This window comes from Proteus genomosp. 6 (assembly GCF_040139785.1).
Classification (GTDB): domain Bacteria; phylum Pseudomonadota; class Gammaproteobacteria; order Enterobacterales; family Enterobacteriaceae; genus Proteus.
Map to the genome: position 1 here is coordinate 165,684 of NZ_JBEEVJ010000004.1, position 115,343 is coordinate 281,026.

111 protein-coding genes, 1 tRNA gene and 1 other annotated feature (1 of these 113 only partly in view) are annotated in these 115,343 nt (G+C 35.9%); of the genes, 46 read left to right on the plus strand and 66 right to left on the minus strand.

From position 1 onward, the window contains the following. The first annotated feature begins 103 nt into the window (after positions 1–103). A tRNA-Val gene (locus ABN212_RS06760) sits at positions 104–180 on the plus strand. 469 nt (positions 181–649) lie between these two features. Then, positions 650–2,062, plus strand: coding sequence for a pyruvate kinase PykF (pykF, locus tag ABN212_RS06765; protein WP_109372420.1), 1,413 nt, complete (start codon positions 650–652; stop codon positions 2,060–2,062). 114 nt (positions 2,063–2,176) lie between these two features. Here the strand turns inward: pykF and gadC are convergent, their stop codons facing one another. Both gadC and ABN212_RS06775 read right to left on the minus strand, forming a co-directional pair. Beyond that, entirely contained in the window at positions 2,177–3,733 is a 1,557-nt protein-coding gene (gene gadC, locus ABN212_RS06770) for a glutamate:gamma-aminobutyrate antiporter (protein ID WP_198625575.1), read from the minus strand. 103 nt (positions 3,734–3,836) lie between these two features. Then, complete coding sequence (locus tag ABN212_RS06775; RefSeq protein ID WP_198619602.1) at positions 3,837–5,228, minus strand: glutamate decarboxylase; 1,392 nt, start codon at positions 5,226–5,228, stop codon at positions 3,837–3,839. A gap of 446 nt (positions 5,229–5,674) precedes the next feature. Here ABN212_RS06775 and ABN212_RS06780 point away from each other — a divergent pair, with 446 nt between their 5' ends. Together ABN212_RS06780 and ABN212_RS06785 are read left to right on the plus strand one after the other, a co-directional pair. Beyond that, complete coding sequence (locus ABN212_RS06780; RefSeq protein ID WP_198619603.1) at positions 5,675–6,733, plus strand: linear amide C-N hydrolase; 1,059 nt, start codon at positions 5,675–5,677, stop codon at positions 6,731–6,733. A gap of 265 nt (positions 6,734–6,998) precedes the next feature. After that, the gene (locus tag ABN212_RS06785) at positions 6,999–7,238 is read left to right on the plus strand and encodes an Lpp/OprI family alanine-zipper lipoprotein (protein ID WP_036913221.1); all 240 of its coding nucleotides are present in this window, start codon (positions 6,999–7,001) and stop codon (positions 7,236–7,238) included. Between the two features lie 103 nt (positions 7,239–7,341). On the opposite strand, the gene ABN212_RS06790 is transcribed toward ABN212_RS06785, so the two are convergent. The 11 genes from ABN212_RS06790 to ydiJ form a co-directional block, all read right to left on the minus strand. Next, entirely contained in the window at positions 7,342–8,037 is a 696-nt protein-coding gene (locus tag ABN212_RS06790; protein WP_349443023.1) for a hypothetical protein, read from the minus strand. A 166-nt stretch (positions 8,038–8,203) separates the two neighbouring features. Next, the gene (locus ABN212_RS06795) at positions 8,204–9,121 is read right to left on the minus strand and encodes a L,D-transpeptidase family protein (RefSeq protein ID WP_198629821.1); all 918 of its coding nucleotides are present in this window, start codon (positions 9,119–9,121) and stop codon (positions 8,204–8,206) included. 117 nt (positions 9,122–9,238) lie between these two features. After that, positions 9,239–9,667, minus strand: coding sequence for a cysteine desulfuration protein SufE (gene sufE, locus ABN212_RS06800; RefSeq protein WP_198619606.1), 429 nt, complete (start codon positions 9,665–9,667; stop codon positions 9,239–9,241). Positions 9,668–9,688: 21 nt separating this feature from the next. Next, entirely contained in the window at positions 9,689–10,927 is a 1,239-nt protein-coding gene (gene sufS, locus ABN212_RS06805) for a cysteine desulfurase SufS (protein ID WP_198625572.1), read from the minus strand. 11 nt (positions 10,928–10,938) lie between these two features. Next, on the minus strand, positions 10,939–12,246 hold the full coding sequence (gene sufD, locus ABN212_RS06810) for a Fe-S cluster assembly protein SufD (RefSeq protein ID WP_198619608.1): 1,308 nt from the start codon (positions 12,244–12,246) through the stop codon (positions 10,939–10,941). After that, complete coding sequence (gene sufC, locus ABN212_RS06815; protein WP_023582353.1) at positions 12,221–12,967, minus strand: Fe-S cluster assembly ATPase SufC; 747 nt, start codon at positions 12,965–12,967, stop codon at positions 12,221–12,223. The genes sufD and sufC overlap by 26 nt, the downstream gene beginning before the upstream one ends. 44 nt (positions 12,968–13,011) lie before the next feature. Then, complete coding sequence (gene sufB, locus ABN212_RS06820) at positions 13,012–14,514, minus strand: Fe-S cluster assembly protein SufB (RefSeq protein ID WP_349443024.1); 1,503 nt, start codon at positions 14,512–14,514, stop codon at positions 13,012–13,014. 17 nt (positions 14,515–14,531) lie between these two features. Continuing rightward, positions 14,532–14,900, minus strand: a complete 369-nt coding sequence (gene sufA, locus ABN212_RS06825) for a Fe-S cluster assembly scaffold SufA (protein WP_036913225.1) — start codon at positions 14,898–14,900, stop codon at positions 14,532–14,534. A 418-nt stretch (positions 14,901–15,318) separates the two neighbouring features. Beyond that, entirely contained in the window at positions 15,319–15,939 is a 621-nt protein-coding gene (locus tag ABN212_RS06830) for a hypothetical protein (protein ID WP_198619610.1), read from the minus strand. Positions 15,940–16,111: 172 nt separating this feature from the next. Next, on the minus strand, positions 16,112–16,525 hold the full coding sequence (menI, locus tag ABN212_RS06835) for a 1,4-dihydroxy-2-naphthoyl-CoA hydrolase (RefSeq protein WP_109372431.1): 414 nt from the start codon (positions 16,523–16,525) through the stop codon (positions 16,112–16,114). Beyond that, a complete protein-coding gene (ydiJ, locus tag ABN212_RS06840; RefSeq protein ID WP_349443025.1) occupies positions 16,522–19,578 on the minus strand; it encodes a D-2-hydroxyglutarate dehydrogenase YdiJ in 3,057 nt (1,018 codons plus the stop codon). The genes menI and ydiJ overlap by 4 nt, the downstream gene beginning before the upstream one ends. Before the next feature lie 216 nt (positions 19,579–19,794). Between ydiJ and ydiK the strand changes: the two genes are divergently transcribed. Continuing rightward, the gene (ydiK, locus tag ABN212_RS06845) at positions 19,795–20,907 is read left to right on the plus strand and encodes an AI-2E family transporter YdiK (RefSeq protein WP_198619612.1); all 1,113 of its coding nucleotides are present in this window, start codon (positions 19,795–19,797) and stop codon (positions 20,905–20,907) included. 454 nt (positions 20,908–21,361) lie between these two features. On the opposite strand, the gene ppsA is transcribed toward ydiK, so the two are convergent. Further along, complete coding sequence (gene ppsA, locus ABN212_RS06850) at positions 21,362–23,734, minus strand: phosphoenolpyruvate synthase (RefSeq protein WP_198619613.1); 2,373 nt, start codon at positions 23,732–23,734, stop codon at positions 21,362–21,364. A gap of 218 nt (positions 23,735–23,952) precedes the next feature. On the opposite strand from ppsA, the gene ppsR reads away from it, so the two are divergent. Then, positions 23,953–24,819 (plus strand): posphoenolpyruvate synthetase regulatory kinase/phosphorylase PpsR, encoded by an 867-nt coding sequence (gene ppsR, locus ABN212_RS06855; RefSeq protein WP_198619614.1) that lies wholly within the window; start codon positions 23,953–23,955, stop codon positions 24,817–24,819. 121 nt (positions 24,820–24,940) lie between these two features. Continuing rightward, positions 24,941–25,990: a 3-deoxy-7-phosphoheptulonate synthase gene (locus ABN212_RS06860; protein ID WP_198619615.1), complete on the plus strand. Its 1,050-nt coding sequence runs from the start codon at positions 24,941–24,943 to the stop codon at positions 25,988–25,990. Positions 25,991–26,067: 77 nt separating this feature from the next. On the opposite strand, the gene ABN212_RS06865 is transcribed toward ABN212_RS06860, so the two are convergent. From ABN212_RS06865 to licT, 3 genes are all read right to left on the minus strand, one after another. Beyond that, positions 26,068–27,459 (minus strand): glycoside hydrolase family 1 protein, encoded by a 1,392-nt coding sequence (locus ABN212_RS06865; RefSeq protein WP_198619616.1) that lies wholly within the window; start codon positions 27,457–27,459, stop codon positions 26,068–26,070. Positions 27,460–27,469: 10 nt separating this feature from the next. Continuing rightward, positions 27,470–29,374, minus strand: coding sequence for a PTS beta-glucoside transporter subunit IIABC (gene bglF / locus ABN212_RS06870; RefSeq protein WP_198629816.1), 1,905 nt, complete (start codon positions 29,372–29,374; stop codon positions 27,470–27,472). Between the two features lie 181 nt (positions 29,375–29,555). After that, the gene (gene licT / locus ABN212_RS06875) at positions 29,556–30,392 is read right to left on the minus strand and encodes a BglG family transcription antiterminator LicT (RefSeq protein WP_198619618.1); all 837 of its coding nucleotides are present in this window, start codon (positions 30,390–30,392) and stop codon (positions 29,556–29,558) included. 571 nt (positions 30,393–30,963) lie between these two features. On the opposite strand from licT, the gene ABN212_RS06880 reads away from it, so the two are divergent. The 10 genes from ABN212_RS06880 to ABN212_RS06925 all read left to right on the plus strand — a co-directional run bounded on the left by ABN212_RS06880 (position 30,964) and on the right by ABN212_RS06925 (position 42,620). Next, on the plus strand, positions 30,964–31,755 hold the full coding sequence (locus ABN212_RS06880; protein WP_198619619.1) for a histidine phosphatase family protein: 792 nt from the start codon (positions 30,964–30,966) through the stop codon (positions 31,753–31,755). A 108-nt stretch (positions 31,756–31,863) separates the two neighbouring features. Next, positions 31,864–33,207, plus strand: a complete 1,344-nt coding sequence (locus ABN212_RS06885) for an OprD family outer membrane porin (protein WP_198619620.1) — start codon at positions 31,864–31,866, stop codon at positions 33,205–33,207. A 269-nt stretch (positions 33,208–33,476) separates the two neighbouring features. Then, positions 33,477–33,659: a hemin uptake protein HemP gene (hemP, locus tag ABN212_RS06890; protein ID WP_198619621.1), complete on the plus strand. Its 183-nt coding sequence runs from the start codon at positions 33,477–33,479 to the stop codon at positions 33,657–33,659. 81 nt (positions 33,660–33,740) lie between these two features. Then, positions 33,741–35,915 (plus strand): TonB-dependent receptor domain-containing protein, encoded by a 2,175-nt coding sequence (locus ABN212_RS06895; protein WP_198619622.1) that lies wholly within the window; start codon positions 33,741–33,743, stop codon positions 35,913–35,915. Between the two features lie 70 nt (positions 35,916–35,985). Next, positions 35,986–38,013, plus strand: a complete 2,028-nt coding sequence (locus ABN212_RS06900) for a TonB-dependent hemoglobin/transferrin/lactoferrin family receptor (RefSeq protein ID WP_349443026.1) — start codon at positions 35,986–35,988, stop codon at positions 38,011–38,013. A 35-nt stretch (positions 38,014–38,048) separates the two neighbouring features. After that, positions 38,049–39,098: a hemin-degrading factor gene (locus ABN212_RS06905; protein ID WP_349443027.1), complete on the plus strand. Its 1,050-nt coding sequence runs from the start codon at positions 38,049–38,051 to the stop codon at positions 39,096–39,098. 15 nt (positions 39,099–39,113) lie between these two features. Beyond that, entirely contained in the window at positions 39,114–39,929 is an 816-nt protein-coding gene (locus ABN212_RS06910) for a heme/hemin ABC transporter substrate-binding protein (protein WP_198619625.1), read from the plus strand. Continuing rightward, a complete protein-coding gene (locus ABN212_RS06915) occupies positions 39,929–40,933 on the plus strand; it encodes a FecCD family ABC transporter permease (RefSeq protein ID WP_349443028.1) in 1,005 nt (334 codons plus the stop codon). Before ABN212_RS06910 ends, ABN212_RS06915 begins: the two co-directional genes overlap by 1 nt. Continuing rightward, a complete protein-coding gene (locus ABN212_RS06920; RefSeq protein ID WP_198619627.1) occupies positions 40,930–41,724 on the plus strand; it encodes a heme ABC transporter ATP-binding protein in 795 nt (264 codons plus the stop codon). The genes ABN212_RS06915 and ABN212_RS06920 overlap by 4 nt, the downstream gene beginning before the upstream one ends. Before the next feature lie 527 nt (positions 41,725–42,251). Further along, positions 42,252–42,620: a helix-turn-helix domain-containing protein gene (locus ABN212_RS06925; RefSeq protein WP_069369334.1), complete on the plus strand. Its 369-nt coding sequence runs from the start codon at positions 42,252–42,254 to the stop codon at positions 42,618–42,620. Positions 42,621–42,712: 92 nt separating this feature from the next. Here ABN212_RS06925 and ABN212_RS06930 read toward each other — a convergent pair whose 3' ends face one another. The 19 genes from ABN212_RS06930 to thrS all read right to left on the minus strand — a co-directional run bounded on the left by ABN212_RS06930 (position 42,713) and on the right by thrS (position 61,331). Then, positions 42,713–43,732: a lipoate--protein ligase A gene (locus tag ABN212_RS06930; RefSeq protein WP_349443029.1), complete on the minus strand. Its 1,020-nt coding sequence runs from the start codon at positions 43,730–43,732 to the stop codon at positions 42,713–42,715. 77 nt (positions 43,733–43,809) lie between these two features. Next, on the minus strand, positions 43,810–44,301 hold the full coding sequence (locus tag ABN212_RS06935; protein ID WP_036937364.1) for a C40 family peptidase: 492 nt from the start codon (positions 44,299–44,301) through the stop codon (positions 43,810–43,812). Between the two features lie 149 nt (positions 44,302–44,450). Further along, positions 44,451–44,849, minus strand: a complete 399-nt coding sequence (arnF, locus tag ABN212_RS06940) for a 4-amino-4-deoxy-L-arabinose-phosphoundecaprenol flippase subunit ArnF (RefSeq protein WP_198619629.1) — start codon at positions 44,847–44,849, stop codon at positions 44,451–44,453. After that, positions 44,846–45,187, minus strand: a complete 342-nt coding sequence (gene arnE, locus ABN212_RS06945; RefSeq protein ID WP_349443030.1) for a 4-amino-4-deoxy-L-arabinose-phosphoundecaprenol flippase subunit ArnE — start codon at positions 45,185–45,187, stop codon at positions 44,846–44,848. The genes arnF and arnE overlap by 4 nt, the downstream gene beginning before the upstream one ends. Beyond that, positions 45,187–46,851: a lipid IV(A) 4-amino-4-deoxy-L-arabinosyltransferase gene (gene arnT, locus ABN212_RS06950; RefSeq protein ID WP_160230314.1), complete on the minus strand. Its 1,665-nt coding sequence runs from the start codon at positions 46,849–46,851 to the stop codon at positions 45,187–45,189. The genes arnE and arnT overlap by 1 nt, the downstream gene beginning before the upstream one ends. A 7-nt stretch (positions 46,852–46,858) precedes the next feature. After that, positions 46,859–47,752, minus strand: coding sequence for a 4-deoxy-4-formamido-L-arabinose-phosphoundecaprenol deformylase (arnD, locus tag ABN212_RS06955; protein WP_109372449.1), 894 nt, complete (start codon positions 47,750–47,752; stop codon positions 46,859–46,861). Positions 47,753–47,761: 9 nt separating this feature from the next. After that, entirely contained in the window at positions 47,762–49,744 is a 1,983-nt protein-coding gene (gene arnA / locus ABN212_RS06960) for a bifunctional UDP-4-amino-4-deoxy-L-arabinose formyltransferase/UDP-glucuronic acid oxidase ArnA (RefSeq protein WP_198632653.1), read from the minus strand. Continuing rightward, entirely contained in the window at positions 49,744–50,724 is a 981-nt protein-coding gene (gene arnC, locus ABN212_RS06965) for an undecaprenyl-phosphate 4-deoxy-4-formamido-L-arabinose transferase (protein ID WP_196533292.1), read from the minus strand. Before arnC ends, arnA begins: the two co-directional genes overlap by 1 nt. Continuing rightward, positions 50,725–51,870, minus strand: a complete 1,146-nt coding sequence (gene arnB, locus ABN212_RS06970; RefSeq protein WP_109372452.1) for a UDP-4-amino-4-deoxy-L-arabinose aminotransferase — start codon at positions 51,868–51,870, stop codon at positions 50,725–50,727. A 133-nt stretch (positions 51,871–52,003) separates the two neighbouring features. After that, entirely contained in the window at positions 52,004–52,753 is a 750-nt protein-coding gene (locus tag ABN212_RS06975; RefSeq protein ID WP_198619634.1) for a vitamin B12 ABC transporter ATP-binding protein BtuD, read from the minus strand. A 1-nt stretch (position 52,754) separates the two neighbouring features. After that, positions 52,755–53,771, minus strand: a complete 1,017-nt coding sequence (btuC, locus tag ABN212_RS06980; RefSeq protein WP_349443031.1) for a vitamin B12 ABC transporter permease BtuC — start codon at positions 53,769–53,771, stop codon at positions 52,755–52,757. 380 nt (positions 53,772–54,151) lie between these two features. Continuing rightward, positions 54,152–54,448: an integration host factor subunit alpha gene (ihfA, locus tag ABN212_RS06985; RefSeq protein WP_349443032.1), complete on the minus strand. Its 297-nt coding sequence runs from the start codon at positions 54,446–54,448 to the stop codon at positions 54,152–54,154. 4 nt (positions 54,449–54,452) lie between these two features. After that, positions 54,453–56,840 carry a phenylalanine--tRNA ligase subunit beta gene (pheT, locus tag ABN212_RS06990; protein ID WP_109372455.1) on the minus strand — a complete coding sequence of 796 codons (2,388 nt, stop codon included), beginning with the start codon at positions 56,838–56,840 and terminating at the stop codon, positions 54,453–54,455. 14 nt (positions 56,841–56,854) lie between these two features. Next, positions 56,855–57,838: a phenylalanine--tRNA ligase subunit alpha gene (gene pheS / locus ABN212_RS06995; RefSeq protein ID WP_023582383.1), complete on the minus strand. Its 984-nt coding sequence runs from the start codon at positions 57,836–57,838 to the stop codon at positions 56,855–56,857. A 99-nt stretch (positions 57,839–57,937) separates the two neighbouring features. After that, positions 57,938–58,061 (minus strand) — a sequence feature (Phe leader region). Further along, positions 58,013–58,060 carry a pheST operon leader peptide PheM gene (gene pheM / locus ABN212_RS18870; RefSeq protein WP_120655563.1) on the minus strand — a complete coding sequence of 16 codons (48 nt, stop codon included), beginning with the start codon at positions 58,058–58,060 and terminating at the stop codon, positions 58,013–58,015. Its footprint overlaps the feature before it by 48 nt. A 107-nt stretch (positions 58,062–58,168) precedes the next feature. Next, positions 58,169–58,525, minus strand: a complete 357-nt coding sequence (gene rplT / locus ABN212_RS07005) for a 50S ribosomal protein L20 (protein ID WP_006537111.1) — start codon at positions 58,523–58,525, stop codon at positions 58,169–58,171. A gap of 42 nt (positions 58,526–58,567) precedes the next feature. Beyond that, positions 58,568–58,765 (minus strand): 50S ribosomal protein L35, encoded by a 198-nt coding sequence (gene rpmI / locus ABN212_RS07010; protein WP_004263702.1) that lies wholly within the window; start codon positions 58,763–58,765, stop codon positions 58,568–58,570. Positions 58,766–58,859: 94 nt separating this feature from the next. Next, entirely contained in the window at positions 58,860–59,399 is a 540-nt protein-coding gene (gene infC, locus ABN212_RS07015) for a translation initiation factor IF-3 (RefSeq protein WP_036937410.1), read from the minus strand. A gap of 3 nt (positions 59,400–59,402) precedes the next feature. After that, positions 59,403–61,331 carry a threonine--tRNA ligase gene (gene thrS, locus ABN212_RS07020; protein ID WP_023582384.1) on the minus strand — a complete coding sequence of 643 codons (1,929 nt, stop codon included), beginning with the start codon at positions 61,329–61,331 and terminating at the stop codon, positions 59,403–59,405. A 380-nt stretch (positions 61,332–61,711) separates the two neighbouring features. On the opposite strand from thrS, the gene ABN212_RS07025 reads away from it, so the two are divergent. Beyond that, on the plus strand, positions 61,712–62,152 hold the full coding sequence (locus tag ABN212_RS07025; RefSeq protein ID WP_349443034.1) for a PACE efflux transporter: 441 nt from the start codon (positions 61,712–61,714) through the stop codon (positions 62,150–62,152). A gap of 4 nt (positions 62,153–62,156) precedes the next feature. Here the strand turns inward: ABN212_RS07025 and ABN212_RS07030 are convergent, their stop codons facing one another. Continuing rightward, positions 62,157–62,846, minus strand: a complete 690-nt coding sequence (locus ABN212_RS07030) for an AraC family transcriptional regulator (protein WP_109372519.1) — start codon at positions 62,844–62,846, stop codon at positions 62,157–62,159. A 96-nt stretch (positions 62,847–62,942) separates the two neighbouring features. After that, complete coding sequence (locus tag ABN212_RS07035) at positions 62,943–63,281, minus strand: tRNA-binding protein (RefSeq protein WP_088495790.1); 339 nt, start codon at positions 63,279–63,281, stop codon at positions 62,943–62,945. A gap of 263 nt (positions 63,282–63,544) precedes the next feature. On the opposite strand from ABN212_RS07035, the gene ABN212_RS07040 reads away from it, so the two are divergent. Both ABN212_RS07040 and ABN212_RS07045 read left to right on the plus strand, forming a co-directional pair. Beyond that, complete coding sequence (locus tag ABN212_RS07040) at positions 63,545–64,138, plus strand: GNAT family N-acetyltransferase (protein WP_198619692.1); 594 nt, start codon at positions 63,545–63,547, stop codon at positions 64,136–64,138. A 99-nt stretch (positions 64,139–64,237) separates the two neighbouring features. Then, the gene (locus ABN212_RS07045) at positions 64,238–64,951 is read left to right on the plus strand and encodes a MarC family NAAT transporter (RefSeq protein WP_099075216.1); all 714 of its coding nucleotides are present in this window, start codon (positions 64,238–64,240) and stop codon (positions 64,949–64,951) included. On the opposite strand, the gene ABN212_RS07050 is transcribed toward ABN212_RS07045, so the two are convergent. From ABN212_RS07050 to ABN212_RS07060, 3 genes are all read right to left on the minus strand, one after another. Then, positions 64,948–65,619: a transglycosylase SLT domain-containing protein gene (locus ABN212_RS07050; protein ID WP_349443035.1), complete on the minus strand. Its 672-nt coding sequence runs from the start codon at positions 65,617–65,619 to the stop codon at positions 64,948–64,950. The genes ABN212_RS07045 and ABN212_RS07050 overlap by 4 nt on opposite strands. A gap of 691 nt (positions 65,620–66,310) precedes the next feature. Then, positions 66,311–66,565 carry a colicin E3-like toxin immunity protein gene (locus tag ABN212_RS07055; RefSeq protein WP_198625553.1) on the minus strand — a complete coding sequence of 85 codons (255 nt, stop codon included), beginning with the start codon at positions 66,563–66,565 and terminating at the stop codon, positions 66,311–66,313. 14 nt (positions 66,566–66,579) lie between these two features. Beyond that, the gene (locus ABN212_RS07060) at positions 66,580–68,160 is read right to left on the minus strand and encodes a colicin E3/pyocin S6 family cytotoxin (protein ID WP_349443036.1); all 1,581 of its coding nucleotides are present in this window, start codon (positions 68,158–68,160) and stop codon (positions 66,580–66,582) included. 375 nt (positions 68,161–68,535) lie between these two features. Between ABN212_RS07060 and ABN212_RS07065 the strand changes: the two genes are divergently transcribed. Further along, complete coding sequence (locus ABN212_RS07065; RefSeq protein WP_232805390.1) at positions 68,536–68,868, plus strand: colicin E1 immunity protein; 333 nt, start codon at positions 68,536–68,538, stop codon at positions 68,866–68,868. Positions 68,869–68,894: 26 nt separating this feature from the next. Here ABN212_RS07065 and ABN212_RS07070 read toward each other — a convergent pair whose 3' ends face one another. Then, positions 68,895–69,818 carry a colicin-like pore-forming protein gene (locus ABN212_RS07070; protein WP_311748540.1) on the minus strand — a complete coding sequence of 308 codons (924 nt, stop codon included), beginning with the start codon at positions 69,816–69,818 and terminating at the stop codon, positions 68,895–68,897. Here ABN212_RS07070 and ABN212_RS07075 point away from each other — a divergent pair. The 6 genes from ABN212_RS07075 to ABN212_RS07100 all read left to right on the plus strand — a co-directional run bounded on the left by ABN212_RS07075 (position 69,810) and on the right by ABN212_RS07100 (position 74,894). Next, positions 69,810–70,028, plus strand: a complete 219-nt coding sequence (locus ABN212_RS07075) for a tyrosine-type recombinase/integrase (protein ID WP_311747406.1) — start codon at positions 69,810–69,812, stop codon at positions 70,026–70,028. The genes ABN212_RS07070 and ABN212_RS07075 overlap by 9 nt on opposite strands. A gap of 329 nt (positions 70,029–70,357) precedes the next feature. Continuing rightward, positions 70,358–71,215 carry a metal ABC transporter substrate-binding protein gene (locus tag ABN212_RS07080; RefSeq protein WP_232806254.1) on the plus strand — a complete coding sequence of 286 codons (858 nt, stop codon included), beginning with the start codon at positions 70,358–70,360 and terminating at the stop codon, positions 71,213–71,215. Beyond that, the gene (locus ABN212_RS07085) at positions 71,212–72,099 is read left to right on the plus strand and encodes a manganese/iron ABC transporter ATP-binding protein (protein WP_006537128.1); all 888 of its coding nucleotides are present in this window, start codon (positions 71,212–71,214) and stop codon (positions 72,097–72,099) included. Before ABN212_RS07080 ends, ABN212_RS07085 begins: the two co-directional genes overlap by 4 nt. Positions 72,100–72,101: 2 nt before the next feature. Further along, positions 72,102–73,013: a metal ABC transporter permease gene (locus tag ABN212_RS07090; RefSeq protein WP_099073583.1), complete on the plus strand. Its 912-nt coding sequence runs from the start codon at positions 72,102–72,104 to the stop codon at positions 73,011–73,013. Beyond that, positions 73,010–73,867 carry a metal ABC transporter permease gene (locus ABN212_RS07095; RefSeq protein ID WP_198619644.1) on the plus strand — a complete coding sequence of 286 codons (858 nt, stop codon included), beginning with the start codon at positions 73,010–73,012 and terminating at the stop codon, positions 73,865–73,867. Before ABN212_RS07090 ends, ABN212_RS07095 begins: the two co-directional genes overlap by 4 nt. A 154-nt stretch (positions 73,868–74,021) precedes the next feature. After that, a complete protein-coding gene (locus ABN212_RS07100; RefSeq protein WP_109372525.1) occupies positions 74,022–74,894 on the plus strand; it encodes a fructosamine kinase family protein in 873 nt (290 codons plus the stop codon). A gap of 136 nt (positions 74,895–75,030) precedes the next feature. Here the strand turns inward: ABN212_RS07100 and ABN212_RS07105 are convergent, their stop codons facing one another. After that, positions 75,031–75,570: a YniB family protein gene (locus ABN212_RS07105; protein WP_109372526.1), complete on the minus strand. Its 540-nt coding sequence runs from the start codon at positions 75,568–75,570 to the stop codon at positions 75,031–75,033. 204 nt (positions 75,571–75,774) lie between these two features. Between ABN212_RS07105 and hxpB the strand changes: the two genes are divergently transcribed. The 4 genes from hxpB to ABN212_RS07125 all read left to right on the plus strand — a co-directional run bounded on the left by hxpB (position 75,775) and on the right by ABN212_RS07125 (position 79,953). Further along, positions 75,775–76,443: a hexitol phosphatase HxpB gene (gene hxpB, locus ABN212_RS07110; protein WP_198625548.1), complete on the plus strand. Its 669-nt coding sequence runs from the start codon at positions 75,775–75,777 to the stop codon at positions 76,441–76,443. A 309-nt stretch (positions 76,444–76,752) separates the two neighbouring features. Beyond that, positions 76,753–77,319, plus strand: coding sequence for a metal-dependent hydrolase (locus ABN212_RS07115; protein WP_198619647.1), 567 nt, complete (start codon positions 76,753–76,755; stop codon positions 77,317–77,319). A 243-nt stretch (positions 77,320–77,562) separates the two neighbouring features. Further along, on the plus strand, positions 77,563–78,954 hold the full coding sequence (locus ABN212_RS07120) for an L-cystine transporter (protein WP_349443037.1): 1,392 nt from the start codon (positions 77,563–77,565) through the stop codon (positions 78,952–78,954). A 135-nt stretch (positions 78,955–79,089) separates the two neighbouring features. Beyond that, complete coding sequence (locus ABN212_RS07125) at positions 79,090–79,953, plus strand: hypothetical protein (RefSeq protein WP_349443038.1); 864 nt, start codon at positions 79,090–79,092, stop codon at positions 79,951–79,953. 87 nt (positions 79,954–80,040) lie between these two features. Here the strand turns inward: ABN212_RS07125 and htpX are convergent, their stop codons facing one another. The 5 genes from htpX to ABN212_RS07150 all read right to left on the minus strand — a co-directional run bounded on the left by htpX (position 80,041) and on the right by ABN212_RS07150 (position 86,983). Next, the gene (htpX, locus tag ABN212_RS07130; protein ID WP_088495802.1) at positions 80,041–80,919 is read right to left on the minus strand and encodes a protease HtpX; all 879 of its coding nucleotides are present in this window, start codon (positions 80,917–80,919) and stop codon (positions 80,041–80,043) included. A 430-nt stretch (positions 80,920–81,349) separates the two neighbouring features. Then, positions 81,350–82,702, minus strand: a complete 1,353-nt coding sequence (locus tag ABN212_RS07135) for an OprD family outer membrane porin (RefSeq protein ID WP_198619649.1) — start codon at positions 82,700–82,702, stop codon at positions 81,350–81,352. 912 nt (positions 82,703–83,614) lie between these two features. Further along, a complete protein-coding gene (gene prc, locus ABN212_RS07140) occupies positions 83,615–85,675 on the minus strand; it encodes a carboxy terminal-processing peptidase (RefSeq protein ID WP_109372531.1) in 2,061 nt (686 codons plus the stop codon). A gap of 19 nt (positions 85,676–85,694) precedes the next feature. Then, positions 85,695–86,390 (minus strand): RNA chaperone ProQ, encoded by a 696-nt coding sequence (gene proQ / locus ABN212_RS07145; RefSeq protein ID WP_023582406.1) that lies wholly within the window; start codon positions 86,388–86,390, stop codon positions 85,695–85,697. A gap of 95 nt (positions 86,391–86,485) precedes the next feature. After that, on the minus strand, positions 86,486–86,983 hold the full coding sequence (locus ABN212_RS07150) for a GAF domain-containing protein (protein WP_088495806.1): 498 nt from the start codon (positions 86,981–86,983) through the stop codon (positions 86,486–86,488). Between the two features lie 278 nt (positions 86,984–87,261). On the opposite strand from ABN212_RS07150, the gene yebS reads away from it, so the two are divergent. The 3 genes from yebS (at position 87,262) to ABN212_RS07165 (ending at position 91,232) form a co-directional block, all read left to right on the plus strand. Further along, positions 87,262–88,512: a membrane integrity lipid transport subunit YebS gene (gene yebS, locus ABN212_RS07155; RefSeq protein ID WP_198619650.1), complete on the plus strand. Its 1,251-nt coding sequence runs from the start codon at positions 87,262–87,264 to the stop codon at positions 88,510–88,512. Next, entirely contained in the window at positions 88,460–90,778 is a 2,319-nt protein-coding gene (locus ABN212_RS07160) for a PqiB family protein (RefSeq protein WP_198619651.1), read from the plus strand. Before yebS ends, ABN212_RS07160 begins: the two co-directional genes overlap by 53 nt. Positions 90,779–90,989: 211 nt before the next feature. Further along, positions 90,990–91,232: a DUF1480 family protein gene (locus tag ABN212_RS07165; RefSeq protein WP_023582410.1), complete on the plus strand. Its 243-nt coding sequence runs from the start codon at positions 90,990–90,992 to the stop codon at positions 91,230–91,232. 307 nt (positions 91,233–91,539) lie between these two features. Here ABN212_RS07165 and ABN212_RS07170 read toward each other — a convergent pair whose 3' ends face one another. The 4 genes from ABN212_RS07170 to ftnA all read right to left on the minus strand — a co-directional run bounded on the left by ABN212_RS07170 (position 91,540) and on the right by ftnA (position 94,161). Then, positions 91,540–91,884 (minus strand): YebY family protein, encoded by a 345-nt coding sequence (locus ABN212_RS07170; protein ID WP_109372534.1) that lies wholly within the window; start codon positions 91,882–91,884, stop codon positions 91,540–91,542. 47 nt (positions 91,885–91,931) lie between these two features. Beyond that, entirely contained in the window at positions 91,932–92,828 is an 897-nt protein-coding gene (gene copD, locus ABN212_RS07175) for a copper homeostasis membrane protein CopD (RefSeq protein WP_349443039.1), read from the minus strand. Next, positions 92,828–93,220 carry a copper homeostasis periplasmic binding protein CopC gene (copC, locus tag ABN212_RS07180; RefSeq protein WP_023582413.1) on the minus strand — a complete coding sequence of 131 codons (393 nt, stop codon included), beginning with the start codon at positions 93,218–93,220 and terminating at the stop codon, positions 92,828–92,830. Before copC ends, copD begins: the two co-directional genes overlap by 1 nt. Positions 93,221–93,657: 437 nt before the next feature. Next, positions 93,658–94,161: a non-heme ferritin gene (gene ftnA / locus ABN212_RS07185; protein ID WP_075673382.1), complete on the minus strand. Its 504-nt coding sequence runs from the start codon at positions 94,159–94,161 to the stop codon at positions 93,658–93,660. Between the two features lie 701 nt (positions 94,162–94,862). Between ftnA and ABN212_RS07190 the strand changes: the two genes are divergently transcribed. From ABN212_RS07190 to ABN212_RS07210, 5 genes are all read left to right on the plus strand, one after another. Further along, a complete protein-coding gene (locus ABN212_RS07190; protein ID WP_072062602.1) occupies positions 94,863–95,297 on the plus strand; it encodes a universal stress protein in 435 nt (144 codons plus the stop codon). Positions 95,298–95,612: 315 nt separating this feature from the next. Next, positions 95,613–95,993, plus strand: coding sequence for a DUF2628 domain-containing protein (locus ABN212_RS07195; RefSeq protein ID WP_023582416.1), 381 nt, complete (start codon positions 95,613–95,615; stop codon positions 95,991–95,993). 227 nt (positions 95,994–96,220) lie between these two features. Continuing rightward, positions 96,221–96,772, plus strand: coding sequence for a class IV adenylate cyclase (gene cyaB / locus ABN212_RS07200; protein ID WP_349443040.1), 552 nt, complete (start codon positions 96,221–96,223; stop codon positions 96,770–96,772). A 334-nt stretch (positions 96,773–97,106) separates the two neighbouring features. Next, a complete protein-coding gene (gene nqrE / locus ABN212_RS07205; protein ID WP_109372536.1) occupies positions 97,107–97,706 on the plus strand; it encodes an NADH:ubiquinone reductase (Na(+)-transporting) subunit E in 600 nt (199 codons plus the stop codon). 701 nt (positions 97,707–98,407) lie between these two features. Further along, complete coding sequence (locus tag ABN212_RS07210) at positions 98,408–100,006, plus strand: methyl-accepting chemotaxis protein (protein ID WP_198619653.1); 1,599 nt, start codon at positions 98,408–98,410, stop codon at positions 100,004–100,006. 74 nt (positions 100,007–100,080) lie between these two features. Here the strand turns inward: ABN212_RS07210 and ABN212_RS07215 are convergent, their stop codons facing one another. Further along, on the minus strand, positions 100,081–100,818 hold the full coding sequence (locus ABN212_RS07215; protein ID WP_109372537.1) for a phosphatase: 738 nt from the start codon (positions 100,816–100,818) through the stop codon (positions 100,081–100,083). Between the two features lie 320 nt (positions 100,819–101,138). Between ABN212_RS07215 and ABN212_RS07220 the strand changes: the two genes are divergently transcribed. After that, positions 101,139–101,579, plus strand: a complete 441-nt coding sequence (locus ABN212_RS07220; RefSeq protein WP_109372538.1) for a hypothetical protein — start codon at positions 101,139–101,141, stop codon at positions 101,577–101,579. A gap of 76 nt (positions 101,580–101,655) precedes the next feature. Here the strand turns inward: ABN212_RS07220 and ABN212_RS07225 are convergent, their stop codons facing one another. The 4 genes from ABN212_RS07225 to ABN212_RS07240 form a co-directional block, all read right to left on the minus strand. Beyond that, positions 101,656–102,519 carry a lipase family alpha/beta hydrolase gene (locus tag ABN212_RS07225; protein ID WP_109372539.1) on the minus strand — a complete coding sequence of 288 codons (864 nt, stop codon included), beginning with the start codon at positions 102,517–102,519 and terminating at the stop codon, positions 101,656–101,658. Positions 102,520–102,738: 219 nt separating this feature from the next. Beyond that, positions 102,739–103,077, minus strand: a complete 339-nt coding sequence (locus tag ABN212_RS07230) for an antiterminator Q family protein (RefSeq protein WP_349443041.1) — start codon at positions 103,075–103,077, stop codon at positions 102,739–102,741. Positions 103,078–103,348: 271 nt separating this feature from the next. Beyond that, positions 103,349–104,125 (minus strand): type I methionyl aminopeptidase, encoded by a 777-nt coding sequence (map, locus tag ABN212_RS07235; RefSeq protein WP_100158067.1) that lies wholly within the window; start codon positions 104,123–104,125, stop codon positions 103,349–103,351. Positions 104,126–104,137: 12 nt separating this feature from the next. Continuing rightward, positions 104,138–104,335, minus strand: coding sequence for a ParD-like family protein (locus ABN212_RS07240; RefSeq protein WP_109372589.1), 198 nt, complete (start codon positions 104,333–104,335; stop codon positions 104,138–104,140). Between the two features lie 370 nt (positions 104,336–104,705). Here ABN212_RS07240 and ABN212_RS07245 point away from each other — a divergent pair, with 370 nt between their 5' ends. Next, the gene (locus ABN212_RS07245; RefSeq protein ID WP_198619655.1) at positions 104,706–105,461 is read left to right on the plus strand and encodes a hypothetical protein; all 756 of its coding nucleotides are present in this window, start codon (positions 104,706–104,708) and stop codon (positions 105,459–105,461) included. Positions 105,462–105,608: 147 nt separating this feature from the next. On the opposite strand, the gene ABN212_RS07250 is transcribed toward ABN212_RS07245, so the two are convergent. The 4 genes from ABN212_RS07250 to ABN212_RS07265 form a co-directional block, all read right to left on the minus strand. Then, complete coding sequence (locus tag ABN212_RS07250) at positions 105,609–105,851, minus strand: hypothetical protein (protein WP_198619656.1); 243 nt, start codon at positions 105,849–105,851, stop codon at positions 105,609–105,611. Between the two features lie 43 nt (positions 105,852–105,894). After that, entirely contained in the window at positions 105,895–106,398 is a 504-nt protein-coding gene (locus ABN212_RS07255; protein WP_198629802.1) for a hypothetical protein, read from the minus strand. 195 nt (positions 106,399–106,593) lie between these two features. Continuing rightward, on the minus strand, positions 106,594–107,127 hold the full coding sequence (locus tag ABN212_RS07260) for a dihydrofolate reductase family protein (RefSeq protein WP_349443042.1): 534 nt from the start codon (positions 107,125–107,127) through the stop codon (positions 106,594–106,596). A gap of 213 nt (positions 107,128–107,340) precedes the next feature. Then, positions 107,341–107,622 (minus strand): DUF5339 domain-containing protein, encoded by a 282-nt coding sequence (locus ABN212_RS07265; RefSeq protein WP_196533314.1) that lies wholly within the window; start codon positions 107,620–107,622, stop codon positions 107,341–107,343. Between the two features lie 201 nt (positions 107,623–107,823). Between ABN212_RS07265 and ABN212_RS07270 the strand changes: the two genes are divergently transcribed. The 3 genes from ABN212_RS07270 to ABN212_RS07280 all read left to right on the plus strand — a co-directional run bounded on the left by ABN212_RS07270 (position 107,824) and on the right by ABN212_RS07280 (position 109,643). Further along, positions 107,824–108,069 (plus strand): hypothetical protein, encoded by a 246-nt coding sequence (locus ABN212_RS07270; protein WP_232797436.1) that lies wholly within the window; start codon positions 107,824–107,826, stop codon positions 108,067–108,069. Positions 108,070–108,316: 247 nt separating this feature from the next. After that, positions 108,317–109,402, plus strand: coding sequence for a YedE family putative selenium transporter (gene yedE, locus ABN212_RS07275; RefSeq protein ID WP_349443043.1), 1,086 nt, complete (start codon positions 108,317–108,319; stop codon positions 109,400–109,402). Next, positions 109,377–109,643 (plus strand): putative Se/S carrier-like protein, encoded by a 267-nt coding sequence (locus tag ABN212_RS07280; RefSeq protein ID WP_198625540.1) that lies wholly within the window; start codon positions 109,377–109,379, stop codon positions 109,641–109,643. The genes yedE and ABN212_RS07280 overlap by 26 nt, the downstream gene beginning before the upstream one ends. Before the next feature lie 205 nt (positions 109,644–109,848). Here the strand turns inward: ABN212_RS07280 and ABN212_RS07285 are convergent, their stop codons facing one another. The 3 genes from ABN212_RS07285 to ABN212_RS07295 all read right to left on the minus strand — a co-directional run bounded on the left by ABN212_RS07285 (position 109,849) and on the right by ABN212_RS07295 (position 111,395). Further along, positions 109,849–110,070 (minus strand): DUF465 domain-containing protein, encoded by a 222-nt coding sequence (locus ABN212_RS07285; protein WP_109372547.1) that lies wholly within the window; start codon positions 110,068–110,070, stop codon positions 109,849–109,851. A gap of 244 nt (positions 110,071–110,314) precedes the next feature. Then, entirely contained in the window at positions 110,315–110,662 is a 348-nt protein-coding gene (locus tag ABN212_RS07290) for an immunity protein Imm33 domain-containing protein (RefSeq protein ID WP_198625539.1), read from the minus strand. 577 nt (positions 110,663–111,239) lie between these two features. Next, on the minus strand, positions 111,240–111,395 hold the full coding sequence (locus ABN212_RS07295; protein ID WP_194952313.1) for a hypothetical protein: 156 nt from the start codon (positions 111,393–111,395) through the stop codon (positions 111,240–111,242). A gap of 270 nt (positions 111,396–111,665) precedes the next feature. Between ABN212_RS07295 and ABN212_RS07300 the strand changes: the two genes are divergently transcribed. Both ABN212_RS07300 and ABN212_RS07305 read left to right on the plus strand, forming a co-directional pair. Next, the gene (locus ABN212_RS07300; protein WP_349443044.1) at positions 111,666–112,136 is read left to right on the plus strand and encodes a hypothetical protein; all 471 of its coding nucleotides are present in this window, start codon (positions 111,666–111,668) and stop codon (positions 112,134–112,136) included. A 265-nt stretch (positions 112,137–112,401) separates the two neighbouring features. Beyond that, complete coding sequence (locus ABN212_RS07305) at positions 112,402–114,405, plus strand: autotransporter outer membrane beta-barrel domain-containing protein (RefSeq protein ID WP_349443045.1); 2,004 nt, start codon at positions 112,402–112,404, stop codon at positions 114,403–114,405. A 77-nt stretch (positions 114,406–114,482) separates the two neighbouring features. Here the strand turns inward: ABN212_RS07305 and ABN212_RS07310 are convergent, their stop codons facing one another. Beyond that, a complete protein-coding gene (locus ABN212_RS07310; RefSeq protein ID WP_349443046.1) occupies positions 114,483–114,986 on the minus strand; it encodes a hypothetical protein in 504 nt (167 codons plus the stop codon). 320 nt (positions 114,987–115,306) lie between these two features. Then, positions 115,307–115,343, minus strand: the end of a protein-coding gene (locus tag ABN212_RS07315; protein WP_198625535.1) for a c-type lysozyme inhibitor. The gene runs 299 nt beyond the window's last position; only the last 37 of its 336 coding nucleotides appear in the window; the start codon falls outside the window, past its right edge — the gene reads right to left on this strand; it ends in the stop codon at positions 115,307–115,309.

Below are 115,343 nucleotides of genomic sequence, written 5' to 3' on the forward strand. Positions count from 1 at the left end.
TCCATAGCTCAGTTGGTTAGAGCACCACCTTGACATGGTGGGGGTCGGTGGTTCGAGTCCACTTGGACGCACCATTTATTTTTCGGCAACATCTCAATACAGTGCGTCCATAGCTCAGTTGGTTAGAGCACCACCTTGACATGGTGGGGGTCGGTGGTTCGAGTCCACTTGGACGCACCATTTCTCTTTCTCTATATTTTCTTATTGTTGTTCATCTTACCTACCCTACAAAATAATTAATCTAGCTTGCAATATTTTATTGCGCAACAAATTGTTTAAAAAACAAGCAGTCAGCGCTGTATTTTGATCACATCACTTAAATTTACCTTTTTTCGATTTTCTTCATAGAAATTAACCTCTATAATACGAAACATAATTTTGTTGAAAGGTTTCAGCGTATTGATTTACGGGCATCTTTAGAAAACAGAACAAATGAATCGTGATAGACTATAATGTAAGATGTCTACCAACCCTTGAAACAAAATAGTGACAAGATTTTTATGATGTTGCTGAACCATTAACATGTTGCGCAACTTATCCATTAGAGGTGAGTTTGTACATCCTGTTTTGCACCGTTGATACAGTTAATAGAAAACGGCGACATTAATCCTTATTCATCCATTACAATACAACCATTAAATAGACTGCCATGAAAAAGACAAAAATTGTTTGCACCATCGGGCCAAAAACCGAATCTGAAGAAAAACTGAATCAATTACTAGACGCAGGCATGAACGTTATGCGTCTAAACTTCTCTCACGGTGACTATGAAGAGCATGGCAACCGTATCAAAAACCTGCGTAACGTTTGCGCTAAAACAGGCAAAAAGGCCGCTATCTTATTAGATACTAAAGGCCCAGAAATCCGTACCATCAAATTAGAAGGTGGTAATGATGTTACTTTAGTTGCAGGTCAAACTTTCACTTTCACCACAGACAAAACTGTTGTGGGTAACAAAGACCGCGTTGCTGTGACTTACGAAGGTTTCGCTAAAGACTTAACTGTTGGTAACACCGTTTTAGTTGATGATGGTCTTATCGGCATGAAAGTAACGGCTGTAACTGATACAGAAGTTGTTTGTGAAGTTTTAAACAACGGTGACTTAGGTGAAAACAAAGGTGTTAACTTACCTGGCGTTTCTATCGGTTTACCTGCATTAGCTGAAAAAGATAAACAAGATCTTATCTTTGGTTGTGAGCAAGGCGTTGATTTCGTTGCTGCATCATTTATTCGTAAACGTTCTGACGTTGAAGAAATGCGTGCTCACTTAAATGCACACGGTGGCGAAAACATTATGATCATCTCAAAAATTGAAAACCAAGAAGGTTTAAACAATTTTGATGAGATCTTAGAAGCCTCTGACGGCATCATGGTTGCTCGTGGTGACTTAGGTGTTGAAATCCCAGTTGAAGAAGTTATCTTTGCACAAAAAATGATGATCGAAAAATGTAACGCTGCGCGTAAAGTGGTTATCACTGCAACGCAAATGTTAGATTCAATGATCAAAAACCCACGCCCTACTCGTGCTGAAGCGGGTGACGTTGCGAATGCTATCTTAGATGGTACTGATGCGGTTATGTTGTCAGGTGAAAGTGCTAAAGGTAAATACCCAGTAGAAGCTGTGACTATCATGGCAACTATCTGTGAGCGTACAGACCGTATCATGCAATCTCGCCTTGATTACAAACAAACAGCTGCGAAATTACGCGTAACTGAAGCAGTTTGTCGCGGTGCGGTAGAAATGGCTGAAAACTTAGATGCACCTCTGATTGTTGTTGCAACTTTCGGTGGTAAATCAGCTCGTTCTATCCGTAAATACTTCCCAACTGCACCAATCTTAGCATTAACAAACAACGAAGAAACAGCTCGTCAGTTACTGTTAGTTAAAGGTGTAACAACACAATTAGTTAACGAAATCTCTTCTACTGATGACTTCTACCGTATTGGTAAAGAAGCGGCATTAGCAAGTGGTTTAGCTCACTCAGGTGACCGTGTTGTTATGGTAACTGGCGCATTAGTTGATAGCGGTACAACAAATACTTCATCTGTTCACGTTCTGTAATTCTTTATTCATTTAGTCGCTTTACAATTTAAAACACCACTTCAATATTTGAAGTGGTGTTTTTTTAATGCTTTATTTATTAGTGACAATTTCCTTTACCTGTTCGTCTTTTTATTACACGTTATTCTTATTTGTCTCTTCTTTATTTTCTAATAACAGATAATGTGTTGCACGAGCACGAGGATGAATAAAAAAGTGCCCTGCTGGCGCATTATGGCTTTTAATGTGAATTAAGGAGACGTTGCTGAGTGTTTTACCTTGTTTAGAACGACACACGTAAACAATAAAGGGTAAAGCAAAGATAACAAAGAAGCCGACTATCAGTAAGGTCACATACGTTTTATCACTACTTGCGTTTGGCAAAGAGCTTGGTGGGAAAAAAGAAACCACAAACGCAATAATAGAGAGTAATAAACCAGCCATTGCAACAATAAGTTTAACATTTTTACCACCAGGAATACTAAATGCACGTTTTTTATCTACTTGCTTACAAGTAAGTTGCATATACCCTAAGAAAAGCATGAAATAACTACAAAGATAAATAACGACCGTTAAGGCTAAAGCAATCAAGAATGACATATTACCGCCACCACCAGTGTTAGTCAGAATAATGATCGCAATACTTGTTATCAATAATTGAGAAATCACTAAAGCAACAGGTACTCCGTTTTTATTCACCTTCGCCAACGCTTTCGGTAAAATTCCTTTTTCAGCGGCAACATACATGCCACGAGAAGGTCCTACAATCCAAGAAGCTATCTCGGCTAAAACTCCTAGCAATAATAACGTAGCAATAATCCTAACCGTCCAATCAAGTGTACTACTGAAATGGGAGACTAAAACACTGAACGTTTGTACCACGCCTGCTGATAAATTAATTTCATTATTAGGTATCACTGCTGCAACAGATAATCCCCCAATAGAGCTTAAACAAATTGCCACTATCATGAGTAAAAACATGGCGATGGGGTAATCTCGTCCAGGGTTTTTCATCTCATTAACATGAGTTGCTGAAGCTTCTACGCCCATATAACTTAAAATGAATGCAACAAAAACCACTAATGTCCCAATTTGGGTAAAGTCAGGGAAAAAGGTTTTTGCGCTTATTTCAATCGCTAATGGTGCACCACTCATTAAATAGCTAACAGCTAAAATAATTAAAATTAAAGCCGGTAATAAAATACCTGCAAAAAAACCAAGTTTGGCAATAGATGCCGTATATTTTGTACCGCCAAATTGCGTAAATGCTAATACCCAAAGAATAATTAAAGCTGCGACTGTTTTAATTACTGGATCGGTATTTAACTCAGGCCAATTGAGAATATAAGAAAGCGCGCCTAAGACGAAGTAAAGCATAGGAATAAAACCAATAGCAATTTGTAGATAACCAAAAGAGATGGCGGCAAACCCCCAGCGTTCTCCTAATGTATTCGATACCCAAGCAAATATTCCCCCTTCTTGCCAGCCTTCTACGGTAGCCATTTCAGCTGCACATAATGCAACAGGAATAAACCACAATAATCCACCTAAAAGTAAGAAGAAAACAAGGCTAAAACCAGATGTGGCAAACGTCGGATATTCATATACCGCCATCACCATCGAAGCGGTAATAGCAAAAAAACCGACTAATGTAAGTTGTTTTGGTGCTGAATTTGTTGATGATGTAGTCATACAATCCTCCTGAACTTTATTCAGAAAAATAATTACGGTCGAGTTATTATCTAGAAAGAGGTTGAGAATAGATAAAGATCCTCAACCTCAAAACGAACAGAATTTAGCTATGGTTAAAACCTCTACCATCTTCTGCTGATAGAGGATTGCAGACAGGGTGCTTATCAAAATATTCTAGCGTACGTTTGAAATCATCAACTAATAATGAAGCAAGATCTAGACTTACACCATGACGAACTAAAATACGCTGGATCACTAAATCCTCCCGATTAGCTGGCATAGAGTAAGCGGGAACCTGCCAACCACGACTACGTAATTTATCTGCAACATCGTATAAAGAGTAAGTGACTTTAGCCCCTTTTTTTAGTTTCCATGCTAATGCGGGGATACCTTCTTTACAGTCACCACTAAATATCATTTCAAAAGGGCCTAACTTTTCAATTTCCCTTGCTAAATATTGTGCTGTTGAGTAGCAAGCATTATGAATTTTTGCATATCCTTCTCGGCCTAAGCGTAAGAAGTTATAATATTGAGCGATAATTTGACCACCAGGGCGTGAGAAATTCAGCGCAAAAGTAGGCATATTGCCGCCTAAATAGTTCACATTAAAAATAAGCTCTTCAGGAAGATCTTTTGCTTCACGCCAAATAACCCAACCCGCACCTAATGGTGCTAAACCAAATTTATGCCCCGAGGCATTAATAGATTTTACTCGTGGTAAACGGAAATCCCATTCAATATCAGGTGCGCAAAATGGTGCTAAAAAGCCCCCACTTGCACCATCAACGTGAATTGGAATATCTAATCCCGTTTCTTTTTGAAGTTTATCTAATGCGTCATGAACCGCTTTAACAGGCTCATAAGTACAGGTAAAAGTGACGCCTAATGTTGGAACAACCCCAATGGTATTTTCATCCACACGTTTAATGACTTCTTCTGGGCTCATCATTAAACGATCACCTTCTAAAGGGATCTCTCTTAATTCCACATCAAAATAACGAGCGAATTTATGCCAACAGATTTGAACAGGACCACAAATCAAGTTTGGTTTATCAGTCGGTTTTCCCTGTGCAATACGTTTTTTACGCCATTGCCATTTTAATGCTAACCCGCCTAACATTGCGGCTTCGGATGAACCGATAGTAGAACAACCTAATGTATTTAATGCATCAGGCGAACCCCACAAATCAGCCAACATATGAACACAACGATTTTCAATTTCAGCTGTTTGCGGATATTCATCTTTATCTATCATGTTCTTATCGATAGAAAGATCCATTAAATCGCGTATTTCATCATCAACCCAAGTTTGACAAAATGTCGCTAAATTTTGTCTTGAGTTTCCATCTAACATTAATTCATCACGAACAGCATCAAAAACATTACGTGGATTATTTTCTTTCTGTGGAATTTTTGTTTTAGGTAAGGATTGAGAGAGATCGAGAGATGCATATACATCATCTAGGTCATTATAATTTGATGATTTGTTTTTCATATTATTACCCTACAATAATAAATATTATAAGACATGGAATAAGCTTAATGCTTATTTATTAAAGATAGTCAACAATATAAAAAGTGAGAAATTAAATTCAAATTTAATTTTTGAACTTTACAATTAACGCGAGATTTTGTTTTGAAAAAAAATCAAACTTCAATGTAATACATTGAAATAATAAAAATTATAAGTGTAAACACCTATCATAAAAACATTTCATTATCATAAAAACAACATTAACATTATAAAAAAACAAGCGCCATTTTACTGAGTAAAATGGCCTCATCTAGTACTTATTAATATTTTTTTACCCTATGAGATTTATGTTTGGTCTAATACAAAAGTAACGCTATATTAAACAAATATAAAAAATATCTTATGTAAATGGTTGTATCCAATACTATGTATTACAAATACTGAATTAATTCTATTAGGAATAAACTATGCCAGAAAATAACATTGATAGTAGAGTATTCGCTTGTACTACCCTCGCAATTAAAGATAAGAAAAATCGTATTTATCATGGTAGAACAATGGAATTTTCAGTAGACAAGCCTGCTTCAATATTTGCATATTATCCTAAAGAACATACTTTCCAGCAAAAAGCCCCTGATGGCACCCTAGGATTAAAATATACTGTCAAATATCCTTTTATGGCGATCGTTGCGCCAATCAATTTAGAAGGCACAAAAGACGTACTTGAAGGTGTTAATTCTCAGGGACTCTCTTTTAGCTTAAATATGCTACCCGATTCAAATCTCGATGATATTAGCCCACAAGATTACGCAACGTCAGTGCCTATCGCGGCAATTGGTGAATGGGCGTTAGCACAATATAAAACCGTTGAAGAATTAAAACTCGCGATCCCTAAAACGGTATTTTGGTCACAAAAACTACTCCTTTTACGTAACTTACCCAGCCCTTTCCATTATGCATTTTATGACAAAACAGGAGCTTGTATTGTTATTGAAGTTTCTGATGGAAAATTACATATTTATGATAATCCTACTTATTGCATGACCAATGGTCCGTTATTTCCATGGCATTTAACCAATTTAAATAATTACACCCATCTTTCGAATGTTAATATTTCCACCAGCACATTAGGAAATATAAAAATAAAACAACCTGACAGTGGAATTGCTTTAGCCTCGTTGCCCAATTCTGATACTTCTGTAGATAGATTTATTCGTGCTGTTTACTACACAACCTACTATCACAAAGTGTCTGATCCAGATACACAGTTAGTTGAATTAGCACATATTATGAATAGATTCGATCGACCTAAAAACGCCACTATTGATCCCCTATTAGGTCACGATACGTTAAAAGCACTTCATACTAGTGAATTTTCAGTATGGACAACACTAACGGATTTAGAACGCGGAATACTTTTCTTTAGGGGATACAACGATCTCAACTTCCAAAAATTTACACTTGAATCGTTTAGAAATGAAGTAGAACCCATTTTCATAAAAGTAAATTTAGGTGGTGCTTTATAGCTATAAATATAAGTAACAATAGAACAATGTAGATAAAATGTTTTTCTATCAGACTTTTATGAATAAAAATCTTTTGTGAAATAACACGCATTTTTTGTACTGAATATTTGCGTTTTAGGTGTTATTTTTTCTATTGTTCAACTAATGGTTCAGTAGAATGTGATAAATAAATCCAGCATTTTCCTATATATGTGCCATACTTATTAATGGTTTCATATAAATGCTACTTGTTCCTTTACACAAACTAATAATAGAGGTTGTAACTATGAAAGCGAAACTTGTACTAGGTGCAGTGATTCTGGCTTCAGGCTTATTAGCGGGTTGTTCTTCTAGTAATAATGCACAATTGGATCAAATCTCTTCTGATGTAAGCCGTCTGAATACTCAAGTTCAGCAACTAAGTGGTGATGTACAATCTGCTCGCGCTGAAGCTAAATCAGCTTACGACGAAGCAGCTCGCGCAAATCAGCGTTTAGATAACCAAGTCACTACTTATAAAAAGTAATTTGACTCACTGATAGGCTGAAAACAGCTTTAGAACAGTACTAATAGCAAATAGCAAAGCCCCAATCTACAATGATTGGGGCTTTATTTTTTCAAAAAATAAACTATAAATTAAGCTCCTCTAAATTCTGCTGTATTATCCTATTTTTCTCTAATTTATGATTAATTTTATCGGCCACATTTCTTTTTAATAGTTCAATCTCTCCTTGATATTTTTCATTTATATTTTTAAGTAATGCAATAATGTTATCGTTTTGAGTAGTTTCGCAATCACTTTTAATAGTAAAATTATTATTAATTAATTCAAATATCTGTGATTTTAATAAGTCGTTATGACCAGGATTAATATTCTTCTGAAAATGTTCATTCGCCTGTTGATAAACCTGATACAGTGTCGCCAGCATTATATTGACTGATTTATCGGAGTGACCTTCATTGGCTGATAAAGATTTTTTTGTTTGATTTAATAGTTCATTTTTGATGGAAGAGAATAATTTAGTCACATCATTAGTCAATGTTTTATGGGTTAGCTTAGTACTAATACATCCACTATCATTCAATTTTTTTGCGTCTAATTTTTCATATTCATCCTTTTTTGTTTTTGTTGAGATCCGCTGAATAAACTCACCGCATGTTTTATTAATATTCTGTTGTCTTTTCGCTTCACTTCCAACAAAAAGAGTTTCTGCACTATTTTTTATTGAAACGACTATATTTGCCAATTGACTAAATTTATTTTCAATACTGGAAGTAATACGTTCATAAATACCACGAGTAACATTTATTGAATTAATTTCCATATCTATAACTCACTTATTTTACAAAAAGAAGTTACTTATATTAAAGAATAAAACGTCAATTTAATGTTAAAAATATACCTTTATTAGATTAAACTGTTTTATATAAATTATTATTGTAAAAAAACAGATGCTTAAAGCATCTGTTTTTTTACAATATCATCCAATCTTAGTAGGCTGTAACCTCTACAGGAATACCTGAACGTCGAATAAGCTCTGCATCGACTTTATTTTTATCGACTTTGCCACTTTCATACCAAGTATTGAATTGTTTCGTGAATGTAAGAGGCATGGTTTGTGGATCATCATTTTCATTACGTGATAATGGCTGATGGACTTCAATAAACTGTCTGCCATCAGCAGTTTCAGTAAATTTAATCGGTTTATTGATAATTTGAACACGACTGCCTTTAGGAACCACATTAAACAAGGTTTCAATATCATTTGGTCTTAAACGAATACAACCTGAGCTCACTCTTAATCCAATACCAAAATCTGCATTTGTACCGTGAATTAAATATTCGCCACGACTATGAGCTAATCTTAATGCATAAGCTCCCATTGGATTTTCAGGGCCAGCAGGAACGACCGCAGGGAGCGAGATCCCTTTTGCTGCATAGTTTTTACGAATATTGGCCGTTGGAGTCCATGTAGGATCTTTAATCAACTGAGAAATAGACGTCACCATTTCAGGCGTTTCTCGTCCTAATTGACCAATGCCGATAGGATAAACATCAACGGTGCCACCCTCTTTCGGGTAATAATAAAGACGTAATTCGGCAAGATTGATGACAATACCTTTATGTACCGTATCAGGCAAAATCATCTGCAATGGAATATTTAATGTTTTACCTGCATCAGGTAAAAGCGGATCAATACCAGGATTTGCTTCCATCATATTAAGCAATCCCACTTGATATTCAGACGCAATAGCTTCTAGTGAACGCTTATCATCTGGCACGATATACGAAACATTCTCGCCGATAATACGCTGACCATCAGTGGGTAACAGGTATTCTGTCGCATAAGATAAGTGGCTGTTCATCCCTAACAGCGATACTCCCAATAGGGTTAACCATTTATTCATCGTTTATCCCGTGTGTTAGAAATAAAATAAACTGACTATTATGATGATAACATTATCATTGTTATGCTATTCATATAATAAGTCAGTTTAGAACATTAATGTGGGATTAGGTAACATTTATGCTACAGCGTATTCTGAAAAACGCTTAATCAGTGTCGTGACCATCGCATGTAAGCCTTGAGTTCGAGAAGGTGTTAAGTGGCTTTCTAGCGCTAGTGATGAAAAATACTGTTTTACATCTGTGGATAATGCTTGTTCGAGCGTCTTCCCCTGAAATAAGATAATTACCAAGGCAACAAGCCCTTTGACAATGCCTGCATCGCTATCACCCGCGAGAATCAGTTGCTTATTCTCATTAAGAGCAACAGCGATCCACACTTGACTTTGGCAACCCTCAATAAAATTAGCTGAAGTGCGTTGTTCATCTGTTAATGGTGGAAGGCGCTCGCCTAACTCCATCATATAGAGATAACGTTGTTCCCAATCCTGACAACGAGAGAAGTTGCGTAATAATTTTGCTTCATCTGGCAAATTGGCCACTGCCATGAATAACCTCTTTTTTAATCTTTAACCTAATAACATTTCAACACGTAATAACGCATTAACCAACGCATCGATATCATTTTTATCGGTATATAAACCAAGAGATGCACGACACATTGCAGGAACTTGGTAATAATCCATAATTGGCATTGCACAATGATGCCCTGTACGAATCGCAATACCATAATTATCAAGAAATGCCCCAACATCATAAGCATGGTGTTTACCTAAATTAAACGCTATCACACCTTGTCGAGAATCATTGCCATAAAGCGTTAAAGATTTTACTTTTTGCAACTGCTCTTGGGCATACTTCATTATACTATTTTCATACTCAGCAATATTATTCATACCTAACTGTGAAAGATAATCTAATGCAGCACCTAAGCCAATCATTCCCATTATATTAGGTGTTCCCGCTTCAAAGCGCCAAGGTGCATCTGCGTAGGTAATATCACCATTAATATGAACATGTTTTATCATTGCGCCACCGCCTTCCCAAGGCGGTAATTCATCCAGTATTGCTTTTTTACCATACAGCAAACCAATGCCAGTAGGCCCATAAAGTTTATGGCCGCTACAAACAAAAAAGTCACAATCAAGTTGTGAAACATTAATCGATTGATGCATAGCACTTTGCGCCCCATCAACCAATATATGTAGCTCCCCTCCTTGATCAATAGCATATTGGCGAGCATCACGAATAATTTGAGCGATAGGATTCACTGTGCCCAATACATTTGATTGGTGCGTAAGGCTGAATAATTTAGTTCGTTCGTCGATTAAGCGAGGTAATTGAGCTAAATCGAGCGTGCCGTCTTGTAATAGCGGTAACACACGAACATTAAAACCATACTGTTTTGCCAACATATACCAAGGAACAATATTTGCATGATGTTCCATTTCTGTGATGATGATATTGTCACCATCATTCAAAAATCGTTGGCTATAAACATTCGCAATTAAGTTGATGCCTTCGGTTGTTCCTTTAACAAAAATAATCTCGTCTTCGCTATTGGCACCTAAAAAATCACTGGCTTTTTTACGGACATTTTCAACTAAGGTTGTCGCATTTGCACTCAAGGTATGAATGCCGCGGTGAACCGCGGCATATTGTGTTAAGGCAAATTGTTTTTCATGTTCAATGACGCAAGCCGGTTTTTGAGCACTTGCGGCACTGTCGAGATAAACCAGTGGTTTTTCTTTCACTTGCTGTGAAAGAATTGGAAAATCATCTCGCGCTTTTTCAATGGAATGCGTCATAATGCCCTATTTTATACCTCTAATAAGCGCTGATTAATTCTGTCTAATACATGCGCCTTGATCACACTATTTTCTAGCGATTCAGTTAATTCAGCCGCAAATGCATGGATGATCATTTTACGGGCGTTACTTAAAGAAATACCGCGTGAACGCAAATAAAATAGTTGCTCATCATCAATTCGCCCCACAGTGGCTCCATGACTACATTTCACATCATCAGCATAGATTTCAAGCTGTGGTTTAGTATCGATTTGCGCTTTCTCACCCAGCAACAGATTATTATTAGTCATTTGACCATCTGTTTTTAAGGCTTGAGGTGTCACCGTGATCATACCGTTAAATACAGCTTTCCCTGCATCCATCGCAATACTTTTATGCAGTTGACGACTCTGGCAATTTTTCTCACTATGAACCAGCCATGTACGAGTATCTGCTATTTCGCCTGCTTTAGGTAATACAACGCTATTCATTGAAAGCTCTGTATTTTCACCTTTTAGTGCCGAACTCGTGTGATGACGACTAAGTTTAGCGCCTAATAAGAAAGCATAACTATTGACACGAGCATCACGCCCTATTGTCAGATCGTTATGAGCAAAATGCTGACTTACGCTATTCTCAAAACTTAATTTGATATGGTTAAAAGAGGCATTATCACCAATCGCTGCGGTTAATCTTGCCCCTGTAAAGTGACGGTTTTCGTTGTCACTGCTGATATAATGCTCTACCACTTGCATCTGAGTATTTGCACCAACATCGAGGTGAAAACGATAATTTGCACTATTTACCTCTGCGCTTTGATCACCTTGAGTAATATTGAGGATATAAAGTGGTTTATCCGCAATAACACCCGCTTTCAGGGTAATCAACAAAGGATGTGGCGCTAAGCTTTCAACTAAATGCAGGAAAATTTCACCATTTACCGCTGTAGGTAATTCACTTTGATTATCAAGTAACGTCACTTGATAAGGACCAAAATCTTTACTGCTTTCTGTCGGTGAGAATGTGCCATTCACCATTACAATACGATAGCAATCAAAAGATAAAGCTTGTTTAGCTATTAAGCTTTGCACATCAAAAGGTGGCAATTGTTGATAACTTTGGCTTAACGTTTCTTCTAATGGCGTATAGTGCCAATCTTCATGACGATAAGCGGGAAAGCCTATTTTTTCAACTTGCAACCAGTGATTACGTGCATTCAGATTTTCGTCACCTTTACGTTGATGATATAACGTTGAAAACGTTTTTAATGCTTGTTGATTACGCAGTTCAACTTGGCGCTGTTTTTCACGCTTTTCATTGAGGGTCAATAAGCCAGCCATAACCTTGTTCCTCCAATTTTTGCGCCAATGAAAAATCACCAGATTTAATGATTTTTCCCTGATAAAGCACATGTACAAAATCAGGTTTAATATAGTCAAGAATGCGTTGGTAATGTGTTACAACAATAAAAGCACGTTTACCATCACGTAAGCTATTAACACCATTAGAAACGATTTTTAATGCGTCGATATCAAGTCCTGAGTCTGTTTCATCTAAAATACATAATTCCGGCTCTAACGCAGCCATTTGCAAAATATCGTTACGTTTTTTTTCACCACCAGAAAATCCCACGTTAACTGAGCGTGTTAACAAATCTTGTGGCATATCTAGCAATTTAATTTTATCTTCAATAAAGTCTTCAAAATCAAAGCGATCTAATGGCTCTTGACCACGATATTCTCTCACTGCATTTACAGAAGATTGTAAGAAAAATTGATTGCTGACACCGGGTATTTCAACAGGATATTGAAATGCCATAAAGATGCCTTCACCTGCGCGATCTTCTGGTTCTAATTCCAATAAATCTTTATTTTTAAAGGTGATTGAACCTTCATCGACTTCATATTCATCACGACCAGCAAGTGTTGCTGATAAGGTACTTTTACCCGAGCCATTTGGCCCCATAATCGCGTGAACTTCACCTGCACGAACCTGCAAATCTAATCCTTTTAGGATCTCGTTGCCTTCAACACTGACATGTAAATTTTTAATCTCTAACATAATATATGCCTTCGGTATCTTTATACTCAGAATTTGGTTAATAGTTAACCGACGCTATGTTCTAAGCTGATAGCTAATAATTTTTGTGCTTCCACAGCAAATTCCAGCGGTAATTCTGAGAACACATCTTTACAAAATCCGTTTACAATCATTGAGATTGCATCATCTTCGCTTAATCCACGCTGACGACAATAGAACAACTGATCCTCACCAATACGTGACGTTGTCGCTTCGTGTTCAAGCTGTGCTGAGTTGTTCATTACTTCAACATAAGGGAAAGTATGCGCACCGCACTGCGTACCAATTAACATGGAATCACATTGGGTAAAGTTACGGGCATTTTGCGCACTAGGGAGTACTTTTACGAGTCCACGGTAACTGTTTTGGCTTTTACCTGCAGAAATACCTTTAGAGATAATGGTTGATTTGGTATTTTTGCCGATATGGATCATCTTAGTGCCCGTATCTGCTTGTTGATTGCCATTGGTTAAGGCAACAGAGAAAAATTCAGCGCTTGAATTATCCCCTTTTAAAATCACACTTGGATATTTCCATGTGATCGCAGAACCGGTTTCTGATTGCGTCCATGACATTTTGGCGTTTTCGCCTTCGCAAATAGCACGTTTAGTCACAAAATTAAGAATGCCGCCTTCACTATCGCCACCAGAGAACCAGTTTTGCACAGTAGAGTATTTTACTTCGGCATCTTTATGGATAATAACTTCAACCACAGCGGCATGAAGCTGATAGCTATCACGAACAGGTGCTGAACAACCTTCGATATAACTAACGTAACTACCTTCATCAGCAACCAAAATAGTTCGTTCAAATTGACCTGTTTGAGCCGCATTAATACGAAAATAAGTCGATAATTCCATTGGGCAACGAACCCCTTTTGGAATATAAACAAAAGTACCATCAGATGCGACCGCAGCGTTTAATGCAGCAAAGTAGTTATCATGGCTTGATACAACGGTGCCTAAATATTGGCGCACTAAATCAGGATATTCTTGAATAGCTTCGCTAAATGAACAGAAAATAATGCCATGTTCGGCAAGCTCTTCACGATATGTTGTTGAAACGGAAACAGAATCAAAAATAGCATCAACAGCAACGGCTTGCCCTTCTCTTACAGGCACACCGAGTTGGTTAAAAGCATCTTCAACTTCTTTGGTTAAATAATCTTGCGTGGCTTGTTTATCACTCGTAACCGCTTCATTCGAGCCACCAGCACAACTGCCATTAGCGCAACATGAACTACAAGATGGCGCTGAATAATAGCTATAATCTTGATAATTAAGCGATGGATAATCTGCTTTTAGCCAATGAGGCTCTTCCATTTCTAACCAATGGCGATAAGCATCTAAACGAAATTCCAGCATCCACTCTGGTTCGTTTCTTTTTGCCGATATTGCACGTACAACCGCTTCGTTTAATCCTTTTTCTAAGGTATCGGTTGAGATATCGGTATAAAAACCTTCTTTATAGTGGTGATCGCTTAGCCATCCCTGAACTTCATCACCAATTTCAACATTGCTCTGAGACATAATCTGACTTCACTATGTTATACCCCGAAGCTCTCACCACATCCGCAGACGTTTTGAGCTTTAGGATTATTAAATTTAAACATTTGATTAAGTCCTTCACGAACATAATCAACAACCAACCCATCGATAAATGGCATTGCTTTTAATGAGACAAAGAGTTTTGCTCCATTATGTTCATAAACAAGATCATCATCATTTGGGGCAGTAGCGAGTTCAATAACATAACCATACCCTGTACAACCAGAGGGTTTAATACTTAAGGAAAGCCCTTGTTTTTCTGGGTTTTTCTCAACTAAATGGCAGATATGCTTTGCTGCATTATCCGTTAATACAATGCCTTGCCAAGCTGTGTCATTAAGAGAAAAAGTTTCAACGTTGTTTGTCATTTCTGACCTCATTTCGAAAGGAGATTGATATCTTTCCTGACACTAATGGTAATGATAACCCTTATCACTTCAACCATGTCTTTTGAAAGGATATTCTATAAATGTGTATTTTTTGTTCTATTTTTGAGATTACCTTGTTAACAATTAATGTTAACACAATGTAATATAACACTTTTCTGCTCTTTCATTACAAAAAATAAAACTTTTAATTTTTCTTATATTTCGCACAATACGCATATAAGTTGCAATATAAATACACTTTATATGTTATCACTGAAATTTAGAGAAAAAAGCATAAAAATGTGTTTTTACATTACAGCCTATTAGCTCTGTTCACATTCACTTTTATGCTTATTATGAAGGATAAGATAGCACCACTTATGTGATGACCTCTTATTGGATTGTGTGCTCTTTGAACTTATTTACTGATAGTGATGGTTTGAATATATTTGTTTGTACATTCAAGGATTTGACTGTTTTTTTGTTTGTTCGATTGGCTATTGAAGTTGCTAATCAATTGTAGTTGCCATACTCGGTTCGTTTTAAGATCAGCCGCTAAAACACCTTCATAGCTCACATTCTCTTTTGCGTATTCCCCTTCAAAAAAGACATGTCGGCTTTCCACATTTGGGATAGTTAATGGTTTTATCGACGTGGATGTTTCATTCATACCATCTATTATCGCAATATTATCAACTATGCCTTGTGCTCCTGCATCCACATCGTAACTCATTGCATCAATCATTTTAAAATAAACCAGACGAACTTCTGTCAAATCACAAATAGGTTCTGATTTATAAACCATCATTTCTGTTGTGACGTCCTGAATATTATCTGGTAATGATTTAAAATAATTTTCAGTATCTTCTCTGCTCATTGTAAATGAAGTGGGATAAGCCATATTAAAGCCAGAAATAGTTTGTACTGGAATATTACTTATATCATTACTCGTTTCAGAGGTAGAATTATTATCGCATCCGCTGATTAATAAACCTGCAATTAATAATACTGTAGTGTTGAATTTAGAAATAGTTAACATTATTGATCGTCTTATCTTTTATTATGAAGATAATGATTATCATTAAAAATAAAATCTAAATAAAGAAATAATTCTATTTTCTCTCTATTTTTATTCTTTTTGACATTATCTATAAACATAAAAAAACGCACAAAGCGAGTATTTCACTTTGTGCATATGTCTTTTTTATTCGTTAAGAAATAACAGATGTTGTTAATCTAGAAATACACACTTGACGACCTTCATCATCAAATATTTCTATTGACCAGACTTGGTGTGAGCGCCCTAAATGAATAGGTTTGCATACACCTCTTACCTTGCCGTCTCTAGCAGAACGAATGTGGTTAGCGTTAATTTCTAAGCCCACAATTTTCTGTTCGCCTTCAGTACAAAGATAACCCGCAACAGAGCCCAATGTTTCAGCTAAAACAACAGAAGCACCACCATGCAAAAGCCCCAAAGGCTGCTTAGTACGATGATCAACCGGCATTGTTCCTTCAAGATAATCATCACCAAGGCAGGTCAATTCAATACCTAGATGACTCATCATATTATTTTGCCCAATATGATTAAGATGCTCGAGTGTCGTTTCACGTTTCCATATCATGGCATAATCTCCAAAAGTGCCTGTAGTGGGTGTTTTAGCTCAATATTATCAATACGTTTCACTTGACTACGACAAGAGTAACCGGTGCTTAAACAACGCATTGTTGGTAATGTTTTTAATACATTACCCCATGAGAGTTGATAAATGCCCAACGAGTTTTCATAATTATTTAGTTCATGTCCATAAGTACCTGCCATTCCACAACATCCCGTGCTCACAAATTCGAGTTGCTGCCCATAACGTTGGAAAATAGCCTGCCACTGTTTCATACTTTGTGGTAGCGCCGTCACTTCTGTACAGTGCCCGAAAAGATACCATTTTTCAGCATCATCGCGAACTGCTATTGGCTCAGATACCAATTTACTTAGCCATTCATGAACAAGTTGAACATTAAAACCCCCACGTTTATCACCCAGTATTTCACGATATTCATCACGATAACAAAGCACTAATGCAGGATCGACTCCCACCATAGGGATACCTAATTTTGCAACACGATTAAGCATGGTTGAGGTTTTTTGCGCCGTTTTACTAAATTGCTGTAAAAAACCTTTAATATGCTGTGCTTTACCGTTAGGTGAGAATGGCAATAAAACGGGCTTAAATCCAATTTTTTCAATCAGTTTGATAAAATCTGCGACGACTTTCGCATCGTAATAACTGGTGAAAGGATCTTGAACCACCAGCACATGATGACTACGTTGCTTTTCAGATAACCGCTCTAAGTCTTCTAACGTCATATCTAACGCTTTATGCCCAGCCAATTGCTGTTTTAATGTCGGTGATGACAATAAAGGTAAATCGACCATACCAATAGCGTGTTTACTTAACGATTGCACCAACGGTTGCTTCATAAAAAAGTTAAAGAATCCCGGTGCTTTTGCCATAATCGGCGTTGTTAATTCAACATTAGCAACAATATGGTCTTTTAACGGACGTAAATAACGCTGGTGATAAAGTTCAGTAAACTTAGAACGAAACGATGGTACATCAATTTTAATCGGACATTGCGTTGAACAAGCTTTACAAGCCAAACAACCGTTCATTGCAGCTTTAACTTCATGAGAAAAGTCATATTCGCCACGTTTGGCTTTCCAAGTATTACGTGTTTTCTCGATTAAACCTCTTAAGCTAGGTTTGTTATTTTCTAGGCTAGATTCAAGTTGTTTTGGGCTAACGCCTTGCTCTGTTAATAAGCGTAGCCACTCTCTTACAAGTGCCGCTCGTCCTTTCGGCGAATGAATGCGTTGCCCACTGATTTTCATTGAAGGACACATTGGGCTTTTGGCATCAAAGTTAAAGCAAAGTCCATTACCATTACAATCTAATGCACCTTTAAAATCTTGACGCACAGATAAAGGAATTGTGCGATCAAAAGTACCTCGTTTGATAGTATCAACCTGCTTCATAGGTTCATCGACCTCTAATGGAGGGCATATTTTCCCAGGATTCAGTCTATTTCGAGGATCGAACACCGTTTTGATTTGACGCAGTTCATGATAGAGCGTTTCACCGAAAAATTCGGGGCTGTATTGCGCTCTAAAGCCTTTTCCATGTTCCCCCCAGAGTAACCCACCATATTTGGCTGTTAACGTGACAATGTCATCTGAGATGGATTTCATCAATAATTCTTGTTGTGGATCACACATATCAAGCGCAGGTCTTACGTGCAATACGCCTGCGTCAACATGTCCAAACATGCCATAATTGAGCTGATGGCTGTCAAGTAATGCTCTAAATTCTGTAATATAATCAGCAAGATGCTCTGGTGGCACACAGGTATCTTCTACAAAAGGAATTGGCTTTGCTTGCCCTTTTGCATTACCTAATAAACCAACCGCTTTTTTACGCATGGCATAAATACGGTTTATATCTGCCAGATCTTCACAGACTTGATAACCGATAACACCACTCTGACCTTCTTTCATTAATAAATCTAAGCGTTGGCATAATGATGCGACTTGTGAAGCGATAAGATTTTCATCATCACCTGCAAATTCAACAATATTAAGGCCTTGCATATCTTTATCAGGTATATCAGTGATCAACTCTTTGACGGAGTGCCACACAATATCTTCACGAGCAAGATTTAAGACTTTGGAATCAACAGTTTCAACAGAAAGTGCATTCGCTTTAACTAAGAAAGGTGCATTACGTAATGCTGAGTCAAAAGAATCGTATTTTACATTGACTAGACTGCGCTGTTTAGGAATTGGCGTGATATCCAGCGTTGCCTCAGTAATAAACGCAAGTGTTCCTTCGGAGCCTGTTAAAATTCTTGTTAAATCAAATCGTTTCATGTCATCACTAAAGACATGACGTAAATCATACCCAGTTAAAAAGCGATTTAATTTAGGAAATTTTTCAAGAATAAGCTTTCGCTGCTCTTTGCAACGAGATAAAACGGTACGATAAACTTTACCGATTGCAGAGCTCTCTTGGGCAATATTTTCTGCTAACGCGGTATCCATAGCCCGCGTTTCAAGCAGTTCACCACCTAATAAAACTGCTCTAACACCGAGAACGTGATCAGAGGTTTTACCATAAACCATTGAACCTTGCCCTGATGCATCGGTATTGATCATTCCGCCTAATGTGGCGCGGTTACTGGTAGATAGCTCAGGTGCAAAAAAGAAGCCATACGGTTTTAAAAAGAGGTTTAATTCATCTTTAATGACACCAGCTTCCACTTTTACCCAACGTTCTTCTGGGTTTATCTCGATAATACGTTTCATATAGCGAGATAAATCGACGACAATGCCATCTGTTAAAGCCTGTCCATTAGTCCCTGTTCCTCCTCCTCTTGGAGTCAGAGAAAGAGAATGAAATCGAGGTTCATCAACTAAGCGAGCAATAATAGTTACATCGGCTGTTGAGCGAGGAAAAACAACCGCCTGTGGCAATAACTGGTAAATACTATTATCTGTTGCCATAGTGAGTCTGTCAGCGTAACTGCTGGAGATATCACCGGTAAAACCGTTTTTTCGAAGGGTATCAAGAAATTCTGTTGTGAGTTCACTGACTTGCGGTGCTTGCGATATACGTGGGATCATTTGTTATAGCTCTTTAATCTAATAGTCCACATTGCTTAATTTTAGATGTTGAAATGTATGCTAAGAGGTACTTTGCCTCATTTTGTACTTTCAGACCGATACCTGTTCACCTTATCATACAATTCTGGCAAATTGCGTAGTGATATAAACAACGTGATATTTGCAATGTTTATTCATCTGCTTCTAGCATTTTTATTCGTGTAGGGATTTAAAACCATGGAAAAACCGCAGATCCATACAGATATACCCAAAGTTTTATTCACTGTTCTTTTTATTTCTTTTTTTATTATCGCCAGTTTTTGGATCCTAAACCCCTTTATTGTGGGTTTCATTTGGGCTGGAATGATTGTTGTAGCAACGTGGCCTTTACTTCTTATTATTGAAAAACGGGTAAAATATCGTTGGCTATCAACCATGATAATGATGATTTTGATATTACTGATCTTCGTTATCCCTATTATCTTATTAATTAGTAGCGTCATTGATAATAGTGCCCCCTTAATTGAATTAGCGAAATCACCATCGAATATTCAACCACCGCAATTATTATGGCTTAACGATGTCCCTATGATAGGGAGTAAGCTTTATGATACATGGCACTCTATTCTTGTCTCAGGGGGTAATGCGCTAATCTCAAAAATCCAACCTTATGTTGGGCAAGCTGCAAACTGGTTTTTTGCTCAAGCCTTAAATATTGGTCGATTTGCCCTACATTTGGGGGTGATGTTGTTATTTTCTGGCTTACTGTTTTTACAAGGTGAAAATGTCGTTTCTTGGTTGCGTCATTTTGCTATTCGCTTAGCAGGCCAACGCGGGGATGCCGCAATCTTACTTGCTTCTATGTCTATTCGCGCCGTTGCATTAGGTGTGGTTTTAACTGCCTTAATTCAGGCTATTGTTGGTGGTATCGGCCTTGCTGTATCTGGCGTACCTTATGCTACGGTATTAACCGTCCTTATGTTTATTTGCTGCCTTGCTCAATTAGGTCCTTTATTAGTATTGATCCCTTCAATTTTATGGCTATTTTGGACGGGTGATACCACTTGGGGCATTGTCATGGTGATTTGGGGGGGGGTTGTTGCAACAATGGATGGCGTATTACGACCTTATTTAATCAAGATGGGTGCTGATTTGCCTATGGTATTAATTCTCACAGGCGTTATTGGTGGGATTTTAACATTAGGTATGATTGGTTTATTTATTGGCCCTGTTGTTCTCGCTGTTGCACATAGTTTATTAAATGCATGGATTAATGAAGTACCAAAACCTAATCCTGATTTAACTGAAACAGTAGAATTTATGAATAAAAACTTTATCGAAAAAGAATAAATAATAATGGAGCATGTAAGTGTAGCTACTTACATGCTCTAAAAATAACAGAGCAAAGTTTAATAAAGATTATCAATTTAGGAATAAATCATTATATTTCTATATTAAAACTTACATCTTGAAACAAATTACATTTTTTTAAACCTGTTTGTTACCAGCAAGTTATATTCAATTTTAAATAAACCAATATTCTTTTTATTGAGATAATTCTTAGAGCATAATTAACGCATTTCTCTTAATATAAATATCAACGAAACAAATGTTTCATCGAATTAATAATTTCGCCGTTCATATTAATAGATTAATTGGCGGGATTAAAGAATATAAAATATTGCTGTGTGTAGTCTTTGCCTGTCAGCCCATGATAGGCTTTTTTTTGCCTATTATTTAATAATTGTATAAAAAAAGCTCACATAATATTGTGAGCTTTTTATTTATAACGATGATATTAATTCTATTGTGCTAATTTTACCCAAGTTTTAATTACGGTATCTGGGTTTAACGATAAACTATCAATTCCCTCTTCCATTAGCCATTGTGCGAAATCTTCATGATCAGAAGGTCCTTGACCACAAATACCCACATATTTTCCATTACGTTTTGCGGCTTGGATTGCCATTGATAATAAGGCTTTCACTGCATCATTGCGTTCATCAAACAGTGCAGAAACCACACCTGAATCTCGGTCAAGACCTAATGTTAATTGGGTCATGTCGTTAGAGCCGATAGAAAAACCATCAAAGTGTTCTAAGAATTTATCCGCTAATAAGGCATTTGATGGAATTTCACACATCATAATGACTTTTAAGCCGTTCTCACCTCGTTTCAGACCGTTTGCCGCTAATTCGTCAATCACTTCTTCAGCTTGGCGTACAGTACGAACAAATGGGATCATGACTTCAACATTTTCTAAACCCATATCATTACGAACACGTTTGACTGCTTCACACTCAAGGGAGAAGCAGCGACGGAAATCGTCAGAAACATAACGACCCGCACCACGGAATCCTAGCATTGGGTTCTCTTCATCTGGCTCATAACGATCGCCCCCTACTAAGTTGGCATATTCGTTAGATTTAAAGTCAGATAAACGAACAATAACGCGTTTAGGCCAGAATGCCGCTGCTAATGTTGCAATCCCTTCCGTTAGTTTACTGATGTAATACTCAACTGGAGATTCATAGCCCGCCATCATTTCATTGATTTCGGCTTTCAGTGCTTCAGTTTGGTCGTCATACTCTAATAATGCACGAGGATGCACACCAATCATGCGGTTAATAATAAATTCTAAACGCGCAAGACCGACACCATCATTTGGTAGGCCAGCAAAATCGAATGCACGATCAGGATTGCCGACGTTCATCATAATTTTGAGCCCTAATTCAGGCATATTATCGATTGCGGAGCTTTGAATAGAAAAATCCAGTTTGCCATCGTAAACAAATCCTGTATCACCTTCAGCACAAGAAACGGTTACAACTTCTCCTTCAGCAATACATTCTGTTGCATCACCACAACCTACAACAGCTGGAATACCCAATTCACGGGCAATAATTGCAGCGTGACATGTTCTACCTCCACGGTTAGTTACAATCGCAGAGGCTTTTTTCATGATAGGTTCCCAATCTGGGTCTGTCATGTCAGTAACCAGCACATCACCCGCTTCAATTCTATCCATCTCACTTAAGTTATGAATAACTTTAACGGCACCTGTACCAATACGATGACCAATAGCACGACCTTCAATAATAACAGAGCCACTTTCATTTAACTGATAGCGCTCCATAACTTGTTGGTTAGAACGAACTGTTTCTGGACGTGCCTGAACAATGTATAAACGGCCATTATGTCCATCTTTAGCCCATTCGATATCCATTGGACGACCATAGTGACGTTCAATCAATACAGCTTGTTTAGCCAGCTCTTGAACTTCATGATCAGTCAAAGAGAAACGATTGCGCAGTGACTCTGGTGTATCTTCGATACGAACTTGTTTACCATGTTCAACGCTATCCGCGTAAACCATTTGGATCTTTTTAGAGCCAAGATTACGACGAACAATAGAAGGTAAACCTTTTGCTAAAGTTGGCTTGTGTACATAGAACTCATCTGGGTTAACAGCCCCCTGTACTACCATTTCACCTAAACCATAAGCTGATGTAATAAAGACAACTTGATCAAAGCCAGATTCAGTATCGATAGTAAACATCACACCTGAAGAAGCAAGATCAGAACGCACCATACGTTGAACACCCGCAGATAATGCAACACCACGATGATCATAACCTTGATGAACACGATAAGAGATTGCTCGATCGTTAAATAACGAGGCAAATACATGTTTGATTGCAACGAGTATGGCATCAATACCTTGAACGTTTAAAAACGTCTCTTGTTGACCTGCAAAAGAAGCATCAGGCATATCTTCTGCAGTCGCAGATGAACGAACGGCAAATGAAGCTTCAGATTCACCTTCACTTAATGTGAGATAAGCATCGCGAATATCTTTTTCAAACTGAGGCGTAAAAGGTGTATCAATTACCCACTGGCGAATTTGATTACCTGCTTGAGCCAGTTGATTAACATCATCAACATCAACGCTATCAAGCAATTCATAAATACGCTGATTGATACCGCTCTGTTCCAGAAAATCATTAAACGCTTGCGCTGTGGTAGCAAACCCATTAGGAACAGAAACACCCAGTTCCGCTAGGTTTGTGATCATTTCACCGAGGGAAGCATTTTTCCCACCAACACGATCAACGTCATTCATACCTAATTGGTTATACCAAAGCACATTGCACGGGGTGAGGCTATTGCTGGACATTGAGAACAATCCTTTTTTAAACAATTATGAGAGAGAGAAAAAAAGAAAAACCCGCTGTCAAAACGACAACTGAAATAAGCGTATCACAATGTGATGCTGAATATAGAAAGGTGAATCGATCAACCAGAAAACTTTATTTTTTTATCCTTTATAATCACTAAAAATGCTTTAGATAATATTGTTTGATTTGCTAATTCAGCTAAAAAAAGGTGAGCGTTATGATATTAAGCTTGAATTCTATTAATTGTGATAATAATGAACCCATTGATAGAACAGTCTTTTTTATCTCTGATGGTACAGCGATTACGGCAGAGGTATTAGGCCATGCGGTACTTTCTCAATTTCCATTAAAAATGAAAAGTTATACATTACCTTTTGTTTCTACTGTGGAAAGAGCTGAAGAAATAAAACAGAAAATCTCTGAAATTTATAAAAAGAGTGGCGTTAAGCCCCTTGTTTTTTATTCTATTATCAGTCCTGAAGTTAAACAGATAATAAATAGCAGTGAAGGTTTTTGTCAGGATATTGTGCAATCTCTCGTAATACCACTTGAAAAAGAAGTAGGGATCCAGGCATCGCCAAAATTAAATAAAACTCATGGACTGACTGAAAAAAATCTTAGTAAATACGATGCTCGTATTGCCGCCATCGAATACACTCTTTCCCATGATGATGGCATATCATTACGTAATCTCGATCAAGCACAAGTGATCTTAATTGGTGTTTCTCGTTGCGGGAAAACCCCCACCAGCCTCTATTTAGCAATGCAATTTGGTATTCAAGCAGCTAACTATCCATTTACTGCGGATGATATGGATTTCTTAAAACTCCCCGCAGAACTAAAAGAATATCAGCATAAATTATTTGGCTTAACCATTGCGCCAGAACGTCTTGCCGCTATTCGTGGTGAACGCCGCGAAAATAGCCGTTATGCCTCTATTCGTCAATGCAGAATTGAATTGTCCGAAGTAGAAGCACTTTTTAGAAAAAACAATATCCCTTATCTCAACACCACGAATTATTCTGTTGAAGAAATTTCAACCAAGGTAATTGATTCTATGGGATTAGCAAGAAGAATGTTTTAACCCTTTATGGCGACTTTTTTATTCGTTTTTCTCTGTGAACGCTGTTGAAATTAGCTGAATTTCGTTTATTGTGATCTTAATCACTGGGTAGACTTACCCTGTATATTTATTGAGATGAATTATGTTAAAGACAGACGAACTACGGACTAAGGCTTTAGACAGTCTGGTAACACCAGAAACCTTAGCAAAAGAGTTCCCCATTTCTGATGAGATAATCCAAAATATCACATCAGCACGTAAACGCATTGAAGCGATCCTTACCGGAGAAGACAAGCGACTATTAGTGATTGTAGGGCCTTGCTCTATTCATGATCCTAAAGCTGCCAAAGAGTACGCCACTAAGCTTAATCAGCTAAAAGAACGCTATCATGACCGCTTAGAAATCGTCATGAGAACCTACTTTGAAAAGCCACGTACGGTCATTGGCTGGAAAGGTTTAATCTCTGATCCTTACCTCGATAACTCTTGCAACGTCAACGAAGGTATTCGCCTTGCAAGAAAGCTATTAATTGAAATAAATGCGTTAGGTTTACCCACTGCAACTGAATTTCTCGATATGGTCACAGGCCAATATATTGCAGATTTAATTAGTTGGGGCGCCATTGGTGCTAGAACGACTGAAAGCCAAGTTCATCGCGAAATGGCTTCTGCGCTTTCTTGCCCTGTTGGCTTTAAAAATGGCACTGATGGTAATACCCGTATTGCGATTGATGCTATCCGTGCCTCTCGTGTTGGTCACACCTTCTTATCGCCAGATAAAAATGGCCGTATGACAATTTACCAAACCAGTGGTAATCCTTATGGTCATATTATTCTGCGTGGAGGTAAAAAACCGAATTATCACGCAAGCGATATCGCTGATGCGGTTGATGCACTAAAACAAGTGGATTTACCAGAGCATCTTATTATCGATTTTAGCCATGGTAACTGTGAAAAAATTCATCGTCGTCAATTAGAAGTAGCCAGAAATGTTGGTCAACAAATTAAAGATGGCTCACAAGCGATTGTTGGCGTGATGGCTGAAAGTTTTTTACAAGAAGGTTCACAAAAAGTGATACAAGATAAACCGCTTAATTACGGACAATCTATCACCGATCCTTGTTTAAGCTGGAATGACACAGAACAACTTCTTGAATTATTAGCACAAGCCGTTGAAAGTCGATTTCAATAAGCTAAATACTAATAAATAGCAAAAAGGAGAGCCTCTGCTCTCCTTTTTTATTGTGTCATTCACACAAAAAAATTGTGTTAACGCAATAATTCACCTTGAGATTGAATAATACTTTGATACCAATAAAAACTTTTTTTACGTTTTCTTTCTAATGAGCCTTTTCCTTGATCATCTCTATCCACATAAATAAAACCATAACGTTTAGACATCTCGGCTTTTGACGCACTCACTAAATCAATCGGTCCCCAACTGGTGTATCCCATTACATCAATACCATCTTCAATCGCTTCACCAATTTGCACCAGATGGTCATTGATGTATTGAATACGGTAATCATCATTGATTTCACCTTCTGGCGTAACTTTATCAATCGCACCAAGCCCATTTTCCACAACAAATAAAGGTCTTTGATAGCGATCCCACAATAGATTAAGCACGATGCGAATACCTTTAGGATCGATTTGCCATCCCCATTCAGAGCTTTCTAAATAAGGATTTGGCACCATACTGAGAATATTCCCTCGCTTCATCTCATATTCTTCTTTATCTGCTGTAATACAACCCGTCATGTAATAACTAAATGACACAAAGTCTACAGTTTGCTTGAGATCCTGACGGTCTTCATCCGTTATCACAACATCAATATGATTATCTTTAAAATAACGCAGCATATAAGAAGGATATTGACCACGACATTGCACATCACCAAAAAATAGCCATTTACGATTTTCGTTCATAGCTTCCCAAACATCATCTGGCTTGCACGTTAATGGATAAACTAAGCCTCCCAATAACATATTGCCGATTTTTGCATCTGGAATAATTTGATGACACGCTTTAACTACCCTGGCACTGGCAACTAACTGATGATGTATGGCTTGATAAATTTCTGATTGCGTTCTTTCACCCGCTAATCCAACTCCCGTCATTGGCGCATGTAATGACATGTTAATTTCATTAAAGGTGAGCCAAAGTTTGACTTTATTTTTATAACGCTGAAAAACACTACGGGCATAATGCTCAAAGAATTCGATAGTTTTACGATTTCCCCAACCACCATATTCTGTTACCAGATGATAAGGCATTTCATAATGAGATAAAGTTATAATTGGCTGAATATTGTATTTAGCCATTTCATCAAATACACGATCATAAAATGCCAGCCCCTCTTCATTAGGCTCAGATTCATTTCCCAATGGAAATATACGACTCCACGCAATAGAGGTTCTTAAACAGGTAAATCCCATTTCGGCAAAAAGTGAGATATCTTTTTCATATTGATGATAAAAATCGATGGCAATATCTTTGATACAAAAACCATTTCTTGTTCTTTCAACCACAGAACCAAAAATACCTTGTGGTTGAACATCTGAAGTACTTAATCCTTTACCCGCAGTTAAATAAGCGCCTTCAACTTGATTAGCGGCGACAGCACCACCCCATAAAAATGTATTAGGAAATTTTTTCATTGTTAACTCCTTATTTGTAATTAACGCTGATAAGCGCTGAACCTGAACTCATCGATTTATTTAATTCCAATCCAGTAATTGAACTGTAATCATCGGTATTACTCACAATAACGGGGGTTGTTAAATCGTAACCAGCCTCAAGAATTTTTTTACGATCAAAGGTGAGTAATAAGTCGCCAGTTTTAAATTTATCCCCTACTTTAACTTTCGGTGAAAAATACATTCCATCTAACTTAACGGTATCAATTCCAACATGAATAAATAACTCGATACCCTTCTCACTTAATAAGCCCAAGGCATGACCCGTTTTAAAAAATGACGCAACTTCACCATCAAAAGGCGCATAAACCTCACCAATACTTGGAATAATGGCTACGCCATCGCCTAATAAACCACTAGCAAAGGTTTCATCTGGTGTGTTTTTTAATAAGATCACCACACCTGATAACGGTGAAAAAATAGTTTCTTGCGTTGGATTTTTCCCAGCGCTATTAAATGGCGTTGCTGGTAATTGAATAGAAGATCTAGACTCTGCGTTATTTTCCTTTTTCAACCCAAATAAGCACGTTGCTATACACGCAAAAACAAATGAAATTAACGAGCCAATAATGGCACCCCAGACGGTGCTATCAATTCCCGTTGCAGGAATAATTTGTGTGAAAGTGAAAATATTTACCAGACCAAACGAAAACGTAAGTGTGTTGCTATAACCGACAATCGCCCCACCAATTCCGCCCCCAATACAAGCAAAAATAAAAGGTCGACGCAGAGGTAAAGTCACTCCATACACCGCGGGCTCAGTAATGCCAAAGATACCCGCTGTTACCGATGAACCAGCCATAATACGTAATTTAGTATCACGAGTTGCCCAGAAAACCCCAAGTGTTGCGCCCACTTGTCCTGCAATTGCGGGTAATAATAGAGGTACAAGCGCATCTTGACCCAATACACTCAGATTATTAATACTAATCGGTATAATGCCCCAATGTAGACCAAAAATAACGCACACTTGCCAAATTGCCCCCATAATCGCACCGGCCACAACAGGTGTTACGTTATAAACAGCTTGGAAACCGTCTGCAATCAGCAAACTTATCCATGTTGCTAAAGGCCCTATAACTAAAAAAGTCAGCGGAACAATAATTAATAGACACAATAACGGAGAAATAAAATTTTTCATGGATGAAGGCAAAATAGTGTTTAATTTTTTTTCTAATAAACAGCTCACCCACGCAGCAAAAATAATAGGAATAACCGACGCACTGTAATTAATAAATGTGACTGGAATACCTAAAAAGTATTCCGTGGTTTGTTGTTGAAATGCCGCAAGCATTAACGGATGCACTAATGCACCACCAATCGCCATAGTTAAAAATGGATTTCCTCCAAATTTATTTCCCGCGGTATAGCCTAAAACAAGCGGGAAAAAATAGAATAGTGAATCACTTGCAGCAAATAGGATCTGATAAGTTCCACTTGAGGCTGACAACCAATTTAAAGTGACGACTAATGATAATAGCCCTTTTAAAATCCCCGACGCGGCCATGATCCCTAATACTGGGGTGAAAATACTGGAAACAATATCTATAAAATGGCTAAAGATATTATCCTTACGTTTTTTCTTTTTGTTATTACTGCTATTTTCACTTTGAGTATTTCTATTTTGTACTTCACCGATAAGAGCAATAATCGCTTTATAAACCTCACTAACATGATTACCAATAACAACCTGAAATTGCCCTCCACTTTCAACGACTGTAATAATGCCTGTGTTCTGCTTTAACACTTCAGCATTGGCTTTAGTGTCATCTTCCAGTTTAAAACGCAAACGTGTTGCACAATGTATAACACTGGCGATATTGCCTTTTCCACCTACATTATCAATGATCTGTTCTGCTAATGTTCGGTATTCCATACTCAATTCCTTTATGACTTAAATAATGAAATGCTTAACCACCAATGAATATGTAAAAAAAAACCTGACTACCCCCATTAATAAATGAGAGTAAATCAGGTTTTGCCTACCGAATATCGGTAGTAACAATCCATCACATTTTAATTTAATATTTTTATATCAACACAATATACCTTAACAATTAATCGTGTCGTTTCTTTCTTATCCGTTCAATATGGATCACTAAAAACATACGCTCTTCATCCGTTAACTCGCGCTGATATTTATTCAGTAAAAACTGACTTATTTTTTCTGCACAGCACCAAGAAAGCGGATAATTTTCTTTGATAACAATATGCATAGAAATATCATCATTAGGCACTGTGTCTCGACTCATCATTCTGTGGGTAAAAAACTTCAAATGCGTAACAAATCTTTGGTAATCTAAAGTATCTTCTTGATATTCAATATTAAAATGATACTTAACAATATTCATGACTTCATGCATGATAGTCATGGTTTCCATCACAGCTGGCATATCACCCGTTAATTGCGCATTAACAAAGTGAAGAGCGATAAATCCCGCTTCATCAACCGGTAATGTTACTTGTAACTCTTGTTCAATCAGCTTTAATCCTTCTAATCCAAGTCGATACTCTTTAGGATATAAACGCTGAATTTCCCACATCATAGTATTTGAAATAGCCAAGCCTTTTTTCTGTCTTTCAATAGCATAATTGCAGTGATCTGTTAACGCGATATAAATATTTTCATTAAGCTCTCCTAATTGGCAGCGAGCAACAGAAATAATACTATCGCAGACTTTCATGACAGAAATTGGAATGTGGCTTAATAACTCACTTAACCGAGAAATAAGTTCGTTGCTACGTAACTCAAATATTTTCTCAATTTTATCTTGTTCAACGTCTTCATTTACTTTCTTTTGAAACGCCAATCCCCTTCCCATAACAACGAGCTCTTGGTTATTTTCACTTAAGGCAATGACCACATTGTTATTTAATATTTTTGCGATCTTCATTTTATTTCCCCAAAAATGAAAAAACCCGATAGTCCCATGACAATTCATGGTCTTATCAGGTTTTGCCTACCAATATCATTGGCAGTAACAATCCAGTAAACTCGCTTTTACTGTAAACAAATCCGAACCGTTATTCAAATCACAAATTTTAAAAGTGTGAGTTTCACATCATTTTTATGCCTCAAAAAGTTTTTTTCATTAGATTTATTTCTCAATTAAACCATTTTATTTATTATTGATTAATTTATTCATTTTTTAATTTTATTTCTTATCTATAAGAGTAAAAATTTTAATCTAACACCACATTCAATCTATTATTTATAAATAATAAAATATGTCCAATTTATTATTATCATATGAACTTGATCACACTTATTAATACTAATCATAAATAGTGTATTTTTTTATTATATTTGGTGCTAACGTTATCGATGTTGGATTGTTACTGTTAAAAACAGGCGAAACCTACGTAAGATAAATAGAACAAGCATAATGCCATTTATGTCTTGTCTCATTTCTCTAGCGTAGGTTTTTTTTTGCTTATTAAAAAGACCATTCTATGGGGATTATTATGAAAAAATGGCTTATAGCATTAATTTTAGCAATAAGTACAACAACCAGTTTTGCTGCAGAAACAGCTATGGATGTTAAAGAAGATGACGGTATCACTATCTATTTTGCTCGTCATGGCAAAACGTTGCTAAATACTTTTGATAGAGTTCAAGGTTGGGTAGATTCGCCATTAACAGAAGATGGTATTCGTGTTGCTCGTTATTTAGGTGAGGGTTTAAAAGGGATCCCTTTTGATAATTTTTATTCTAGCGACGCTGGACGTCAACGTGAAACAATGAGCGTAATATTAAAACAAGCGGGTATCGAGAATTATAAATTAAATGAACTTAATGGATTACGCGAAGCTTTCTTTGGTGGATTTGAAGGCGGATATAATAAAGATATGGCGGATGCAGGTGCAAAACAATTAGGCCTTAAAGATGGCGCGGCTTTATTTGCTCAAATGAAAGCTGGCACCATCACTGCAGAGAAAAACCAAAACGCGTTAGCCGCAGCTGATCCTAAAAAAATGACAGAGAATTATCAGCAAGTAAAGGAACGGACTCAAGCTGCACTTCAGACCATTGTTAAAAATGCCCAAGAACGTGGTGATAAAAATATTCTGGCAATTTCATCGGGCATTGCAATGCAAATTATGATCTCTGATTTAACTAATGATATTGCAAAAAATAAACCACTCTCTAATGCCGCTATTGTTAAAATTATTTATAAAGATGGCCAATATACTGTAACTGAAATTGGCACATTAAAATATGTCGAGTTAGGAAAACAGTCTTTAGATAAAAAATAAAATTAATATCTAATCATTCAATGTAGTTATTAAATATAGTTATTCAATATGGTTATTCAGGCGAAATATTTTCGCTTGAGTAACTACGCCTATACCTCGGGGAATATTATGAAAATAAAGATGATAAGTATCATCATACTTTTATTAATTAATCCAATAAAAGCATTAGCTGAAACAGCAGAAAATAATATCAAAGAAACTACTTTTATTAATAATGTATTTGAAGATCCTTTATTTAGCCAATCTACTATGTCGCTATCATTAAAAAATTATTGGAAATACTTAAAAGAAGAGGATACAGGTAAAACCCGTGTCCATAATGCATGGGGACAAGGCGTTGGGCTTGATTTTAAATCTGGTTATTTCGCTGATATTATCGGCTTTGACGTTGCTTATTACGGGGCGGTTAAATTGGGTGCGAGTGATTATTTTAATTCTCGTGGCGTTTTGTATAATCGCGGTGAAGGGAATAATAAAAACAATGCCGAAGGTTACTCTAAATTTGGTCAACGTAATATAAAATTACAATATCAACTTGCTGATATTAATTTTAGTACCCGTTGGGGTTGGCAGACAATAAAAAATTTTGGTGTAATTTCTAATTCAACACGTTTATCACCAACTACTTATTCAGGTTGGACTGGAGCGATCAATTATGGTGCACTAACATTACGAGGTGCTTATATTGAAAACTCCATGGATCGTAATTCACCTGATAAAAAACAATTTCAAACCAATAGTGGCAAATATATTAATCATATCGCTAGTGGTGATTTATTGTGGAAAAGTAACAATCTAAATATACAATATGGATATGGTGAAAGCGATAATTACCTACGCCGAAATATCTTATTTTTAAATATAAAGCCTATAAAAGAGCTAAATATAGGTACACAAATTTATGCAACTCAGGCCTTAGATAAATATAAAATAATGCCTGCGAATAAACGTGACTTTGATAATAATGCTTGGCATTTTGCCATAGATGGTAAATGGCAGGCGGATAATTGGAGCACTAAATGGGGATTAGGTTATACCAATGCAGATAAATCCAATGAAGTGGGTTTTTATCCTCGAGCAATGAGTAAAAACTCACGAGGTACGTTTACTTCAATGGCGTTTGCTGGAAATGATTATATGCGTGATGGTGAAATTGTACTTTCAACGATGACTGATTATAACCTAACTCCTGAGCTAGCCATTGGGATTGCAAGTAATATTGCTCAATTTAACTATCGAGGTAATCATATTCGCACAGGTGAAATTAATACATTCAGCCGTTGGGTTCCGACTAATTCAAAACTCAAAAATCTCACTGTTTGGGCAATGTTTGGGCCTGGTTGGTCTTATCAAATGAAAGGTAAAACCCCTGTTCTAACTGAGGGTAAATATCATCACGCCAATACGCTCTCGTCAGAAGTTATCATCGAATATAAATTTAATTTATTTTAATTATTATGTCTCATCATTTTGGTGAGACATATTCCCTCTTCCCTATCGCATATTTAACGCTTAATCACGATAGCATTATAAAAAAACACCTTTTATCATTCAGGTTATTAATCCTTTGTGTGATTTTTCTTCAGTTTCTCTTTCACATCGCCCAAATGATTCACAATATGACTTAAATTTACGTTTTCACGTTAAAAAAAGCTTGTCTAAACACTTTTGTTAACGATAATGATTATCATAATGATAACGCTTATTACTCTTAGTGTATTATGAATAAAAAAGCTAATAATTTGGAGAGTTCTTTAATCAGACAGAACTCTCATTCTTCAATAATTCAATCTATTAATAGCGTTGAATTATTAGGCAAAGATGGCGTGGTTTACATTCAACATAACGGAGAGTTGTATCAACTACGTCAAACAAAAGCAGGAAAACTGATCCTGACTAAATAATCTTTTTTGACAATAACGTGCAAGCCACCTATCGACTCAGCTAGGCAGCCAGCTAAATAACTCCATATACAAGGACTTTTTATGGATATTTATGGTATGTGTATGCTGAAAAAACATTTCAAATATTCAGGTATAGCAACAGCACTTTGTCTGTTGTATTCCCCTATTGCCTCTGCACATCTTGAAAATATAGGAACGGACGCTCTTACTGTTATTGGCTATAACGACGATCGATCCTCAGATTTTCACTCTGTTATTGATGCTTCTTCAGCTAAAACACAAACCGCTTCAACTGCGGGAGAAATATTAAAAGATGTTGCTGGTGTAACGTTATCAGGAACAGGTATCACGAATGGCGCAAATATTCTGATGCGAGGATACGATCAAAAAGGCGTCAAGATCCTCGTTGATGGTATTTATCAACCACTAGAAAACACCATAAATAATTTAGGTGGTGTCTTTCTTGATCCTGCTTTAATTAAACGTGTTGATGTAAAACACGGCTCTGCATCCACTTTGCATGGTGCTGGTGCTATGGGGGGAGTTGTCGCGTTTAATACTCTTGATCCTCAATCTATATTAAGTACGGATAAAAAATTAGGCGCAAAACTATTTAGCTCAGTTTCATCAGCAGATCGCCATTTTTCTTATGGTGGCATTATTGCAGCAAGACACGATATTGCAGAAGGCTTATTTGCGTATAGCCAACGTCAACGTGGTCCTATTCGTCTTGCTAATGGTGATAAATTAGAAAATCACGAGCATATTAAAAATTTCTTTGCAAAAGCCTATTTTTATCCAACTGAAAATCAAACGCTTATTATTTCAGCTCGCCATTATGATAATTCAGGTGAACAACGAGAAGTTTTGCATCGAATGGGTGGATTTGGCAAGAATGAAAGTAACCAGATGCAGCGCGATACTCAGCAAAAAAATTATGCGCTCACTCACCACTATGCTTCTGATACAAACTCATGGTTAGATTTAACCACTTATCTTTACTATTCACAGTTTGATATTAACCAAACTTTTTTAACGGATACTAAATTAACAACGTCAGATTTAAAAAAAAATATCCAAGGTAAAATAGGTAAATACGAAGCACGTACACAATCAACTTACGGGCTTAAATTTGAAGATAATGCCAGTATCAATTGGTTTGACACATTCAATCAATCTGTGATTATTGGTACAGAAGCTTATCAGCAGAAAATGCAATCAAATGAAGAAGCAAAAAACTTTCCTTTAGCGAAAATGAATTATATCGCAGGTTGGTTGCAAAGTTCTCTCAGTACACCATCACTCCCTCTCACACTCACAACGGGTATACGTTATCACTATTACAAAAATATACCTGGTGAAGGACTTGATCCTTTCTTCAGTAAATTTTCGGCTAAAACATTACAAGCAGAAAAACATACATCGAGTTATCGAGGAACAACTGAAAATATCACGTTAGCATTCACACCAACACGTTGGTTACAACTTTATTCTACCTATTCAACTGCGTTTCGCGCGCCAACTTTAAATGAAATGTTTAATGATTCATTCCATTTTAAAGCGGGTTTTTTTAATGCGCATTGGGTGCCTAATCCAAACTTAAAACCTGAAAGAAATAGCACTTGGGAATATGGCGCTGATTTCTCATTTAAACAGCTTTTATCACAACAAGATAAACTCATTTTAAAAGCAGCTTATTTTGATACTAAATCAAAGGATTACATTACTTATGGTCCTTGGCATTCAAGTTCATTTGCGGGTAAATTAAATCTCCAAGCATTTAATATTCCCGAAGCAATGATTGAAGGTATTGATCTTAGTCTGCGTTATTCACACCCATTAATTTCTCTAGGTTTAAGTTATAACCGTACTCATACCCTTGAGTTAACCACACATGAAACCATTTCGCCTGTTCGCCCTGAAATACTGACGACCTTTATTCAACTTCCTGTTACTAAAACCCCATTCTCATTAGGGTGGTCAGGAAAATTCGCTAGTGCTACTGCCAATAAAGGTACACATCGAGGACAAGCGCCTCATGTAAAAGGCAAAACCACAAATCGAATGCAAGAACTTATTACCCAATATCCGGGCTATGGTATTCACGATTTTTCAATTAGTTATCAATCTCAAAACAATAAAGATATTCAAGCCGCGTTAGTGCTCGCCAATGCGTTTAATCGAGAATATTTCTCAGCATTAGGTGTGCCACAAGAAGGTCGAAATATCAAAATGTCCATCAGTTATCGCTGGTAGATGAGGAGCAATAATCTACATAACAAAGGGCTGTATTTAACAGCCCATTAAATAACGGAGATCCATCTACATGTCTCAGTCATCCCTATTGATTAAATTCAGTTTGCTGGCAATTGCAGTTTCTTCTGCTTGTGTATCTGCACAAGAGAAGACGCAAACTAATGAGAAGAAAAAAACAGAAGTGCTTACAGTTTATGCGACGGGTAATGAGCGTGATAGCTTTACATTACCGATGATGTCAACAGTTATAAAAAATAACAATGCGTTGTCAGAAACAGCAGGAAGTGCTTCTGAATTACTTCGCCATGTGCCTGGCATTTCAATTTCAGGCGCAGGTCGTACTAATGGTGAAACCATCAGTATGCGTGGATACAGTAAAAATGGAATACTGACACTTGTAGATGGCGTTCGCCAAGGAACAGACACCGGTCATATCGACAGTATTTTTGTTGATCCTCTGCTTATAAAACAAGTTGAAGTTATTCGTGGTCCTTCTGCTCTTTTATACGGTAGCGGTGCCCTTGGCGGTGTTATCGCTTACGATACGGTTGATGCAAGCGATCTACTTTCAAAAAACGAACAAGGCGGCGTACGTGTTACAGGTCTTGGTAATACAGCACAACATAGCCAAGGTCTTGGTGTAACAGCTTTTGGCCGACATGATAACCTTGATGGACTCGTTGCATTATCAGCCCGTGATAAAGGTGATACTCGTTACGGTGGGGGTTATCGCGCTCAAAATGACGAAACCATTATTAATCTCCTTTCTAAAGGACGCTGGTTAATTGATGATAGCAACACATTAAGTGGGCAATTCCGCTATTACCATAACAATACAAATCAACCTAAAAATCCTCAAGTTGCCAGTGACCCAACATCTGCAAACGTAGAAACTGATCGCACCACGACACAAAAAGATGTTCAGTTAACCTATCAATTTGATCCTTCAGATTCACAATGGATTAATTTGAAAACACAGGCTTATTACAGTGAAGTTGATATCAATGCCAAAACGATACAAAAAGGATTTGAAGGTCGAGAGCAAAAAACCTATGGCGTAAAACTGGAAAACCGCTCACAAGTGGGTACGTACAGCTTTGCATCACATGGCTTTACTTATGGTGGCGAGGTTTATAAACAAAAACAATCACCAAGCCAAAATGCAGAAAGCTTCCCACAAGCCGATATCCGTTTTATGTCCGGTTGGGTACAAGATGAAGTCACTTTACGTGATTTACCTGTCTTCCTAATTTTAGGAACACGTTTTGACAAATATAAGAGCCAAAACGATCGTTATGATGATATTACCGCAGACAAATGGTCATCAAAAGGTGCAATAAGTATTACACCTACCGACTGGTCAATGCTTTATACCTCTTACTCACAAGCATTTAGAGCACCAACTTTAGGTGAGATGTATAACGATGCGAAACATTTTGATGCACCTTTCCCTGGAGCACCAACAAACTATTGGCGCCCAAATCCTAATTTAAAGCCTGAAACCAATTCAACCACTGAATATGGATTCGGTTTTCAATTCGACGACTTATTATCTAATAATGATAATCTGAAAATTAAAGCTGCCCATTTCAATACTCGCGCAAAAGATTATATTGATGCAGATGTTGCTATTTTTCAGGGATATACACAGTCAACAAATATTCCAAGAGCAACTATCTGGGGATGGGATGTTTCGATGAGCTATCAATCAAAATTCTTTAATTGGGATTTAGCTTATAACCATACCAAAGGAAAAGATAATGCGACAAATGCCTCAATTACCTCAATTGAGCCAGATACATTAACCAGTCGCTTTGATGTTCCTGTACCAAGTACCGATTTTTCTGTGGGTTGGGTCGGTCAATTTACCAAAAAAACGGACTTTACCAAACATGACCGTTTTAATCGCCCAACCAATCGCCAACAAGCAGGTTATGGCGTTAATGATTTCTACCTTCGTTATGAAGGTAATGCCTCATTAAAAGGATTAACAACCTCATTTGTACTGAGTAACGCATTTGATAAAACTTATTACTCTTCTGCAGGTATTCCTCAAGAAGGTCGAAATGCAAAAGTACTTGTAAGTTATCAGTGGTAATTAACAATAAAATCAACGATATAATAGGAGTTTCTGTGAATAAACCTCTTTATGAGAGCTACCTGCAAGCTAAAGCGGACAAAAAAGCTTCATATGCACGAGATCTCGCTACTTACTTAAATGTCAGTGAAGCCGAACTCACTCATGCCCGTGTAGGACACGATGCAAAGCGTCTACGCAATGATGTACAAGAATTATTAAAAGCATTGAGTAAAGTAGGTGAAGTCAAAGCGATTACTCGTAATGATATTGCCGTTCATGAACACCTTGGTGAATACACAAATGCCCGTTTTAACGATCACGCAGGGTTAATCTTAAATCCGCGTGCAATGGATTTACGCTTTTTCTTCGCTTATTGGTCAAGTATTTTTGCACTTACCGAAGAAACATCAAAAGGAACGCGTTATAGCATTCAATTCTTTGATATGCATGGTGATGCATTACATAAAGTCTATGCAACAGATAACACGAATATGGATGAATGGAATGCACTTATTCAAGCATTTTTATCTGAAGAAAACCCCGTTCTAGATATCACTCCTGTTGAACCATACTCAAACACGCCTGTTAGTAATGAATTAGCGGAACAACTTGAACAACAATGGCGTTCAATGACTGACGTTCACCAATTCTTCAAATTACTAAAAGAAAATAACTTAAGTCGTCAACAAGCATTCAAAGCGGTTCCTGATGACCTTGCTTATCAAGTTGATAACAACGCGCTGAAAACCTTATTAGAGCTCGCTAAAGAAGCGCAAAACGAGATCATGATATTTGTCGGTAGCCGTGGCTGTGTACAAATTTTTACAGGCCAAATTGATCGTCTAGTACCGCATCAATTTGAAAATAGTGAGCAAGTTTGGATCAACGTTTTCAATCCTGCTTTTACACTTCATTTAATTGAAAGTGAAATTGCAGAGAGTTGGGTAACACGTAAACCAACTCAAGATGGGTTTGTTACCAGCCTTGAAATCTTTGATAACAAGGGACAGCAAATTGCTCAACTCTACGGACAACGCACTGAAGGTACTGCTGAGCAACTACAATGGCGTGAACAAGTGAATACCCTCACTAAAATCGCCTAATCGGAGAATGATTTAATGAAAAAATGGCTTCTTTTGATCCTGTGTAGCGTCATGTCGTTCATTAGCTCTGCCAATGAACGTATCGTAACCATTGGTGGTGATATCACAGAGATTGTTTTCGCATTAGGTGCAGGCGAGCAGATTATTGCAAGAGACAGCACCAGTTTAGTTCCTGAACAAGTGAAAACACTTCCTGATGTGGGTTATATGCGAATGCTAAACCCAGAAGGAATTTTATCTGTCAAACCAACGTTGATCATTACCAGTGAACTCGCTCGCCCTTCTTTAGCATTACGTCGTATTAAAGAGGCTGGAGTTGCTGTTAAAACGATTACAGGTACACATTCATTAGAAGCCATTAATGAAAAAATAGACACCATTGCGACGGTTTTAAATAAAGAACAAGAAGGCAATCAACTAAAAGAGAAACTCGCCCTCTCTATTAAGCAAATTTCAACCACTCCTATCAATAAGAAAGTCATTTATATCATGAGTCATGGTGGTGTTGTTCCAATGGCTGCGGGTCAAAATACAGCTGCGGATACCATTATTTCACTGGTCGGCGGTAAAAACGCCATGCAAGGGTTTACAAGCTATCGCCCACTTTCTCAAGAAGGTGTTATTGCAAGCCAACCTGATATTTTGCTAGTAACCAAAGAAGGTATTAAAGGTATTGGCGGAATTGAAAAACTATGGGAGTTACCTGGCATAAAATACACACCAGCGGGTAAAAACAAGCATTATGTTGTTGTTGATGACATGGGATTATTAGGCTTTACCCTTTCAACACCAGAAGTCATGCATCAAATTCGTCAAGCGTTGGAGCAATAATGTCTCGTTTTCGTTCACCGTGGATGAGTATTTTAGTTTTACTCTTTTTACTCACTACGGTTACATTAATTTCTGTGAATAGCGGTGCATTAGCCCTTTCGTTTCATACATTATGGAATAGCTCTTTTGATGATATGGAATGGCAAATTTGGCTAGATATCCGTCTACCTCGCGTATTATTAGCCATTCTTGTTGGAGGAGCTTTAGCAATATCGGGCACAATAATGCAGGGATTATTTAGAAACTCATTAGCTGATCCTGGTTTACTTGGTATTAGTAGCGGTGCAGCACTAATGGTTGCCATTGTGATTATTCTACCGTTCTCTTTTTCGCCAGCCTTTGCATTTTACAGTCATATTGTTGCCGCCTTTATTGGCGGTTTAATTGTGGCAATGATTATCTTCTCATTGCATCAATTAAGTGATGGTAATTTAGCGCGGTTATTGCTTGCCGGTATTGCTATCAATGCGCTATGTATGTCTTTTATTGGTGTATTAAGTTACATCAGTACCGACCAACAGTTACGTCAATTCTCACTTTGGATGATGGGTTCATTAAGCCAGATTGACTGGAAAACTTTATCTATTGCAACCATTGTGATCATTTCTGTCAGCATTTTGGCATGTTGGCAAAGCCATAAATTAAACCTATTACAACTTGGTGATGAAGAAGCGCATTACTTAGGGCTAAATGTGAGAAGAACCAAGTTTATTTTGTTACTTCTTAGCGCTATTTTAATTGGCTGTGCTGTCGCACTGAGTGGTGTTATTGGATTTATTGGACTTGTTGTTCCGCACCTTATTCGTATGCGCATTGGGAGTAATCATGTATGGCTATTACCTGCCACTATTTTAGGTGGTGCGACACTATTACTCGCTGCTGACACATTATCACGAACATTGGTATCTCCAGCAGAAATCCCTGTGGGGCTCATTACAGGATTAATTGGTGGTCCTTATTTCCTTTGGCTGATCTTACGACAACCCGCAGGAAGAATGTCATGATTGAAAAACAAAACACGCCATTACTTTATGGAAATAATTTAACTTACCGAATCGGCAATAAGACCATTATTGATGATGTGTCGCTTTCGTTTAATGCTGGGGAATTAGTTACCATTATTGGCCCTAATGGCGCAGGAAAATCATCGCTATTACGCTTATTAACAGGCTATACAACACCAACACAAGGTCAATGTTATTTTAAACAAAAAAACTATTCACAATGGAATAGCCAGCAATTAGCGCAAAACCGTGCTGTTATGCGACAAAATAGTCAGCTTTCATTTTCATTTTCAGTCGAAGAAGTGGTTGCTATGGGAAGAACACCTCATGGGCAGCAACATAAAAAAATGGCAATTGAAACCGCACTACTCCAAACAGACTGTTTAAAATTTAAAGATAGAGACTATCGTCAATTATCGGGAGGAGAACAACAGCGAGTACAACTTGCTAGAGTGTTAGCGCAATTATGGCACCCTACACCACAAGAAGCCGTATTGTTCCTTGATGAACCAACCTCCGCACTTGATCTTTACCACCAGCAACACAGCTTACGTTTATTAAAAAAATTGGCAAAAACACAAAATCTTATGGTGTGTTGTGTTTTGCATGATCTTAATTTAGCGTCTCTTTATGCTGATAGAATTTTATTACTGCATCAAGGAAAGTTAGTTTGTGAAGGTACACCACACAGCGTACTCACAACAGAAAATATACAAAAATGGTATGGCGCAGATGTGAGTGTTAACACTCATCCAGAACATTTATATCCTCAAGTTTTTCTACGCCCCTAAAAAGAGCACTACCTGAATTTTTATTACCAAGCCACCTTTTAGCATTACTTTCTAATAGGTGGCTTAGTTAATTTATTATCAATAAACTTATCAATTGAAAATAAAATGGTGAAGGTAATATCACATTAATTGATTAATAAATCTTATTTTAATTTTTCGATACTCAGTCAAATAAATTGAATTTCAAATACACCTTAATCAATGATTAGCTTGCGTTTCACACCAAAAAGCATAACAGAGCGACAAATAAAAGGTATAACAGAACTATTAAGTTAAAAAAATAAATCAATAAATTCAACAAAGTAAAAGTCATACAAAATATCATTTTTAATCAGAAATATTCAGTAAACTGAACTTTACTTAAACTACATAAGTCACACCTATCGTTGTGATAATGATTATCAATCACGAAAAGCACTTTTTGCCTACCTGTTATTTTCCCCATGCTTAAAATAGGTTATAAATAACATACGTTACTATTCTATTTACTTGGGCACTGTGTCCCCACCATTTTTGTGGGAGGTTTTATGGCTGAAAATGTCGTTAATGATATTCTGAAATGGTTAGAAACCCAGTTACAACGTAACGAAGGTATAAAAATCGATACGATTGCAAATAAAAGTGGCTACTCTAAGTGGCACTTGCAACGCATTTTTAAAGATTTTAAAGGCTGCACATTAGGCGAATATGTTCGTAAACGTCGCTTATTAGAAGCTGCTAAATCATTACAAGAAAAAGATATGTCTATTTTAGATATCGCTTTAATGTATGGTTTTAGCTCTCAAGCAACATTTACACGTATCTTTAAAAAGCATTTCAATACTACACCCGCTAAATTTAGAGAAAATGGCAAAATGCCAGACACTCATTGCTTTATGTCATGTGAAAATCACTAATCAATTTCACATCACATTATTCTTCATGAAAAAACCAGCTTTTTAGCTGGTTTTTATGCTTATTGTTTATCGTTTTCTAACGTTGATAAAAATTACGCTATCGCTGTCACAAGCCATTCTTGAAGCTCGTTAAGCTCTATTTTATTATTAGGATATCGCTGAATGAGTTGCTCAATAAGCGCTTTTAGAGACTCAGGTGTGTAACGTTGCCCTACCAACATCTCTGATAATGCTTCTAATGGCGCAGGATCTAAACTGTCTGTATATATTTGACTTCTAATAACGTTGCCACGCTCAATATCAAAATGCAGCTCAACGCCCCCCCATTTAAAACGATTATCTAAAAGATGTGAAAATGCAGGTGCTTGTCCAAAATTCCATTCCCAACTACTTTGTTTAGTGAAAGTTTCTTCAAAACCGGGTAAATCAGGTAATTTTTGCGGTGAAATAATCTCTGCTTCTACTCGTTCACCATAGTATTCAAAAAAGCTTTCAGTGATAGTTTCACAAAGTTTTTCATGGGTAATATTAGGTTTAAGCTCGATCAAATTAGCCACTCGAGAGCGAACAGAAGTGATACCTTTAGCTTGAAGTTTTTTCGGATCTGGATTGAGGTAATTAGCTAGTCTAGATAAGTTAGCATTTATTAATAATGTACCATGATGAAAACCACGATCTTTAGTCTCTTTATAGGCTGATCCAGAAACCTTTCTTTCACCATCATCTTGAGGAACCACCAAATCGTTACGTCCTGATGCCGTAGCATTAATGCCTGCTTTTAACAATCCATCAAGAATAATTTGAGTTGAAATTGTTTTATTATATTCTGGCTTTCCTGCCATAAAGGTAAAACAGGTATTGCCAAGATCATGGAAAACAGACCCACCACCACTTGAACGGCGAGCTAATTTCACACCATCTTCATCCATTTTACGGGTATTACACTCTTTCCATGGATTCTGTGCTCGACCAATAACTACCGTATTATCGTTACGCCAAAGAAAAAGTACTCGTTGATCAGCGGGCATTTGTCTAAAAATACACTCTTCAACAGCAAGGTTAAACCAAGGATCATAAGACTCGGAAATTAACAGACGCAATTTGCCTGACATAAGGAATACCTATATGAAGAAAATAAGGTATAAGATACCATAACTCTCAATATATTAGGCTGTTAAATGGCACGAAACTACAATCGGCGAGCCTGCCAAAATGTCTTTTTCCAATAGACATTATCAAGGGATGAACGAGTTACCCCTTTGCTAGTTGATGCATGAATAAATGTATTATCAGTATCATAAATACCGACATGAAGCCCATTTTCACCACCGCCCGTTTTGAAGAAAACCAAATCACCAGGCATTAAATCACTTTTACTGATTTGTGTACCATATTTGGTTTGATCAATGGTCATTCGAGGAAGTTTTATATCAAAACGATCACTGTAAGTTTTATACACGAAGCCTGAACAATCAATACCAGAAGGCGTCATTCCACCATAGCTGTAAGGCGTACCATACCATTGCTCAAGTTGCGATTTTAATTGCACTATCACCATGATGGGATCGGAAAGTTGTGTTTTTAAGGGAGGCGCTGGTGGAATACGCTTAGACGGACTAGATGAACACCCAGCCAGCAGAATAATACAGAGTAAGAAAGGATAAAAAACGGACTTTCTCATTGCATCCACCATTGTTATTACCATAGATTTTAAAATCTATCTGCTTTTTTAAGCAAAAACAAGTTATTGAAGATGAATGAGTGATGATTGGTAGAATAAATCGCACAATTAACAACAGGGATCAGAAAATAAATTCTGCAATCATTAAGTTAATGTGATTGTGCTTCTTTCGTTTTTTGGCTTATTAACCACACTCCGACCATGATAAATGCTACACCCGCTGTTTTTGTCCATGATGGTGTTTCTTGAAACCAAGGCAATATCACTGCAAGAATATAAACAAACACATAACTCAAGCTGATCAGCGGATAGGCTTTATTTAAAGGAATGGTACGTAAAGTGAATAGCCAGCAAACCATAGAAAGAACATAACCGACAAGGCCAGCAAACACGATAGCGAGTGGCGTTACATTGGCCCACAACCATGAAAAATCAACCCACTGTTTTTCTAGCTGTAAAGCTGGTAATTCAGACATACCAAACTTTAGCAACAATTGAGCCGCCGTCACTAATAATGCGCTTCCAATTGCCCATAGATAGCCTTTCATGCTTGTATACTCATCAATATAATACCAATCATAATTGACGCGATACCAATCCAATGTTTTACATTAACGGGCTCTTTATAAACAAACTGGCCAATTAATGTCACCACAATAAAGTTAATACTTAACATAGGATAAGCAATACTAAGAGGCAGAATTTGTAATAATCGTAACCAAAACAACATCCCCAAACCAAGCATTGCGATGGCAATAAAAAGCCAGAAAATCGTTTTTCTGGCTTTTGTTAATGAGTCACTTTGCCAGCTAACCACCGCTTGCTTTTGACAAACTTGCCCTATGCAGGTCAAAAAGCTCACGATCAGCAATAAAACAAATGACATTAATTACGCTTCTCATAAGTTAAAATAGCAACTCGATGGTTTGTCACCAGCTCTTCAGGTCTTGGTAATTGTGCTAGTTTCTTAGGATCTTTAAAGGTAATAACAACTGAAACATTCCCTTCTTTTCTTGCTTCTTCTAACCACTGAGCAAAATTATCAGGCTTAATTAATTTATGCTGAGAATCAGGGTACTCTTCAACACCGTAAGTTAATTCGCCTGTTCTTTCATAAAGGTAAATATCGCTACGCTGTAATTCCCACGCTAATCCCGCGCCGATACCAACACTATTGCTCACAATGTATTTGCTTGCGTTTAATGTCTCTATATTTTGGCGAATAAATTCTTGAGGTAACTTTCCATCTACGCTGCTATTTGGTATTGCCTGACCGATACATAAGCTAACGCCTAGCGAACAAGACGCCGCCCATAACCAGTGTTTTCCATTAAGTGTAGAGCAAAGATAACCAATAATGCCCCATAATGAAAATGCCACTATAGCTAATACCCATTTAGACCATTCATATGGCATATATATAGGTTTTGAAGAAGCGAGTTGGATAATTAAAATAGCGATAACAACAGCAACACCAATAAAGATATTGATATAACCATTTATACGCAGCGCTTTCATTCTAAATTTGCGTGCACAATCTACGCCATATTTCGCCATTAGCATTGCTAGCGGCGCCATAAACGGCAGCATATACGTCGGTAGCTTACCTTTCGCAATACTAAAAAATAAGAATGGAACGACAAACCAGCATAATAAGAAAAATAATTCAGGACGCTTACGTCTTTTCTTCCATGCGCTAGTTAATGCTCCAGGCAATAGACCAAGCCACGGTATAACGCCGAGTAATACAACAGGAATGTAGTACCAAAATGGAGAACTATGTTGAGCATCTTCACCCGAAAAACGCTGAATATGTTCAACCCAGAAGAAGTAGTGCCAATAATCTGGCTCTGCCTTAGCAATAGCCAATGCCCACGGCAAACTAATTAATGCTGCACTAAATACGGCAAGTAAGCCATAGAGCAACATTTGCGTAAATTGTTTTTGATACAGCGTGATAGGTATCATAACAATGACCGGAATAGCTAACGCTAAAAATCCTTTGGTCATAAATGCCATACCACATGCAAGCCCTAATGTTATCCACGCCAATATTCGTGTTTTTACTGTGGTAGCTTTAAGCGCCCAAAAACAGCAAACCATACTTGCGGTAACCCAAAGTGCCAACATAGGATCTAATACACTGTAAGTACCTACGCTAAACACTAAGAACATGGATAAATAGATTAAACTAGAAACAAAGGCAACTTGGCGGTTACGCCACATCATTCTTGCCAATAAATAGACAAGTAATGTGCTTAAGAGAATAGAAATAACTGAGCCAAAACGTACAGCAAAATTGGTGTGGCCAAAAATTAATTGGCTAACATTATTGATCCAATAACCTGCTACGGGCTTCTCAAAATAGCGAATATCGAGCATATGAGGAACAATCCAGTTCCCGCTCACCACCATTTCACGGCTAATTTCCGCATAACGGGTTTCATCTGGTTGCCATAATAATCGGCTGTTCAATGGAAATAAGTAGGTAAGAACAAAAAAAAGAGCCAAGAGGATGGCCCCGATTTTACTCGCCCGGTTATTCAACATAGTTTCGTTAGACCTCTTGTTGGCACCCTAACCAGCCTTCTCGACCTGGAAAGTCAGATCGAACAACTTTACCCATCGGAAGCGTTTCTTTATCTAGTGGTAATAAATCGCTTAACGGACAGAATTCGATGCCTTCATTTGCAATCATTGCCAGTAACTGCTCAAATTGAGCGGCTTTTGACATTCCTTCAACTTCGGTATGGATAGTATAAACAGGTATTCCACTGTCTTTTTTGATTTCATCAATAATAAATTGATTAAAATCTTCATCCTTTACCTTTGTACCAACAACTTCATCATAAGTTGGTAATGTTACTGGAATTTGCACCGTACCGATAGAACCATTTTCTAAAATGGGCCTAAAAGGATGCGTTCCTCGACAATCGCTATTGTAATCGAATTGAAAAGTTTCTTTCACTGTTAATACGCGTTCATCTGCTCGCCATCCAGCAACTGCCGAACATTTTACAGGGTTTTCAAGTGCTTTTTCCAGTGCTTCAACACCTAAACGAACTTGTTGCATTAATTCTTCTGTTGACCAGCGCCCGACTTTTGCTTGCCAGCCTTGATGATCCCATGAATGCAATCCAACTTCATGTCCCGCATCTTGGGTTTCTTTCATCAAATAACCTAAATTTTTAGCAATTTTTTTACCCGGCCATGCTGTTCCTGCTAATAAAATATCTAAGCCGTACAGTGATGCAGCATTAGATCTCAGCATTTTCCATAAAAATTTAGGCTTTAAAAGGCGCCATAAATGGCGCCCCATATTATCTGGACCTACACTAAAGAAGAAGCTGGCATGAATGTTATGTCTGGCAAATACATCCAGCAGTTGTGGAATACCTTGTTTCGTTCCTTGATAAGTATCCACATCAACTCTCAAACCAACTTTCTTCATTATTTATTCCTATTTAGTGCCTAATTCTTCAACTGCGCCACGTAAGAAGAAATCTAATGTTTCTTCTACTGTTTGGCGAGTTTCAATACTTGGTTTCCAATCCAATAAACGCTCTGCGTTTTTAATGCTTGGCTTACGGTGTTCAACATCTTGGTAGCCTTTACCATAGTAACTGCTACTTTCAATTTTCTTGAAGCCTGCAAATGGAGGGAAGTGACCACGTAACTCATGTTTTTCAAAGCAATCTAACAGCATTTCTGCTAATTCGCGAATACTTGCTTCGTTAGTTGGATTACCGATATTGATAATTTGGCCGTCACATTTGTTATCACGGTTTTCAATAATACGGAATAAAGCTTCAATACCGTCATTAATATCAGTGAAACAACGTTTTTGCTCACCACCATCAACCAATTTAATTGGAGAACCTTCAACCAAGTTCAGAATTAATTGTGTGATTGCACGAGAGCTACCAATACGTGCTGAATTTAAGTTATCTAAACGAGGTCCCATCCAGTTAAATGGACGGAATAACGTAAATTTAAGACCTTCTTTGGCACCATAAGCCCAAATAACTCGGTCTAATAACTGTTTAGATACAGAGTAAATCCAACGTTGTTTATTAATTGGACCAACAATCAGACGTGAATTATCTTCGTCAAACTCTTTATCATCACACATACCATAAACTTCTGATGTGGATGGGAAAATAATACGCTTATTATATTTAACACAATAACGTACAATTTTTAAGTTTTCTTCAAAGTCTAATTCAAATACACGTAATGGATTACGGGTATATTCAATTGGTGTTGCAATAGCCACTAATGGCAGAATAACGTCACATTTTTTAATGTGGTATTCAATCCATTCTGTATGAATGCTCACATCACCTTCAATAAAGTGGAAACGTGGATTACCAATAAAGCGCTCAATTGCAGAAGAACCGATATCCATACCATAAATATCATAGTTATCATCTTTCAATAGACGCTCTGTTAAATGGTTACCAATAAAGCCATTCACACCTAAAATCAGAACACGTTTACGACGTTTTACTTGTGCCGTTGCTTTGGGTCCAACACGAACATCAGTCACAATGCCCATTTCTGCCGCTAAACGACTTCCTTGAACATAAAGACCATTTTCACTTTGGCCAGTAACAACTTCGATTGCACCTTTCGCACACGCAATCACTAAAGGTTCTGTTGAAATGACAGTACCAGGACGTTTGCCTTGATTATCAGCAATAGCGCGTGAACGCCAGATAATCATTTTGCGTTCACCTAAGAAAGTGAATGCACCTGGGTATGGTTCTGTAACAGCACGTACTAAGTTGTGGACTGTTTTTGCATCTGCATTCCAGTCGATTAAACCATCATCAGCGCAACGACGGCCAAAATAAGTTGCTTGGCTTTCATCTTGTGCAGTTGTTGAATAATCACCTGATGCAATATGTGGCAACGCTCTAGAAAGTAACTTATCAGCAGCTTCTCTTACTTTTTCATGTAAAATCAGAGAAGTATCATTATCTGCAATAGTGACTTTTTCTTGAGCAACGATATCACCTGCATCAGCTTTCGCTGTCATTTTATGCAGAGTAACACCCGTTTCTGTTTCACCGTTCACAATCGCCCAATTAATTGGTGCGCGGCCACGATATTTTGGTAATAAAGAACCGTGTAAATTAAACGCGCCTTTTGGTGCCAAATTCAGGATCTCATCACTTAACATGTGACGATAATAGAAAGAAAAAATGACATCAGGTTTCATTTCACGAATACGTTCAATCCACAATGGGTGATTGACATTTTCAGGTGCAAATACTGTCAATCCCATTTCTGCACTCACACGAGCAACAGATGAGAAGAAATGATTTTCATTAGGATCGTCAGTGTGGGTAAATACAGCCTGAATATCATAACCTGCTTTTTCAAGTGCTTTCAAACCAACACAGCCAATATCGTGATAGGCAAATACTATTGCTTTCATTAGTCTTTTTCCTGATCTTCGTTGGGTTTATTAATACCAACCACTTTTTGGATAAAATACCGAGGACGCGCTCTTACATCATTATAAATTCGGCCTATATACTCACCTAATAAGCCCATTGCAACGAACTGCGCACCGATAAACATAAATAAGATTGCAAAAAGTGTGAATACACCTTCAGCAGCCCACATTGCACCGAAAATAATACGTAAAATAATCAACAGTAAGGCTAAGACAAAGCCAGATACAGCGATCACACTGCCGACAATGCTTAATAAACGTAATGGTGCCGTGGTTAAACAAGTTAATAGGTCGTACATTAAATTAATCAGCTTTAAAAAACTGTATTTTGAATCGCCATATTCACGCTCTGCGTGAGCAACATCAATTTCAATAGTACGACGAGCGAATGTGTTCGCCAGAATTGGAATAAATGTACTTCTTTCGTGACACTGTAACATCGCTTCAACAATATGGCGACGATAAGCACGCAACATACAACCGTAGTCTCCCATAGAGCGACCCGTTGCTTTAGTGATCATTGAGTTGATCATTTTTGAAGCGGTTTTACGAAACCATGAATCTTGGCGGTTACGACGACGAGTTCCGACAACGTCATACCCTTCTTCAGCAGTCGCGACAAGTCTTGGGATCTCTTCAGGTGGATTTTGTAAATCAGCATCCAATGTGATCACTAAATCACCATCAGCCTGATTAAAACCAGCCATAATTGCGGAGTGTTGGCCGTAATTACGGTTTAAAATAATTGCAATAACGTGATTTTCTTCAATGGCAGCCGCTTCTTCTAACATCTTAGCTGAATTGTCGCTACTACCATCATCAACAAGGATCAGTTCATATTCTTGTTCTAATTGTTTACAGCTTTTAATTGTACGCTCTAAAAGCTGAGGAAGGCTCTCTTCCTCGTTATAAACGGGGATTACAACCGATACTTTCTTGATTTCATCAAATGTTGACACTTAAATATGCTCCGAAAGAATTTCATTGATCGCATCTACAACGCGAATAACATCTTCATTACTCATATCAGGAAACAGCGGCAGCGAGCATAACGTTGCAGAGTTCCATTCTGATTGAGGAAGGGATAAAGAAGGATAGCGCTCACGATAATATTTTTGGGTGTGCGCTGCGCGGAAATGAAGCCCTGTACCAATATCTTTTTGCTTCAATTTCTCCATAAAAGCATCACGATCGATACCACAGGCATTTTTATCAACTCTCACCATAAACAGGTGATTTGCATGTAAATGTGAATATTCAGGGACACTCAACATTTCTAATGGAGAATCTTTGAGTTTTTCACGATACAGTGCAACCAACTCAGCACGTTTAGCATTCATTTCATCTAAACGCCCTAATTGCACCACAGCAATCGCTGCATGAATATCAGATAAGTTGTATTTATAGCCAGGTTCAACAACTTCTGCTTGAGGTTTACGACCTTGAATTTGTCTATCAAAGGCATCTACCCCTAAACCGTGGAATTTTAAGCAACGTACTCTATTGGCTAATTCGTCATTATCAGTAACAACTAATCCGCCTTCTGCACAAGTTACATTTTTAATCGCGTGAAAAGAGAAAATAGAGGTTCCTTTTTCACCAATCCATTCATTTTTATAGCGAGTACCAATAGCATGCGCTGCATCTTCAATAAGAGGAATGCCTGCATCTTGTGCAACTTTTCTTAATGCATCAAGATCGCAAGGTGCACCCGCATAATGAACCGGAATAATTGCTTTCGTTCTAGGTGTAATTGCTTTTTTGACGTCTTCTGCACTCACCATCAAAGTATCACGGTCAACATCAATCATCACTGGCTCTGCACCAAGTAATGTGATGATGTTCATCGTCGAAACCCAAGTTTGTGATGGTGTGATAACTTCATCACCAGCGCCAATTCCCATCGCCATTAAAACAACATGCATACCCGCAGTGGCAGAGCAAATTGCGATAGCATGTTTGCTACCAAATTTTTCACAAAAATCTTGCTCTAATTGATGATTTTGAGGGCCTGTTGTAATCCAACCTGAACGCAGTACATCCTCAACGGCTTTGATTTCTTCATCGCCAATCGCAGGGCGAGAGAAAGGAAGGAAGTGACTCATAAAAATGTAGCCTAGTTAATGAATGAATAAAAAACAATTATATACAAACTATTGTTCACCGACATCCGTCTTATTAAGAAAACATTAAAAAATCCTTAATAATTACTTGGGGATAAGCTTAACAATAGTCATATTATTGCAAAACCCGCCAATCAATATGATCAACATCATTGATGCACTTGATATTTGAATTAAATGTAGTTGATAATAATTTTTCGTCCAATAAGAGTGCAGATGCGCCAGAATTAACCAAATATCCATTTTTTATGAGCCAAACTCTGCCTGCTTTTTGATAAGAATGATTCAAATTATGTGTACTCATAATAACGGCACCACCTTGTTGGCAAAATTTATCAACCCATTTATCCAAAATTGCCAACTGTACGACATCTAAATTATTCGTTGGTTCATCAAGTAATATTAATTTTCCTTTTAAATCATAACTTGACCATAATTGGATAAATGCACCAACAATTCTAACCCTTTGCCATTCGCCTCCTGATAAATGATGAATGTTTTTTGACAATAATTTGTCAATTTTAAAATCATTTAACAGCATATTTAATTGCTGAACATCCATTTTCGACAATTTATGATATAGCGAGAGATAATGAAAAACAGGCATAAATGACAAAGCTTCCAATTGTTGTATAACAATGCTCTGCATTCTAGAAAGATCATCATATTTATAATGTCTTATTGAAGTTTCGTTTAGAATGATTTCACCATTAAATGGAAGCTCTCCTGCGATTGCCATTAAAAGTGTGCTCTTTCCCGCGCCATTTGCGCCAATTAAGTGAACACGTTCGCCATAATTTACTTGTTCTGTAAATGCGTTAAGTCGATTATTAACACTTAAATTCTCAAGTTTAAGTAACGCCATATTACAAACGCCCCATCTCTTTTGTTGCCAATAACCAGATAAATAAAGGCGCACCAAGCGTTGCTGTAATCACTCCTATCGGAACTTCTGCACCATTTAAAATCAAGCGAGATAGCAGATCAGCAAGCAATAATAATCCGCCACCAGCAAGCGCGCACGCGGGTAATAACGTTTTATAATGGGTTATTCCACATAGTCTTAATAAATGCGGTACAACAAGCCCTACAAAGCTTATAGCGCCCGCTAAAGCAACGCTCAGCCCTATCAATAACCCAACGGCTAAAATAAACCAATTTCGCCATTGATTAACGGATATACCTAATTGCTTTGCTCTGAATGAACCCAAAGATAAATAATTAAGAACATCAGCTTGTAGAATAAGAATTAAGACAATAGGGATAAGAGTCCAAAATAAGATTTGATGACGCCAATCAATGCCACTAAAACTCCCCATCAACCAATACATTAATTGTCTTAAATCCAAAGCTGAACTGAAATAAACCAGCCAAGTCATTATCGCGCTTGCCATAACACCTAATGCCACACCAATTAATAGTAACTGAGCATTAGACAGTTTTCTTATGCGAGTAAAAAACATTAATAAGAGAGTGATCCCTAATGCACCGAGTATCGCCGCACTACTTATTAACCAAGGACTTAAACCAATTTGTAAAACAATGATTAATACAACACACACTCCCGCACCACTGCTTACTCCTAGTAATCCTGGCTCTGCGAGTGGATTTTGGAATAGTGCCTGCATAATAGCGCCTGCAATTGCTAGGCTGGCACCAACAGTCACTACTGCAAGTATTCTTGGTAAACGGATCTGCCAAACAAATAAATGGGCTTCATCTGTTAACCATTGATGTGGAAATAACGTAATCTCACCAACAGAGAGGGAAAAAACAAACAAGAAACATAATACTAATGTCATTAGAAACAGCTTTTTTCTGTCGTCAATGCGTTGTCTTTTAGTAAATTTAATCAGAGGATTTATTTCTTTTTCTTTATTCATTTCATTCCCTATCCATGCAACAACGGCTCTTACTGTTTTTATTTATAAAATAATTTTTTAGCAACATAACATGTTCGTATTCAATGATGAAAAACTAAATTTAGAACATGTAAGCCAGTCTCTAATAATGGAGAAAAAACTGGAATTAACTATCACAGTGTTGATATAGGCAAGAGATGAAAAGAAAGAGTCAAAATAAGAAATGAGAATAAAAAGAAAGATAACGAAAAAATAAAAACCTTCCATCCAAATAGAAATATCCATTCAGACTATATCGATAAATATAAACATCCTAATGCGTTTATCATCAAAATTAAATACAGACAATAATGATAAAAAAACGGCTTTCAAAGAAAGCCGTTTTGGATGTTTTTTAAATCTTATTCTTTTAGTGTTGCGCTCTCAACCCGGCTTTTTAACTTTTGTCCTGGGCGGAAAGTAACAACACGGCGAGCTGTAATAGGAATGTCTTCCCCAGTTTTCGGATTACGACCTGGGCGCTGATTTTTATCACGCAGGTCAAAGTTTCCGAATCCAGACAGCTTCACCTGTTCTCCATTTTCAAGAGAACGACGCACTTCCTCAAAAAAGGATTCTACAAGGTCTTTTGCATCGCGTTTGCTAACACCAAGTTTTTCAAACAGATTTTCTGCCATTTCAGCTTTTGTAAGCGCCATAGGTCTAGTCCCTCAAGGATGCTTGGAATCGCTGTTTCAATGCTGCTACACAGTTACTCACTGTTGCAGCAATCTCATCTTCTTCCAGTGTATGCTCGATATCCTGCAAGATTATGCTAATAGCGAGGCTTTTATAGCCCTCTGCTACTCCCTTACCACAATACACGTCAAATAAGTTTATGCCAACTATTTGATTTCCGCCAACTTTCTTACATTCGGCTAAAATATCCTCTGCAGCAACATCATTCGGAACAACTACAGCGATATCTCTACGATTCGAAGGGTAACGAGAAATTGCTTTTGCTTGTGGTAAACTGCGATTTGCAATTGCATTCCAACGTATTTCGAATACTACCGTACGACCGTTTAAGTCAAGTTTACGTTCAAGCTCTGGATGAACAACGCCAATACAGCCAATATATTCATTTCTCAGATAAATCCCAGCACTTTGTCCCGGATGAAGTGCTGAATGATTAGCTGGTTTAAATGTAATTTCATCTAGCTGGCCTGTCAATTCCAGAATTGATTCAATATTACCTTTCAAATCAAAGAAATCAACAGTTTGCTTCTCTAAACCCCAATGTTCTTCATTACGGTTGCCCGCGATCACACCAGCTAACATAAGTTCCTGACGTATTCCATATTCTGCTTGATTATCAGGAACAAAACGCAGACCTGCTTCAAATAACCTAACTCTAGATTGTTGACGGTTCTGATTATATACAGTCGTAGTCAATAATCCGGTTAATAAAGACAGTCTCATTGCTGACATATCCGCTGAAATTGGATTAGGCAGAATTAATGCTTCTTCATTTGGATGTAGTAAAGATTGGATCTTAGGATCAACAAAACTATAAGTAATTGCTTCTTGGAAGCCGTTGTCTACTAGCATTGTTTTAACGCGTTTTAATGACAAGTTCGCTTCGCGATGATTAGTCATTACCAAATCAGCGCGTAATGGTACATCTGGAATATTGTTGTAACCATAAATACGAGCAACTTCTTCAATCAAATCTTCTTCGATTTGAACATCAAAACGCCAAGAAGGAACTGTTGCTAACCAGCCATCATTTTCAACAGAAACGTTGAAACCTAAGCGAGTTAATGAATCCAGAACTTGTGCATCATCAATTACGTGACCTAATAAACGGTCTAATTTTTTACGTGTTAATTTAACTGGTGCAATATTTGGTAAATGTGCTTTATTGGTTACATCAATCACTTCACCAACTTCACCACCGCAAATTTCTAACAGTAACTTAGTTGCGCGCTCAATTGCGTTGTATTGCAGCTCAAAATCAACACCACGCTCAAAACGATGAGAGGCATCAGTATGCAAGCCATAACGACGTGCACGGCCTGTGATGGATAATGGAGAGAAGAATGCACACTCTAAGAAAACATTTTTCGTTTCTTCATTAACACCTGATGATTCACCACCGAAAATACCAGCCATACCTAATGCTTGTTTTTCGTCAGCAATAACTAATACATCTTCTTTTAATGTAATTTCATTGCCATCAAGTAAAGTCAGTTTTTCACCTTCTTTACCCATACGAACAACAACAGCACCTTCAACGCGATCAAGATCGAACGCATGTAGCGGTTGCCCCATTTCAAGTAGGATTAAGTTGGTGATATCAACAATTGGGTCAATAGAGCGAATGCCTCCACGACGTAACTTTTCTTGCATCCATAAAGGTGTTTTTGCTTTCACATTCATATTAGTGAAAACACGACCTAAATAACGTGGACACGCTTCTGGCGCTTCAACACGCACAGGGAATGTTGCTGAAGAAGTTGCCGCAACAGGCGACATATCAGGTACTTGGCATTCCATTTTGTTGATAACAGCGATGTCACGAGCAACACCTAAAATACCTAAGCAATCCGCACGATTTGGTGTAATGCTAATTTCAATCGCATTATCATTTAATTTTAAGTATTCACGAATATCCATGCCAATAGGTGCATCAGCAGGTAATTCAATAATACCTTCATGATTTTCTGAAATAGCTAATTCAGAAAATGAGCACAGCATACCTTCAGAGGGTTCACCACGAAGTTTTGCTGCTTTAATTTTGAAGTCGCCTGGTAATACAGCGCCAACAGTTGCAACTGCAACTTTTAGGCCTTGGCGGCAATTAGGTGCGCCACAAACGATATCGAGTAATCTGTCACCGCCTACGTTAACTTTCGTTACACGCAATTTATCGGCATTAGGGTGTTGTCCACATTCAACAACTTCACCTACAAACACACCGTGAAAATCACCGGCAACAGCTTCAACGCCGTCAACTTCAAGGCCAGCCATTGTCAGTTGTTCAGAAAGCGCTTCGCTACTAATCGCTGGGTTTACCCACTCACGTAACCAAAGTTCACTGAATTTCATGAGATAATCCCACCTTATTTAAACTGTTTGAGGAAACGAAGATCATTTTCGAAGAATGAACGCAAATCGGTGACACCGTAACGTAACATAGTCAGACGTTCCATACCCATACCGAACGCAAAACCTGAATAAACTTCAGGATCGATACCTACATTACGTAATACATTTGGGTGAACCATACCGCAACCCAACACTTCTAACCATTTACCATTCTTACCCATTACATCGACCTCTGCTGAAGGCTCAGTGAATGGGAAATAAGAAGGACGGAAACGAATTTCCATATCTTCTTCAAAAAAGTTTTTTAGGAAATCATGTAGTGTTCCTTTTAAATTGGTAAAGCTAATGTCTTTATCAACAATTAAGCCTTCAATTTGGTGGAACATTGGTGTGTGAGTCTGATCGTAGTCATTGCGATATACGCGACCTGGTGCAATGATGCGAATAGGTGGCTGTTTATCTTGCATAGTACGAATTTGTACACCCGATGTTTGTGTACGCAGTAAACGCTTCGCATCAAACCAGAAAGTATCGTGGTCGGCTCTTGCTGGGTGATGTGCAGGAATATTCAACGCATCAAAGTTATGATAATCATCTTCGATTTCAGGGCCAGATTCTACAGAAAACCCTAATTCGCCAAAGAAAGTTTCAATACGTTCAATTGTACGAGTTACTGGGTGTAGACCACCGTTTTCAATACGGCGACCAGGCAAAGATACATCGATTTTCTCAGCAGATAAACGTTCGTTTAATAATGCTGATTCAAGATAATCTTTACGAGTATTCAGCGCTTGCTGAACCTCTTGTTTAGCCTGATTAATGACAGCCCCTGCAGCTGGACGATCTTCCGCGGGTAAGTCGCGCAGCGTGGACATCTGAAGCGTTAAATGACCTTTTTTCCCCAAGTATTCAACACGAACCGAATCCAGCGCAGCAACATCCTGTGCCTCTTCGATAGCTGCTTTAGCTTGAGCAACGAGTTCAGCGAGATGTGGCATCGTTTCCTCTTCCTTTGACCTGATGAGGTCTATTAGTTGTTATCAATGATGACGAATAAAATTGCCTTTTTGGTTTCTAACCCAGTATTGGGATCTGAAAACAAAAAAGCCTCCATATTGGAGGCTCAGGCGCTACTTTTCGTTTCTTTTCTTATGCGCAAAAGCCCCCTTGAATTAGGCGCTAAAGTAAAAAAAGAAACGGAAAAAAGCGATATTTAACATTGGTAATGTCTCTTAAAATATTAACTTATTGAATTTATATCATTAAGCCACAGATTTAGACAAAATAAAAGAGGGAGAAAACTCCCTCTTCCATTGCTTAATAAATAATTAAGCCAGAGCACCTTTCGCTTTTTCAACTAAAGCAGCGAATGCTACTTTGTCGAATACAGCGATGTCAGCCAGAATCTTACGGTCGATTTCAATGGATGCTTTTTTCAGACCATTGATGAAACGGCTATAAGACATACCGTTCTGACGAGCTGCTGCGTTGATACGCGCGATCCACAGCTGACGGAACTGACGTTTTTTCTGACGACGGTCACGGTACGCATATTGACCAGCTTTGATAACAGCCTGGAAAGCTACACGATATACACGAGAACGTGCACCGTAATAACCTTTAGCTTGCTTTAAAATTTTCTTGTGACGAGCACGGGCGATAACACCACGTTTAGCACGAGCCATATTAAACTCCTAAATGTCTATATTCTGTTAAAAAAGTGATACTTATGCGTATGGTAAGCAAGCTACGACCAGACCTAAATCTCCTTTAGAGACCATGCCTTTTGGACGTAAATGACGTTTACGCTTAGTTGACTTTTTAGTCAGAATGTGACGGAGGTTAGCATGCTTGCGCTTGAAGCCACCACCAGCAGTTTTTTTAAAGCGCTTAGCTGCGCCGCGTACTGTTTTAATCTTTGGCATTTCTATAATCCACTTCGCATTGTTAATAACATAAAATAATAAGGCGAATAGCAATCAGCCTTTAAAGGCTGACGCTATTACTTGAATTGCCCGACTATTTCTTCTTCGGCGCTAACACCATGATCATCTGACGCCCTTCAATCTTATTAGGGAAAGATTCAACAGCAGCCAGTTCATCCAAATCTTCACGGATACGGTTAAGCATTTCCATACCGATTTGTTGGTGTGCCATTTCACGACCACGGAAACGCAGTGTGACTTTGGCTTTATCGCCATCTTCAAGAAAACGAATCAGGTTGCGTAGTTTGACCTGATAGTCGCCTTCATCTGTACCAGGACGGAATTTAACTTCCTTAACCTGAATAACTTTTTGTTTCTTTTTCTGTTCTTTGAGAGTCTTACTTTTCTCATAGAGGAATTTGCCGTAGTCCATAATACGACAAACCGGCGGCTCGGCATTAGGACTAATTTCAACTAAATCAGCACCTGCTTCCTCGGCTTTCTCAAGAGCCTCTTTCAGACTAACAACTCCAATCTGTTCGCCATCTAAACCTGTTAAACGAACTTCATGAGCGCGAATCTCACCATTGATGCGATTCTGACGCGTTGATTGAATTCTTTTTCCGCCTTTAATACCTTATTCCTCCAACTGATGAAGACTTCTGCTTCTAATTTCTTGCAGAAGCTTTTCTTTAAATTCGTTAACGTCGATACTGCCAAGGTCTTTTCCTCGACGAGTACGAACCGCCACTTTGCCTGATTCAACTTCTTTATCTCCACAGACAAGCATGTACGGAACACGACGTAAAGTATGTTCACGAATTTTAAAGCCAATCTTCTCATTTCTCAAGTCTGCTTTTGCACGAATTCCGGCATCTTGCAATTCTTTGACGAGTTTTTGTACATAATCAGCCTGTCCATCCGTGATATTCATCACGACAACCTGCTGTGGTGCTAACCAAGTTGGGAAGAATCCTGCGTATTCTTCTGTCAGAATACCAATAAAACGTTCTAAGGATCCCAGCACTGCTCGGTGTAACATAACAGGTACTTTACGCTCGTTGTTTTCGGCAACATAAGATGCGCCTAAACGACCTGGTAGTGAGAAGTCTAATTGAACTGTACCACACTGCCATGCACGATCTAAACAATCGTAAAGTGTAAATTCTATTTTAGGGCCATAAAACGCCCCTTCGCCTGGCTGATATTCAAATTCAATATTGTTATCAGTTAAGGCTTTTGCTAAGTCTGCTTCAGCAACATCCCATAATGCATCTTCACCGATACGTTTTTCTGGGCGAGTAGACAGCTTAACAACGATTTTTTCAAATCCAAAAGTAGAATATACATCATAAATCAATTTGATGCAGTCATTTACTTCACTTAAAATCTGTTCTTCAGTACAGAAGATATGCGCATCGTCTTGTGTAAAGCCACGAACACGCATTAAACCATGCAATGCACCTGATGGTTCATTACGATGGCAACTACCGAATTCAGCCATACGTAATGGCAAATCACGGTAAGAACGTAAACCTTGTTTGAAGATTTGTACGTGACCTGGGCAGTTCATTGGTTTGATACAATATTCACGGTTCTCTGAAGATGTTGTGAACATGTTTTCTTTGTAGTTTTCCCAGTGACCTGTTTTTTCCCAAAGAACACGATCCATCATAAATGGACCTTTTACTTCTTGGTAATCATATTCTTTTAATTTACAACGTACAAATGTTTCTAACTCACGGAAAATAGTCCAGCCATCATTATGCCAGAAAGCCATACCCGGCGCTTCTTCTTGCATATGATATAAATCAAGCTGTTTACCAATTTTGCGGTGGTCACGTTTGGCCGCTTCTTCTAAGCGATCTAAGTAAGCTTTTAACTGTTTCTTATCAGCCCAAGCTGTACCATAAATGCGTTGTAGCATTTTATTATCGCTGTTACCGCGCCAATATGCACCTGCGATTTTCTGTAATTTGAAGTTATGACAGAAACGCATGTTTGGAACGTGTGGTCCACGGCACATATCAACATATTCTTGGTGATGATAAAGACCTGGTTGAGAATCTTGGCTAATATTTTCGTCAAGAATAGCAACTTTATAGTCTTCACCACGAGAAACAAATGTTTCACGAGCTTCAGCCCAGCTTACGCGTTTTTTAATAACGTCATAATCTGTTTTCGCCAACTCTAGCATGCGTTTTTCTAGAGTGTCTAAATCTTCCTGTGTTAGCGAATGGTCTAAATCGACATCGTAGTAGAATCCATTTTCAATAACAGGACCAATCGCCATTTTGGTGTGTGGCCATAATTGTTTAATTGCATGTCCCAATAAGTGGGCACAAGAGTGACGAATAATTTCAAGACCTTCATCATCTTTTGCGGTGATAATCGCCAGATTTGCATCATGTTCGATTAATTCACAAGCATCTACCAGCTCACCATTAACACGGCCTGCAATACATGCTTTCGCAAGTCCAGGGCCGATATCTGCAGCGACATCCATGACAGAAACTGCATTTTCAAATTGACGTTGGCTTCCGTCAGGAAGAGTAATAATTGGCATTTAAAATCCTTATTTACAGTGGTGACCCATACGCAAGATCACTTGTAAGCTTTTTATTTCATATATATTCAGTACGTTACGACAATTTCTCACTTTACCTCGCGAGGTTTGTACACAGTTATGTACACATATTTATTTTATAAATATCCATAGCATCACTGAGCCTTATCGTAACTCAGGGGGGATATTATCACAGACTATAAAGATTTATACATTTATCTCATCGGTAATTTTAACATCTCTTTTTTTAATACAGGGAGATAGATAGAATTTTTTCTTTAATTTGACTACCATAACGAGCAAGCGGAAACCGTGGCTTTTAAAATAACATTCTCTAGGGCGGACCAGAATCTTCATTGTTAATATATAAGGTGTGTAACGTGTTTTATCTAAAGCCCCGCTCTCGTAAATTAGTCTATGCTATTACCTTTGAAACTCTTGCGATTTTATTAAGCACTGTTTTACTAGCGATATTAAGCCAAAGCCAATCACATAATTCACTACCCGTTGCAATCGCTGTTTCTGTTATTGCCTTGATTTGGAATTATATTTTTAATTTTTTCTTTGAATTAATTGAATCAAAACTAAAAATCAAAAAGCGTACCGTTATGGTACGGCTTACTCATGCAATAAGTTTTGAATTAGGTCTGTTCTTCTTTACCATTCCACTTTATATGTGGTGGTATAACGTGGATTTTATCAAAGCAATTAGTATGGAAATCACGATATTAGTGTTCTTCTTTGTCTATACTTATTTATTTACACTCGCCTTCGATAAATTATGCCCTCGAGTTTATTCAACAGGAAATAAAGTGGTGTAATGGCTTAATCTTGTCGATACTCAGTAGGACTTTTATTAAAGTATTGGCGAAATGCCTGACTAAATGCAGAATGCGAGTCATATCCTACAACTAAAGCAATATTTTCAATATTTACTGATGTGTATTTTAATAATTCAGCGGCTTTGCTAAGTCGCTGTTGAGTGACATATTGCATCACAGATACTCCCACCTCTGCTTTCATTTTTCGTTGTAACGTACTCACTGACGTATTAAAAGCGCAAGCAATATCATATGTGGTTAATGGTGTATGTAATTTATTCACTAACCAAGCATCCAAACTATCGCGCCAACCTTTTTGTATTTTCATTTGAGCGAGTAATAAACGTGTGATCGTTGAATATTGATCTGGAGGTTGAGGATATTGATGTAGCCACTCTAATAAACCAATGGCTGCTGGTGATAACACAAATTGTCCACCTTTCTCACTTAATTGCCATTGAGACGTTGCAGGGAGTTCTAGAATAAGATTTTTATTATCTATATTGCCTGAAAAGGCATGATGAATAGTTGGAGGGATAATCAAACAGTTTTGATTGGAAATCAGAAAATCTTCTCGATTGAAATTAACTTCCATCGAACCCGAAAGCCCGAAAATAATCTGCCATAAATTATCATGCTGATGAGATACCGTCTCTTGTGTATAACATCGCAAATGCAATTGAGGTAATAACAAAAGACACTCCTTTATATCCATCCTGCTATTGAATAATTACTATATCAAAACTCAGCCGAACATCACTATTTAAGAGTGTCTTATCAAGATACTTATTTACGCTAAACGCGAGCCATTTGGTAAAGGTAAGTTAAACTCAGCCAATACAATTGCTCCTGTTTCATCAGGTGCCCCTGTAATTAAAACTTCAGATTTTATACCTGCAATGCGTTTAACTGGAAAATTACATACACATAAAATACGACGTCCCACAAGCTCTTCAGGTGTATAGTTTACCGTAATTTGAGCACTTGAACGCTTTATACCTAATTCGCCCAAATCAACTTCCATAACATAAGCAGGTTTATTCGCTTTTTTATTTATTTCTGCGCTAATAATCGTTCCTACTCTCATTTCTACTCGTAAAAAATCATCCCATTCAATTAAATCTGTCATTTTTTTACCAATCTATTGTGTTTATGGTTATATCACTATTACTGAATTATAGATTAACACGCATGATGCTGGCTCACCTGTGGTGAGACAATCATTCTCTATTGAGAAAGAGTCACTCACACTCTTTTTTCTCTATTTTCATCATTCTGAAATTTATCTACTTTTTAATAACCTTTTAAATAACCATATCAATTCATAAATTTGTTATGTATAAAAAGTATTCTTAAGAAATGTGTTTTTATTCCCCCCAGAGAATATTTATGATGAAAAAAATAACAGAGTGGACAACATTAGAAGGAAAACTTGTGCGTTTAGTGCCCCTAAGTATGGAACACTACTCAGAACTCTATGAACTAATTGAAAAAGATAGACCCGATGAGCTTTGGTATACCACCGTTCCTTCAGTAACAGAATTACAACGCGATATTGAGCATAAACTTCAGTTACAACAAAAAGGATTAATGTTGCCTTTTACCATTATTTCTAAAGCTAATAGCCGTGTGGTTGGCATAACAACCTTTATGAATATTGATAGCCAAACTCCAAGATTAGAAATTGGTTCAACGTGGTATACCAAAGAAGTACAAAGAACAGGAATAAACACTGAAGCTAAATATCTCTTACTTAAATATGCCTTAGAAGACTTGCAATGCATTGCTGTTGAATTTCGTACTCATATATTAAATCAAACTAGCCGTAGAGCGATTGAACGACTTGGTGCAAAACTGGATGGTATTTTACGTAATCATAGATTAACGACGACGGGACAAAAAAGAGATACTTGCGTTTATAGCATTACTGATTATGACTGGGGATCGGTAAAAATGCATTTAGAATGGCTTATGAAAAAATACTAATAAACATTAAGAATATTACGAGGAAAATAACTTTTATCTCGTTTAATTTGTTATCATAATTACTCCTTAATTACCTGTTATTGGGAGCTTTTATATTCCATGCACTCTGTTTACCAGTTTTTTCAGGCTATCGGTCTTGGTCTTATTTTGCTTTTGCCTTTAACTAATCCATTAACGACTGTTGCTCTTTGGCTTGGCCTTTCAGGCAATATGACAAAGGAACAACGTAATCAACAATCCTTAATGGCATGTGTGTATATTTTCCTTATTATGACCATCGCGTTCTATGCGGGACGGATCATAATGACAACCTTTGGTATTTCGATCCCCGGTCTTCGTATTGCAGGCGGAATGATAGTTGCCTTTATTGGCTTTAGTATGCTGTTTCCAAATACACCTAATGTCGATGATCCTATTTCAGACGATAACAATCCACATCGTAATCCCAAAGAACCTAATATTGCCTTTGTTCCTTTAGCAATGCCAAGTACAGCGGGTCCCGGAACAATTGCAATGATAATCAGTACGGCGGCTTCAATTCCCTCACGTACTGATATTGCACAATGGGTATTGTATATCGCCCCTGTGACAAGCTTCTTTTTAATTAGCGTTATTGTTTGGGTATCACTTCGTGGCTCCACCAGCATTATGAAGTATTTAGGCCACAGCGGTATTGACGCTATTTCTCGCGTAATGGGATTTTTATTAATCTGTATGGGCGTTCAGTTTATGATCAATGGCGTTCTTGAAATTATTGCTGATTTGCCTGCTTTATTAAAACAGGCTCAAGCCGCTGCTAATTTGCCAGATTAATTATCACCTGCATGGTAAGCCGCTCTCACTTTTGCTAAATAACGCGGCGCTTGAGAAGCTGGATGATTTTTTTCGACATAACGATAAAAATCATCCGCACTCATTGAATTAATTTTAGCGATGGCATTATCTCTATCTTTATCAAATGTTCTTAATAAAGCGCCTGCGCCATTTACATAAGCAAGGATAGTGGCGTAATAAAGAGTTTCAGGATCGGCAATACCAACAAGGTGACGCTCTCTTAATAATTGAATATAAGCTGTACCCAAATCGATATTAATGGCGGGATCTTTTAGTTGAGCCGTTGTTGGTTGCCCTGCCTTACCTCTATTTTGGTAAACATCTCTTCCCGCAGTTGATGCTTTAATTTGCATTAACCCAACTGCATTTGATTTGCTAATAACTTCAGGTCTAAAGTTTGATTCAACTTGGATAATCGCCTTAATTAATGTTTCATCAACATCGTAACGGCTTGATGCTTGCTGTATATGGTTATCAAAAGGTGTTGATTTCCATTGTGCCGTTGAAATTGAAGCATTATTAACGCGGTTCTCTACTGGTTTTTGGCTTAAGAATCGTGATGTTTCTTTTTGAACAGGTTGACGAACATGATCAGCACAACCAGCAAGAAGCAAAATTGCCAAAGAAAAGATGATGTTTACTTTCACGTTTTATCCTTTTGCATAAAGGGTTGTACGAAGATATATTTATATATCAATAATTTATAGATATATTATTCTATTTTCATTCAAAAATGCATGCTAAAATATGGCAAAACATGAGAAATAAATCAATCTATTACGACTTCTAGTGTGTGCGTTTTATCTCAAATTAGCTCTTCTATTATACTCTCCATACTATCCAAAAACTAACTAGATCCGAGATGAACCTCATGAAGCGAACCCAGAAAGAAAAAAAGATAATGGAATTATTTAAGCCTGAGAATCTTGCATGAGTAGCTGGTGAAATAGGCTCCCCTCCTTTTGAGGTTTCTGATGTAGCTTAATGCTTAAAGGATAGGATTCTTTTAACAAGAAAAAGATTCTCGAATCTACTTACAAAACACTAGATGGTGTTGTTAAGGATGGCTTATTAGAAAAGATATCCCGTTACGAGAGGCGACAAAACAAATACCGAGACTAAGTAATTCATCCTGATGTTCATTATGTCATTAGTCGTTATGGATTGCAGGGGGAATGCCATGTTGTGAAATATGAAAATAGCGGAGGAGATTTTATTGAAGGCGAATGTGTTAAGATTAATTAAATAACTGACTTTTTTTAGTATTCACTTAGAACAAAAAGCCTCCGTTAAGAGGCTTTCAAAACGATACTAGTTAATATTATATACGTTTGTTCATTACCACTTATCACGGTAATCAAATGCTACCTGGTAATCGTATTTATTTAGCTCAATTTTATGTTTAAGGTGCTTCTGCAGATAAGGAACCCACGCAGAAATAACATCAAAACCGCCGTTATTGATGATGTTTTCTGTCGGCTTAACGGTTTGTTCAATAACCGTATCATCATCACCCAGATCTGTTGAATATTCTTTTCCAATAAAGTCTTCCGTTTTTTTATCAAACCATTGTAAATGTACTTTCAATCCCATGATATTTATTCTCCTTACAAATATTTTTTGATATTACGTTTTGGATCAGCCGGTTTTATCTGATTACCGGTTTTCGGATCAAAGGCGCCGATATGCTGTCCGTCACTGGCTCGATACCCCTCCAGTTCACCATGCTGAGAGTCCCACTCGTAGATTTTACGGCCTTTGTCTCCGAACCAGCGCGCACGTTTACCACCTCCGCCTTGTTTAGGCGTTTTCCACTTTCCTTCTTTTAGCTCACCCAACCCTTTAATTTCTTCAGTCTTCGGTGCTGGGTGATAATCATGACCTTTTTCTCTGACACCTTGGCGTTTTTTATCCTTAGCCTCATTGACCTTATCTTCAGCTGCTTTTTTCTTGCTCTCAGCTTTTTTGCGACTCTCAACTGCTATCGCTAGCGCTTTTCTCGCTTCATTTAGCGCTATTTCAGGCTCTTTAACCTTCGCGTTATAAACTAATTTGATTGCATTGGCAGGTAATGAAGAATATTTTTTTAACCACTCATCATATTCCGCTTTTTTAGCTTCATATGTTTTTTGTAATGAGGCAACATTTACCTTTAATGTATCCTCTTTCTTCTTCGCAACGTCTAACTCAATAATAGCTTCATTTAAAGCTTGTTTTGCCGCTTCAAGAGGATAAAGCGCAATCCAATCTTTTTTCGCTTGCTCTATCAGTTTTTTTTCATCTTCTTGAGAAAGTTGCTCACTAATTGAAACATATAGAGGTTCATTATCATTACCAAAATCAACAATAGCATGATAATTTTTTAGCTCAATAGAAGGAAGATACTGTGATACTGGAGGCTGAGTATTCACTACAGTTCGTTGCTTCTTCCATTCTTTTTCTTGTTCAAGCTTAATTTTTACAGGCTTCATATTAGGAATAATTTCTGCTGTATAAATACCTTGCATTCCTGTTGGTTTAGCTTGAACAATGGGTACTGAGAGTGATCCGTTAACAGAAATAACTGTTTTCTGTTTTTGTTTAATTTCATCAAAAGCAGAAGTAATATAGGTATCAACCACAACTTGCTTTTCTTTGATAAATCTCCCTATTTCAGTAGCAATCACTGATGCTGGTAATGTCGATACCTGATAGGTCTTCTTTTCATCATAAATATGTAAAAAACCATGCTTATTTAATAATGCCATTTCCTCCTTAGTAGTCATTATATTGTTATTTGGCATTAAACCTTCAATTGCAATTCCCCATGGCGTAAAACGATTTAATAATGATGCTTTACTCACTAATTGTGCGACATTATTTTTAGCAAAATTAAACGCCGTTGTAATAGCTGTTTGAGTTGCACTTAAATTACCACTAGCAATAGTAAAATTAAGTACCCCATTTTTTAGTGGGAATAGAAATACGGTACTACCTACGGGAATAACTGAGGCGGCTTCAGGGCTCTCACTTAAATTTATATTATCGTCATAATATTCGCTATAACCTCCGCTCTCTTTCTCGTGATTTCCAGTTTCATTATCTTCTCTATCATCACGGTCATTATCAGTATATTCAGAATTATCATTTGAACTACTAATACCATCAGTGATTTCAATACGAATATCATTATCATCATAGTCACTCATATAAACTCCTTTTTATATTAGAAACACATAACACCTGTATTTAAATACAGTATAAATTATGAGGCAATAATCTTATTTCGGTTATGTTCGGAATAATCATCATTAAAAACTAACTCATCCTTAAGCTAAGTAGATTTAATCAGTTATCAATTTCTGGTGTCTTATTGGTATCATGATTTTCTTCCTTTCCTTTTTGTCTGAGTTCTTCTTCCTCTTTCTGTGCTTCTTCTATCTCACTCACAATAAGTAGCACTAAAATTAAAATCGCTCAGCATAAAAAGGTAAATTGACTAAAATAAAAACAGCCAAATTATTAAAAATAAGAAGCATTACCATTAAAATGGTGTAGAGATAATTTTTCATTAGGAGCTGGATATGACTAAAAAATATTATATTAATAATATGTTCTGGGGCTATTTTATGATGTTGGTGATGGTTTATCTTAATTATAACGATCACACTATTGAAGGTTTATTAATGCTAACTTTAAGCATACCTAGTGCAATTTTTTTTCCTTTCTCCAAAATGCTTATCGAAAAATTCGCATTAAAATATACAACAAAAAAATTCTGGAATACTGGATTATTTATAAATACACCAGCTAAGCATGGTGGAGTAGCTCTATACCACTTATTTTGTTTTATATTTTCAATTCCATTTAGCATGATATATCTAGCTTTATATTTCACAAAAAATAGGGTAAATTAAAATAGATTATCCTATTACCCTACATATTAAATACCAATCGCACCGCTGATTTTTTCAACCAAAGCGTCGTCAATCAAGGCACCAACTGTTGCAATTATGAGGGCATACCCTAAAATTCCAACAGGTCCACCAATAATTAAACTAAAGGCAAAGGCTGTCAATGCCACTGCTGCCATACCAGCAGTAATTGCAGTGGCTTTAACAAAAAATGGACGCCAATTTCCCGTTTTAACCGCTTTTTTAAATTCAACAAGTAATTCCACGGCATTAATCGCGTGATTGGTATATCCAAGCCCTTTACTAAATTTACCTAAGTTTGAAGCTAACTGTTTTGCATCAATAGATTCTAATGTTTTTATAATAGCAGCTCGATCTTTGGTATTAATTTTATTATTAATATTCTGCCCATATTTTTCATATGTACGTAAAGCATCTTCTACACTTCTGATTGTTTTCCCTTTAGATTGCTCTGCTAACTCTCTAGATAATTGTGCTGCTTTTTTACCAAATTCCTGTATCACTTTCTCGTAAAATGAAATTGTAGATTTCACCCAATTTTTAATATTATTAAACTCTTTTTCCTTCTGAGGACGCGGATCTTTATCCTTAAGTTCAATTGCAGGGAAGCCCGAATAAGCATATAAAGGCGGTAAGTTTGAATTTCTAGGAAACACAATAATTGCGTCATTAAATTGGTGTGGATATGGTGCTTCTATTCTTTTGTTTTCTACCTTATTAGGTAATTCTACTTTTTCTGGATATGAGAATTTTTTATTTTCATTTGAGTAATTTTGAATAACATTTCCTTGTAAACCAGGGCCGCTAGAGGAGCTAGTGGGTCTAAGCAAATATTCAATCCCCATATTCTTAATATCTACATGATAACTATTAGCAGCGTCATTAACTTCATATACAGGGACTTTTTTAGTCACTAAAACACTATCTGTGATGTAAGCAAAGCTTCTTTACGTAATCGATTTTCGTCAGCTTTACCAGAGAGAGAAAACAAACCTACTTTTCATGAAATAAGAAGCTTATCTGCAAGACTTTATGAAGAAGAAAAAAGCGCTGAGTTCGCTAAAAAAATATTAGGCCATAAATCCATGCAAATGACTGATAGATATTTAGATGATAGAGGTACCGGCTATACTGAATTGTGAGCTAATAGTGAGCTTTTGTGAGTGTGTAAAAGTAACTTATTGATATTCAGTGATGAATATTTAAATAACCTTTTACACAAATAGTTACGAACTATTGTTAATTTTTGTGACAAAACTCGACAATCTACTTAACATTTATTGGAATACATGTTGTTATCTTATTTCTGGTCGTTATCAAATGAAGCTTTTTACACAGAGATAACTTGACTTTTTTGAGATGATATTGATAATCATTATCAATTGAGAAAATAACTCTGCAACTATAAGGCAATAATAATATGGATATATTTCGCTCTGTAAACAAACTTTCACTTACGGCTTTATGCCTTATGGCATCCGTATTTTTAACAGCACCTACACAAGCAAAAGATAAACTAAAAGTCGTCACCACATTTACTATCATTCAAGATATCGCTCAAAATGTAGCTGGAGATGCAGCTATTGTCGAATCAATCACAAAACCTGGTGCTGAAATTCACGATTACCAACCTACTCCTAAAGATATTGTAAAAGCTCAAAAGGCTGATCTTATCTTATGGAATGGCTTAAACCTTGAACGTTGGTTTGAACGCTTTTTTAATGAGTTACGTAACGTACCTGCTGTTGTTGTCACTGAAGGCATCACACCAATGGCAATTAGTGAAGGTGCTTACAAAAACAATCCTAACCCACATGCGTGGATGTCACCGAATAATGCATTAATTTATATTGAAAATATTCGCAAGGCACTTGTTGAACACGATCCCGATAATGCGGCTATTTATAATCAAAATGCGGCACGCTACGCAGAAAAAATTAAACAGCTTGACGCACCATTAAGAGAAAGACTATCCCGTATTCCACAAGAAGCGCGTTGGTTAGTGACCAGTGAAGGTGCATTCAGCTATTTAACTAATGACTATGGCTTTAAAGAAGTTTATTTATGGCCCATCAATGCAGAAGAACAAGGCACACCACAACAGGTTAAATATGTGATTGATACCGTTAGAAAACACAAGATCCCTGTTGTCTTTAGTGAAAGTACAATTTCAGATAAGCCAGCTAAACAAGTAAGTAAAGAAACTGGCGCAAAATACGGTGGTGTTCTTTATGTTGACTCACTTTCCGCTGAAGGTGGCGAAGTTCCTACTTATATTGATTTGATTACTATTACAGTAGATACAATTGCGAAAGGATTTGGGCAATGAGCAATATAAAAGCTAATCCTACGTTGACTGTTGATAATGCCACAGTGACTTACAACAACGGTCATACGGCTATTTTCGATGCAAGTTTCTCTATCACTGGTGGCACTATTTGTGCCCTAGTGGGTATCAATGGCAGTGGTAAATCCACACTATTTAAAACCATTATGGGGCTGGTAAAGCCCTCTAAAGGAAAAGTGACGTTAAACGGTAGCCCAATCCAGCAGGCGTTAAAACAAAATATGATCGCCTATGTTCCACAAACAGAAGAAGTTGACTGGAATTTTCCCGTCCTCGTTTCTGATGTTGTAATGATGGGGCGTTATGGAAAAATGGGATTTTTTCGTATTCCTTCAAAACGTGACCATGAAGTTGTTGAAGCATCATTAGAACGCGTTGGCTTGTCAGGCTTAGGGCATCGCCAAATTGGTGAACTTTCTGGCGGTCAAAAAAAACGTGTTTTCTTAGCTCGAGCAATGGCTCAAGAAGGTACTGTTTTATTACTCGATGAACCTTTTACTGGTGTCGATGTTAAAACAGAAAATGCCATTATCGAGCTGCTACGCAATTTGCGCGAAGAAGGCCACTTAGTTTTAGTTTCAACTCATAACTTGGGAAGTGTACCTGAATTTTGTGACCACGTTATTTTAATCAATAGAACAGTGTTAGACAGTGGTCCAACTGAAACGACATTTACACAGAAAAACTTAGAGCACGCATTTGGTGGTGTGTTACGTCACATTAGCCTATCGGGTTCTGATCTTCATGATGATGACGATCCTCGTTCACTCACTGTCATTACCGATGATGAACGTGCTGCTGTCTTTTATGGTCATCAAGAAGAACACACTCCAGCGCACCAAAGCCAGCGCAAACAAGGAGATTAGCCATGCTAGATTTACTCCTACAGCCTTTTGAATATAACTATATGGTGAAAGCGATTTGGGTGAGTGCCTTAGTCGGTGCTGTCTGCGCTTTTCTTTCATCCTATCTTATTTTGAAAGGTTGGTCGTTAATGGGGGATGCCCTTTCCCACTCAGTTGTTCCCGGTGTTGCAGGGGCTTATATATTAGGTTTGCCTTATGCAGTTGGTGCTTTTTTTACGGGTTTGCTTGCCGCATTATCAATGACATTTATTCGTCATATCACACGCCTTCGTGAAGATGCCGTTATTGGTTTTATTTTCTCCACTTTTTTTGCCTTTGGTCTGTTGCTGGTTTCGCTTAAACCGACAGCCGTCAACGTTCAGACCATTATCCTCGGAAATATTTTAGGTATTGCTGATGAAGATGTATGGCAAGTTGTGATTATTACAGGTGTCTCTTTCTTAGTTTTATTTTGTATTTGGAAAGACTTGCTGGTGGTTTTTTTTGATGAAGTTCATGCAAAATCAATCGGTTTATCGCCACTAAAATTAAAAATTATCTTTTTTACTCTTTTGAGCGCATGTACTGTTGCGGCTCTTCAAACTGTTGGCGCCATTCTTGTCATTGCTATGGTAGTGACTCCTGGTGCAACGGCTTATTTACTCACAGACCAATTCAAACGACTTGCCATTATTGCTATCTGTATCGGCACAATCACAAGTGCAGTAGGTGCTTATCTTAGCTACTTCTTTAATGGTGCAACAGGTGGTGTGATTGTCACAATGCAAACATCACTCTTTTTGTTGGCTTTCTTATTTGCTCCTAAACACGGTATGTTAGCCGCTCGCCGTCGTGCTCGTCAGAGTTCACAACAGTTGATTACACAATCTCATCAGCATAAAGGATCAACAAAACCAGAAGAGGTGAAACTATGAATGAGTTGTTGGCGTTTTTCATTGAGCCTTTTCAATACCCGTTTATGCAACGCGCTATTATTGCAGCCATTATCATAGGTATCGCCTGTGCTATTTTATCTTGCTATATGGTATTAAAAGGCTGGTCTTTGATGGGAGATGCAATCTCTCACGCTGTTTTACCCGGAGTTGTTCTTGCTTATGTCACCGCAATCCCGTTAACAGTAGGCGCCTTTCTTTCAGGTCTATTTTGCTCTTTTGCCACGGGTTATTTAAAAGATCACAGTCGCATTAAAGAAGATACTGTGATGGGAATTGTGTTCTCAGGTATGTTTGCAGTGGGTTTGGTCATTTTTGCCAGTGTCGATACAGACCAACATTTAATGCATATTTTATTTGGTAATATTTTAGGCATTACACCTGATGTATTAACTCAAATTAGTATTATCTGTGTAATCACCATCACTATCATGCTTGTTAAGCAAAAAGATTTTATGCTTTATTGCTTTGATCCTAACCAAGCAAGGATTATTGGTTTACCTGTCACATTATTGCACTATGGATTGTTGTCTATTTTGGCATTAACTATTGTTGCTTCAATGCAGGCTGTTGGGATTATTTTAGTGGTCGCCATGCTTATTTCACCGGGGATCACCGCGTATTTATTAACACGCAGTTTTTCACGCATGATTATGTTAGCAATTGTATTTTCTGTCGCATCTAGCGTTATAGGAACATTTATTAGTTTCCATATTGATGGAGCAACAGGCCCATGTATTGTGCTAACGCAAGCTGTATTCTTTATTATTGCGTTACTCTGTAATCAGATAAAATTGGCAAAAATAAAGCGACAAACAAAACCCGCTAACGCCTGATAATATTCTTTATCTTAGCAAAAACGGGATAATCATCCCGTTTTTTAGCTTTATACTTTATTGGTTTAATTAAAGTGTTATTGTCATAGTATAAACATCGCTCGTTATTATTTTATTTGGGTCTACTAAGTAAACAACTTTGCGAGGTGTAAGTATGTGGCAGAATATAGGTCGTTTACTGGAATCAAACTTGGGATTTTCAGCAAAGATAAACGAAAAAATCCACCTTTCTAGTGGCGATATTCATCATACATGGAAAATTTATTATGGTGAAACGCCAGTTTTTGTGAAATCTAATTTGCGTGAATTTCTGCCTAATTTTAAAAATGAAGCAGAACAACTCGAAATGTTGGCAAAAAGTCAAACCATTCGAACACCTCGGGTTCTTGGTATCGGTAATAGTAAAGATGCCAGTTTTCTACTCCTTGAATTTTTACCTGTTCAACCATTTACACCTCATAGCGCCTACTGTTTTGGACAACAACTAGCAAGACTACATCAGTGGGAAGATCAACCTAGCTATGGCTTTGATTTCGACACCCAAATCGATACAACACCTCAACTCAATAGCTGGGAAAAACGCTGGAATCACTTTTATTCTGAAAAACGTATTGGTTTTCAGCTACAACTAGCTTCCGAGAAAGGCATGATTTTTGGGGATATCGACGAGATAATTCAAATCATCAATCATCGCCTTGCTGATCATAATCCACAACCCTCTCTGCTTCACGGCAACTTATGGCCTAAAAACTGTGCTGCGATTGGTCAATCAGAAGGTACAGTATTCGATCCTGCTTGTTATTGGGGTGATCGAGAGTGTGATATCGCGATGTTACCACTTTGCACAGCAGTGCCTGCAAATATTTTCGATGGTTATCAAAGCGTTTGGCCATTATCAGATAAGTTTTTATCACGTCAGCCTATTTACCAACTCTATTTCTTCCTCAACCGTTGTAATTTATTTGGGGGCGAAGAAAATTATTTAGAAGTCAGAAAAATAATTGATGACCTATTAGCAACACCTTAATAGGAAAAGAGTGAAATAGCTCTGAGATTAAGATACGTAAACTAAAAAATATAACCTCGCCAGATTCAGTTGTGCGAGGTTTATTTTTCCCTTCAGTTAATATCAATGAACCGTCCTCGTTCACTTTAAAGCAGTATTACCATCCTAAAAATTTCATCAAGAAATAACCTATTGCAATAACAACTAAAGGTGACAGATAAAGCACCATAATTTGAGTAAAGATAGTATGTCGCGGTAATTTGATATTTTGTTGCAACTCCTCAGCCGTCACACCACTTTTCATTGCGCGTTCGATAATAAGCTGATCTTGTATATTTTCTTTCAAATATTTCACTTGGCGATAAATTCGTAATCCTGATGCGCTGAATGCTAAGCCAATAAACATAAAAAGAAAAATGACAAAAAAAGTGATATTTTCTTGGCTAAACCCCATTTGAGTATTAGGGATAGGTGAATTTCTCCAGAAAAAACCTAAAAAAGGTGTGTTAAATTGCACCATTTCCGCTAATACACGAAAAAAGTCATTAATTACGGCATTTACACCATCACCACTTGGGCGTTGTATTGCAGCCAACCCTGTCAATGATACGGCTGTCGAAATAAAGGCAGGAATAAAAATAAGCCAGCCAAGTACACGCTTTAAAATGGCATACAATCCTGCATATTGATAACTCATCACATCCTCACTAGTAGAATTCGTCAATATTTATCTGTTTTGTTTATCGTAGTCTAATTAACGGCTAATACGACAATAAATTAATAGTAGCTATTCTCTCTATTTATTTTACAAAATAAATAAGAAACTGATTAAAAAGATTTTCCTTGTAACTCTTGCTACAATCGCCACTCGACAACATAGACCTTATTTATGGAGAGTAACATGTCTTTTAAATTCCCTATTGAAGCTGCAATATTTGATATGGATGGTTTATTAATCGACTCTGAACCATTTTGGCAGCAAGCAGAACATGAGGTCTTTGCTGAATTAGGCGTCGATTTATCCCTTGCATCGGCAATGCCCGATATGGTTGGGTTAAGAATAAATGAAGTCATTGATTTATGGTATAGAGCATCACCTTGGCAAGACGTTTCAAAACAAGAAGCAAAACAAAAAATGGTTTCTCGTGTTGTCAAATTGGTTGAAGAAACAAAGCCACTATTACCGGGTGTTGAATATGCCTTAGAGCTTTGCAAATCATCGGGGTTAAAAATTGCACTTGCTTCAGCATCTCCTGATTTTATGCTTGAGCGTGTACTTGAGTTGTTTAATATTCGTCATTACTTCTCAGCCGTCGTGTCTGCTGATGAATTACCACACAGCAAACCACACCCTGAGGTTTATCTAAACGCAGCTAAAGCACTTAATCTTGATCCTATCCACTGTGTCTCATTAGAAGATTCTCGCAATGGTATGATTGCTTGTAAAGGCGCAAGAATGCGCTCTATCGTTGTACCAGCAACAGAACAATTTAATGATAAACAATGGGGCTTAGCTGATGTAAAAATTGCATCACTCAATGAGCTAACACAACTGCATTTATTAGGCTAATTTCCATAAATAAAAAGGATATCTTGCCTTGTCAGATATCCTTTTTGTTCTATTTTTAATGTTTATCGCCTCGCGAGCCATTTTCTACTTTTAAGTATTCCTTTTATATATTTTGCTTACTGCCATTCGCTGTTATCTCACTTTTTAGTTTCTTATCCTAAATTCGATCATTTTTAAATCAATCAAATAAAATATCCCCGTTATTCCTTAATATTTAAGACAATTTTTATCTTTTTTGTCTGTTAGTTATCGTCAAAACCTTTTATACTTCATTACTGTATAAATGAACAGCAAACGAACAGATATGGAATGACAGCAGAAGGACATCTACTTTTTTCTGTGGCAACACTTGTGTTAGCACAGAAGCTTGAAATAACGCCAGCTCTTGCTGATGGTGATTGGTTTCACATGATCCCTGCTGTCTTATTAGGCTCACTTCTACCTGATTTAGATCATCCTGGCTCTATTCTCGGACGATTATTCCGTATTATTTCTCTGCCGCTATCAAAGCTCTGTGGTCATCGAGGTTTTACGCATAGTTTACTTGCGTTTTGTGGTTTAGCTATTTTGTGGGAAACCCAAGTTTCACCACGTTGGGATATTTCTGCCGATATCTTCCATGCCCTTTTATTGGGTTATCTTAGTCATCTCATTGCAGATATGTTAACTCCCGCTGGCGTTCCTTTCTTGTGGCCTTTGAAAATACGTTTTGCATTACCTATTTTAGGTAAAAAGAATAATAAAAAAGGCGAGAGATTTATCTCTGTTTTGATCCTTGTTGGCGCACTTTTTTTACCTCCACACCTTACTGTTACACTGCCTTCGCAAGTCAACAACTGGTTACAGATGTACCACGATAAGCGCACTAATTTTTAACACCCCCTGACAAAACCCTACATTTTTCTATTTATTTATAAATTCTTACATCTTTTTATGCCTACTTTCCTTGTTTTTATAACCAAACGATTATATAAAATAATAATTAATTATAAAAAGTTATTAACAATCCTGTTACCATATAACGAATTGATGCTGTTATATCCTTTCTTATTACCTAAGAACTCATATCGCATCCAATCGTTGAAATTATATAAATAAAGATCTCGTTGGAGAGTTAAGATGAATTTTCCGTTAATCATTAACGTACTCGTCTTTGTTGTGCTATTACTCATCTTGGCTAAATTAAGTCAACGTCAGTGGAGCCTTTCAAAGAAAGTTCTTGTTGGTTTAGTTTTTGGTGTCGCTTTTGGACTAGCACTACACGCATTTTATGACTCACACGATCCTATTATTAAAGAATCTATTCTTTGGTTTAATATCGTGGGCAATGGCTATGTACAGCTGTTACAAATGATCATTATGCCATTAGTATTTGCCTCTATTCTTAGTGCTGTAGCTCGTTTGCATCAAGCATCATCACTAGGAAAAATCAGTGGCCTAACTATTGGTACACTGTTATTTACCACCGCTATTTCTGCCTTAATCGGTATTGTTATTGCTAACCTATTTGGCTTAACAGCAGAAGGCTTAGTACAAGGTGAACAAGAATCACAGCGCTTAATTGCGCTTGAACAAAATTACATGGGCAAAGTTTCTGACTTAACGATGCCACAGCTTATTTTGTCATTTATTCCTAAAAATCCATTTGCTGATTTAACAGGTGCAAGCTCAACATCGATTATTAGCGTTGTTATCTTTGCAACTTTCTTAGGCATGGCTGCATTGAAATTATTCAAAGAAGACCAGCCTCGTGGTGAGAAAGTTTTAGCCGCGATTGATTGCCTACAATCATGGATCATGAAGCTGGTTCGCATTGTTATGATGCTAACACCTTATGGTGTAATGGCTCTGATGACTAAGGTTGTTGCAAGCTCAAATATGCACGATATCATTCAATTAGGAAGCTTTGTTGTTGCCTCTTATGTTGCTATTGGCTTAATGTTTGTTGTTCATGGATTACTGGTCAGCTTCACGGGTTTAAACCCTATTAAATTCTTCAAAAAAGCGGGACCTTTATTAGCATTTGCATTTACAAGCCGCTCAAGTGCTGCAAGTATTCCGTTAAATATTGAAACTCAAATTAAACGTGTTGGTGTACCTGAATCTATCGCAAGCTTCTCATCGTCTTTTGGTACAACCATTGGTCAAAATGGTTGTGCGGGTATTTACCCTGCGATGTTAGCTGTTATGGTTGCGCCTACCGTGGGAATTAACCCATTAGATCCAATGTGGATCGCAACTTTAGTGGCTATCGTGACTGTTAGCTCTGCTGGTGTTGCTGGCGTGGGTGGTGGTGCAACATTTGCAGCCCTTATCGTTTTACCTGCAATGGGCTTACCAGTGACATTAGTTGCTCTGTTAATCTCAGTAGAGCCGTTAATTGATATGGGACGTACAGCATTAAACGTTAGTGGCTCAATGACAGCGGGTACAATCACCAGTCAAATTATGGGACAAACGGACAAAGCAGTCTTCAACCAAGATGAAGAAACTGAACTTACCGTAAAATAAACGTTATCTACCTCTATTGATAAAGCCAGTTCATTTGAACTGGCTTTTTTTTGTATCTATATTAAGTTACCTATCTTCTATCTATGCAATTCACCAATATCAATAAAAAACCTATAAATATAACAAGGTAAAATCGTGCAAAAAATTATGCGAGTTTTACGTAAACTCTATAAATATGAAAATAGCCAATATGATCCAGAACGCCAAGTTTCACTGTATCCCCTTGATGTTCTTTCAGACAAAGAACAAACCTTGTTATCTGAGGCCAATTGGCAACCTAATATCATAGAAAAATTTGCTGATCACACTGATGTTATTTCGAAATTAAATAGCTTAAAGAATGATCCATTACTCACCCAAAAGCGTTGCTTAGATGCTTTTGTTGCGGGTGTTGGAGGCAGTTATCTTAGAGGTCGTTCTGTTCTAGGGGCTTTTCATAAATTACAAAATCTGCCATTACATAATTATGAAGAAAAACCTCAATATGCCTGCTGTTGGGTTTGTAGTGATGGGGATCAGCAAAAACATATTAATGACAGCTATTTTCAATATTGCCTCTATTACGGTAATTCTTATACGGGCAATCCTTCCTATGCTTACTTGAATTTAAAACATCTACTGACCGTCGCTCCAGTCAGTCCAACACTCGCAGATAAAGAGATCTTTAAGCAATTACTCCATTTATTACGCCAAGCTCCTGAAGATGAAACTCCGGGTAAGTTTGAAAAGCGGTTAAATGAAGCTAAATTAATTTCTGGTGATAAATATACCAAACGAGGTATTTTGCACTCACTTGCCTTAGTTGGTGTTATTCCCAATGCCTATATTCCATTATCTTTGGATCATTGGGCTAATTTCGGCGATATTACCATTGCAGAAAATCAACTTAATAACACAAAAGGTCGCTCTGATATGGAAATGCCGTGGGCGGGCTGGAAAGGCAGTCTTAAAATTGATGAGGAAAAAATGGTGACATACTTTGGCGAGTATTTAGATTAAAGCCCTATTCTTCACAAATAGAAAGCGCTCAATATTTTCATATTGAGCGCTTTAATTTTTTGAGAGTTGGCGATTAAACTCTCAATCTTATTTCAGATACTCACCATTGCGCAGTGCTTCAATACGCTTATCTAATGGCGGGTGAGATAAAAATAACTCGCTGAATGACTTATTACGGCCATTAATACAGAAAGCCATCATGCTACTTTCTTCTTGCGGCTCGTAACTCGTTTTCAAACGTTGTAATGCAGCTATCATTTTCTCACGGCCAACAAGCTTTGCAGAACCAGCATCCGCATGGAATTCACGATAACGAGAGAACCACATTGTAATAATGCTGGCAAGAATACCGAATACAATTTCCAGAACCATTGAAACTCCCATATAGACCCATGGGTTTCCATTGCTATTTTCACTCTCTTCATCATTAGAAATAAAGTTAGCAACAAATTGAGCGATGATACGAGAAATAAAGATAACGAAGGTATTCACAACACCTTGCAGCAAGGTCATGGTTATCATATCACCATTAGCAACATGGCTAATTTCGTGGGCAATAACCGCTTCTGCTTCATCACGGCTCATACTAGCTAACAAACCAGTACTCACGGCCACCAGCGAAGCATCACGACGAGCACCTGTCGCGAACGCATTAATATCAGGTGCGTCATAAATTGCTACTTGTGGCATTTTAATACCGACTTGTTCAGATTGTCGTCTTACCGTATCTAATAACCAACGCTCTACTTCTGAAGTTGGGTTTTCAATAACTTGACCACCCACTGAACGTAATGCCATCCATTTTGACATTAATAGTGAAATGAATGCACCACCAAAGCCAAATAAGCCTGCCATGATCATCAAGCCTTGAACACTACGACCTTGTATACCTGTTAAAGATAAGATGATCCCAAAAACAAACATAACGGCTAAGTTTGTTAACAGGAATAAAGCAATTCTCATCATATTGATACTGTTCCTATTTTATCTAATTATCACATTGCTAAAGCTGTCTTATAAATAAGGCTTTTTCAGATTTTATCAAGCCTTTTAACTTATTTAATATTAAAAACGATATAACTTTACATTTTGATAAAAAAATAGCCAGTGAACACCTAATATTAGGCATCATTTAAAACTTAAATATAAAGTGTGATTGATAATAGATGATATGAATTTTCTGTTTTGTCGAACGGAAGGAATTTATTTAAGAAAGGCTTGTATTGTTTAATATCATAACAATGGGTTTACCATAAAAAAACAGCGCAAGTTGGCATATAGACGCCATCTTTTACGATAATCGATAGAGCAGCTATCTCTGTATTTTTATGCACGACTCACAATGTATGCAAGTCGTGCATCTGATACGAGCAATAAACTCAATTAACGCTATAGATTACATTTTAAAACGATATGTTGTTGTCATAGAGCCAGACAATGAGTGAGCTCGTTGTGAGTGACCATCATAAAGTTTTGGTGTGGTATAGTCGTTTTCTTGCTGGTGGTGCCAGCCAATACCACCGCTTAAAGAAACAGAAAGATTTGCGGTTGGTTTCCAGTAGCTAAATAAACCAAACTGTCCTTGTTTTAATCTTTCGCCAGAATAGCTGAATTCACTATAGTTGGTACGCGCGCCAATAGACAGCTCTTTGCTAACTCTGTATTCAGCTTCCAATGCACCCATAACCTCACCATCACGTACATAGTCGATATCTGCGTAAGCTGGTGAGTTAAAGCGTCCACGGGTATTACCAATTGGGTTACGAGCAAATTGACCAACACCATTAGCTTTTTCTGCATCGGTATACGTCACGCCTGTACGTAATGTCCATGGTGACTCAGGAATACGCCATTCCATAGTACCTGCAAAGTGCCATGCGTCATTATCAAAGTTACGTTTACCCTTATTGGCATCACTTAATGTACGTTTACCATCACTGCCGTAATCATGATAATAAACAACACCGCCAACAGTAACATCTGAAGTTAATTTATATTTTGCTTCTAAACCATGTTGACGGAATACATCATCCGCTTGACCATAGAAATAAAATACTTTTAACGGTTTGGAGTTGTAGTTAATGCCACCCGTAAGAACATGATCGATATTATGTCTAACACCATTACCATCACTGAAATACATTCTGTCGATATTTGGGCTATCACGACGCATTACTTTTCCGTCAAGGAATAGTAAATCTAAGCTCCAGTCGCCCATTGCTGTATTAGTTGCATAACCATTGTAGCTGTTTAATGATAAACGCTGTGAGTTTGTAAAAATACCGGTATTTTTCAGTGTAAACCACCCTGCTTTACCGTTAATTAATACAGGATCTAAATCGAATTTAACTTTTGCAAAACGTTGACCAATTTTGTTATAGCCTTTTGCATCGCCATCATCATTATATAAAATTGCACGAGAGGCGAAGTCTTTACTTGCACCTAATTTGATACCACCATAATAAGAGACATCAAATCCTAGAATGCCACCTAAATAACCTGATCTGAAATCAGCTTGGAAGTTTTGCCCCCAGGCATTAGCAACTTGCTTTCTGTAGCGTTGCTCTTCTTTATCAAAACGGTTTTCAGTTTTCAAGTATTTCCACATATTGATTGTAGAAAGTTCAAGTTCTGAATCTGAAATAAACGCACTTTCTTTAATTGAGTCTTCCCAATTCGCAGCATTAGCAGCGCTTACCGCTAAGAAGCAAGGAGACAACATAAACAATACTATTTTTTTTACTTTCATTTAAATGCAACCTGGTTAATAAATATTTGAATTAAGTTATACTGACTTATATTCAGCAAGTTTAATAAAACACCATTTCTTTATTTAGCTAAAAAATAACCTTTGATTAAATTTATAGTTGCACCATTTTCAAGCAATAGAGTCATTTTTTGGCGTAAAAAATCCAATATGGATATCTCACCATATTTATATTCACTTATTTTTTTGCAATAAAATCCTATAAGCAAATTATAGATTATTTGCCTTTAGTCATTATCCCTTACGTAGAGAACCTTACTCTGAAAATATATTATTTTAGTTATGATATGTTGCTCTAAAAATATATTTTTGAACTTATAGAATAAAGATAACTCATCATTTAGGTAAGATTTTAGCTAACGCGTCAATATCCAAAAATGACGCAAATATTTCATAATCTGTATACTATAGTAATCTTATGTCAATTTTAGAGATCATTGTCACAACATGTTACATTTATTACAATAGATATGCCTTCAAATGAGATCTTAATCACAATAAATAATCCCTTTATCTTTTCATTCCACTTATTAGATAAGAAACTCACTTCTTATCTAAAAATTAACCTAGTATTCTCTCTATAGCTTACAAAACTTATTCAAGATATATTTCGAATTAAAAATTAAGTGACATAAAGTAAAATTTAAATATCCATTTATTAATAATTATTTATATTACTGGTAACTTAATATAGTGAATAACTAAAAATATGAAGGGTCCTATCCAAGAAGATATTATTGGTTTTGTTAAGAAGATTTTTGATGAAAAGCCTGATGAGCATTGATTGGCAATGATAATCTTATATCTTGATCAATATAAATACAAAACCCCCCAGCAATTGGTTATCCAACTATTGGGGGGTTACTTTAAGTATCCGTTGTTATAACTGATAACTTAATTTAATAATTTCTTAGGCTTAAGCACTTTTGAGAGATCAACCGCGATTGCAGCAGTTTCATCTAAATAAGGATCTGGCCCCTCATAATCCTTAGGCAAATCATCGAGTGATTTCAACGCAGGCTTACCCTCTAATTTAAAACGCTCATTAATGCGGTTTAATTTAATGGCTTCCAGCTCTTTGTTTTCTTTCTCTCTTTCAGCGAAGTTTAAGATAACAAATTTATCTTCACCTTTTGCTTTAGCATCGTTATAACGCTGAATATCAGTAAAGATGTATGAAAACTCTCTGTCATTTGCAATACGCTTAGTATGCTGTTCAGTTAATGGTGCTAACGCCGCTTTCAGCTTGTCTGAATACTCAGATAGCTGATAGCTTGCTGGAGAGATACTATCCCAAGGCAATGCGTTATCTTCAAAACTTTCACCCATTTCAGCACTATCAAAGCTTGGTAACAGCAAATCAGGTGTTACCCCTTTAAGTTGAGTACTACCACCATTAATTCGATAGAATTTTTGAATAGTGTATTGCACTGAACCTAAACCAGGCCAATCAGGGCTTAGCATTTGATCGTAAACACGGGTTAATGGGCGATATTGCTGAACTGTTCCTTTACCGAACGTTTGCTCACCGACAATTAATGCTCGTCCGTAGTCTTGCATTGCAGCAGCAAAAATTTCAGAGGCAGAAGCACTAAAGCGATTCACGATAACAACCAGTGGCCCTTTATAATACACGACATCATCTTTATCGAAATCTTGTCGTACACGACCATTATTATCTCTGACTTGCACAACGGGACCACTTGGAATAAATAATCCTGAAAGTGAAATCGCCTCGGTTAATGCTCCACCACCATTGCCACGCAAATCAATGACTAAAGATGAAACATTATCTTTCGCCACTTTTTGTAACTGTGTTTTTACGTCATTGGTTAAGCCAACATAGAAGCTTGGAATATCCAAAATTGCAACTTTATCACCGTTAATTACTTTTTCAGTTAGCTTAACAGCTCTGTCTTCTAAACGGATTTGCTCTCTGACTAAAGTGATTGTTCTTGGTTTAGCGCCTTTCTCATCAGAAATAACTTCTAATTTTACTTGGCTACCTTTCGGCCCTTTAATCAAAGCAACGATATCATCAAGTCGCCAGCCGACAACATCAACCATCGTTTTATTTTGTTGCCCTACAGCAATAATTTTATCGCCAACTTTCAACTCTTTGCTTTTTGCAGCGGGACCACCCGTTACCATAGAGTTGATCATAGGATAATCATCATCCATCTGTAATACAGCGCCAATGCCTTCTAAGGATAGACTCATTTCAGAATCAAAGGCTTCGGTATTTCTTGGTGATAGATAACTTGTATGAGGATCAATTTCGCGGGCGAATGCCGACATAATGATTTGGAAAACATCTTCGCTTTGGCTTTGCGTTTGACGACGTAATGCAGCTTTATAACGCTTAGTGAGTGTCTCTTTAACTTCGCTATCTGTTTTTTCAGATAGTTTCAGCGTTAGCCAATCATATTTTACTTTTTCATCCCAAAGTTTATCTAGCTCAGCTTGAGTTTGCGGCCACGGCGCTTTTGTTCTATCTAACTCAAACTTATCTTGACCAGTTAAATCTATGGGTTTATCTAGGCGGTTTAAAGCATATTGAAAACGTTCAAAACGTCTTTTTTGCGCTAAATTAAAAAGATCATAAAGGGGCTGAAGCTCACCTTTTTTCAGATATTCACCTACTTTGGTTTTTTCTTTATCAAATTGGGCAATATCTGATGCTAGCAACACATTGTGGCTATAATCTAATAAATTAAGATAGCGATTAAAAATCTTTTCAGAAAAGCTCGCATCTAGCGAGAACTGACGGTAATGAGAGCGTTCAAAACGAGAGGTTACTCGCTCGCTCACGGTAGAATGCTGTGGCTCTTGCTTTAAGTCGGGTAACTGATCAATAGTTACCATTGCTGGAGTGGCTGGTTTTTCAGCCATCACAACAGAAGTGCCTGTTAACGTTAATCCGATTGCAAAAGCCACATTTAAAAGTTTGTTCATGCTCTGGTTGGCCTCCGTATCAGAACTTTAAATGTTCCGTGCGTACATTCATTGCCAAACCGTTAGGCAATTGTACACGTACACCCTCTTTCGCTATCTCTAGCACTGTCGCGTCCATCACGCTGCTACCAACGTTAACTTTCAGCGATTGACCAACAGTAAGAACTGATGTGTCTTTCACTGGAATTAACTTTTCAGTATTTTGGCGTGGTGGTGCTTTACGAGGTGCTTGAGTCGCTTTTTGAGGACGAGGCTGCCGTTTTTCACCCTCTTTAGGTGGCTGACGACGCGTATTATTTGGCTTTTTCGCTGCCGGACGTTTGCTGGTCTCCTTATCACCTTCAGCTTCGCGCTTCTTAGCACGTTGTTCTGCTCTCTGAGCTTGAACGCGCGCCTTAGCTTCTGCTAATTGTGTACGAGCATGTTCAATATGCTCAGCTTCCAGTTCGCCGCAGTCATTACCATTCAAATCGACACGTTTTGCTCCTTCTTTAACTCCATAAAGGTAGCGCCAACTTGAGGTATATAAGCGTAATGCCGAACGTAACTGTGTTTTACTCAGTTGAGTTTCATCTTTTAGATCTTCAACAAGATCTTGAAAAATGCCAACTTTCAAAGGGCGAGCTTCGCCCTCAGCGATAAAACACTTAGGGAAACGTTCAGCTAAAAAAGCGATGATTTCTTTACTACTATTCAACTTAGGTTGATTTTCCATGAAATTTCCTGATTACAACGGTTTTGCCAACCAGCGCAGGCATGAACAAGCGACATTATAATAGTGTTGCCAACAATTTCTATGGCAAACGCCTGTTAACTTACACAAAATTCACAATATTTTGCTGTATGACAAGTTTTTAAATGCTCGCAGAGCACGTCACACAACGCTTTAAGCCCATTTTCATCTTTTTTATCAAAACGATCAAAAATAGGACTATCAATATCGAGAACGCCGATAATTTGTCCATTTACTTCTAACGGGAGAACAATTTCAGACTGACTTGCACTGTCACAAGCAATATGACCACTAAATTGGTGAACGTCGCTTACTCTTAAAATTCTGTTTTCAGAGTATGCAGTTCCGCAAACTCCTTTCCCAAAACCTATTCTGACACAAGCAATTTTGCCTTGAAATGGGCCAAGGACTAATGAATCACCATCATTAAGATAAAACCCAACCCAATTTATCGTATCTAACTTCTCGTAAAGAAGCGCGCTGGTATTAGCAAGTGATGCGATAAGATCATTTTCACCAGACAACAAGGCTGACAAATTATCAGTGAGTTCCTGATAAAAAAGCGATTTTGGCATCATTAAACCCTATTTGCGTAACTAAAATAGATAACATACTCGTAATTTAGCCTATTTTATCTTGAGGTTGAATACTCCATTTTCAAGAATTGGGTAAAAAAACGATAATATTCACTTAACACCCACAAAAAAAATCAGACACTTTGTATTGTAAAATGAAAGGCATAAATATAATAAAAATGATAACTTGTGAACCATTGAGTATAGGTACTTTTTTTTAGCTTAATCAAACGATAACTCTTGAGAAAACCAACTTAGGCGAATTAACGAGCAACATAGTGAACAATATCGCAACAAAGGAAAAAAAATCAATACGCTGTCAGGAGTGTGATCACCTCGTGACACTACCTCTCACATTGAAGCGTGGAGAGGATGCCTATTGCCCACGTTGCCAAGCCAAACTCGCATCTTATCGATATTGGTCATTAACTCGTCTACTTATTCTCTCTATTACAATGCTTATTTTGGCATCAATAGCATTTACTCAGCCACTAATTAAAATTCATCTATTAGGCACGATGATAACGGCGAATGTGCTTGACGGTATTCGCATGATGTCAGAGCAAGGCTCTCCTCTTACAGCAACGATGGTAGCTTTTTGTGCTATTGCTGCACCACTTAGCCTCCCCATCGCTATTTTATATCTTCATTTAGGATCTCGCTTACGCCTTAATCTTCGCCCAGTCTTATTAATGTTAGGGAAATTAAAAGAATGGGTAATGTTAGATGTCTATTTGATTGGTCTTGGTGTTGCAACAATAAAATTAGGTGATTATGCAACCGTCTATATTGGCAATGGCTTAATTGCTTTTGTTTCTTTAATGATACTCAGCTTATTAATGCTAATTAACATTAATATGGACCAACTTTGGCAACGCTTTTATCCACAAAAAGAAATAGAAAAAAGCCCTGCGACTTGCCATGCTTGTCATTATCATTTTAAAAGAACACCATCAACACACTGCCCACGTTGTAAATCTTGCTATACCCCAAGACAACCAATGAGTTTACAAAAAACATGGGCGGCATTAATTTCAGCAATAATTTTACTCATACCTGCAAATTTATTACCTATTTCTATTTTCTATTTAAATGGTCGACGTAGTGAAGACACTATTTTTTCAGGTGTGCTTTCCTTAGTGAATTCAGGCAATACTCCGATCGCAGTTATTGTTTTTATTGCCAGTGTTTTTGTGCCTTTTTTCAAAATTATAATTATGCTGGGCTTATTATTAAGCATTCATTTTAATTCTCGTATTGACCCCCTACTTCGAATGAAACTATACCGTTTTGTCTCTTGGATAGGTCGATGGTCAATGCTTGATCTCTTTGTGATTGGGCTGATGATGTCATTGATTAATCGAGATCAATTGATGACTTTCACAATGGGACCAGCGGCTTTTTATTTTGGTACTGCGGTTATTCTTACTATCCTTGCCGTTGAATGGTTGGATAGTCGTTTACTATGGGATACTTATGCAACAAGAAGAAAACGACGTTCAGGACACACAAGCCCAAATACGCCGTAAGCGTAAAATTTCGACATTTTGGCTACTCCCTGTTATCGCCATTTTTATTGCTAGTTGGTTGCTTTTCCAACATTGGCAAGATAAAGGCGTACAAATCACGATTGATTTTCAATCCGCATCAGGAATTGTCTCTGGCAGAACACCTATTCGTTATCAAGGCGTTGATGTGGGTCTTGTTAAAGATGTCACTTTAAGCGATGACTTACGTCGAGTTATTGTTACAGCTGATATCCGCAAAGATCTCGCGACTACACTGCGCAAAAACACACAGTTTTGGTTAGTTACACCTAAAGCCAGCCTTTCTGGCGTATCTGGGCTCGATGCTTTAGTTGGTGGTAACTATATCAGCATGTTACCGGGTGACGGTGAAAAGCAGTTTAAATTTATTGCTCAGGAAGTTCGTCCTCAAGCTAATATTGATAAAAATCAGCAGTTAATAACGCTAACGACAGAGAAACTGGGATCACTCAATGTTGACTCTCAAGTTTATTATCGCCAAGTTCCTGTTGGTAAAGTATATAGCTATGCGATTCGCCCTGATAATCAAGGCATTTTTATTGAACTTAGTATTGATAAACAATACGCCCACTTAATTCGCCAAGATAGTCATTTTTGGAACGTCTCGGGCTTTCAAGGTAATTTCAATTTAAAAAGTGGCGTATCAGTGAAAATGGAAAGTGTTTCTGCTTTAATCAATGGCGCAATTGCGTTTGATTCCCCAGAAAACAGCCCTCCAGCACAAGAAAACCAGCAATTTGTTTTACAATCAGCAACCTCCGTAGATGCGGGTAAAGCAATATATGGCGAAGATGGATTAATCATTTCTCTAACCAGTGAAGAAAGTTGGGGCGTCGATGCAGGACAACCTATTCTTTTTAGAGGAATTACTATTGGACAAATCATTCAGCGTAATATGAGTGATGATGGGGTTATTTTTGATGCAATTATTGCCCCTGAATATAAACATTATATTTATGAAAATAGTAAATTTGTTGCCAATAGCCGAATTAACGTCAATATGGGTCTAAATGGCATTGAAGTTCAAGGTGCGACACCTCAAGAATGGCTTGAAGGAGGCATTCATCTTATTCAAGGTACTAAAGGAACACCTAAAGAACAGTATCGCCTTTATCGTAACGACTTTTTTGCTAAAGCCAGTGTTGATGGTAATGAATTACCCGTGACACTCACTTTAAAAGCATCAAGCCTTCCTGGGATACAAAAAGGTTCAGTGGTTCTTTATCATCAATTCCAAGTCGGTGAAATTACTGATGTTCGACCTTTGATGGATGAATTTGATATTGATGTTTATATTTCAAAGCAATATCGCCATCTGCTTACAGAAAAGAGTGTATTTTGGACTGAAGGGGCAGCTAAAGTCTCTGTTAATGGCTCAGGATTAACTGTTGAAGCAACACCACTAAATCGCGCATTAAAAGGCGCAATCAGTTTTGATAATTTCGAAAATATCAATAATAACGTTTCACGTTACAAACTCTATCCATCAGAAACTAGCGCACGAGCTATCGGTGCTCAAATTACTTTAAAAACATATGACGCAAGCAAACTCTCTGAAGGAATGCCTATTCGTTATTTAGGCATTGATATTGGACAAGTCGAATCATTAATCCTTTCACCAGATAGAAAAGCAGTGACTGTATCTGCTGTTCTCTACCCTGATTATGTCAAAACCTTTGCGAGATCAGGCAGTCGCTTCGCTGTTGTTACTCCCGAATTAACAGCATCAGGATTAGATAACTTAGATTCACTTATACAACCTTATATTAAAGCAGAACCAGGCAATGGTGGCGTATATCGTCAATTTGAATTGCAAACATCTAACATTACAGACTCACGCTATCTCGATGGATTAAACCTTGTGTTAAATGCCACTGAAGCGGGTTCGGTACAAATTGGTACACCAATTTACTACCGTGGTCTTGAAGTTGGCGCCGTAACAGGTCTTGAACTAGGAAACATGTCTGACAGAGTATTAATTCACATCCGTATTAGTAAAAAATACCAATACCTAGTTCGAAATAATACTGAGTTTTGGCTCTCATCGGGATATAACTTCTCGTTTGGTTTAACTGGCGGCGTTATTCGTAGTGGTACATTCAAGCAATTTATACGCGGGGGGATCACTTTTGCAACCCCCCCTTCCACACCATTACAAGCGAAAGCAAAACAGGAACAGAATTTCATTTTAAATGATAAAGAACCCAAAGATTGGGATGAATGGGGAACAGCAATACCTAAACCTTAAAAATTAGACAATTCTGCCCTATTTCAGATAATTTATTTAAAGCGGATCACAAAAAATGATCCGCTTTTTTTATTTCCAAAAAATATTTTGGAAATAGATTCCATTTATACTATGCTTAATTTTGTTCGGTCAAAAAGCATTCTTTAAAATAAATGCCACCAACAAAACACAACAGAACACAACACGACATCGCTTAATCCGGAGTTTTATTATGAAAAAGACAACGTTGAAAATTGCTTGCTATGAAATTGAAGATATTACTTTGAAACACTCTTCTGATAACCAATTAACTTATATTCATATTCCATGTGATTATGACAAAGAGTTTTGCATGCAATTAGATGGATGGGATGAAAACACAAGTATTCCAGCCCAATTAAAAGATAAAAATATTCTGCTTTATCGTCATGCTTATGATAAAGATAATCACCACTGGATCTTAAAAGTGGCATAACGAGATGCTAAAGCGAAATAACATAAAAAAAGCCAGATAAATCATTTATCTGGCTTAGGGAAATGGCTCATTGCGAGCCGTGCGCTAAAAAGTAATTGTTGATTACTGCATAAACAAAAATCGAGGACTAACTCAGACTTTTCTATCTCACAACCTACTGTTAAATATTAGCTAACAATATGTAAAGATCCAGTAAACACCCTAGTAGCACACCATTTTCTATTCAAAAAATCTTTGCTTTTAATTTTTATTATTTAAATCAATACGATAAAAATAAAAAATCTTAGCCATATTATCAATCACTTGATTAATTACTCTCACAGAGCAACTTAATCGCATTCTGTATCACTTCTACTGATTTTTTCTTTTCAGGTGCATTAGGATCTGGCAGTAAAATAACATCAATTAACTGTGCTTTTACTTTCCCACTTTCCATTTGTTTCATTGCAATTTCATTAAGTGGATACTGCATCAGTGTTGCTGGATTAATCACAAACCAAGCACCATCAGCACGGCAATTGAGCATCACTTCTTCTCGAGTAAATGGCCAATCGTCACCAAATTGAAGTTTACTGACCGTTGAAATAGGTGCCGCCGAGAATGCTTGAAAAGAGAAAAGCATTAACATTCCCGCTAATAAAAAACGTTTCATGTGGATGTCTCACTTAAGAAATTAGGTTTTTTCGATTATATAACAATCTATACGGGTGAGTTAATCGCAAAGATGGCTACAGTAAAAATAACCATTGTTCCAAGTAATAGTTCAAACCAACTATTTACTAGCAACCATTGAAAGTTATTTTTCTTACGGATATGAGGAACTAAGACATAACGATTGATTACAGCTAGGCCAAGCATTAACACCACTAAGCTAATTTTAAGCCATAACATACTTTGATATTCAGATGATAATTGTACTGCTGGCCATTCTGGAATTAACATAACGGCACTGATAACACCAGTAATAATAACCAATAAAACAGCAATATGACCAAAAAGTGAAAACCGCTTCATTGTACTAATGATAGGTTTGATCATTCCATCTGCAAGCTCGTCTTTATTCCGTAAAAATTGCAAACAAGCGACAAATGGCCATAAACCACCAAACCAATAGGCAGCACTAATAAGATGAATACTTTGGTTAACTTTGTAAAATATCGCTTCTGATCCTGCAAACATGGCACCATGACCAATTGATGCATGTAAGATCAACATAATTGAAGCAACAATTAATAAAGAGAAGTTACGTATATAACGTTGGTGTATAAATAAAACGGCTAATGCAACGGTTGCTAATACCAATTGCCATTGCCAAACTTGACCAAATGAAGTACCTAATACCGCTTTCCATATTTCGAATGACCAAGCGTCTTCCCATCCATTTCCCATAATACCAGATTGCACAACCATCCATAAATAAGTCGTAATAAAGACAGTGACAGTACTAATGGCTAATGCAGGGCGCAAACGGACTTGAATAAGAGGAATGAACTTATCTTTTGCAAGAATGGCAGCCGAGAAGCTCAGTCCGAACAGAAACATGACTGCCACGAAATGGAAAAAACGGCATAAAATATAAACGTCTTCAGGTGTCATTATTTTACACTAAATTGATAAGAACCTTTTGTCTTGTGCCCATCAACAGAAACAACGTTCCAATTAACTAAATAATTACCTTCTGCTAAATCACTTTCTAAAGGCAATAATAATTTAGTGTTGTTAACAGGATCTAAACTCAGTTTTCCTACGGTAATTTCTTTACCGTCGCTATTAGTGACTTTAATTTTGCTAAAGGCTAATTCAATACCTTCAGAAAAGTCTAGTGTGATAACTTTAGGCGCTTGCGCTTGTTCAATAGCAGCACCTTCAGCAGGTAACTGTGATTTTAAGTGTGCGTGTGCTAATGCTTGTTGGTATGACATACCAAGGAATAAAACAGCAATAGCCGATAATTTACCCCAAGATGTCTTAAGTGTATTTAATGACATAATAACCTCTTAAATTACAGGTGATTTTTTTATTTATGAAAATATTTTATAGCAAATTTACGTCAAGATCTTCGCTTCTTGATATTAGAAATAAAAGGTTGTGAACTAGCACTCAAAATATATGTTATTTAGACCAGTTTCTGTTTCAAATATCACCCATTTTTACACTTTGAGAAAATATAATACCCATATTGACAGTCTAAACAGTTCAATACATAACCAAATACAACTAAAAGTAAAATAACCACTCTGTATAAATAACATGGGGTAGGTATTTTTTAGGGTAAAAAACAGACAATGTAAGTAAGAGAAGAGATAAGAATAGCAACAATAGAAAGGGAGGTAATATAGAAGAATAAAAAACGCCCTGCTATTCATTCACAGCAGAGCGCAATAATTCATTTATTAATTTAGGCTATTTAAAGCTTTATTAATAATTAGACATGTGCAGATGTTGATAATGTGTTCAGATCTTTATCTAACAAGAATAAAGCTTTTCCACTGTCACCAACCATTGCTAATTTATCAAGGATTGATTTGAATAATTTTTCTTCTTCATGCTGCTCTGCAACATACCATTGTAAGAAGTTAAATGTTGAATAATCCTGAGTTGTCATTGCAACATGCGCTAATTTATTAATCTCAGATGTAATATGTTTTTCATGTTCGTAAGTTTTATCGAATAACTCAGATAATGATGAAAACTCAGCAGGTGGAGCTTCAATCGCCCCAAGTAAAGGCATTGCACCTGTATCACTTAAGTAATCAAATAAGCGGTGCATATGTTCCATTTCTTCACGAGAGTGAGCTTTTAAAAATTTAGCAGCCCCATCAAATCCTTTATCGTCGCACCAAGCACTCATTTGCAAATACAGATTTGCCGAATAAAACTCTAGATTTAGCTGTTCATTCAATTTGTTGATCATATCTTGATGTAACATATTTTACGTCCCTTGCGATGAAAATTAACATTATGGATATTATGCACAGTTAAAAATAAAAATATAGCTATTTAAGTGTGCTTTTATTTATTTTTTTCAATTAACTAGCCGTAATAAAAATAAAAACCAATCTCATTTGTAATATGTTTTTAATACTATTAAAAAGCTAAATAGTATTTATTATCATTAAGACAAAACATGTATTTAATCATTGCATAAAACAACCTAACGTATTGAAATATATAAATATAATATTTAACTTTTGACTTTTAATTTTAGCTTTTATATTTATTAACTTTTTCTTTATAATCCAAGAAATTAAAATTAGCATTAAATAAAAATCATATTCCAATCATTAAAAAATATTCAAAAATAAGCTTTACCCTATATCAATAAATATATACAACGTAATATCTACAATAATCATCATTAGAAAAATAAAATATCCTTCTATTACTTGTTATCATTCCCTATTTTTTTATGATTTCTATTTTATATTGCTACATATTTATTTTTCAGACAGCAGTTTTTTTCACTCTTTTCACGTAAAAAAATACATAACTCTCAAAAAATAAAAATAATTCCAATTTTTGTGCAGTTTTTCATTTTGACTGATAAGATTAGTAGGTAACTCATATTTGTATGCACAAAAAGTTAATATAAAAGCCCTAATCATAATAAAAGGTTAATTAGGAGCCACTATGACAAAAACAGTGTTAGTACCCGTTGATTTTACAGAGCTTGGTTTATTAGACAAGGTTGTGTCTCATCTAAAAGCATTGTCTGTCGCTGACAAATTGAATATTCATTTTTTATCAGTCATTCCAAGTTATGAGTCTTTTGTCGGATTTGCATTCGCAGGCCAAGATAGACTAGCAAGTGACAAACAACGTATTGAAATTGCATTATCCACACTAAAAGAAAATTTATCGCACATTGATATTCCCAATAGTACAACTCAATTTTACGTGTCTATAGGCAATCCTCGCGATAAAATTTTAGAAACCGCAAAAAAAATTCAAGCAGAGCTGATTGTCATTGGTTCTCGTAATCCTGGTATGAAAACTTATCTTCTAGGTTCTACCGCATCTTCAGTGGTTAGTTACGCAGAATCATCTGTATTAGTCGTGCGTTAATCACCCACTTCCTGCTTCCATAAGAAATCTGGTATTCGTCATAAGCCAGATTTCTTATTCTTTTCACCATAAAATCCATTCAAAATGATATTTTATTTTATCCTGTTTATTTTTAAGAGTAATTATTAAAAATATATTCTGAAGCAATAAGATAATTATTAAAAAATGGCTAGAAATACAGTCACTTTAATGCTTTTTATATAAACTCTTATATTAATAATCTCTTAATAAATTTATATTGTTCATGATGTTAAATTATGTAAAGATACTTTTCTATTAAGGCTAAATTTAATCAACAGAGTAAAAGGAATTAAAATGAATAAAGAACTTTCTGAAAAATGGCAAGAGCGTTTTTCATTTTTTGATAAATATGGCTCACCTAAAACGCCAGAATTTAAAGCTGCTTATAAAGAACTCTCCTTTGGTAAACGTATTCTTATTGGAATGAATATCTGGGCATTTTTCTTTGGTTTTATTTACTTTCTTATTTTAGGTTTATGGCGCAAGGCATTAACATTATTTGCTATTAATATTGCCATTTTTACTATTATTGGTTTTTTACCTGTAAACAATGGTGTTATCAATGCTGTGGGTATCGCAGTTAACATTTTATGGGCGATAACAGCCAACTATGCATACTACTTAAAAGAAACCAAAAATGATCAAAGTTGGAACCCGTTCGAAGGTGTTCTGTAATAATAAAGGGGCAACGCCCCTTTATTTTCCCTTATATCTTTTTTTTTAATAACACTATATCCTCTTATCCTTATTTCATAGTAATTTTATCCATTACTCTATTTAAATATTTTCATCTAATTTACTAAAATAGAAAATAATGAAATAACACTAAAAGTTCGTTTTTATCTCAGAAGAGCACCTTGTTAATGCGCTATAATTCATTAACGCTAAATTGGGGAAAACGTATGTCTGAACACTTTCAAGGTAAATTTGAAGCTGAACTAAAATATCACCTTCAAAATCCACAAAATTTTATTAATGAATTAAAAAAATCAGGAGCCACATTATTTACATCTGAGAATAAAGAAACAGATTGGTACATGGAACATGATAATACTGAATTTTCAACTGCAACCATCAGTTTATGCGTAAGAAAAATGCTACCCTCAAGAATAAATCTTCTTATCGTTAAAGGCCCTGATTTATCACAATGTGAAGCCGTTCGCATCGAAGATGCAGAAAAAACAGTCTCTATGTTTACGACACTTGGCTACCATTGTATTCTCAATTATACAAAATCAAGAGAAATCTATTTTCTAGATGAGTTTCATATCACTATTGATAAACTAGATAAATTAGGCTCATTTGCCGAGTTTGCTATCATGACGGACGACCAAAGCAAACTATCACTCTACACGGATCAATTAAGACATTTAGCCGCAAAATTTGGTTTTACAGAAAAAGATCTTGAGAAAGATAACTATAAAACACTCATGTTAAACAACCTCAAATCATAAACAATTTTATTCAGTAAACATCTCTATAAAAATAATTAAAAACTTTCTCATCTAAGCATCGATATGCTATCAACAGATATTGATGCTTTGTCATTTCTAATGCTTTTTATCTTACTCACTAACAATAAAAAATGGGGTTTAAATAGAAGATTTATTTGAATCCTATATTTATTACATTTATCCAATAATTTTATTTTCCTTATCTTAAATAAACCTCACTCTTAGTCAAAAAATGTCATTTAGATCTAATTTTAAAGATATTTTTGCAATACCACTTATATTAATACACTGTTTTTACTAGAATTAGTAAAAAAATATATTAACAGGAGGGTTTATGCTTGAAAATTACCTTAATATCTTTATTAAGGCAACTTTTGTTGAGAATATGGCATTAAGTTTCTTTTTAGGAATGTGTACTTTTCTTGCTGTTTCTAAAGAAGTAAAAACCTCATTAAAACTAGGTCTTACTGTTACTGTCTTACTTATTATTGCTACACCTATCAACAACTTAATCTATCATTTTATCCTAAAGAAAGACGCGATAGTTGAAGGTATTGATCTTAGCTTTCTTAGATATATTACTTTTATTGGCGTTTTAGCGGCACTAGTTCAAATTTTAGAAATGTTTTTAGATAAATTTATCCCTTCACTTTATCATTCATTAGGGATCTTTTTGCCTTTATTGACTATTCATTGTGCTATCTTTGGTGCCACCATTTTTATGGTTGAACGTGATTACACCTTTACTGAATCAGTGATATATGGTGCAGGATGTGGCATAGGTTGGTTACTTGCAATTATAGCTCTCTCAGGTTTACGTGAAAAAATGAAATATTCAGACATTCCGAAAGGATTGAGAGGATTAGGGATCACATTTATCACAGTAGGATTAATGTCACTTGGTTTTATGTCATTCTCTGGCATTTCACTTTAATAACTTGTTTTTATCTTTAATATTATGTGAAATTTTCATACATCATTAGGATCATTCCCGATGTGATCTTTATTTATAGGCGGAGGGATTATAGCCCTTCCGCTTATAGCGATTTCGTCTGATTTCTTATTTTTTATCTATTGCAATCTTTTTATTTCTCTCTCATTTATAACGTTAAGTTCTCTTATTTGTTCTATTAAATAAACAAAAAATAATTTAATTTATTGCTGTTTTAATCATTATTAATTTTTTATTTTATAAATAGAAATACTGGCATTATTTAAATCTAATTGTTCAAAAATCAACTAGTCAATCACATAAAGTTAATAATAAATCAACAGGTTAACTATATTCCACGAAGGTGATCTCTTTTATATCATTTTTATTATTTATCTTTAACTTTTAATATTTAAGAAAAATTAATTAAAAATCAAAGTGTTACAAAACAAATAAATACATTTAATAAATTTATTAATCAGAACAATAAATAAGCATAAAGAATATTTATAAAATGCCGATACTATTTTTTAGTATTTGAAAAAATCAAAAGGATATATGGCATTAAATCAAAGAGTGACCTAAAAACATATTTTCATTTGTTTTTTAATTCTTTGTCTATACCAGTTACAGGAAGTAAAAATAAAACTTAAAAATCAATAAATTACACAGTTATATTTTTATGAAAAAGGAAATAACATTACATGTTTAAGAACTTCAAACAACGTTATTTGCCAAACGTCTCTTTTAATATGTCGAGTTTAAAAACAACCACCCTAGTTTGGCTTATTACAGGCTCTTTAATCTTACTTCTTGGGCTAGCTTGTGTTTTATTTCTCTCTTCAGTTAATGATTACAAGAGAAACTTAAACACACTAAATAATATCTACCATGAACAATCACTACTAAGCAATACTTGGGAAAATCTACTACAAACACGTAATACCTTAAATAGGGCTAGTTCTCGCCACTTATTAATCATTAATAAAATGGCTACCGCAAATACTGACATCTCCTCATTATTACAACAAACTAAAGAAAAACTTCAGCACGTTGAAAATGGATGGGAAAGTTTCAAGAATTTTCCTCATAATGTTGAAGATCAAAGTTATATACAACAATTAGAGCAGAAATATACTGAGCTTAATGCCGCGCTCATTGAATTTTTAGCCTTTCTAGAACAAGGCAAAACATACGAGTATTTAAATCAACCAACACAAACCTATCAAGACAATTTTGAGCAAGCCTATACTAACTATCATCAACAGCTAGAAAATTATTACACGGCTTCATTGGGTGAAGGAGAATTACTGTACGATAAAATTATTTATAGCTTAATCGCTATTTCAATATTAATTGTTATTTTTTCTTTCTTAGTTCAAGTTGTACTACGAAAAAACTTTATTTCACCTTTAAACGCTATAATGAAAAATATCGAAGATATTAGTAATGGAGAATTAGCGACCGATGTCACCACAAAAGGTCTATATGAAATAAATATTCTCACTGCCAATATTCAAAAAATGCGAGATCAGATAAAACGGATCGTCAATAACATCAATCACAGCTCAGGTCTTATTAATTCAGAATTAAGTGATATTGCTGTTATGAACAATAATCTTGCTATTCGTGTTGAACAACAGTCAGCAGCTGTACTCGAAACCTCCGCAGGAATACGACAATTAAGCGTTACATCAAAACAACATGCAGAAAATACACAAGCATCATGTGAGCTAGTAACAAAAACAGATACGATGATCCATCAAAGCAATGAAATGCTCGCTAACGTTGTTGAAAATATGCATGAAGTTGTCACGTTCTCTGAACAAATAAACGACATTACCTCTACAATCGATAATATCGCCTTCCAAACAAACCTATTGGCTTTAAATGCTGCCGTAGAAGCGGCAAGAGTCGGTGAACATGGAAAAGGTTTTGCTGTTGTTGCTAAAGAAGTAAGAGAATTATCTATTAGCTGTAATTTGGCATCAAAAGAGATAAAAGTACTTGTCGCTAATTCAAGTAAAAAAATAAATCAGTGTTTTCAGCTAGCCGCTGACGCAAACGATAATATGGTAGATATTTCTAAACATACTGAAAATATTAATGAAATGATCCACGATATTTCTATTTCTACAAATGAACAAAGTAATGGTATTGCCCAAATTGAAGATGCAATAAATCAATTAGATCAAACCACACAAGCTAACTCAACAATGACACGAGAATTAGTCAGTTCATTAGATTCTTTGCAAACACAATCAGATAGACTAAAACAAGAATTAACTGTTTTTCATCAGTAAATGTTAAGTCTACTCACAGCATAAAAGCTATCTTAATCTTAGGATAGCTTTCTTATTACTGATTTAACCCAATATTAAAAATGGCTAAATTCAGGGATCTCTTTTTTACCATGTGACTCTAGAAAATCTAATACCCTTCTTGGAGTTACATTTAATATACGCTCTTGTGGAAAATCTATTTGAGCTAATACTTCTAATACTCGATCAAAATTTCCTAGTGAAGAAGCAATGTGTGAGTCAGAGCCTAGTGCAATTAATCCTCCTGCATCACGTACTGCTTTCGCTATTTCTATGCAATTCTTCTCACTTCCTACTCTAGAATGAATAAATGATGAGTTATTCATTTCTAAAGCAACGTTGTAAGTAGCAGCTGCTTTTGCAACTTCAGCAATATCTATTGGATATTTCGGATTCCCTGGATGCGTAATCATTTGGACACAGCCACTTGCTATTGTTGCAATTAACGCTTTTGTATTATCAACAAGGCCTAATGAACTCATTACTGGATCATGAAAACCAGCAAGTACAATATCTAATTTCTTGCTCATTTTCTCACTACAATCTGTTTCACCTTTAATATTTTTAATATTCGCTTCTATACCATAAAGAATACCAACACCATCAATAATACGAGGGATCACAGGTAAGTTAGAAAAATGCCATTCATGAGGTGCATCATCCATATCTGGGCCATGATCAGTAATTGCAAACAACTGAATTCCCTGCTTTTTAGCTTGCTGGAAATATTCACTAACTGTACTGTAAGCATGTGTACTAGCAATAGTATGAGCATGTAAATCAACGGGATACATAAACAACTCCTTTCTAAAAACACCTTATGAACATCGATAAGATGGCTTTTATTGAATATAAGATCTATCTAGAATTAATTATCAATTCCAGTAAAAATACGTAATAACCAACAAGCAATGTACTATCTACTGCACTTTTTCTCACATTAGCAAGAAATGAAGATAAATTTTAATAAATATGCTTTAATCTTTAACATACTATTTAATATCAAATAGATAAATAGAGTTTCACTTTAGTACTATACACAGGGATTTTGAAAACACATTATATTGTGTAATTTCATGTTAAACCTAGTTTTCAACTTTATAAAAGGCTATTTATGTTCAACTATCCAGCAGTCGCTCATTTTGATAAAGAAAGTGAAACTTACGAAATTACCTACCGTGATTTTGATAATATACACGCTGTTGCTTATACAGAAGATGATATTGAACTAGAAGCCTCTGATATTTTACATGTGGGTCTTGAGGAGTTTATTGCGAGTAAACAGCCTATTCCTGCTCCATCCAAAGCCCAAGATGGTGATTTTATTGTCTACTTACCTCTTATTAGCTGTTTAAAAATTGCATTACATAATGCGATGTTAGAAACAAAGACAAAAAAATCCGATCTTGCAAGAAAGATGAATTTAACGAGTGCGCAAATAGAGCGTTTACTTGAAATTAATCAAACCTCAAAAGTAGATAGTCTAGAGCAAGCACTTTATTTATTAGGCTATGCTATTTCTGTCAGCGTTAATAAAGATATTAACCAACAATAATAAAAAAAATAAAAATGGCTCTAAATTGATTAGAGCCATTCGTACTAGATTATTTCACAACAAGCATACAGGATAATTAAAGCTTTTTACTTGCTAAGAAATTCGCATGGTTTGTATAAATAGCGATGATATCTTCACCACGCCCTACTAACCCAGCAACCTGATTTACCATATCCAGATGATCTTCAGCATAATTATCTTTGATCAGTTTACCTAATCGCATACTTGTACGACCTACCAAGCCATCATTTTCACGCTCAGTAAAGAATGCACTTAATACACGCATTGCGGCATGAGTAGGATCCAGTAAATTGCCTCTTTCACCAGCAATCAAACCTTGGATATAGCTACCAAATGAATAGTAATGAACGCCATTTACGATTTCTTTACCTTCACCACCACGAACAGCTGGCAACCCTTGTGGGTACTTTTTATTAAATTCAGTTACATTTTCAGTTGTTAACGCTTCTAATGCAGCGACAGCATCTTGTGGATTGCCACGATTACCTGAAAATGCAGAAATAATAGTACCAATAGCTTTCATTACTGCATCAGCAATATATTCTGGCACACTATCCTTGCGCATAATACGTCGTACTAAATCTGCAATTTCTGAACCGTGGTTTACACCATTAACAGAAGTAACAGAAGCAATGCTCTTCGCATGTTTTGCAGCAACATAACGGCAAGCTAATGGGCCTTGGCTATGACCGATTAAATTTACTTTTTTGGCTTTCGTTTCTTTGAGAATTTTTTGCACAAATTCCCAAAGTTGTTCACCACGAACTTCGTTAGAGTTAAATGCAGAAAGAGATGCGGTGAAAACTTTATGGCCATCTTTTTCTAAGGCATCGGCGATACCATAAAAATAAGGATAACCGACGATATCATCAAAACCAGATAAACCATGAACTAAAATAATTGGATATGTAGTTGACATATTTTCCACTCCTTGGGTTTAAATTAATCTATTTAATTTGCTAAACATCCTATTAGCAATACTTAAAACAACACTTAGAATACAAAGTTTAAAATACAACTTTGAAGTACAAAAATTATAGTAAGCATCGTATTTTTATACCTTAATTGTTCTAAGTGTTTTTAGCTTAATCTTTATTTTACGATCGTAAAGCATTATTTTAATTTTTTATTTATAGTCTTAATTAGCACCCGAGAAAATCAGCATACCTTCAATCATACCTTCTGCTTTTTTCAGTTTTTTTCCAATATATGTATCCGAACATTGATCATATTTTGCAAGCTGAATAAACGTTTTACCAAAAACATAATAATTAATAAGCAACTGATAGTCCTTTTTATTGTGCGCCATCAATCTTTTCATTAAGTCATTAATAATATTAGCATTATGATGAGTACATTTTTTTCTTAACTTTATACGCTCTGGAATAATTTCTTTATTATTCAATAGATTAATGGCATTTTGATCATTAGCCACCCATGTTCCCCACGCTTCTAAAGTTTTTGAAATATTTTCCATATTAACATCCTTATTTTCCATAAAGTAATAATCGCATCCTGCAATCATTTGATAATAATCCATTAACACTTAATGAATATTGATATTAATATAGTGAACAACGTGTAATTTACAACTCTGGTTTATAAAGATATTGAGTTTTTAACTTAATTTATTGATAGGAATGAAAAATAAAATAGATGCAACTAGCCACTTTAATTAAAAATTAAATTATTTTTAAATTATAAAAATATTTTCTCTTAAAATGGCTATAAATATAAAAGAGTAGCAATTATGGTAATACTTCTTCTGGACGTAAAGTGAGTACTTCATACCCTGTTGCTGTTACCAAAATAGTATGTTCTGATTGAGCAGATAACTTTTTATCTCTTGTTACAACAGTCCAACCATCTTTCTTAGTTTTTATTTTAGCGCCGCCTTGATTTATCATTGGCTCAATCGTAAAAGTCATGCCTTCTTTTAATTCAACGCCCTGTCCTTTTATACCATAATGTAGTACCTGTGGCGCTTCATGCATTTCTCTTCCTATTCCATGCCCACAGTATTCTCTCACTACACTATATCCATGACTTTGTGCAAAGCTTTGAATAGCATGACCAATATCGCCTAATGTCGCACCTGGTTTTACTTCCTTAATACCTTCCCACATTGCTTGATACGTTGTTTTTGCTAATTTACGCGCAATAGGAGATGCCTCTGGCATAATATACATTTTACTAGAGTCAGCAATGAATCCATTTTTTTCTAGTGTGATATCAACATTAACAATATCTTTGCTTTTAAGGCGCTCATCTGCTTTTGGTACACCATGACAAACAACTTCATTGATAGATGTATTTAGCACATACTCATAACCATATTGACCTTTACTTGCTGGTCTTGATTGAAGTTCATTGACAATAAAATCATCAACTTTATCGTTAATCTCTAGTGTAGAAACACCGGGTACAATAAAATCATCAAGCATTGTAAAAACTTTCGCCAATAAACGCCCTGACTCACGCATTAATTCAATTTCATCAGCCGTTTTAATCGTTATTTTATCCACTCTTCTTTCCTCTTATTCTACGTCTTGCTTGATGGCTTCTTTTTCCAGCATTTCATTGATAATCATTGGAAATGTCTTATCTGGGTTTAATTCTGCTTGAATGCCAATTTTTATCCAAAACTCTGCCTGAGCATTAACAGAGCGTGACATCACATTACTTGCTTTTCGCAAGTACTCATGTAATTCATCAGAAATTTTTACAATACCCACGCCAATCCTTATATACAAATCATAATAAAACATATACGTTCTATAATAGAATCAAACTCTTCTTCTTTCAATTGCTATTCAATACCGCCATAGGCATAAAATGCCTAAATAAAAAAATAAGGAGAAATAGGAGAAATAGGAGAAAATAAAAACTCAAAATAATGAGATCATTTTTTTATTTTCATCTACTTTATTACACCAACCCACAAATGAATAATATTTGGTCTCAAATTATCCTAAATTACAGCTGTTTATCTTAAATACAATTATCCTAAGAATTAGCTGAGAGACAAATTAGAAAGTAAACGCTAATTTGATATTAATAAAAATTAGAAACAAATCTCGCATAAATACTAAGGAAAGCAAGAATATGAATCTATTCAAAACAATCGCATCACTTTCGTTATTGAGTAGTATTTTAATACTAACCTCTGGTTGTACAACAATTGAGAGAAACTATCCCACTAGCTTAAGTGTTGCCAACGAGCAAACTGAAAATAGAGCCCTTTCAACAAAATGGGGAGAAAGTTTATCTTCTGTTACTGAAAGTGTTGAAGCGTATCGATTATCACAAACACCTTCACAAACAACATCTATATTTTATCAAAATGGAGCGCCTTCCAATTCTTATTCAAAAATTGTGCGTATTAGTGAAAGTCCAGTACAGATATCAATCTTGACTGAATACAGAAAGATAATGCCATTATATCACACACAGAATAATCAATATTTACTGTATGGAAAACAGAATGAGCGCTATATTATTTTCTTACATAACACTAGCCATAAAATAATATATGAAGCTGTTATTACTGTTGATGGCTTAGATGTCATTAGTGGAACAGCAGGCTCTTATCAAAATAGAGGTTATTTATTAAGACCTGGAGATACTTTATTTGTTGAAGGTTTTAGAAAAAATCAGCAACAAGTTGCCGCTTTTCGCTTTGGCGCTCCTGATGAAGGATATGTAAATTATAGTGCTCAAGGTGATAAAAGAAATATGGGGGTAATTGGTGTTGCACTTTTTGAATCAGAAGAAGGCTCACAACAAATGATGAAGAAATGTAGCTATTTACCAAATCCTTTTCCAAATAGTAACTATGCACCAGAGCCTTGTATCCCTTAATCTTTATCCATTAAATTTCTTCTGCTAAAAATAGCGTAAATTATTACGCTATTTTTTTGAGCAACTATGAAATAAAGCGATTTAAGATTTATATTAGCATTTAATGCTAGTGCACTTTTTCTAGCTCTATTTCAATCGTGTTAAATTCTAATAAGAAGCCATGATCTGCAAATCAGGTTTTTCTCCTCGCATAATAGCCCGCTGTTGTTCATGAACAGCCTCATTAATTGATTTTTGCTCTCCTGGTGTTCGAGTATTTTTACCACAAACTAATGTAGAACATACTGGGCTGCCTATTCTATGGCTCCCTGAATTACCCGTACTAAAAGTAACGTTATCAGTAGTACAACCCAATAATAGAAAAGATAATAAGGTGATTGCTATGCGCATAATTTATCCATATAAAATTAAATTTTAAATTGATATTAAAATATTAATAGGCATCAAAAGTATAATGTGGCTTTTGTTTCCATTTGAATTCAACAGTTTGTTTTTTTTCATTCCAAATAGGCTCAGCAACTGGCATAGTAAAACTTATTTTTTGAATAGGCTTTAATGTTGAATTATTATTTAAATACTGATCGTTGATTGATGGTTTTTTCTCATTTAAACCAACTTTAAAAACTTGTCCAAGTCTTTGTTTTTCTTCTTGAACTTCCATTTCAAAACGAGATTGCTTTCCTAACATAAAAACCAAGTTATTATTAACTGCGTGACTATCAGGAATGGAATTATCGGTGTGTGTTTCAATTAATTTAGTCTGAGTTACTTTATTATTGGTACATCCAGAACTTACAAATACAGAAAGTAATAACAATAAAAAATAATGCATAAATTGAATATCAATAAGAAATAGGAGTAAATAATTATTCCATAAAATCGATTCATCAACAAAATAAATTTTCCCATTTATATAAAAATAAAGAAATCTGCTCATAAATCGATGATAGAAAATGATTTAAGCTATAAATTGATAAAAAATACAGAGCAAACAAATAACTTAACTAAAATAATAAGAATAAACAAAAATATATCCAACGGAAATTCATGGCAACTAACTATATTAAATTATTATCATATAGAAATAAGAAAGGACACCAATAAGGTGCCCTCCAAATTTAATAATTGATATTTAATTATGTTTTTTATAATGTGATTTAACAAAAGAATCTAAATACACTTCTGTTTTATGATGAATAAATTCTATTTTTTTATCATTTGGAATAAATAACGGTATGCCCTCGCCTAATAAAATAGGTATTCTAGTTATTATAAGTTCATCAACAAAACCTTCATTAATAAATCCTTGAACTGTTTTTCCACCGTCAACATACACTCTATTATATCCATCATCTTTAAGTCTTTTTATTATTTCACTAACATTTCCTGATAAGATATTTACATTACTAGGTAATGAGCTTGGTAATTCTTTAATGGTATTACTTAATACAAAAACAGGCTGAACATAGGGCCACTCAATATCAAAACCCATTATTGTTTCAAACGTTGTTCTTCCCATAATAATTACATCTATTTCACTAAGAAAGTCAGAAAAACCAAAGTCTAAATTTTCAGGGTTTTCAATACTGGTAAGCCAATCAATATTACCTTGCTTATCAGCAATATAACCATCTAAACTTGTTGCAATATAAACCACAATGTTCATTTTCAATACTCATTCTTAGAGAAGGCATTTGATATTAACATTAAATAAATAAAATTGAAAACAAACATAGAGATAATGAAAATTAATTATTTTTTAATTTTAAATTAGATTTAATAATAAGATATTGCGATATAAAAAGTATTTTTATCTTTTAGTCATAAAAAAAGCCTTATAACTTTAATTATTATAAGGCTTATCGAAATAAAATAAAATTTATTGACCTGCTGACATTTTTTTCATTTGCTCTAAAGAATCTAAAGCTTGCTTACAAGTACTTTCCTGTACATCTTTAGGTAATGCTGCAAATTGTTCTTTAGCTTGAGTATATTGCGCTTTCATCGCTTCTGCTTGAGCTTTAGTTGCATCATTTTTTGCCATTAATTCGACATAAGAGTCAGTTTCTTTAAAATAGTCTTCACATGTTTTAGATAAATCAGCAGAAACAGCGATAGAAGAAATTGATAATAAACCCAAAGCTAAAATAAAATTTTTCATAAATATCCTTTAAGTATTGTTAACAGTTAGAGAGTTACTTCCATTATCTTTTAAATCAGTATTATCTCAAAGAATAATAAAATGGGGATAAGTATTATCTTAATTAAAAAATAAAGCCTAATCTAATAATGATTATTATAATAAGTGGAATCAAAATATGATAATTGAATTTAGTTTATTATTTTCCGTATCAGCTAACACATGGATGGTCTTGCATTTCTTATCCAAGTTTGTGACGAGAAGTTTATTAGTGATGACTTGAGTGATGAAGGATATGCATTTACACAATATTATTATGAATCAGAAAATAATAGCTATTTTGAAGATTTCGAGCGTGTTTTAGCCCAAGGGTTATCTTCTTCATATTATGTTGAAAATACATGGGATAATTATGAAAAAATTGCATCTGTAATTACAGATGCATATACAAAGTGGAAAAAGAAGTAAATAGTTAAATTAATCCTTTTCTAAACATCATTTTATACTCTTCATTATTGGAAATAAGTTATTTAAACAATAATTAACTTATTGCTCATTAAATTAACATTCTTAGATTCTAAAAATTATCTTATCTAGTTTATTAATTTTGACGTGATCTATATAAAAGAATCATACGTTATTCTTATATATAGTTGCTCCGTACTTAATAGGTTCTATTAGTCAGGGGGGCTTCCCCCATCAACGGAGGCATTTGATGTCTATAAAATGGGTTTTAATCCTATCTGGATTTATTATTGGTACTCTTGCGTTACTTCTTGGCATTAACGGAAATCCACCTAATATGGGGGTTTGTGTAGCGTGCTTTATTCGTGATAGCGCAGGAAGCATGGGCTTGCATCACACCGAAACGGTACAATATCTTCGCCCAGAAATATTTGGTTTTATTCTTGGTTCTTTTATTGCCGCACTTATCTTCAAAGAATTTCAATCAAAGGCAGGTTCTGCGCCTATTATTCGTTTTACACTGGGTTTTCTAATGATGGTAGGCTGCTTAGTTTTTTTAGGTTGTCCATTAAGAATGGTACTTCGTATCGGCGCTGGTGATTTAAATGCTGTTATAGGATTAGTTGGATTAATAATAGGAATTGGCATAGGTAGTTTATTTGTCAAAAAAGGATTTTCTCTACCAAGAAATTATAACCAATCTCCTATAGAAGGTTTTATTTTACCTATTATATGTATATTCCTATTTGCTCTATTCTTATGGAATAGTGATATATTTAATGCCAGTGTGAAAAGCCCTGGAGCAAGTCATGCGCCAGTGTGGATGTCTATCATCGCAGGGCTTATTATTGGTTTTATTATTCAACGCACAAGATTCTGCTTTATTGGAATGGCCAAACATGTATTTTTATCGCGCAATTACAATATGGCGTTTGGTGTAATCGCATTAACACTCGTTGTTTTTTTGGGTAATCTCTATTTAGGCAAGTTTAATCTTGGTTTTGAAAATCAACCAATAGCCCACAGCGATGGTCTATGGAATTTGCTCTCTATGGCGCTTGTAGGCTTATGTGGTGTACTTATTACAGGTTGCCCATTACGACAACTAGCTAATGCAGGTCAAGGTAACTCAGATGCAGCTGTAAGCGTCATGGGTATGTTAGTGGGGGCAGCATTTGCTCATAACTTCACTTATGCCTTAAGCCCTGCTGGAGTTACCGATAATGGTAAGCTAGTTGTTATTATTGGTTTATTGTTTGCTGTCATTGTTGCTGCTATTTATACCTATGTCGCAAATAAAGCAAAAGATAATGGAATTAGTAAAAATGGCGCATAACTATTTATTCCTTTTTCATGAGCAATACGCTGTAAAAAAACTTCAGCAACAACTCCAACAAGATAATTTTTCCGCAAAAATTATTGATGCTCCACGAAAAATATCGTCAGAATGTGAGTTAGCCATATCCATTTATTTTTCTGGCGATGAAATTTATAAACAGTATATTAATGATAACGTTAGAGCTGTTTATAAAATAGATTCAAACCATTTTGATGTACTTTGGAAAGATGAGTTTTAGCATAGTACATAACTAAGTTATTATATTTAGAACCTAGACAGTTAAAAGGCTACAATAGTAGCCTTTTCTTTATATATATAACTATATGGTTTATATAATTTTTTAATTAAAAATAAATTATCTTTCTAAAAACGAAAAACCATCCCTTTTTAGTTGGATGGTTTCTGCATCTTTATGTATTTATAGAGTAATTATTTTTTATTACTCACGCTTCTTCCGGTGGGTTTTTGAGGATCTGATGAATTTCCTCTTTCAGTTTTAGTTTTTGTTTTTTGAGCTCAACAACTTCTTCACCATATCCTCTTCTATCTTTATGTTCTAATCTAACAATTTTATGGTCAAGTTCGTTATGTTGTTCAAAAAGAGCACGAAAATGGGGGTCAGTCTGACGAAGTTTTGAAATTAAATCACGATATTCTGGAAACATAAATAGCTACCTTCCTTATTAATAGTGAATTAAATGCTCTTATAATATTTACTCAAACTGATTAATCTGTCATTGTCTTTATGTTAAAAATAAGACCAACATCAATTAATATTTTTAATTCTTAAAATAGCTCAATATTTTTATATTATATACTCTCTGCATAGTTATAAAATTCAATACGTAAGAGCATATAAAAATGTAAATCTACTTAATCTAAAAATTATAAAATAATGATAAATACTTATTAATTTATCTCTTCAAACCAAACATCTTCATATCCATCTCTATCAATAATAAAATTATATCCTTCTGGTAGATAAAGATAATTTATTACTTCAGGTAGCAGTTCTTTCAAATGTTCTGTATGCAATGGTTGATAAAAGTCGTCCTTTGCACAATATTCCTCACAATAGAAAAACCAACTTATAGTACCACCTTCTAAGTGTTTTATGCGTGTACCGTAAATAGGATTACCATTTAGGTTATCCAAAGCAATCGCTACCATGTCTTCTGGCTTTTGAGGTAAAACACCATATCTTTCACACATTATGTTCTGTTGTTCTGAAATTAATAACCCATTGTTTTTATTCATATTATATCTTTAATTTTACAGAAAACACTCGAGAAAAGAGTTTATAAGTTTTTGATTATAATTAACTTATCGTTATCTACCAAGTATTGATAAAAGAGCACATCGCTCCCTCTATTCACATAGCCAAAAGTATAAAAATGAGTAGATCTACGAAACTCCACACAATTAAATAGAATGAAAAAACATCAATTTGCTTTAAAACTAGACGACGTAAAGCATAACAGCACTTTTTACTTAAAAAAAAGCATTTATTGTTAATTTATAAAATGAAAATTCACTACATTTATATCGGTCTCTAATAGTTTTTTATACCCATCTATTCGAGTCACTAAGCCCAATGCCGCCACATTGGGCTTTTTTATTGGCAATGGTTGTTGATATCATTTTCTCATTACAATTAGCTTTACATCTCTTTAACTTTACTCAAATATTTTTTTAGTTTTATTAATATCCATACCTATATCTTAAAATTAATGGACATAAACTATAATCCATTATTACTGTTACGACTCAATTTTATTGTATAAGTAATAAAATAAGGATGCCGACTCAATTCCATTTTTGCCGGCATTTGTAACTATTTATTAGATGAAATATCTTGCTCTTGTAATTTAGAAAGTGCTAATTCTTTCATCCAATCTGCAAGTAGTGGTGCTGTTTTTATTGAATCCAATAATGCACGCTCTTTTTTTGTTAAACGAATAACAATAACTTCTGTTTTCATTGTAGACATAATAATTCCCCATTTGTAAAAGAGAAAATATTGGCACAAAACAGTAACAGAACGGTCTGACTTACACTGTTTTACAAAATCATCATTTAAAGATGATTAGCAGTACATTATCGATAGGATATTTACGATATAGTTCGTTGTTTAAGTTTAGAAAAAACATTAATATATTTATGATAAATTAGTCTTTCTGATGATGGACAGTCACCGCAAGAAATTCAAAAAAGAGAATTTAATAAATTTGCAGATAAAACCGTTGATAAAGTATCTACAATGATTGGTTGTTTTGAACGATCGGAGAAAAAAAGTAAAAGCCCTAACTCTGATAAGCCTCTGCCTTATGAGAAATTAGACAATGAGTTTCTTAAGCTTACTGTATCATTCTTTCAAATTATTCAAGAAATCAAATATTCTGGCGATACAAGTCAATACGCAAAAAATAGAATTACCAGCTCATTATTTGGGATAACGCGTTGGTTAGATAATAAATACCCATTATGGAATAATGAAAGAGCTAAAGTAGAAAGAAACGGCAAAGAAATTGAGAAAAGAGTTAAAAAAGAATTTAAAGCAAAAAGATTTTATAAAACAAAATTTGCTATCCTAGCAATTGCCACTTTTTTTGCTCCCTTTATTTTTTGCTGGTTTTCTCTACAAAAAAAATATCCTAAATGGTTTAAAGTTATCAGTTTCTTATGGGCTCTATTTTTTGCTATTTTAGTATACAGAAACCCCAAAGAATAATAGCTAGGCTATTATGATATTCTCTTATTTAGCTTATGGTGTTTTTTTAAATAAAAAACACCATAAGCTAAATAACCCATCTAAGATATATTATTCTATATAGCAAATAATTATATTTTTCTTTAATAGAATTCACCTTAAGAAAGATTATATTCTAAATAAATTTTTTTACGGTTATTTAAATTGATAAAAAAAACAAATAACATAATCATTAAGCATAAATTAATTATTTTTCACACAATAAAAAATAAAAAGGTCATTTTTTATGCTATTGAATAAACATTTTAGTAAGAATATTATTACTATAAGTGTATTATCTTTCTTAGCCAGTTCTGTTTATGCAAAAGAAAATAATGTACAAGGTGTTATTCTCTCCAATAATGAAATTACTTCTAATTCTACTTACAGTGATACAACAAATCTTTATATAGATAAAAACCACGAAATACAAAATATTACTCTTTCAAACGAGGCAATATTAAGAATGAATGGTGATAGTCTCGCGATAGGTACTATCGTTAAAGACGATGCTACTATTAGCATGTATACTCATGATGCAAAAAAAATAGGTATTCCTACTATTAAAGATACTATAGTAACAGGCACAAGTAATATTGATATGAGCGCAGGTTCATCATCTATAGGCAAATTATTTATAGATAAAAATGCTGAATTATATATTGATAACATTGATGCTGAATCTACTGATGTATCTAAAAATGATCCTGTCCCTTCAACTAAAATCTTTATAGAAAACTTAACACTAGCAGGTAAAACATATATTTTACCCTCATGGAACGAAGATTATGGTGATGATGGCGATGCTCCTAGACCAGAAAAACCAGGCCCAGAATTAATTACTCATATTAACAATCTAGAGATGCAATCTGGTAGCCAACTTGAAATGGAACATTATATTTCTGGCATGCAATTTAATCGGCTTGAATTGAAAACGCTCACCGGTGAAGGTACTTTTATTTTAAGTAGCAGGTTAGCCAATGGTTTAAGCGATAATATTTATATTTCAGATCATGCTACTGGGCATTTTGGATTAAAAATAAATGATAGCGGAGAAGAAATTTCTGATCCTAAAAATACTCAATTAGTTTATGTAAATAGAGGTGATGCTAATTTTAATTTATTAAATAAAGAGGGTCATGTTGAAGTTGGTGTTTGGAAATATAAACTAAATAGCAAAACTAATGATGGTCATACAGAGTGGTATCTTGTAGGTGGAAAATCAGGCGAGCCGGATACTTCTAAACAGCCTGATACCTCTAAACAGCCTGATACCTCTAAACAACCTGATACCTCCAAACAACCTGATACATCTAAACAGCCTAATGTTACTCAACCTATATTAAGCAATAGTGCTCAAGCCGTTATTAATATGGCCTCAGCACCACAGCATATATTGAGTATTGAGACGAGTACTTTACGCCAAAGAATGGGCTTCTTGCGTGAAAATAATAATGATCTCGGAGTGTGGGTTCGCTATTTAAATGATAATTCTCATTTGAATGATAAAGGTTATAGTCAATTCAATTCAAACTTAAATGGAATGCAAGTTGGTATAGATAAGAAGATAGCCATAAATAATAACCAATTACTATTTGGTTTAATAACTTCTTACACTAAGAGTAAGATCAAATCTGACAATATTAATAATGGTGATATTAATAGCTATAGTGGTGGTATTTATTTAACTTGGATTAATCATTCTGGTTTTTATGTAGACTCTTTATTTAAGATGAATCATCTTCATAATGAAATCAATACTAATATGAATGAAGGTAGAAGAGTTAAAGGAAATTACAATCAAAATGCGGTTACAACGTCAACAGAAATAGGCTATCCTATTGCGTTCTCAAACGCATTAACACTGACACCATACAGCCAGATCTTTTATTCTCATATTGGTAAGTCGCATTATTTATTAGATAATGGTATGAAAGCAAACATCCACAATGCGGATAGCTTAAAAGGTGAATTAGGAACCACATTAGAAAGTAATTTACTGATTGCAAACCACAATGTTAAGCCTTACATAAAAGCAGCAATATCTCGTGAATTCATTAAAAATAACGAAATAGAAATTAATAACGTATCATTTGATAGTCGTTATTCTGGGAATACTGGTAAGTACGGCGTTGGTTTAACAACTAATATAGGTAATGATGCTCTTTTCTATACTGAAATAAACTATCAAAATGGTAATAAAATAGAAACTCCGATATATGTAACAGCAGGATTTAGAATGAGTTTTTAACTATTTTATTTTTCATTTTATAAAATTAACACATAAAAAACCTCATAACTTATGAGGTTTTCTATTTCAGTTTCATATTAGTATGTTTTTGCTGATATCAGTTCAAAACCTATTGCATTTGTTTTCTTAAAAACTTCTGCATTTCCCGTTTCATAAATATTACCGTGAACAATTTTAGCACAAATCTTTACTTCACCTTCACTTTCATCATTTATTTTTATACCAGAACATGATCTTCTTCCTTCTACGTATGAGTAACTAGACTTATAGCTACTTATTTCTCCGCTAGTAAAATAAACAATATTAGAAAGTATGAAATATACAATAATAAATATAATCATAATTAATGCTAAAGGAAAAATTAATAAATTTTTTATTTCCTTATTAAAAGTTGGTTTTTTATATATAAAGAAAAAGCATACTAACGAGGCAATAAAAGAGAACCCTAATGCTATTTTAATCGATACATTTGAAACTATAACATACTCTTTAATTTCAATTTTCCAATAGAAAAATACAGCTATAATAAATAAAATTGAAATTACATAACTAAATAACTGAGAATATGAGTATTTTTTCATACCACCTCTAACCTATTTGTTGTAAGAAAATAATTATATTTTCATATAGTGAATTATATCCATATGGTGATCGCAAGGATAAATTCGTGTTGTTGTATTCTTCTTTCTGTATAATGGTTTTTTTATCATATTTCATTAATCATATATAATAATTTTAAATTGCTATTTGATTATTTTATAATCCATTATAATTTTCTTCTTCCTCCTTAAAAATTGTTATTTGTATCAAATTTCAAATTTATCAACTAAATATACAAAAAAGGTCACCGAAGTGACCTCTAGTAAGAGCGCTAAATGATTTTCAATAAAAATAGTGGTAATTAACTAGCTTTGCAACCACTCAACACTGGTTTATCT

Bases quoted from the DNA above. Each gene is read 5' to 3' on its own strand.
- pykF (WP_109372420.1), top strand. From the start codon at position 650: ATGAAAAAGACAAAAATTGTTTGCACCATCGGGCCAAAAACCGAATCT.
- gadC (WP_198625575.1), bottom strand. From the start codon at position 3,733: ATGACTACATCATCAACAAATTCAGCACCAAAACAACTTACATTAGTC.
- ABN212_RS06775 (WP_198619602.1), bottom strand. From the start codon at position 5,228: ATGAAAAACAAATCATCAAATTATAATGACCTAGATGATGTATATGCA.
- ABN212_RS06780 (WP_198619603.1), top strand. From the start codon at position 5,675: ATGCCAGAAAATAACATTGATAGTAGAGTATTCGCTTGTACTACCCTC.
- ABN212_RS06785 (WP_036913221.1), top strand. From the start codon at position 6,999: ATGAAAGCGAAACTTGTACTAGGTGCAGTGATTCTGGCTTCAGGCTTA.
- ABN212_RS06790 (WP_349443023.1), bottom strand. From the start codon at position 8,037: ATGGAAATTAATTCAATAAATGTTACTCGTGGTATTTATGAACGTATT.
- ABN212_RS06795 (WP_198629821.1), bottom strand. From the start codon at position 9,121: ATGAATAAATGGTTAACCCTATTGGGAGTATCGCTGTTAGGGATGAAC.
- sufE (WP_198619606.1), bottom strand. From the start codon at position 9,667: ATGGCAGTGGCCAATTTGCCAGATGAAGCAAAATTATTACGCAACTTC.
- sufS (WP_198625572.1), bottom strand. From the start codon at position 10,927: ATGACGCATTCCATTGAAAAAGCGCGAGATGATTTTCCAATTCTTTCA.
- sufD (WP_198619608.1), bottom strand. From the start codon at position 12,246: ATGGCTGGCTTATTGACCCTCAATGAAAAGCGTGAAAAACAGCGCCAA.
- sufC (WP_023582353.1), bottom strand. From the start codon at position 12,967: ATGTTAGAGATTAAAAATTTACATGTCAGTGTTGAAGGCAACGAGATC.
- sufB (WP_349443024.1), bottom strand. From the start codon at position 14,514: ATGTCTCAGAGCAATGTTGAAATTGGTGATGAAGTTCAGGGATGGCTA.
- sufA (WP_036913225.1), bottom strand. From the start codon at position 14,900: ATGACAAACAACGTTGAAACTTTTTCTCTTAATGACACAGCTTGGCAA.
- ABN212_RS06830 (WP_198619610.1), bottom strand. From the start codon at position 15,939: ATGTTAACTATTTCTAAATTCAACACTACAGTATTATTAATTGCAGGT.
- menI (WP_109372431.1), bottom strand. From the start codon at position 16,525: ATGATATGGAAACGTGAAACGACACTCGAGCATCTTAATCATATTGGG.
- ydiJ (WP_349443025.1), bottom strand. From the start codon at position 19,578: ATGATCCCACGTATATCGCAAGCACCGCAAGTCAGTGAACTCACAACA.
- ydiK (WP_198619612.1), top strand. From the start codon at position 19,795: ATGGAAAAACCGCAGATCCATACAGATATACCCAAAGTTTTATTCACT.
- ppsA (WP_198619613.1), bottom strand. From the start codon at position 23,734: ATGTCCAGCAATAGCCTCACCCCGTGCAATGTGCTTTGGTATAACCAA.
- ppsR (WP_198619614.1), top strand. From the start codon at position 23,953: ATGATATTAAGCTTGAATTCTATTAATTGTGATAATAATGAACCCATT.
- ABN212_RS06860 (WP_198619615.1), top strand. From the start codon at position 24,941: ATGTTAAAGACAGACGAACTACGGACTAAGGCTTTAGACAGTCTGGTA.
- ABN212_RS06865 (WP_198619616.1), bottom strand. From the start codon at position 27,459: ATGAAAAAATTTCCTAATACATTTTTATGGGGTGGTGCTGTCGCCGCT.
- bglF (WP_198629816.1), bottom strand. From the start codon at position 29,374: ATGGAATACCGAACATTAGCAGAACAGATCATTGATAATGTAGGTGGA.
- licT (WP_198619618.1), bottom strand. From the start codon at position 30,392: ATGAAGATCGCAAAAATATTAAATAACAATGTGGTCATTGCCTTAAGT.
- ABN212_RS06880 (WP_198619619.1), top strand. From the start codon at position 30,964: ATGAAAAAATGGCTTATAGCATTAATTTTAGCAATAAGTACAACAACC.
- ABN212_RS06885 (WP_198619620.1), top strand. From the start codon at position 31,864: ATGAAAATAAAGATGATAAGTATCATCATACTTTTATTAATTAATCCA.
- hemP (WP_198619621.1), top strand. From the start codon at position 33,477: ATGAATAAAAAAGCTAATAATTTGGAGAGTTCTTTAATCAGACAGAAC.
- ABN212_RS06895 (WP_198619622.1), top strand. From the start codon at position 33,741: ATGGATATTTATGGTATGTGTATGCTGAAAAAACATTTCAAATATTCA.
- ABN212_RS06900 (WP_349443026.1), top strand. From the start codon at position 35,986: ATGTCTCAGTCATCCCTATTGATTAAATTCAGTTTGCTGGCAATTGCA.
- ABN212_RS06910 (WP_198619625.1), top strand. From the start codon at position 39,114: ATGAAAAAATGGCTTCTTTTGATCCTGTGTAGCGTCATGTCGTTCATT.
- ABN212_RS06915 (WP_349443028.1), top strand. From the start codon at position 39,929: ATGTCTCGTTTTCGTTCACCGTGGATGAGTATTTTAGTTTTACTCTTT.
- ABN212_RS06920 (WP_198619627.1), top strand. From the start codon at position 40,930: ATGATTGAAAAACAAAACACGCCATTACTTTATGGAAATAATTTAACT.
- ABN212_RS06925 (WP_069369334.1), top strand. From the start codon at position 42,252: ATGGCTGAAAATGTCGTTAATGATATTCTGAAATGGTTAGAAACCCAG.
- ABN212_RS06930 (WP_349443029.1), bottom strand. From the start codon at position 43,732: ATGTCAGGCAAATTGCGTCTGTTAATTTCCGAGTCTTATGATCCTTGG.
- ABN212_RS06935 (WP_036937364.1), bottom strand. From the start codon at position 44,301: ATGAGAAAGTCCGTTTTTTATCCTTTCTTACTCTGTATTATTCTGCTG.
- arnF (WP_198619629.1), bottom strand. From the start codon at position 44,849: ATGAAAGGCTATCTATGGGCAATTGGAAGCGCATTATTAGTGACGGCG.
- arnE (WP_349443030.1), bottom strand. From the start codon at position 45,187: ATGTCATTTGTTTTATTGCTGATCGTGAGCTTTTTGACCTGCATAGGG.
- arnT (WP_160230314.1), bottom strand. From the start codon at position 46,851: ATGTTGAATAACCGGGCGAGTAAAATCGGGGCCATCCTCTTGGCTCTT.
- arnD (WP_109372449.1), bottom strand. From the start codon at position 47,752: ATGAAGAAAGTTGGTTTGAGAGTTGATGTGGATACTTATCAAGGAACG.
- arnA (WP_198632653.1), bottom strand. From the start codon at position 49,744: ATGAAAGCAATAGTATTTGCCTATCACGATATTGGCTGTGTTGGTTTG.
- arnB (WP_109372452.1), bottom strand. From the start codon at position 51,870: ATGAGTCACTTCCTTCCTTTCTCTCGCCCTGCGATTGGCGATGAAGAA.
- ABN212_RS06975 (WP_198619634.1), bottom strand. From the start codon at position 52,753: ATGGCGTTACTTAAACTTGAGAATTTAAGTGTTAATAATCGACTTAAC.
- btuC (WP_349443031.1), bottom strand. From the start codon at position 53,771: ATGAATAAAGAAAAAGAAATAAATCCTCTGATTAAATTTACTAAAAGA.
- ihfA (WP_349443032.1), bottom strand. From the start codon at position 54,448: ATGGCGCTTACAAAAGCTGAAATGGCAGAAAATCTGTTTGAAAAACTT.
- pheT (WP_109372455.1), bottom strand. From the start codon at position 56,840: ATGAAATTCAGTGAACTTTGGTTACGTGAGTGGGTAAACCCAGCGATT.
- pheS (WP_023582383.1), bottom strand. From the start codon at position 57,838: ATGCCACATCTCGCTGAACTCGTTGCTCAAGCTAAAGCAGCTATCGAA.
- rplT (WP_006537111.1), bottom strand. From the start codon at position 58,525: ATGGCTCGTGCTAAACGTGGTGTTATCGCCCGTGCTCGTCACAAGAAA.
- rpmI (WP_004263702.1), bottom strand. From the start codon at position 58,765: ATGCCAAAGATTAAAACAGTACGCGGCGCAGCTAAGCGCTTTAAAAAA.
- thrS (WP_023582384.1), bottom strand. From the start codon at position 61,331: ATGCCAATTATTACTCTTCCTGACGGAAGCCAACGTCAATTTGAAAAT.
- ABN212_RS07035 (WP_088495790.1), bottom strand. From the start codon at position 63,281: ATGACAGATTTAATTGAATGGGATGATTTTTTACGAGTAGAAATGAGA.
- ABN212_RS07040 (WP_198619692.1), top strand. From the start codon at position 63,545: ATGAAAAAAATAACAGAGTGGACAACATTAGAAGGAAAACTTGTGCGT.
- ABN212_RS07045 (WP_099075216.1), top strand. From the start codon at position 64,238: ATGCACTCTGTTTACCAGTTTTTTCAGGCTATCGGTCTTGGTCTTATT.
- ABN212_RS07055 (WP_198625553.1), bottom strand. From the start codon at position 66,565: ATGGGATTGAAAGTACATTTACAATGGTTTGATAAAAAAACGGAAGAC.
- ABN212_RS07060 (WP_349443036.1), bottom strand. From the start codon at position 68,160: ATGAGTGACTATGATGATAATGATATTCGTATTGAAATCACTGATGGT.
- ABN212_RS07065 (WP_232805390.1), top strand. From the start codon at position 68,536: ATGACTAAAAAATATTATATTAATAATATGTTCTGGGGCTATTTTATG.
- ABN212_RS07080 (WP_232806254.1), top strand. From the start codon at position 70,358: ATGGCATCCGTATTTTTAACAGCACCTACACAAGCAAAAGATAAACTA.
- ABN212_RS07085 (WP_006537128.1), top strand. From the start codon at position 71,212: ATGAGCAATATAAAAGCTAATCCTACGTTGACTGTTGATAATGCCACA.
- ABN212_RS07090 (WP_099073583.1), top strand. From the start codon at position 72,102: ATGCTAGATTTACTCCTACAGCCTTTTGAATATAACTATATGGTGAAA.
- ABN212_RS07095 (WP_198619644.1), top strand. From the start codon at position 73,010: ATGAATGAGTTGTTGGCGTTTTTCATTGAGCCTTTTCAATACCCGTTT.
- ABN212_RS07100 (WP_109372525.1), top strand. From the start codon at position 74,022: ATGTGGCAGAATATAGGTCGTTTACTGGAATCAAACTTGGGATTTTCA.
- ABN212_RS07105 (WP_109372526.1), bottom strand. From the start codon at position 75,570: ATGAGTTATCAATATGCAGGATTGTATGCCATTTTAAAGCGTGTACTT.
- hxpB (WP_198625548.1), top strand. From the start codon at position 75,775: ATGTCTTTTAAATTCCCTATTGAAGCTGCAATATTTGATATGGATGGT.
- ABN212_RS07115 (WP_198619647.1), top strand. From the start codon at position 76,753: ATGACAGCAGAAGGACATCTACTTTTTTCTGTGGCAACACTTGTGTTA.
- ABN212_RS07120 (WP_349443037.1), top strand. From the start codon at position 77,563: ATGAATTTTCCGTTAATCATTAACGTACTCGTCTTTGTTGTGCTATTA.
- htpX (WP_088495802.1), bottom strand. From the start codon at position 80,919: ATGATGAGAATTGCTTTATTCCTGTTAACAAACTTAGCCGTTATGTTT.
- ABN212_RS07135 (WP_198619649.1), bottom strand. From the start codon at position 82,702: ATGAAAGTAAAAAAAATAGTATTGTTTATGTTGTCTCCTTGCTTCTTA.
- prc (WP_109372531.1), bottom strand. From the start codon at position 85,675: ATGAACAAACTTTTAAATGTGGCTTTTGCAATCGGATTAACGTTAACA.
- proQ (WP_023582406.1), bottom strand. From the start codon at position 86,390: ATGGAAAATCAACCTAAGTTGAATAGTAGTAAAGAAATCATCGCTTTT.
- ABN212_RS07150 (WP_088495806.1), bottom strand. From the start codon at position 86,983: ATGCCAAAATCGCTTTTTTATCAGGAACTCACTGATAATTTGTCAGCC.
- ABN212_RS07160 (WP_198619651.1), top strand. From the start codon at position 88,460: ATGCAACAAGAAGAAAACGACGTTCAGGACACACAAGCCCAAATACGC.
- ABN212_RS07165 (WP_023582410.1), top strand. From the start codon at position 90,990: ATGAAAAAGACAACGTTGAAAATTGCTTGCTATGAAATTGAAGATATT.
- ABN212_RS07170 (WP_109372534.1), bottom strand. From the start codon at position 91,884: ATGAAACGTTTTTTATTAGCGGGAATGTTAATGCTTTTCTCTTTTCAA.
- copD (WP_349443039.1), bottom strand. From the start codon at position 92,828: ATGACACCTGAAGACGTTTATATTTTATGCCGTTTTTTCCATTTCGTG.
- copC (WP_023582413.1), bottom strand. From the start codon at position 93,220: ATGTCATTAAATACACTTAAGACATCTTGGGGTAAATTATCGGCTATT.
- ftnA (WP_075673382.1), bottom strand. From the start codon at position 94,161: ATGTTACATCAAGATATGATCAACAAATTGAATGAACAGCTAAATCTA.
- ABN212_RS07190 (WP_072062602.1), top strand. From the start codon at position 94,863: ATGACAAAAACAGTGTTAGTACCCGTTGATTTTACAGAGCTTGGTTTA.
- ABN212_RS07195 (WP_023582416.1), top strand. From the start codon at position 95,613: ATGAATAAAGAACTTTCTGAAAAATGGCAAGAGCGTTTTTCATTTTTT.
- cyaB (WP_349443040.1), top strand. From the start codon at position 96,221: ATGTCTGAACACTTTCAAGGTAAATTTGAAGCTGAACTAAAATATCAC.
- nqrE (WP_109372536.1), top strand. From the start codon at position 97,107: ATGCTTGAAAATTACCTTAATATCTTTATTAAGGCAACTTTTGTTGAG.
- ABN212_RS07210 (WP_198619653.1), top strand. From the start codon at position 98,408: ATGTTTAAGAACTTCAAACAACGTTATTTGCCAAACGTCTCTTTTAAT.
- ABN212_RS07215 (WP_109372537.1), bottom strand. From the start codon at position 100,818: ATGTATCCCGTTGATTTACATGCTCATACTATTGCTAGTACACATGCT.
- ABN212_RS07220 (WP_109372538.1), top strand. From the start codon at position 101,139: ATGTTCAACTATCCAGCAGTCGCTCATTTTGATAAAGAAAGTGAAACT.
- ABN212_RS07225 (WP_109372539.1), bottom strand. From the start codon at position 102,519: ATGTCAACTACATATCCAATTATTTTAGTTCATGGTTTATCTGGTTTT.
- ABN212_RS07230 (WP_349443041.1), bottom strand. From the start codon at position 103,077: ATGGAAAATATTTCAAAAACTTTAGAAGCGTGGGGAACATGGGTGGCT.
- ABN212_RS07245 (WP_198619655.1), top strand. From the start codon at position 104,706: ATGAATCTATTCAAAACAATCGCATCACTTTCGTTATTGAGTAGTATT.
- ABN212_RS07250 (WP_198619656.1), bottom strand. From the start codon at position 105,851: ATGCGCATAGCAATCACCTTATTATCTTTTCTATTATTGGGTTGTACT.
- ABN212_RS07255 (WP_198629802.1), bottom strand. From the start codon at position 106,398: ATGAGCAGATTTCTTTATTTTTATATAAATGGGAAAATTTATTTTGTT.
- ABN212_RS07260 (WP_349443042.1), bottom strand. From the start codon at position 107,127: ATGAACATTGTGGTTTATATTGCAACAAGTTTAGATGGTTATATTGCT.
- ABN212_RS07265 (WP_196533314.1), bottom strand. From the start codon at position 107,622: ATGAAAAATTTTATTTTAGCTTTGGGTTTATTATCAATTTCTTCTATC.
- ABN212_RS07270 (WP_232797436.1), top strand. From the start codon at position 107,824: ATGGATGGTCTTGCATTTCTTATCCAAGTTTGTGACGAGAAGTTTATT.
- yedE (WP_349443043.1), top strand. From the start codon at position 108,317: ATGTCTATAAAATGGGTTTTAATCCTATCTGGATTTATTATTGGTACT.
- ABN212_RS07280 (WP_198625540.1), top strand. From the start codon at position 109,377: ATGGAATTAGTAAAAATGGCGCATAACTATTTATTCCTTTTTCATGAG.
- ABN212_RS07285 (WP_109372547.1), bottom strand. From the start codon at position 110,070: ATGTTTCCAGAATATCGTGATTTAATTTCAAAACTTCGTCAGACTGAC.
- ABN212_RS07290 (WP_198625539.1), bottom strand. From the start codon at position 110,662: ATGAATAAAAACAATGGGTTATTAATTTCAGAACAACAGAACATAATG.
- ABN212_RS07295 (WP_194952313.1), bottom strand. From the start codon at position 111,395: ATGTCTACAATGAAAACAGAAGTTATTGTTATTCGTTTAACAAAAAAA.
- ABN212_RS07300 (WP_349443044.1), top strand. From the start codon at position 111,666: ATGATTGGTTGTTTTGAACGATCGGAGAAAAAAAGTAAAAGCCCTAAC.
- ABN212_RS07305 (WP_349443045.1), top strand. From the start codon at position 112,402: ATGCTATTGAATAAACATTTTAGTAAGAATATTATTACTATAAGTGTA.
- ABN212_RS07310 (WP_349443046.1), bottom strand. From the start codon at position 114,986: ATGAAAAAATACTCATATTCTCAGTTATTTAGTTATGTAATTTCAATT.